The sequence below is a fragment of the Thermodesulfobacterium hveragerdense DSM 12571 genome (genome assembly GCF_000423845.1).
GTDB classification, from domain to species: domain Bacteria; phylum Desulfobacterota; class Thermodesulfobacteria; order Thermodesulfobacteriales; family Thermodesulfobacteriaceae; genus Thermodesulfobacterium; species Thermodesulfobacterium hveragerdense.
This window is the reverse complement of record NZ_AUIT01000002.1, coordinates 57,413-148,244: the sequence shown is the minus strand read 5'-3', so window position 1 is coordinate 148,244 and position 90,832 is coordinate 57,413. Positions and strand designations below refer to the sequence as shown.

Annotated in this window: 95 protein-coding genes and 5 tRNA genes (1 of these 100 only partly in view); 63 read left to right on the top strand and 37 right to left on the bottom strand. The window is 35.8% G+C overall.

Features of this window, described 5'->3' with window-relative positions; translation table 11 throughout:
* Nucleotides 1–163: 163 nt before the first annotated feature.
* Genes lnt through G580_RS0101905 form a run of 4 tightly spaced genes read right to left on the bottom strand, consistent with a single transcriptional unit; the run spans nucleotide 164 to nucleotide 5,178 of the window.
* Nucleotides 164–1,789, bottom strand: a complete 1,626-nt coding sequence (lnt, locus tag G580_RS0101920; protein ID WP_028840805.1) for an apolipoprotein N-acyltransferase — start codon at nucleotides 1,787–1,789, stop codon at nucleotides 164–166.
* A complete protein-coding gene (locus G580_RS0101915) occupies nucleotides 1,767–2,588 on the bottom strand; it encodes a transporter associated domain-containing protein (protein WP_028840804.1) in 822 nt (273 codons plus the stop codon). Before G580_RS0101915 ends, lnt begins: the two co-directional genes overlap by 23 nt.
* 3 nt (nucleotides 2,589–2,591) lie before the next feature.
* Nucleotides 2,592–3,566: an ADP-glyceromanno-heptose 6-epimerase gene (rfaD, locus tag G580_RS0101910; RefSeq protein ID WP_028840803.1), complete on the bottom strand. Its 975-nt coding sequence runs from the start codon at nucleotides 3,564–3,566 to the stop codon at nucleotides 2,592–2,594.
* A gap of 13 nt (nucleotides 3,567–3,579) precedes the next feature.
* A complete protein-coding gene (locus tag G580_RS0101905; protein ID WP_028840802.1) occupies nucleotides 3,580–5,178 on the bottom strand; it encodes an L-lactate permease in 1,599 nt (532 codons plus the stop codon).
* A gap of 198 nt (nucleotides 5,179–5,376) precedes the next feature.
* On the opposite strand from G580_RS0101905, the gene G580_RS0101900 reads away from it, so the two are divergent.
* From G580_RS0101900 to G580_RS0101890, 3 genes are all read left to right on the top strand, one after another.
* Entirely contained in the window at nucleotides 5,377–6,249 is an 873-nt protein-coding gene (locus G580_RS0101900) for a KaiC domain-containing protein (RefSeq protein ID WP_028840801.1), read from the top strand.
* 23 nt (nucleotides 6,250–6,272) lie between these two features.
* Nucleotides 6,273–6,938 (top strand): bacterio-opsin activator, encoded by a 666-nt coding sequence (locus G580_RS0101895; protein ID WP_028840800.1) that lies wholly within the window; start codon nucleotides 6,273–6,275, stop codon nucleotides 6,936–6,938.
* A 73-nt stretch (nucleotides 6,939–7,011) separates the two neighbouring features.
* A tRNA-Ala gene (locus G580_RS0101890) sits at nucleotides 7,012–7,086 on the top strand.
* Here the strand turns inward: G580_RS0101890 and G580_RS11925 are convergent.
* From G580_RS11925 to G580_RS0101880, 3 genes are all read right to left on the bottom strand, one after another.
* The gene (locus tag G580_RS11925; protein ID WP_425425807.1) at nucleotides 7,049–8,905 is read right to left on the bottom strand and encodes a sugar phosphate nucleotidyltransferase; all 1,857 of its coding nucleotides are present in this window, start codon (nucleotides 8,903–8,905) and stop codon (nucleotides 7,049–7,051) included. The two genes, G580_RS0101890 and G580_RS11925, sit on opposite strands and share 38 nt — an antisense overlap.
* Nucleotides 8,906–10,492, bottom strand: coding sequence for an MBL fold metallo-hydrolase (locus tag G580_RS0101885; protein WP_038041327.1), 1,587 nt, complete (start codon nucleotides 10,490–10,492; stop codon nucleotides 8,906–8,908).
* Nucleotides 10,493–10,532: 40 nt separating this feature from the next.
* Nucleotides 10,533–10,606: transfer RNA gene (locus G580_RS0101880), tRNA-Pro, on the bottom strand.
* A gap of 168 nt (nucleotides 10,607–10,774) precedes the next feature.
* Between G580_RS0101880 and G580_RS0101875 the strand changes: the two genes are divergently transcribed.
* On the top strand, nucleotides 10,775–12,499 hold the full coding sequence (locus G580_RS0101875) for a bacteriohemerythrin (RefSeq protein ID WP_028840798.1): 1,725 nt from the start codon (nucleotides 10,775–10,777) through the stop codon (nucleotides 12,497–12,499).
* Here G580_RS0101875 and hisC read toward each other — a convergent pair.
* From hisC to G580_RS0101860, 3 genes are read right to left on the bottom strand one after another with little or no spacing between them, the layout of a single operon-like run.
* Entirely contained in the window at nucleotides 12,488–13,576 is a 1,089-nt protein-coding gene (gene hisC / locus G580_RS0101870) for a histidinol-phosphate transaminase (protein WP_028840797.1), read from the bottom strand. The genes G580_RS0101875 and hisC overlap by 12 nt on opposite strands.
* A gap of 2 nt (nucleotides 13,577–13,578) precedes the next feature.
* Nucleotides 13,579–14,733, bottom strand: a complete 1,155-nt coding sequence (locus G580_RS0101865; RefSeq protein WP_038041297.1) for a SufB/SufD family protein — start codon at nucleotides 14,731–14,733, stop codon at nucleotides 13,579–13,581.
* Between the two features lie 16 nt (nucleotides 14,734–14,749).
* The gene (locus G580_RS0101860; RefSeq protein WP_038041295.1) at nucleotides 14,750–15,496 is read right to left on the bottom strand and encodes an ABC transporter ATP-binding protein; all 747 of its coding nucleotides are present in this window, start codon (nucleotides 15,494–15,496) and stop codon (nucleotides 14,750–14,752) included.
* 179 nt (nucleotides 15,497–15,675) lie between these two features.
* Here G580_RS0101860 and G580_RS0101855 point away from each other — a divergent pair.
* The 5 genes from G580_RS0101855 (at nucleotide 15,676) to G580_RS0101835 (ending at nucleotide 22,038) form a co-directional block, all read left to right on the top strand.
* Nucleotides 15,676–15,748, top strand: a tRNA-Glu gene (locus G580_RS0101855).
* Nucleotides 15,749–15,980: 232 nt separating this feature from the next.
* On the top strand, nucleotides 15,981–16,430 hold the full coding sequence (locus G580_RS0101850) for a DUF3617 domain-containing protein (RefSeq protein ID WP_028840794.1): 450 nt from the start codon (nucleotides 15,981–15,983) through the stop codon (nucleotides 16,428–16,430).
* Nucleotides 16,431–16,433: 3 nt separating this feature from the next.
* On the top strand, nucleotides 16,434–18,440 hold the full coding sequence (locus tag G580_RS0101845) for a hypothetical protein (RefSeq protein ID WP_028840793.1): 2,007 nt from the start codon (nucleotides 16,434–16,436) through the stop codon (nucleotides 18,438–18,440).
* Between the two features lie 162 nt (nucleotides 18,441–18,602).
* The gene (locus tag G580_RS0101840; protein ID WP_028840792.1) at nucleotides 18,603–19,436 is read left to right on the top strand and encodes a metal ABC transporter substrate-binding protein; all 834 of its coding nucleotides are present in this window, start codon (nucleotides 18,603–18,605) and stop codon (nucleotides 19,434–19,436) included.
* Nucleotides 19,437–19,455: 19 nt separating this feature from the next.
* Nucleotides 19,456–22,038 (top strand): protein translocase subunit SecDF, encoded by a 2,583-nt coding sequence (locus G580_RS0101835; RefSeq protein WP_028840791.1) that lies wholly within the window; start codon nucleotides 19,456–19,458, stop codon nucleotides 22,036–22,038.
* Here G580_RS0101835 and fmt read toward each other — a convergent pair.
* On the bottom strand, nucleotides 22,031–22,966 hold the full coding sequence (fmt, locus tag G580_RS0101830; RefSeq protein WP_028840790.1) for a methionyl-tRNA formyltransferase: 936 nt from the start codon (nucleotides 22,964–22,966) through the stop codon (nucleotides 22,031–22,033). The two genes, G580_RS0101835 and fmt, sit on opposite strands and share 8 nt — an antisense overlap.
* Nucleotides 22,967–23,097: 131 nt before the next feature.
* On the opposite strand from fmt, the gene G580_RS0101825 reads away from it, so the two are divergent.
* Complete coding sequence (locus tag G580_RS0101825; protein WP_028840789.1) at nucleotides 23,098–23,868, top strand: undecaprenyl-diphosphate phosphatase; 771 nt, start codon at nucleotides 23,098–23,100, stop codon at nucleotides 23,866–23,868.
* Between the two features lie 44 nt (nucleotides 23,869–23,912).
* Entirely contained in the window at nucleotides 23,913–24,794 is an 882-nt protein-coding gene (locus G580_RS0101820) for a TIGR01777 family oxidoreductase (protein WP_051172978.1), read from the top strand.
* Between the two features lie 7 nt (nucleotides 24,795–24,801).
* Here the strand turns inward: G580_RS0101820 and G580_RS0101815 are convergent, their stop codons facing one another.
* The 6 genes from G580_RS0101815 to G580_RS0101790 are packed head-to-tail and all read right to left on the bottom strand — an operon-like array spanning nucleotide 24,802 to nucleotide 30,892.
* A complete protein-coding gene (locus G580_RS0101815; RefSeq protein WP_028840787.1) occupies nucleotides 24,802–25,665 on the bottom strand; it encodes a methyl-accepting chemotaxis protein in 864 nt (287 codons plus the stop codon).
* A 16-nt stretch (nucleotides 25,666–25,681) separates the two neighbouring features.
* Nucleotides 25,682–26,452 carry an oxygen-binding di-iron domain-containing protein gene (locus G580_RS0101810; RefSeq protein WP_156874761.1) on the bottom strand — a complete coding sequence of 257 codons (771 nt, stop codon included), beginning with the start codon at nucleotides 26,450–26,452 and terminating at the stop codon, nucleotides 25,682–25,684.
* A gap of 56 nt (nucleotides 26,453–26,508) precedes the next feature.
* Nucleotides 26,509–28,131, bottom strand: a complete 1,623-nt coding sequence (locus tag G580_RS0101805; protein WP_028840785.1) for a methyl-accepting chemotaxis protein — start codon at nucleotides 28,129–28,131, stop codon at nucleotides 26,509–26,511.
* 39 nt (nucleotides 28,132–28,170) lie between these two features.
* Complete coding sequence (locus G580_RS0101800) at nucleotides 28,171–28,743, bottom strand: UbiX family flavin prenyltransferase (protein WP_028840784.1); 573 nt, start codon at nucleotides 28,741–28,743, stop codon at nucleotides 28,171–28,173.
* Nucleotides 28,725–29,162, bottom strand: coding sequence for a ribonuclease HI (rnhA, locus tag G580_RS0101795; RefSeq protein ID WP_038041292.1), 438 nt, complete (start codon nucleotides 29,160–29,162; stop codon nucleotides 28,725–28,727). Before rnhA ends, G580_RS0101800 begins: the two co-directional genes overlap by 19 nt.
* A gap of 14 nt (nucleotides 29,163–29,176) precedes the next feature.
* Entirely contained in the window at nucleotides 29,177–30,892 is a 1,716-nt protein-coding gene (locus G580_RS0101790) for a methyl-accepting chemotaxis protein (RefSeq protein WP_028840782.1), read from the bottom strand.
* Nucleotides 30,893–31,275: 383 nt separating this feature from the next.
* On the opposite strand from G580_RS0101790, the gene G580_RS0101785 reads away from it, so the two are divergent.
* From G580_RS0101785 to G580_RS0101775, 3 genes are all read left to right on the top strand, one after another.
* Nucleotides 31,276–33,207, top strand: coding sequence for a methyl-accepting chemotaxis protein (locus tag G580_RS0101785; RefSeq protein WP_028840781.1), 1,932 nt, complete (start codon nucleotides 31,276–31,278; stop codon nucleotides 33,205–33,207).
* 33 nt (nucleotides 33,208–33,240) lie between these two features.
* A tRNA-Arg gene (locus G580_RS0101780) sits at nucleotides 33,241–33,314 on the top strand.
* A gap of 28 nt (nucleotides 33,315–33,342) precedes the next feature.
* Nucleotides 33,343–33,891, top strand: a complete 549-nt coding sequence (locus G580_RS0101775; RefSeq protein ID WP_028840780.1) for a macro domain-containing protein — start codon at nucleotides 33,343–33,345, stop codon at nucleotides 33,889–33,891.
* Here G580_RS0101775 and G580_RS0101770 read toward each other — a convergent pair.
* From G580_RS0101770 to lptA, 6 genes are read right to left on the bottom strand one after another with little or no spacing between them, the layout of a single operon-like run.
* Nucleotides 33,888–34,709, bottom strand: a complete 822-nt coding sequence (locus G580_RS0101770) for an SDH family Clp fold serine proteinase (RefSeq protein ID WP_028840779.1) — start codon at nucleotides 34,707–34,709, stop codon at nucleotides 33,888–33,890. The genes G580_RS0101775 and G580_RS0101770 overlap by 4 nt on opposite strands.
* 14 nt (nucleotides 34,710–34,723) lie before the next feature.
* Complete coding sequence (locus tag G580_RS0101765; RefSeq protein ID WP_028840778.1) at nucleotides 34,724–35,464, bottom strand: rhomboid family intramembrane serine protease; 741 nt, start codon at nucleotides 35,462–35,464, stop codon at nucleotides 34,724–34,726.
* Nucleotides 35,461–36,471, bottom strand: coding sequence for a hypothetical protein (locus tag G580_RS0101760; RefSeq protein WP_028840777.1), 1,011 nt, complete (start codon nucleotides 36,469–36,471; stop codon nucleotides 35,461–35,463). Before G580_RS0101760 ends, G580_RS0101765 begins: the two co-directional genes overlap by 4 nt.
* A 5-nt stretch (nucleotides 36,472–36,476) precedes the next feature.
* The gene (gene rpoN, locus G580_RS0101755; protein WP_028840776.1) at nucleotides 36,477–37,889 is read right to left on the bottom strand and encodes an RNA polymerase factor sigma-54; all 1,413 of its coding nucleotides are present in this window, start codon (nucleotides 37,887–37,889) and stop codon (nucleotides 36,477–36,479) included.
* 3 nt (nucleotides 37,890–37,892) lie between these two features.
* Nucleotides 37,893–38,609 carry an LPS export ABC transporter ATP-binding protein gene (gene lptB / locus G580_RS0101750; protein ID WP_028840775.1) on the bottom strand — a complete coding sequence of 239 codons (717 nt, stop codon included), beginning with the start codon at nucleotides 38,607–38,609 and terminating at the stop codon, nucleotides 37,893–37,895.
* 24 nt (nucleotides 38,610–38,633) lie between these two features.
* Complete coding sequence (gene lptA / locus G580_RS0101745) at nucleotides 38,634–39,107, bottom strand: lipopolysaccharide transport periplasmic protein LptA (protein ID WP_028840774.1); 474 nt, start codon at nucleotides 39,105–39,107, stop codon at nucleotides 38,634–38,636.
* A gap of 205 nt (nucleotides 39,108–39,312) precedes the next feature.
* On the opposite strand from lptA, the gene ftsH reads away from it, so the two are divergent.
* The 9 genes from ftsH to G580_RS0101705 are packed head-to-tail and all read left to right on the top strand — an operon-like array spanning nucleotide 39,313 to nucleotide 47,712.
* Complete coding sequence (ftsH, locus tag G580_RS09575) at nucleotides 39,313–41,109, top strand: ATP-dependent zinc metalloprotease FtsH (protein WP_038041290.1); 1,797 nt, start codon at nucleotides 39,313–39,315, stop codon at nucleotides 41,107–41,109.
* Between the two features lie 3 nt (nucleotides 41,110–41,112).
* Nucleotides 41,113–41,967, top strand: coding sequence for a dihydropteroate synthase (gene folP / locus G580_RS0101735; RefSeq protein ID WP_051172976.1), 855 nt, complete (start codon nucleotides 41,113–41,115; stop codon nucleotides 41,965–41,967).
* A 5-nt stretch (nucleotides 41,968–41,972) separates the two neighbouring features.
* Nucleotides 41,973–42,794 (top strand): diadenylate cyclase CdaA, encoded by an 822-nt coding sequence (cdaA, locus tag G580_RS0101730; protein WP_245542824.1) that lies wholly within the window; start codon nucleotides 41,973–41,975, stop codon nucleotides 42,792–42,794.
* Nucleotides 42,772–43,401 carry a CdaR family protein gene (locus G580_RS0101725; RefSeq protein WP_028840771.1) on the top strand — a complete coding sequence of 210 codons (630 nt, stop codon included), beginning with the start codon at nucleotides 42,772–42,774 and terminating at the stop codon, nucleotides 43,399–43,401. Before cdaA ends, G580_RS0101725 begins: the two co-directional genes overlap by 23 nt.
* A 5-nt stretch (nucleotides 43,402–43,406) precedes the next feature.
* Nucleotides 43,407–44,771 carry a phosphoglucosamine mutase gene (glmM, locus tag G580_RS0101720; protein WP_028840770.1) on the top strand — a complete coding sequence of 455 codons (1,365 nt, stop codon included), beginning with the start codon at nucleotides 43,407–43,409 and terminating at the stop codon, nucleotides 44,769–44,771.
* Nucleotides 44,772–44,909: a hypothetical protein gene (locus G580_RS11390; protein ID WP_156874760.1), complete on the top strand. Its 138-nt coding sequence runs from the start codon at nucleotides 44,772–44,774 to the stop codon at nucleotides 44,907–44,909. It abuts the gene before it with no gap.
* A complete protein-coding gene (locus tag G580_RS09570) occupies nucleotides 44,906–45,784 on the top strand; it encodes a 4Fe-4S binding protein (RefSeq protein ID WP_038041287.1) in 879 nt (292 codons plus the stop codon). Before G580_RS11390 ends, G580_RS09570 begins: the two co-directional genes overlap by 4 nt.
* A complete protein-coding gene (locus G580_RS0101710) occupies nucleotides 45,756–46,931 on the top strand; it encodes a class I SAM-dependent rRNA methyltransferase (protein WP_028840769.1) in 1,176 nt (391 codons plus the stop codon). The genes G580_RS09570 and G580_RS0101710 overlap by 29 nt, the downstream gene beginning before the upstream one ends.
* 13 nt (nucleotides 46,932–46,944) lie before the next feature.
* On the top strand, nucleotides 46,945–47,712 hold the full coding sequence (locus G580_RS0101705) for a sulfite exporter TauE/SafE family protein (protein WP_028840768.1): 768 nt from the start codon (nucleotides 46,945–46,947) through the stop codon (nucleotides 47,710–47,712).
* Here G580_RS0101705 and G580_RS0101700 read toward each other — a convergent pair.
* Genes G580_RS0101700 through G580_RS09565 form a run of 4 tightly spaced genes read right to left on the bottom strand, consistent with a single transcriptional unit; the run spans nucleotide 47,709 to nucleotide 50,949 of the window.
* Entirely contained in the window at nucleotides 47,709–48,596 is an 888-nt protein-coding gene (locus tag G580_RS0101700) for a J domain-containing protein (RefSeq protein ID WP_028840767.1), read from the bottom strand. The two genes, G580_RS0101705 and G580_RS0101700, sit on opposite strands and share 4 nt — an antisense overlap.
* Nucleotides 48,586–49,272 (bottom strand): phosphorylase family protein, encoded by a 687-nt coding sequence (locus G580_RS0101695; protein ID WP_028840766.1) that lies wholly within the window; start codon nucleotides 49,270–49,272, stop codon nucleotides 48,586–48,588. The genes G580_RS0101700 and G580_RS0101695 overlap by 11 nt, the downstream gene beginning before the upstream one ends.
* Entirely contained in the window at nucleotides 49,254–50,414 is a 1,161-nt protein-coding gene (sfsA, locus tag G580_RS0101690; RefSeq protein ID WP_028840765.1) for a DNA/RNA nuclease SfsA, read from the bottom strand. The genes G580_RS0101695 and sfsA overlap by 19 nt, the downstream gene beginning before the upstream one ends.
* On the bottom strand, nucleotides 50,389–50,949 hold the full coding sequence (locus G580_RS09565; protein ID WP_038041285.1) for an RNA methyltransferase: 561 nt from the start codon (nucleotides 50,947–50,949) through the stop codon (nucleotides 50,389–50,391). Before G580_RS09565 ends, sfsA begins: the two co-directional genes overlap by 26 nt.
* A gap of 153 nt (nucleotides 50,950–51,102) precedes the next feature.
* Here G580_RS09565 and G580_RS0101680 point away from each other — a divergent pair, with 153 nt between their 5' ends.
* The 29 genes from G580_RS0101680 (at nucleotide 51,103) to G580_RS0101540 (ending at nucleotide 74,091) form a co-directional block, all read left to right on the top strand.
* Nucleotides 51,103–52,125, top strand: coding sequence for an aspartate-semialdehyde dehydrogenase (locus G580_RS0101680; protein ID WP_028840764.1), 1,023 nt, complete (start codon nucleotides 51,103–51,105; stop codon nucleotides 52,123–52,125).
* A 3-nt stretch (nucleotides 52,126–52,128) separates the two neighbouring features.
* The gene (locus G580_RS09560) at nucleotides 52,129–53,229 is read left to right on the top strand and encodes an SPL family radical SAM protein (protein WP_051172975.1); all 1,101 of its coding nucleotides are present in this window, start codon (nucleotides 52,129–52,131) and stop codon (nucleotides 53,227–53,229) included.
* Nucleotides 53,217–54,464, top strand: coding sequence for a hypothetical protein (locus tag G580_RS0101670; protein ID WP_028840763.1), 1,248 nt, complete (start codon nucleotides 53,217–53,219; stop codon nucleotides 54,462–54,464). Before G580_RS09560 ends, G580_RS0101670 begins: the two co-directional genes overlap by 13 nt.
* A complete protein-coding gene (gene rph / locus G580_RS0101665) occupies nucleotides 54,464–55,174 on the top strand; it encodes a ribonuclease PH (RefSeq protein WP_028840762.1) in 711 nt (236 codons plus the stop codon). The genes G580_RS0101670 and rph overlap by 1 nt, the downstream gene beginning before the upstream one ends.
* On the top strand, nucleotides 55,171–55,818 hold the full coding sequence (locus G580_RS0101660) for an XTP/dITP diphosphatase (protein WP_028840761.1): 648 nt from the start codon (nucleotides 55,171–55,173) through the stop codon (nucleotides 55,816–55,818). Before rph ends, G580_RS0101660 begins: the two co-directional genes overlap by 4 nt.
* A complete protein-coding gene (pgeF, locus tag G580_RS10895) occupies nucleotides 55,803–56,531 on the top strand; it encodes a peptidoglycan editing factor PgeF (protein WP_051172974.1) in 729 nt (242 codons plus the stop codon). Before G580_RS0101660 ends, pgeF begins: the two co-directional genes overlap by 16 nt.
* A 4-nt stretch (nucleotides 56,532–56,535) precedes the next feature.
* Entirely contained in the window at nucleotides 56,536–57,789 is a 1,254-nt protein-coding gene (locus G580_RS0101650) for a 3-deoxy-D-manno-octulosonic acid transferase (RefSeq protein ID WP_028840760.1), read from the top strand.
* A 67-nt stretch (nucleotides 57,790–57,856) separates the two neighbouring features.
* On the top strand, nucleotides 57,857–58,441 hold the full coding sequence (locus G580_RS09550) for a biotin transporter BioY (protein WP_051172971.1): 585 nt from the start codon (nucleotides 57,857–57,859) through the stop codon (nucleotides 58,439–58,441).
* Nucleotides 58,442–58,490: 49 nt separating this feature from the next.
* Nucleotides 58,491–58,584: transfer RNA gene (locus G580_RS0101640), tRNA-Ser, on the top strand.
* Between the two features lie 209 nt (nucleotides 58,585–58,793).
* Entirely contained in the window at nucleotides 58,794–59,291 is a 498-nt protein-coding gene (locus G580_RS0101635) for a flagellar basal body-associated FliL family protein (protein WP_028840759.1), read from the top strand.
* Between the two features lie 2 nt (nucleotides 59,292–59,293).
* On the top strand, nucleotides 59,294–60,274 hold the full coding sequence (gene fliM, locus G580_RS0101630) for a flagellar motor switch protein FliM (RefSeq protein ID WP_028840758.1): 981 nt from the start codon (nucleotides 59,294–59,296) through the stop codon (nucleotides 60,272–60,274).
* A 19-nt stretch (nucleotides 60,275–60,293) separates the two neighbouring features.
* Nucleotides 60,294–60,815 (top strand): flagellar motor switch protein FliN, encoded by a 522-nt coding sequence (gene fliN, locus G580_RS09545; RefSeq protein WP_038041283.1) that lies wholly within the window; start codon nucleotides 60,294–60,296, stop codon nucleotides 60,813–60,815.
* Between the two features lie 3 nt (nucleotides 60,816–60,818).
* Nucleotides 60,819–61,070, top strand: coding sequence for a FliO/MopB family protein (locus G580_RS0101620; protein ID WP_028840757.1), 252 nt, complete (start codon nucleotides 60,819–60,821; stop codon nucleotides 61,068–61,070).
* A complete protein-coding gene (gene fliP, locus G580_RS0101615) occupies nucleotides 61,060–61,758 on the top strand; it encodes a flagellar type III secretion system pore protein FliP (protein WP_028840756.1) in 699 nt (232 codons plus the stop codon). Before G580_RS0101620 ends, fliP begins: the two co-directional genes overlap by 11 nt.
* Before the next feature lie 16 nt (nucleotides 61,759–61,774).
* The gene (gene fliQ, locus G580_RS0101610; RefSeq protein WP_028840755.1) at nucleotides 61,775–62,044 is read left to right on the top strand and encodes a flagellar biosynthesis protein FliQ; all 270 of its coding nucleotides are present in this window, start codon (nucleotides 61,775–61,777) and stop codon (nucleotides 62,042–62,044) included.
* 7 nt (nucleotides 62,045–62,051) lie between these two features.
* On the top strand, nucleotides 62,052–62,828 hold the full coding sequence (locus tag G580_RS0101605; RefSeq protein ID WP_028840754.1) for a flagellar biosynthetic protein FliR: 777 nt from the start codon (nucleotides 62,052–62,054) through the stop codon (nucleotides 62,826–62,828).
* A gap of 14 nt (nucleotides 62,829–62,842) precedes the next feature.
* The gene (flhB, locus tag G580_RS0101600; RefSeq protein ID WP_028840753.1) at nucleotides 62,843–63,913 is read left to right on the top strand and encodes a flagellar biosynthesis protein FlhB; all 1,071 of its coding nucleotides are present in this window, start codon (nucleotides 62,843–62,845) and stop codon (nucleotides 63,911–63,913) included.
* A gap of 4 nt (nucleotides 63,914–63,917) precedes the next feature.
* Nucleotides 63,918–65,987: a flagellar biosynthesis protein FlhA gene (flhA, locus tag G580_RS0101595; protein WP_028840752.1), complete on the top strand. Its 2,070-nt coding sequence runs from the start codon at nucleotides 63,918–63,920 to the stop codon at nucleotides 65,985–65,987.
* 8 nt (nucleotides 65,988–65,995) lie between these two features.
* Nucleotides 65,996–66,991: a flagellar biosynthesis protein FlhF gene (locus tag G580_RS0101590; protein WP_028840751.1), complete on the top strand. Its 996-nt coding sequence runs from the start codon at nucleotides 65,996–65,998 to the stop codon at nucleotides 66,989–66,991.
* Between the two features lie 34 nt (nucleotides 66,992–67,025).
* The gene (locus G580_RS0101585; protein ID WP_028840750.1) at nucleotides 67,026–67,817 is read left to right on the top strand and encodes a MinD/ParA family protein; all 792 of its coding nucleotides are present in this window, start codon (nucleotides 67,026–67,028) and stop codon (nucleotides 67,815–67,817) included.
* A 21-nt stretch (nucleotides 67,818–67,838) separates the two neighbouring features.
* Nucleotides 67,839–68,588: a sigma-70 family RNA polymerase sigma factor gene (locus G580_RS0101580; RefSeq protein WP_169357055.1), complete on the top strand. Its 750-nt coding sequence runs from the start codon at nucleotides 67,839–67,841 to the stop codon at nucleotides 68,586–68,588.
* 5 nt (nucleotides 68,589–68,593) lie between these two features.
* Complete coding sequence (locus G580_RS0101575; protein ID WP_028840748.1) at nucleotides 68,594–68,977, top strand: chemotaxis response regulator CheY; 384 nt, start codon at nucleotides 68,594–68,596, stop codon at nucleotides 68,975–68,977.
* A gap of 1 nt (nucleotide 68,978) precedes the next feature.
* Nucleotides 68,979–69,767, top strand: coding sequence for a hypothetical protein (locus G580_RS0101570; protein ID WP_028840747.1), 789 nt, complete (start codon nucleotides 68,979–68,981; stop codon nucleotides 69,765–69,767).
* Between the two features lie 2 nt (nucleotides 69,768–69,769).
* Nucleotides 69,770–70,111 carry an RNA polymerase sigma factor gene (locus tag G580_RS0101565; RefSeq protein WP_028840746.1) on the top strand — a complete coding sequence of 114 codons (342 nt, stop codon included), beginning with the start codon at nucleotides 69,770–69,772 and terminating at the stop codon, nucleotides 70,109–70,111.
* A 15-nt stretch (nucleotides 70,112–70,126) separates the two neighbouring features.
* Nucleotides 70,127–70,927 carry a hypothetical protein gene (locus G580_RS0101560; RefSeq protein ID WP_028840745.1) on the top strand — a complete coding sequence of 267 codons (801 nt, stop codon included), beginning with the start codon at nucleotides 70,127–70,129 and terminating at the stop codon, nucleotides 70,925–70,927.
* Nucleotides 70,928–70,942: 15 nt separating this feature from the next.
* Entirely contained in the window at nucleotides 70,943–71,323 is a 381-nt protein-coding gene (locus G580_RS0101555) for a response regulator (protein ID WP_245542823.1), read from the top strand.
* 4 nt (nucleotides 71,324–71,327) lie between these two features.
* The gene (locus G580_RS0101550; RefSeq protein WP_028840743.1) at nucleotides 71,328–72,356 is read left to right on the top strand and encodes a protein-glutamate methylesterase/protein-glutamine glutaminase; all 1,029 of its coding nucleotides are present in this window, start codon (nucleotides 71,328–71,330) and stop codon (nucleotides 72,354–72,356) included.
* A 4-nt stretch (nucleotides 72,357–72,360) separates the two neighbouring features.
* On the top strand, nucleotides 72,361–73,182 hold the full coding sequence (locus G580_RS0101545; protein WP_028840742.1) for a CheR family methyltransferase: 822 nt from the start codon (nucleotides 72,361–72,363) through the stop codon (nucleotides 73,180–73,182).
* A gap of 18 nt (nucleotides 73,183–73,200) precedes the next feature.
* Nucleotides 73,201–74,091 carry a DnaJ C-terminal domain-containing protein gene (locus G580_RS0101540; RefSeq protein WP_028840741.1) on the top strand — a complete coding sequence of 297 codons (891 nt, stop codon included), beginning with the start codon at nucleotides 73,201–73,203 and terminating at the stop codon, nucleotides 74,089–74,091.
* 8 nt (nucleotides 74,092–74,099) lie between these two features.
* Here G580_RS0101540 and G580_RS0101535 read toward each other — a convergent pair whose 3' ends face one another.
* The 3 genes from G580_RS0101535 to G580_RS0101525 all read right to left on the bottom strand — a co-directional run bounded on the left by G580_RS0101535 (nucleotide 74,100) and on the right by G580_RS0101525 (nucleotide 76,858).
* Nucleotides 74,100–74,699, bottom strand: a complete 600-nt coding sequence (locus tag G580_RS0101535) for an HNH endonuclease (RefSeq protein ID WP_028840740.1) — start codon at nucleotides 74,697–74,699, stop codon at nucleotides 74,100–74,102.
* Nucleotides 74,700–74,714: 15 nt separating this feature from the next.
* On the bottom strand, nucleotides 74,715–75,764 hold the full coding sequence (locus G580_RS0101530; protein WP_051172967.1) for a uroporphyrinogen decarboxylase/cobalamine-independent methonine synthase family protein: 1,050 nt from the start codon (nucleotides 75,762–75,764) through the stop codon (nucleotides 74,715–74,717).
* A gap of 230 nt (nucleotides 75,765–75,994) precedes the next feature.
* A complete protein-coding gene (locus tag G580_RS0101525) occupies nucleotides 75,995–76,858 on the bottom strand; it encodes an NAD(P)-dependent oxidoreductase (RefSeq protein WP_281168566.1) in 864 nt (287 codons plus the stop codon).
* Nucleotides 76,859–76,985: 127 nt separating this feature from the next.
* Between G580_RS0101525 and G580_RS0101520 the strand changes: the two genes are divergently transcribed.
* The 5 genes from G580_RS0101520 (at nucleotide 76,986) to G580_RS0101500 (ending at nucleotide 80,340) form a co-directional block, all read left to right on the top strand.
* Nucleotides 76,986–77,366, top strand: coding sequence for a hypothetical protein (locus G580_RS0101520; protein WP_028840737.1), 381 nt, complete (start codon nucleotides 76,986–76,988; stop codon nucleotides 77,364–77,366).
* 2 nt (nucleotides 77,367–77,368) lie between these two features.
* Complete coding sequence (locus G580_RS0101515) at nucleotides 77,369–78,307, top strand: ketopantoate reductase family protein (protein WP_028840736.1); 939 nt, start codon at nucleotides 77,369–77,371, stop codon at nucleotides 78,305–78,307.
* A 109-nt stretch (nucleotides 78,308–78,416) separates the two neighbouring features.
* Entirely contained in the window at nucleotides 78,417–78,764 is a 348-nt protein-coding gene (locus G580_RS09540) for an ArsR/SmtB family transcription factor (RefSeq protein WP_051172965.1), read from the top strand.
* A gap of 27 nt (nucleotides 78,765–78,791) precedes the next feature.
* Complete coding sequence (locus tag G580_RS0101505) at nucleotides 78,792–80,069, top strand: permease (protein ID WP_028840735.1); 1,278 nt, start codon at nucleotides 78,792–78,794, stop codon at nucleotides 80,067–80,069.
* Nucleotides 80,070–80,100: 31 nt separating this feature from the next.
* Nucleotides 80,101–80,340: a thioredoxin family protein gene (locus G580_RS0101500; protein ID WP_038041279.1), complete on the top strand. Its 240-nt coding sequence runs from the start codon at nucleotides 80,101–80,103 to the stop codon at nucleotides 80,338–80,340.
* Here the strand turns inward: G580_RS0101500 and G580_RS0101495 are convergent.
* The 6 genes from G580_RS0101495 to G580_RS0101470 all read right to left on the bottom strand — a co-directional run bounded on the left by G580_RS0101495 (nucleotide 80,332) and on the right by G580_RS0101470 (nucleotide 85,084).
* Entirely contained in the window at nucleotides 80,332–80,982 is a 651-nt protein-coding gene (locus tag G580_RS0101495) for an energy-coupling factor ABC transporter ATP-binding protein (protein WP_028840733.1), read from the bottom strand. The genes G580_RS0101500 and G580_RS0101495 overlap by 9 nt on opposite strands.
* Before the next feature lie 16 nt (nucleotides 80,983–80,998).
* Nucleotides 80,999–81,742 carry a cobalt ECF transporter T component CbiQ gene (cbiQ, locus tag G580_RS0101490; RefSeq protein ID WP_028840732.1) on the bottom strand — a complete coding sequence of 248 codons (744 nt, stop codon included), beginning with the start codon at nucleotides 81,740–81,742 and terminating at the stop codon, nucleotides 80,999–81,001.
* 7 nt (nucleotides 81,743–81,749) lie between these two features.
* The gene (locus G580_RS0101485; RefSeq protein WP_028840731.1) at nucleotides 81,750–82,373 is read right to left on the bottom strand and encodes a hypothetical protein; all 624 of its coding nucleotides are present in this window, start codon (nucleotides 82,371–82,373) and stop codon (nucleotides 81,750–81,752) included.
* Nucleotides 82,363–82,968 (bottom strand): cobalt transporter CbiM, encoded by a 606-nt coding sequence (gene cbiM / locus G580_RS0101480; protein WP_028840730.1) that lies wholly within the window; start codon nucleotides 82,966–82,968, stop codon nucleotides 82,363–82,365. The genes G580_RS0101485 and cbiM overlap by 11 nt, the downstream gene beginning before the upstream one ends.
* Complete coding sequence (locus G580_RS0101475; RefSeq protein ID WP_051172963.1) at nucleotides 82,969–83,766, bottom strand: DUF4198 domain-containing protein; 798 nt, start codon at nucleotides 83,764–83,766, stop codon at nucleotides 82,969–82,971. It abuts the gene before it with no gap.
* Between the two features lie 82 nt (nucleotides 83,767–83,848).
* Nucleotides 83,849–85,084, bottom strand: coding sequence for a 2,3-bisphosphoglycerate-independent phosphoglycerate mutase (locus G580_RS0101470; protein WP_028840728.1), 1,236 nt, complete (start codon nucleotides 85,082–85,084; stop codon nucleotides 83,849–83,851).
* Nucleotides 85,085–85,122: 38 nt separating this feature from the next.
* Between G580_RS0101470 and mtgA the strand changes: the two genes are divergently transcribed.
* Nucleotides 85,123–86,001, top strand: coding sequence for a monofunctional biosynthetic peptidoglycan transglycosylase (gene mtgA / locus G580_RS09535; protein WP_083960776.1), 879 nt, complete (start codon nucleotides 85,123–85,125; stop codon nucleotides 85,999–86,001).
* On the opposite strand, the gene G580_RS0101460 is transcribed toward mtgA, so the two are convergent.
* On the bottom strand, nucleotides 85,998–86,429 hold the full coding sequence (locus G580_RS0101460; RefSeq protein ID WP_028840727.1) for a hypothetical protein: 432 nt from the start codon (nucleotides 86,427–86,429) through the stop codon (nucleotides 85,998–86,000). The genes mtgA and G580_RS0101460 overlap by 4 nt on opposite strands.
* Nucleotides 86,430–86,672: 243 nt before the next feature.
* On the opposite strand from G580_RS0101460, the gene G580_RS0101455 reads away from it, so the two are divergent.
* The 5 genes from G580_RS0101455 to G580_RS0101435 all read left to right on the top strand — a co-directional run.
* Entirely contained in the window at nucleotides 86,673–87,185 is a 513-nt protein-coding gene (locus G580_RS0101455) for a BCAM0308 family protein (protein WP_028840726.1), read from the top strand.
* A gap of 18 nt (nucleotides 87,186–87,203) precedes the next feature.
* Nucleotides 87,204–88,067 carry a universal stress protein gene (locus tag G580_RS0101450; RefSeq protein WP_028840725.1) on the top strand — a complete coding sequence of 288 codons (864 nt, stop codon included), beginning with the start codon at nucleotides 87,204–87,206 and terminating at the stop codon, nucleotides 88,065–88,067.
* A gap of 15 nt (nucleotides 88,068–88,082) precedes the next feature.
* Nucleotides 88,083–89,105 (top strand): sodium:calcium antiporter, encoded by a 1,023-nt coding sequence (locus G580_RS0101445; RefSeq protein WP_028840724.1) that lies wholly within the window; start codon nucleotides 88,083–88,085, stop codon nucleotides 89,103–89,105.
* A gap of 5 nt (nucleotides 89,106–89,110) precedes the next feature.
* Entirely contained in the window at nucleotides 89,111–90,391 is a 1,281-nt protein-coding gene (locus tag G580_RS09530; RefSeq protein WP_051172961.1) for a bifunctional folylpolyglutamate synthase/dihydrofolate synthase, read from the top strand.
* A 104-nt stretch (nucleotides 90,392–90,495) separates the two neighbouring features.
* Nucleotides 90,496–90,832: the 5' portion of a Rho termination factor N-terminal domain-containing protein gene (locus G580_RS0101435; RefSeq protein WP_028840723.1), read on the top strand. It continues 17 nt past the right edge of the window; only the first 337 of its 354 coding nucleotides appear in the window; it begins with the start codon at nucleotides 90,496–90,498; the stop codon falls past the right edge of the window.

The window sequence follows — 90,832 nt, the reverse complement described above, 5'->3', positions numbered from 1 at the left end:
AGTGTGGCAGAGGCAGCCAAGGAGCTTGAGGCAGGGGTTGAGCAGGTGGTTGCTACAACGACTGAGGTTGCCAAACTTGGGAATGAGCTTAAGACCGCGGTAGAGAAATTTAGGGTTTAGTTTGTCCTTTACAGGCCCTTTCAAAGAGAAAGGGCTCTTGATCTTACCTCTTTTTGTGATTAAAAATAAAATTAAAAGAAAGGATTTTTAGAGGAAATAATAAGGCAAGAAGTCCCATTAATCCAAGGGTTAACACACCGATTAACCCAAATATATGTCCTGTTTTTACAAACAGGGTAGGGTGATAAAGAGGTTTTATAACAGTAGTAGAGGCAATTTCTACTTCAAGAGAGGTTTGGGTGGTAATTTTTCCTGTTGGGTCTACTACTCCTGTGATACCAGAGTTTGCTACCTGAATGGTAAACCTTCTTGATTCTACCGCACGTAGTATTGCCATCTGGAAATGTTGGTAAGGGGCTGAGGTTTGACCGAACCAAGCATCGTTGGTGGCGATAAAAACCAACTGTGTATTTTCCTTTAGTCTTTCTTTTAAAATCTCCCCAAAAGCACTTTCAAAGCAGATAAGAGGGGTTACCTTGATAAACCCGGTATCTAAGGGTACATAAAGGTTTTTAGAAAACCCTGGTCTAATTACATCGGTTACCACTGAAAAATTTTTTAAAAAGGGAAAATACTCTACCAAGGGGACATACTCTCCAAAAGGCACCAGTTTTACTTTATCATAAAAGTCTACAAAATCTTTTCCATCCCATACCATAAGGCTGTTGTAAGCCATCGGTTTACCTTCAGTATAGCTTAACCGAAACGTGCCAAAAACGATGCGAGGGGTTAGGTTAAAATTTTTTCCTTCAGCCCCGATGTCTGTTAACAGACGAAGAAGCTCAACAGTATGTTTGGTCTCATAGGGAAAGTAAAAGTTGAAAGCGGTTTCTGGGAACAATATCAGGTCTGGTTTTTCTTTAAGGACCTTTAAAGCTAATTTTCTATAAACCTGAAAGGAGGTCTCCAATTGCTTTGCCTCTTTTATCTCTTGAGGAATGTTTCCTTGAAGTAGGGCTACTCTAAGTTCCTTTGGTTCTTCTTTAATTATTTTTTCCCAATGGGTTTTTAAGTAAAAACCAGAAATCATGATTAAAATGGTTGATAAAAAAAATATCCAGGTGTGTAGACCAAAAAAAGTTTTCAGGTAACCTTGATTTTCTGATAGTTTTTTGAACAACAAAAACAAAAAATAGTTGGTAAAAACCAGAAAAAAGCTTAAAAACCAAACCCCTCCTATTTCAGCTAACTGCAAAACTAAAGAAAGGTTAGTAGCTATATAACCTATTTGCCCCCAAGGAAAACCTGTAAAAAGATTAGCTCTAAGCCATTCTATACCAACCCAGGCAAGGCTTAACAACCATCCCTTTGTTAGAGTAGGGTTGTCAAAAATATGACATCGATAGGCTATGGTTAAACCTAAGGCATAATAGAGTGCAAGGTAAGAACACATAAGAAAGAGCAAAAAGATGGAAAAAAACAAATTTAACTCACCGTATTTGGTTAAAGTATATACTATCCAGTAAACCAGAGTAGCAAAATGAAAAAGCCCAAACAAAAAACCACACACTAAGGCTTGGATAAAATTTTTAGCCTGAGTTAACGCCCAGAAAAGTGGAACTAAACCTAAAAAACCAAGTATCCATAAGTTCCATTTAGGAAAGGCTAAGGTGATAAGAATTCCAGAAAGGATAGGTAAAAAAAGATTAAGGTTGAACAAGGTTTTCATCCTTTTTTCTAACCTTTAAAAGTTCTATTCTCTTTCCGTCAGATTTTATGATTTCAGCTTCTAAAAAGGAAAGAGAAACCCTTTCCCCTGAGGTTGGAATACGTTTAAGATGATATATGATAAGTCCTGAGATGGTTTCAAAATCTCCTTTAGGTAGAGTTATTCCTAAACAATTTTCTATCTCTCTGACCTTAAACGTGCCTGGCACCAACAACCATCCTTTAGAGTCTGGAGCAGGACAACAGGAGGTGCTTTTAATAATTTCGTATAAGATGTCTTTTAACCTAAGCATTCCGGTAAGTTCTGAGAGTTGATCTACCACAAAGGCTAAGTCTGTCTGTTTTTCTAACATCTTTTCCATAGCCTGCATAAGAGAAATGTTTTCAGGAATGATAAGAGGTTTTTTAATTATCCAGTCTTGCCACATAAACACCTTTTGAGCAACTCCTTTTAACAAATCTCTGATAGCTACATACCCTAACAGGTTGTCTAAGTGGTTTTGATATACCGGATAAAAAGAAAAGGGATGACGAGAGATGATGTTTAAGACCTCCTCCCAGGAATAAGTGAGGTCAAAACCTACTAAATCCTGTCTGTTTATAGTTATTTCTCTTACTTCTATGGCTTTTAAATTGATAAGATTTAAAATAAGTCGTTCTTCAAACTCAGAAACTACCTTTTCTTCTTTGTAGTCTTCCAGAACCTCTCTTATATCCTCTTCTATCTCAGATATCTCAGAAGGTTTAGAGGGAATACGAAAAAGTTTTTTGAGAAACTCTGACAGATAGTCTATGCCCATAGGCTAAAAAAGGCTTTGTTGTTCCAGCCAAGAAACGTAACTTTTTACTGCCTCCTCAAGAGTATACATTGGTTTATTATAACCTACTTTTTTCAATTTGGTAATGTCTGCCTGGGTAAAATACTGATATTGTTTGCTCAGGTTTTCTGGCATGTCTATGTATTCTATGTTCACAGGAAGGTTGAGGGCAGAAAAAACAGCTGTCACTAAATCCTTAAAAGACCGGGCCTGTCCAGTACCCACGTTAAATATACCTTTTATTTCTGGATGCTCTAAAAAGAAAAGGGTAACCTCTACCGCATCTTTTACATAGATAAAATCACGCAGCTGACCTCCGTCTACGTATTCAGGCCGATAAGACTTAAAAAGTCTTACCTTGCCTTCTCTTTTGATTTGTTCGTAGGCTTTAAGAACTACGCTTCTCATGTCACCTTTATGAAATTCTTTTTCTCCAAACACGTTAAAATACTTTAAACCAACAACCTTTTTCGTAAGACCTTGGTAATAAACCCACAGGTCAAACAGTTGTTTCGAAAATCCATAGGGGTTCAAAGGTTTTAGTCGAGGGATAAGGGTTTCATCGTCAGAAAATCCCAGAGACCCATCTCCATAGGTAGCTGCAGAAGAGGCATAAATAAAGGTTATCCCATGTTCTAAACAGAAAAGAGATAGTTTTTTGGAATATATATAGTTATTTTTGTAGAGATAATCTAAGTCTTTTACCGTGGTATCGCTACATGCCCCTAAGTGAATGATAGCTTTAATCTGTTTAAAATGGTTTTGTTCAATACGGTCTAAAAACTCATCTTTTTGAAGATAGTCTAAAAACTTAAGCCCTAAAAGATTTTTCCATTTAGGACCTTCCTTTAAATGGTCAACTATTAAAATTCGATCTTCCCCTCTTTGGTTCAAGGCTTCTACCAAGTTAGCCCCTATAAAGCCTGCTCCACCTGTCACTATGATAAGAGGTGTTTTCATGATGATCTCCCAACTATCCTACAAATTTAATAAAAATCTGTGTTACAATACCAGAAATTATGGTTAATGCAAGCACAGGTAAGATAACTGCCCTGATGAACTGGCCTTCTTCTTTTCCATGAACTCCTATGGTAGCAGCTGCATTGGTGATTTTGGCTGGGGTTATGGCTGAAGCGATGCCCCCCCCTACAGAATGAGCAGCATAAACCCACATAAAAGCCCCTGCTCCTACTGTAGAAAGGGTTGCTTCCCACTGAATTTTAGCAAAAAGAACATTAGAAGCAGTGGCACTTCCTCCTACAAAAGTTCCTAAAACCCCTAAGAAGGGAGCAGAGATAGGATATAAACTACCTAAGGTGTTAGCAAGAAAAATAGCTATTATTCGGTCCATGTTATAGTCTTTAAAATAAGGTGTAGGAACAAGTTTTCCGTTTACCACCTCCATCGCAGACCAGGCCATGATATAAGCTACAGCAAAAAACAGAGAATAGGCTAAAAAAGGCCCCCAAGACCGTTGAACCCAAAGAGAAAAGGTTTTTTTTAGTTGCTCTGATGAAGGTTTAAGAATACCGATAGAAAGAATACAGACTACCATTATCCAAAACCAAACGTTACTAAGTATGTTTAAATCTTCCTTTTTGTCTGCAAAAATATGTATCACCTCGAGATTCCCTAATAACGAGGAAAGCTTAGTTTTAATCGTTGCAAGATTCACTATAAAAGAAAAAAGTATCAAAAGAAGAAAAGGAGAGGCAGATTTTAAGATACTTGAACTAAACCTCACCCTTTCTTCTTGGTTTGAGCCGTATACGTTTTTCACCCTGTAGTAAAAATAAACAAAAACCATGGTAGCTAATCCTGAAATTACCCCTATTATTTCTACAGGAAAAATCCTTATATAGGCACAAAAGAGAGCAGAGAGAGAAATAACAAGTCCAGATAAAAGTCCAGGTAAAAGGTTTTTTCTTATAGCCTCATAGCCTCCTACGGTGTAAAGCATAAGAAGAGCAAAGAAAGGAGAGATGATCGGTAAAAATAAAGTGATCTTAAAAGTAAAATCCCAGATAAATTCATCCAACCCATTAACTCCAGGAGGATTAATCCCAAAAGAAAGGGCTACCTTGGCAGGCAAGGTAATTGGGATAGAAAACAGGGCAAAAGAGGTAAGAGGGTCATAACAAAGGATGCTGATGGCTATAGCAGCAACCGGAGAAAAACCTAAGATCCTAAAGATCGGAGGAAACATCGCAGGAGTAACCATCCCAAGAGCAGTACTGAGTGAACCAAATCCCATCCCCAAAAAAAGAACCTGTTCTTCTTTGGTTTTTACAATACCTTTGATGTAATCTACAAGGTTTTTAAGATCACCTGTTTCTCTCATCAAAAAGATTAAAAACATCGTAAAAAGCACTGCCAAGGTTATGCCTAACGCTTTGATTATTCCCATGTAAGTAGCCCCTAAAGCTACTGAAAAAGGGGTTTTAAAATAAATTACTGCTACCAAAATTGCAAGTATCCACCCAACGACAGAAACAAAAGTCCCAGAACGATGAAAAAAAAACATACCCAAAAAAACCACCAGAAGAGGAAAAACCGCTAAAAACACTTCCATAGTTAACCCTCCTACTGTTTTATGTTAACAAAATAACATCATAAAGTTTTATTATCATTTTTTGCTAAAAAATCAAGCTTAAAAAGATTTTTTTAACGAATCATACTATTGTCTAAATTAAAAAGGCTTGAAAAAGGTTGTCAAACACTTATTTTTAATTAAAAACAGAATTTTAAAAAGAGGTTTAAAATGGAGAAGATGCAAGAAAAAAAAGAAAATGTATATGGAATTGGGGAGCCAGACTTAAAATCTATATATAAAGGCGGAGAAGCCCTAAAAAAAGCCCCTAAATTTTATGGAGTATCTACAGGAATAGAAGGGCTTGACCCACTTTTTTATGTGGTGGTTTTAGAAAACGGAAAATTAGTTAAAAAGCAGTTGGGTGGTATACCTGCTTATTCAGTTTTTAACATCACCGGGGTATCTGACACAGGAAAGTCTTTGATGGTTGAACAATTTGCTGTAAAACAGGCTTCTAAAGGAGAAGGGGTAGCCTTTATCACAGTAGAAACCCCTGCCAACTTTTTAGCAGCTTCTTTAGAACTAAGAGCTAATGCTATGGGTTTTAACTTTAAAGATTTTGAAGACAACCTTATCATCATAGACGCAGCTTCTTCAACCAAGCTTAGAGAGAGTTTACCTGACCTTTTGGCAACCTTAGCCTATGTTATTCAACACTATAAAGCTAATTTTACGATCATAGACTCAGTAACCGGGCTTTTTGAAACCAAGGAAATGCTTGCAAGGAATATAGTAAGAAGGCTTTATAATTTTATGAAAAAATGGTACCAAACAGCCCTTTTTGTGTCTCAAAAACGAAGTGGCCATGAAGAGTTAACGGCTGAGGCGGCTGGAGGTTATGCCGTTGGACATATCGTTGACGGAACGATGGTCTTAGCCAAAGAACTTATCGATTCAAGTTTTAAGGCAAAAATGTATAAAAAAGAAATCGGAGAAATAGTAAGGCTTTTTAGGATTGATGGATGTAGGATGTGCGGACATGATACCAAAACCCGGTTTTTAGAAATTACTGAAACCGGCTTAGTAGTGATAAAAGAACCTATTTCTTAAAAATAAAAAGGAGGTAAGGGCCTATGGTTATCCAAATAACCAGCCCTACAGTTTCTGAGGCAGAGTTAGAGCATTTGGTTAGTAGGGTGTTTTTTAAGGCTATCGATTTGTTAGGTGGGCTTAGTAAGCTTGCTGAATTTAGGACCCTTACTTGGTTGCCATCTTTGGCCAGGGCTGCTTTTGTGTTGGTTTTAAAAGAAGAGTACGTAAAAACCGATGAAGAGATAGCAGAAAAGGTAGGCTTAACCAAAAACACCGTTAGAAACATCCTGAGGGCAGACCCAGAGCTTGCCTTGCAAAAGATTAAGTCTCTTGAAGAACTGGTAAACGAGGAAATGAAAGAGTTAAAAGTGCATACCGCAGGAGGTATCGCCAAGTTAGCCTATAAAGAAATTAAACAAGGAAATGACGCCCAGACCTTGCTTCACTACTGTTCTGTGGTAGCCGAAGACTTAGCCAAAACTTTAGAAATTCCCTGGGCTTATTTAGTCCTTAAAAAATCTAAAGGATTGAAATATCCTGTAGAATCCTCAGAGGTTTTAAAAGGAAAATTCGCCGATCTTTCGATAAAAGGGATCTCTTTAGAGGAAATCATTACTCATATTCAATATCCTATAAAAAACCCAGCTCAGTTATTAAAGGAAATAAAAGACTACTTGACCCTACAAAAAGCACAGGAAAAAGATTAAGAAAAACCTTGTAAAAACTATTGACAAAACCTATAAACAGGTTATGTTATATTCGATTTGGTTCTTTGAGAGTGGGGCCGTAGCTCAGAGGGAGAGCGCGTGAATGGCATTCACGAGGTCGTGGGTTCAAGTCCCACCGGCTCCACCATCATTTTCTCACAAATTTTTTCAACCATTTCTAATAAACCAGACCAACCTAATTCCTTTACCTCTTCTTTTAGGTAGATAAGGGCTTGAGGAATAAATTTTAAAAAATACTTTTTTCCTTTAAACAAACTTAAGTTGGCATACGCCCCAAGGGCTTGCAGGTGCCTTTGTATCCTTAGATAGATTAAACTACGTAAAAACTGATGTTCTTCAAAATGAGGTTCTATCTTTTTACGCATTTTTATATAATAACCTAAAAGTTCTTCCTTAAGATTATGTTCCAGCTGATAATATGGGTCCCATAAAAGAGAGGCTATGTCATAACCAGGAGGTCCTATCCTTGCACCCTGGTAGTCTATAAGGTAGGGAGTTCCGTTTTTTATCATTATGTTCTGACACTGTAGATCTCGATGTATCAGGTTTTTAGGAAAACTATCAGATATCTTTGCCAGCTCTTCAAACTCTTGTTCTAAAATCTCCTCATCTGAAATCTTCAAAAAAGAATGCAAAAACTTCTCCTTAAAATATTGCGTTTCCCATCTAAAATGCTCGTAATCAAATTTTTTGAATTTACTTATAACAGCAGCGTCTACAGGGATAGTATGGAGTTTTATCACTTCATCAAGCACTTTTTGATACATCTCTTTTATCAGGCTTAAGTTTATTTTCCCTTTTAACCAGTTATACAAGGAAAGATCTCCCAGGTCTTCAAAAAAGACCTCTCCTTTTTCCTGGGAAACTTGTAAGATATGAGGAACCTTTACTTCTCTTTTCTGAAAAAACTTCTGGTACTCTACCGTCCTAAAAAAATCTTCGTTTAGTCTTTCAACCTTCATTTTAACCAAACCGTTTATCCTGTAAAACTTCCTCTCAGAGCCTCCATAACCTATCAGATAACCTTCTTCTGAGTGAGGTAAAAACTGTTCTCGTGGGACTTGGATAAAGAAATCTTTACCTAAAATTCCGTCTTTAAACCTGCCAGAAACCATACTTTCTGGCGAAATTACCGCTACGTTTTCTAAAAAAGTCCCTTTTTCAAGTTGAGAGGCTACTTCAACAGATACATAGCCTTGAAATTCTACCTCATCTGTAGCAACCTCCGGACACACGTACAAGTTTTCTCCTTGGGTTCTTAAAAGATAGATCAAGGTTTTCAGGTATGAGGCAGGGGTTCCTATGTCAAACCAGGGTCCTTTTTGCTCATAAGTATAGATAGGACAACCTTTCTTTAACGCCTCAACCCAACCCTCTAAAACCGTAGAAGGACTTTCAGAGAGAAAGTTTAAAAACTCAGGACTATAAACAGCTATACCAGTAAAACCAGTTTTTTTACAATATCGTTCTGGAACACAAAGTGGTTCTACCCCCAAAAATTTACCTTCTTCATCTACGAAAACTTTATTTGCAGAGGGATTAGGTTTAACCACCAACGTGGCTATTGTTTCTTTTTTAAAATGAAATTTTAGCACCTCTCTTAGGTCTATCTCTGCAAAGATATCTCCGTTATAAACCACAAAGAAAGAGTCTTTTAAGAAGGGTTGAGCTTTTTTTATCCCTCCTCCTGTGCCTAAAATCTGTTCTTCAAGGGAGAAGAAAAATTTTTCTTTATAAGCACAGCTCTTAGCCCAGGCTAAAATTTTTTCTGGTTTATGATGAAGGTTAATTCCTATAGCCTCAGGGTTTAACTGATTTACGTTTTTAAGAACATACTCTATGATGGGTCTACCTAACAACGGAACAAGGGGTTTGGGGATTTCTTCAGTAAGAGGGCGAAGTCTTGTGCCTAATCCTGCTGCAAGAATAAAGGCTTTAACTTTCATCTATGACTTTAGTAAAGGACGAGCAGGATAGTAGTCTCCATGTCCTGGAAAAATCATAAGGCCTCTGCCTTGATTTTTAAGCTTTTCATCAAGGTCTTTAGAAAGTCTCTGCAAAAGTTCCATCTCCTTTCTAAAAAGGGCAGAGTTAGCATTGGTACTTGTCATCAAAAACTTAGGTATGTTTAGCACCTTTTTTTCTTCTTCTGTAAGGCTTGGCACATAAAGGAGATAGTCTGCGGTAAAAAGAAGGCCGGTTTCTTCACAAAGAAAAAATACCTGTCCAGGAATGTGCCCTCCTAAGCTTTCTAAGACCTTAAAACTTAAACTGCCTATCTTAAACCGGTCGATTACCGGAAAACCATAAAGGGTTTCATCTGATTTTTGACTGTTAAAAACCTTGGGGGACTTGGGAAACTTGGTTTTGGTAAAATAGTTTACTAAGATCGTAAAATAATGATTAAGTTCTGAAAGAGGGGTGGCAACACCATAAACTCGGTTTTCATTTTTCATCACGTTTAGTGCATCTTTGTGGCACCAAACCTCGGTTTGAAATTCTTCTTCAAAATAACCTGTAAGACCTACATGGTCTGCATCCGCATGAGAGAGATAGATTTTTTTGATCTTTTCAGGATTTATCCCTTGGCTTTGAAACATAGTTTTGATGTCTTGATAATATACCCCATAGCACGTATCTATCAGGTAATATTCGTCGTTTAGCTGAAACACATAAAGATTTCCTCCGGTAGGAGGTTTAAAAGTGTGTAAGATAACATCCCCCAGAGGAATACTTGGCAACTTCTTAAAAAAGAAATTTGGTCCTACTTTGGTTCTTGAATAGATGGCAAAACTTAAGATGTTTCTAAATATTTCTCCAGCTTCTAAGTTTTTCCCTGCTTCTTTATTAAAATTAATTAAATTTTCCGAAAGGTATTTAGATGTTTCTACTAATTTTTTGATTTCTGCTACTTCTTCTTCTGGAAGGAGTTTTTTCAGGTTAAAATAAAAACGTTCCAGAAGGTTTAACCCTAAAAGCCTGGTGGTTTCCTCTTCTTTTCCTGAATATTCTAAACTATAATGATAACCTGCCTGATTCAGTGAGTATAAAAGTTCGTTTGCCTTTTGTTTTTCTGGTAAGTAAAAAGCGATAACAGCCTTGTTTTCAGAAAGGTATTCATCAAAACTCATAAACACTACATTAGCCTGGTATTCTTGTAAAAGCTTACCAATCTTGGCTAAGGTACCTGGTTTGTGTTCTACAAAAACAGCTAATTTAAACACACCCTCAGGTTTGGTTATATCAAAGTTTTCTTGATAGGTTTCTCCAAACCACCCTTTTTCTGATAAACTTTGTTGAACTTTTTCCCAGCTTGATAAGTCTTGAAATTTTCCTTCTATGATGACCCTATTAGGATGTTCTGACCGGTTGTAGTAAAAATATACGATGTTAACCTGGTTTTGTTCAAAAAGTTTGGCAAGGTTAGCAAGAGAACCTGGTTTATCTGGCACAAACACCTTAATCTTTACCAAAAACTTCTGTTGTTTAAAGTCTTTATAAACCTCGAAATATTTAGAAAAAAAGTTATCCATCATTACTTTTATCTCAAACCAAAAATAGCAAATAGAAACATCGGGGCGACAGGATTTGAACCTGCGACTCCCGGCTCCCGAAGCCGGTGCTCTACCAAACTGAGCTACGCCCCGAGATTTTGGTAAATTTAATTAAAAACCTTTTAACAAATTTTTCAAGACTGTCTGTCAATAAAACAAAAAGCAGTAAACATTAACCTATAAAACTTAATTAGACTTAACAAGATTAAGTTTCTATATTAAAATTAATTATAAAAAATAACGCCTTAAAAAGGAGATCCTATGTCTTACATAGATTGGGATCACACCTGGGAGATAGGGATAGAAAGCATCGATAATCAACACAAGATGCTTGTCAATCTCATAAACAGATTATACGAAAACATAGTTTTTAACCCAGAAATTTCTAAAGATGAGCTTTTATACACTTTTCAAGAATTATACGATTATGCTCGATATCATTTTGAAACCGAAGAAGCTTTTATGAAGGCTCATGCTTACCCCAAACTTGAACTACATAAAAAATCACATCAAACCTTTGTAGAAAAACTTGATGAACTTTATAAGAAATTGGAAGGAAAAAAACCAGAGAATTTAAAAGAGTTGTGTTTATCTATATTTAATTTTCTAAAAAATTGGCTTTTTTCTCATATCATAACCTTAGATAAAGAGATAGAAGTTTATTTAAAGGAGGTCTCTACTGAAACTCCGGTAGAGGTTAATCTTTACAAGCTATATGGATTTTTATCTAAAAATGAATCTTTAGAAAAATTGGACCAGCTTATAAAACGAGGAGAAGCAAAGACTATTTCTTTTATCCTTTTTGACATAGATGATTTTTATTTAATAAATCTTAGATATGGTTTTGATGTGGGAGATTTAGTTTTAGAAGATTTTGCTAAGCACCTTTATAGAAACATAAAAGAAGATCAGTTTTGGTTGGCTAAGTTTGAAGGAGATAGGTTTGGGATTATTTTGACAGACGATAAAAATTTTTTAAGGACTTTTTCCACCATTAAAAAGGTGTTTCAAGTCACAGAAAACTACCATTTTACCCTTATAAAAGATCAAAAGGTTGAGCTGGTAAGGTTTAACATCTCTTTAGGACTGGCCGTTTATCCTAAACACGGTAAAGATCCCAAAGATCTTTTAATCAAAGCAGAAATTGCTGTTAAAAAAGCTAAAGAAGAGGGAAAAAATCGATGGGTTATGTTTTCTGAGGAAGACTACTTGGAAATAAAAAAGCTTGACAGGATCAAAAATCTTTTAGATGAAGCTTTAGAAAAAGAACTTGTTTTTCCCTTTGTTCAGCCTATATTTTCAGCTAAAACTCAAGAGGTTATAGGAGGAGAAGTCCTCATCAGGGTTTTCTGTGAAGAAGAAAAAAGGTTCATTTCTGCAGGAGAATTTATTAAGTTTGCCTTAAAATCAAACTATTTAGACAGGTTAGAAGAGGTTATGTTTAAAAAGCTTAAAGACTGTCTAAAATTTTATAAGTTTAAAAACTACATGATTTTTATCAATCGTTCTATCACCTCTTTTGAAAAGTTTGAAAGATTAATCTATGAAATGGAACAATGGATAGATCTTGTTCAAAAATTTAAGGTTAAACTGGTTTTAGAGGTGACCGAAGCCTCTCTTATAGATTTCATAGACCTTGTGTTTTTTATAAAAGAAAAGGCCAAACAAAACAACATTCTTTTAGCCATAGATGACTTTGGAGCTGGACATGCCTCTTTTGGATATCTTTTAAAGTTTAAGCCTGATTTTATAAAAATCGACGGAGATTTTGTTAAAGCCTCCTTTCATTCTGAAGATAACTTAAAGGTGTTAAAAGGTATAATAAGACTGGCACGGGATTTAAAGATTAAAACGATAGCAGAATTTGTAGAAAATAAAGAGATAATGGAAATGCTGGTAAAAAATAAGATAGACTATTTACAAGGATACTATCTGGTTAAACCGATGAGCATAGAAGATTTTGTAAAGAGTTATTTAACCAAGTAGCTCTTTTATGTTTTTAACCAAAAGCTGATTTTGTTCAGGAAGTCCTATGGTAATCCTTAATGAGTTTGGAAACCCATAAGGTTTAAGAGGTCTTAAAAGAAGCCCTCTTCTTAACAGCCCTTGATATAAGTGTTCACAAACACTACCAAAATCAACCATGATAAAATTAGCCTGGGAAGGATATACCTTAAAACCAAAAGAAGAAAGTTCTTGGGTTAGATATCTTCTACCTTCTCTTACGATTTTTAGGCTTTTCTTAAGGTAAGACCGGTCCTCTAAGGCAATCAGCCCAGCTTTATAGGCAAAAAGATTAAGGTTAAAAGGTTGTCTCAAACTGTCTAAAAGCTGAGCTAAACTTTTTTCAGCCATACCATATCCTAACCTTAATCCTGCAAGACCGTAAGCCTTAGAAAAGGTTCTCAACACTAAAACGTTAAAACCATTTTTCAAAAACTCTATACCTAAGGGAATTTCAGGGTCTTCTATGAACTCTCCGTAGGCTTCATCTATTACCACCAGGATATTCTCAGGAAGGTTTTTAAAAAAAATGCCCCAATCTTTTCTGTCTAAGACACTACCTGTGGGGTTGTTTGGGTGGTCTAAAAACACCACTTTGGTTTTGTTAGACAAATTTCTTAACAAACCTGGTATATCGTGCTTAAGTTTGTTATCAAGAGGGACAACCTTGACCTTAGCCCCATAAATTTGAGCGAACTTTTCATACATCAAAAAACTGGGTTGACTTACCAGGACTTCATCGCCTGGATTTATTAACGCCTTAAAAACAAGTTCGATCACCTCATTAGAACCATTTCCAAGGATAAAGTTTTCTGGTGATAGCCCCCACTTTTTAGCAAGGGCTCTTTTTAGTTCTATATAACTTGCCTCTGGATATAGATTAACAGTTTTAGCCAATTCTTTTATGACTTTTACCACCTTGCGAGAAGGTCCAAGAGGATTTTCGTTGGAGTTAAATTTGTAAACCGGACCTTCTATCCCAAGCTCTCTTCTGATTTCATCTATCGTCTTCCCAGGAGGGTAGGGAGTTAGTTGTTTTAAATAAGGTTTAAAGTCCATCCTTAAAACCCAAGTTTGGCAGTTTCAAGAACCTTATCGATTTGTTTTTGTAAAGTAGGAGGTATACCTTCAACCTTAACGGTTAAGAATCCTTTTACTATAAGAGAAGTTGCTTCATCTTCACTTAATCCTCTTGCCATAAGATATTCTACCTCTTCTTTAGCTATCTTACCTACCGCTGCTTCGTGGGTTAATTCTACGTCGTAAAAATAACTGTCAAGCTGAGGAATAGCCCTCATGATACCCTCGTCAGAGAGCATAAGCCCTTGACATTCTAAATGTCCTTTGACTTTTGGAGCTTTGGCTACGATTTTACCTCTTGCGATGTTTTCTCCGCCATACACCACAGTTCTTGAGATGATTTCAGTCCTGGTATTAGGTGCTTCCAACCAGACCTCTCCTCCTATGTCTATTTTTGAACCTGGCTGGTTGGCGATGATACTTGCGAAAGAGGCTTTAGCCCCTTCTCCAACCAACCTGCAAACCGGAGAGGTTTGTATGTCTTTTACAGGATAAAGACTTACATAGGTAGAAATATAGGATCCTTCTTCTTCTACCAAAACCCCAGTTCTTGGCCTAACGATGGTCTGATCTCCCCAGACATGAAGCATGCTAAAGGTAAGCTTGGCTCTTTTTTTTACAAAAAACTCTGAAACCCCTATATGAAAAGCAGATTCTACATGAGGATGAACCGAACAAGAGGTTATCAAGTTTAACTCTGCCCCTTCTTCTACTATTACGATGTTATGTACCTTTTGAGCTACTTTTTCAGTCCTTATGTAAAGACAGGTTTGCACAGGATAGACTATCTTATAACCTGGAAGAGCCCTGATAAAATAACCATCATCAAGGTCTTCGGCTGTAGCTTTGGTAAATTCATCTTTTTCCGGAGATAAAAGCTTCCAGTAATAGTCTGATAACCAATCATATTTTTTAAGAGCCTCTGTTATGGGAAGTATCTCAAGGCCTTCTACCTGTTTTCTACAAACCACAGGTTTAGCGTCTATCTGAACGTATTCTCCCTCTCTTTTTAAAGACGAATCAAGCCCTAAAAACCTTAACCTTTCCTTTTCTTCTTCAGAAAGTTCGGAAAGGTCCTTAGGTATGTTACCTTCTTTTGCAGATTTAAACTCTTTAAGCAGTTTATCTTCAGCCATCTTGTTTTTCCTCCCATTAAGCCAGTCTTTTTAAACAGTTTTTACAACCTTCGTACCCAACCTTCTGAATACCCTCAAAGATTTCTATGGGATTTCCTGTACAGTAGATTTCTCCCTCCATGATAACATATCCTAAATCCGCTGCTACATGCTGTAAAATAAAACCTGTATGGGTAATGATCAAACCACTTTTTGTCCTTGGCTTGTGAGGGGTATCTTTTTGCAACAGTTTTTTTATCATCTGACCGATAAGGTTTAGGTTTTCTACATCCACCCCAGATTCTGGCTCATCAAGTAATACTAAATCTGGGTTTTGAACAAGCAGCTGAAGAAGTTCGCTTTTTTTAATTTCCCCCCCGGAAAAACCTTTGTTTACCTCTCTTTCAAGGAAGGTTTCAAAGTTAAAACTTCTTGCAAGCTCTTCGATCTTAACGTTGTTTTCCTTGGCACAGAGTTTTAAAATATCCCTTAGCTTGACCCCTTTTATGGTAGGAGGTCTTTGAAACATAATCCCTATACCTCTTTTAGCTCTTTCATAAGGAGGAAGGTCGGTTATATCCTCACCTTTAAAATATATTTTTCCGTATTTTACTTTATAGGTTGGAAAACCCATGATAGTCATCAACAACGAAGTTTTCCCTGAACCATTTCTACCAAATATTACATGGGTTTCTCCTACAGGTATTTTTAGAGATATACCCTTTAAAACTTCTCGCCCTTCAACCTCTACCCATAGGTCTTCTATCTCTAACAAAACTGACATCTACGTCCCCCTCTAAAATATTATACCTCTCTTATGTTTAGCAAGTTAATATAAAATTCTTAAAAGTCAATAAGCCTAAACGCAAAATGACATACTATTTAAGCCTACATATTTTTTATTTTTACCTTGACAAAAGAGGGAAACCGTTTATATTTTTAAAATATTGGAGACTTCATAAAGCCCCCATCGTCTAGTGGACTAGGATACTGGCCTCTCACGCCAGAGACACGGGTTCGAATCCCGTTGGGGGCGTTCTCAAAAAATTTTTCTACAATTCTTATCGTGTCCTTGATATTTAAACCCTTTTGTTTTTCAAAAAAACATTTTTTATAATTTTATAAAACTATAAAAAATTCTAAAAAAATCTAAAAAATAAAGAAAAAACCTCAAAAAGTTTTTTAATCTGGTTTAATCCGTTTTGACTTTATCTGTAAAAAGTATTTATACTGTAAATATAGACTGATTTCATTTACGAGGTTATGTCATGAAGAAGCTATGTCTTTTTATGTTGTGCTTTTTGGGACTTTTAGGAACAGCCTGTAGTAAAAAAGAGCCAAGGGTAAGTCCAGGGATTGATTTAAAAGATGGAAAATGGGAAATATCGATAGATATGGAATCTTCCTCTTATCCTATAAACTTGCCTAAGCAGGTTTATACTCAATGTCTTACTAAGGAAAATTTTATCCCTATACAAGAACAAAGTCTGGGTGCTTCTAATTCAAATTGTGCCTATAAGCAAAAGGAGATAAAAGGAAACAGCGTATCTTGGGTTATGGAATGCAAAGAAGATGATGGAGGAAAGGTGATTAATGAAGGATCTTTGGTTTATAAAGGAGAGCAGTTTGAAGGAAGGTTGGTAGTTAAAAGTAAAGACGTAGAGTTTGTCCAAAAGATTCAGGGTAAATGGGTTGGAACTTGTGATCCCGGGAGGTAAATCATGAAAAAATTTTCTCTTTTTTTAGGCTTATTTTGGTTGTTTTTCTTTGTTTTTACATTTCAAGCTCTTAATGCGCAAACCTTAAAAAATTTGGAGCAAACAAAGCCTTCTAAGATAGAAATAAAAAAAGTTGGTCCTGCCTCGCAAAAGGTAGTTAAACCATTAAAAATTGAATGGTTAGTTCCTAAGAAACCAATATTAGGGGAAACAGACCCGGTTCCTTCTGATGCGGTGAAGTTTTCTCAGTTTAAAGTTGAATTAAAACCAGGGGAAGCCATTGAGTTTTATATTCCTCTACAAGCAGGAGGAACAGAAATTTCGGTTAAGTTTGTTCCTGAAAACATAACCCTTTCTTTGCAAAAACTACGATTAAAAAAAGTGCCTGTTTCTGATCCTCAAAAAATAGAAAATGTTTTGCAGTCTTTGATTCAGGAGCAGAACCAACAATTAGAGGTTAAAGATCTCTCCTTTATCCTTTTGATAGAGAATAATGTATTAGGTCAAAGAATCTTTTATCCTGAAAACGAATTAAGTAGCAGGTATAAATTCTGGCTAAAGTTAGATAACAAATTTTCTGTGTTTGAACAGGCTAAAGGGGTTTTAAAAAATCAAAGTGCTAACCTGATCAAAGGCACAGTTTATGTTTCTTCTACCGACCATACTAAAAAGGTAGCTTATCAACTTCAAAAACAACAAAAAGAGATCGAAGAGGCTATAGAAAATACCAAAAATCCTGAGATGTTATGGATAGTCTCACAACTTCTTAAAAGGCATTTAAAGGGTTATCCTGGAGGGCAGTCTGAGTTCGAAGAAAGTTTCGCTAAAAATTTGTCAAGTTTGAGGGTTCCTCAGAACTTAGTGGTCAATGTTTCTGATACGCTGGTTAAATACGAAAATAAAATCCAGCAGAAGATCGTAAATCAAGAAGTCTTAAAAATAGAAGAGACCAAACCCGTTAAAAGAGAAACGATTAATAAATTTTTAAAAATAGAAAAAATCCAGACATTGAAAAGGTTTGACAGTAAAGTTGACAAAATGACTCCTGAAGGCCCAAGAATCCATATAATCTATCCTAATGGAGAAGAAACATGGGAAGAAGGGAAAACCTATAACATAAGATGGGAAAATGTAAATTACCAGCAAAAAGTAAAAATAGTTTTAAGGTGGGAAGGTGGTCAACATACCATAACAGACATTCCTAATACAGGCAGTTATGCTTTAACCCTACCTAAATTAAGTAATCAAAAGGAACTTCGGTTATGGGTTGGTGTGTTTTCTATGGACGAAAGAATTGGAGATTGGAGTGATAAAAGTTTAGTGGTTAAAAAGTTAGGTTCCAACGAAAAATATAAGATCAGGGTGTTAGGAATTATGTCTCATCGTTGTGCTGATGACGAAGGCTGGGAAAGAGGTTGCGACGACGAAGAACCTTATGTGGTATGGGCTGCTTTTGGTCCAACCTATGAAAGCTGTGGAAGAACAGATGAAGGAAAAGGGGTAGGAAAAGGAGATACTTGGCTTTTTTCTAAGGATGTTAACGTCTACGGAAGTGGATCCAACAAAACGGAGGCTATAGAAGTAGACGCGCCGCTTATTTTTCTATATATGGTTTTAGAAAAAGATTCAGGCTCTCCCAGCAGGGATGAAATCGTTAACGCCACCACAGGAGCTCTTTCTTTAGCTAAAGCCATATATGATAAAAAATGGGATGAGGCCATCAAAAATGTAGGGGCTATTTGGGATACCATAGTAATCTTTCAAAAGATAGCTGCTAAAAGTGATGACCTCTATCCTCCCTATCTTTCTTATTTTGACCATCAATCTCTACTTCAGATTACCACAGGGAACGGGAACCCGCCTCCCATGGATAGATCTTTGCTTTCTTCAGCTGGAAACTACGACCATCTGTCTATAAGAAGGGCAGATATCTACAAAGACCCTGTCAATCAGAAAAATCTGCAATGGAGCGTATTTTATATGGTAATAAGAGCAGATTCAGGATATTAACTTTTTAAAACCCCTAACTTTACTGTCAAATATTTTTTATCAGGTTAGGGGGTTCAATTTTTAGGCACTTCATCCAAGATTTTTCAGCGATTGACAAAGCAAACTAACCTGTTATTTTAAAAATATTTTAAAAGAATCATCTTTAAACATCAGGAGGACCTTATGAGGTTCTTCAGGATTTTATGTAGTTTGTGTTTTTTTATGATTTTTTTGATTACAGAGGCCTATAGTTTAAACATTGTGGTTTCAAATTCAGCTTTAGAAAAATTAATTAAGGAAATAGTTTCTACCAAACAAAATGTGATCACGCTACAGTCTGAAAAAAGAGATTTTCATAGTTTTGAGCCTACCTTTTCTCAATGGAACTTAATTAGAAATGCAGACCTCATGGTGATCGTAGGCACAGAACACTGGGCTAACAAAGTTTACCAGATAAGGGCTAACAAGCCTTTACTGAGCCTTGCCAGAGGGCAAACAAGGTTTGCTGACCCACATCTGTGGTTTGACTTAAACAGGGTAAAAAGTTTATCCTCTGATTTGGTTCAATTTTTAGAGGTAAGGGATCCTGGGAATAAGATCTTTTATCGGGAAAGATTGCAACAATTTCTAAAGACTGTAAAGCTCTTAGAAGCCAAAATCATAGGTTTAAAAAACTGTCAGTATAAAGAAGTGTACATATTAGGTCACCCTGTGTTTAATTATTTGTTAACACCTTGTGGAATAAAGGAGAAAACGTTGATTAAAGGCCATCATAAAGAAGGAGAGCCAAGCGCAAAAAACCTTACAGAAATGCTTCAAAATGTACAAAAAAGAAACCCTAAGATAGTTTTTCTTACTGACCCAGAGTTTGAAAACTATGTCTCTTTATTCAAAAGTAAAGGCGTAAAAGTAGTAACACTTTGGTCTGGAGGAACTTATAGATTTCAAGGTAGCTTTACCGAACTTTTGGATTATAATTTAAGCTGGTTAAGTCATGCTTTAGGTTGTGGAAAATAGCTTTTACAGGAGGTAAAAGTTGTCTTTTAAACTTAAAATAAAACTCTTTTTTCTCCTTTTTTTAATCGGGTTTGCGGCTCTTTTGCTTTTACCTACCTTTGTGCCCAACCTTCCTCCTTGGTTTAAAAAATATGTCTATCGAGGCGAGCTTAAGCTTGGTCTTGATTTAAAGGGTGGGGTTCATTTAGTATTACAACCAAACATCGATAAAGCTATGCAAAATCAGTTTGAAAACTATGTTCAAGACATTAAAGCACAACTAAACAAATTGGTTTCCTCTCCTTATGAGGTATCGATCGATAACCTAAAGGCTGTTTTTAAATTTCAAGACCCAAAAGACGTGAAGGTTTTTAAAGATGAGGTTTTAAAGGGAATAAAAGAGATAGCAATTTCCAAAGAGTATCAACAAGGAAATTTATTTATAGTTGAGGTAACCTTATCAGAAGAACGTATCAGTTATATAAAAGAAAACCTTTTAAACCAAGTTTTAGAGGTAATAAGAAATAGGGTAGACCAGTTTGGGGTTGCAGAAGCAATCGTCACCAAACAGGGGAAAGATAAGATAGTAGTTCAGTTACCTGGTCTTAAAGACCCAGAAAGAGCCATAAACATCATAGGCCAAACCGCACAACTTGAGTTTAGGTTGGTAGACGAAGAAACGATGCAAAGGCTTGATCTATCAGAGTTAGTAAATTCTTTGGTACAAACCGGTAAAATTTCCTTAGATGCTTCGATAGAGGAGTGGAGAAAACTACTTGCCCCTTACTTGCCCCAAGACTCCCAGTTTTATTTTATGGTTGAGAAAGATAAAGAAACAGGAAAGGTTATCAAAAACCCAATAGTGTTAAAAAAAGAGGTTTTGTTAACAGGTACTTATCTAAAAATAGCACAGGTAAGAGTTAATCCTCAAACCAACGAACCTTATGTATGGCTTCAGTTTGACTCAAGAGGGGCCAAGATATTTGAACTTATCACCTCAGAAAACGTGGGTAAGCGTTTAGCTATCGTGCTTGATGAGGTAGTCAGATCAGCTCCGGTGATAAAAGAAAAGATTTCTGGAGGAGAGGCCCAGATTACAGGTGGTTTTTCTATGCAAGAAGCTTCTGACCTGGCACTGGTCCTAAGAGCAGGGGCTTTACCTGCTCCGGTAAAAATCTTGCAAAACATAACCATAGGACCTTCTTTGGGGACTGACTCGATCAAAAAAGGATTGATAGCAGGGGTCATAGGAGCAGCAGCGGTTATAATTTTTACGATTTTTTATTACAGAATATCAGGTATAGTTGCTGTAATAGCTTTAGTTCTAAATATTTACTTTCTTTTAGCCTTACTTTCTGCTTTTCAAGCCACCCTTACACTTCCAGGAATTGCAGGCATTATCCTTAGTATAGGAATGGGGGTTGATTCAAACGTCCTTATCTTTGAAAGGATAAGAGAAGAGTTAAAAACGGGAAGGACGACTTTTTCTGCCATTTTCCAGGGATATTCAAAAACTTTTATAACCATCTTTGACGCCCATGTAACTGTGCTTATAACTTCTTTAATTTTATTCATCTTTGGTACAGGTCCTATTAGAGGGTTTGCTGTAACCCTATCTATTTCTATCTTAGTAAACCTCTTTACCGCAATCTTTGCAACCAAAATCTTTTATGAATATCTGTACGAAAGGGGTATCGATTTTAGGATAAAATTTTTCGAATTGATTAAAAAAGCCAACTTTAACTTCATGAAGTTTAAAAAGAGCTGTGCGATAATGTCTTTAATTCTTTCCTTAACCGGTTGTTTTGGAATATTGCAAGCCTTTTTAGGCAAAGCCAATTTAGGTATCGACTTCACAGGAGGGGCTATTATTTATCTTAGTAGTGAAAAAACCCCTGACTTAGGCCTCCTTAGAAAAACCTTAGAAGAAAGCGGAATAAAAGATTTTATGTTACAAGATATAAAGAAAGAAAACATGATCCTTCTTAAGGTAAAACTTAGTAAAGAAAGCCTTACAGAAGAGGTAAATCATATTCTTTCTCTTTTGAATCAGAAACTTACTGATTATAAATTTAATGTAGTTTCTAAAGAGGAAATAGGTTCTACCATTAGTCAAGAACTTCAAAACAAAGCAACTTTAGCTATTCTGGGAGCTTTAGTAGGAATTATCGTTTATTTAGCCTTTAGGTTTAACGTTTATTTTGGTATAGCTGCCGGATTGGCGACCTTTCATGATGTTTTAGTAACTTTTGGTTTGTTTTATCTTTTAGGGAAAGAGATAAACCTTCTTTTTATCACAGCCCTTCTTACCTTAGCAGGTTATTCTTTGACAGACACGGTGGTAATCTTTGACCGTATCAGAGAAAATTTACAAAAACATAGTTTTGCCAACTTTGATGAGCTTATCAACAAAAGTATAAACGACGTTTTTTCTCGGACGATAATCACCGTTTTGACCACCCTTTTTGGGTCTTTGAGTCTCCTTTTGTTTGGAGGAATAGTGATAAGAGATTTTGCTTTAACTTTAACGATAGGTTTTATAGTAGGGACTTATAGTTCTATTTTCTTGGCTTCACCTTTATTACAGGTTTTACACAAAGGTAAGCTTCCCCAGTTTAAGTAAGGAGGTCACCAGGTTTTAACCTTTTACCACAGGCAAACTCAAACGCAGACATTCGTTTTTTACCCTCTGGCTGGACCTCCATCAAAAGAAGGGCACCTTGGGAGGTGCCTACTAATACCCCTTCTTGGTTTATCCTTAGTATTTCTCCTGGGGTATTATTTTCTGATTCTAAGGCTTTAGCCTTATATACCTTAAGGATTTTTCCTTGGATGTAGGTATAGGCTGTAGGCCAAAGAACAAAGGCCTTTACCTTTCTCTCGATAAACCAAGCAGGCTCTTTAAAAGTAAAAAATCCATCCTCTTTTTTTAATAAAGGTGCGTAAGAGGCACCCCCCTCAGGTTGAGGGATAGGCTTAATTAATCCTTTTTTATGTAGATTTATAGCTTCTAAAATAGCCTCTTTACCAAGGTCACTAAGCTTTTGAGCTAAGGTTTGGGCATTGTCTTCTGGATTTATCGGAATCTTTTTCTGCAAAAGTATAGGACCAGTATCTAATCCTTCGTCCATAAGCATGATGGTTATCCCTGTTTCTTTTTCTCCTTGTAAAATAGCCCAGTTGATAGGAGAGGCACCTCTGTATTTAGGAAGCAAAGAGGCATGTATGTTCCAGCATCCAAATCTCGGAATTTCTAAAACTTCCTTAGGTAGGATTTTACCATAAGCACAAACCACGATCAGGTCAGGAGCAAGTTCCTTTAGAATTTTAAAAAATTCAACATTTCCTTTTATTTTCTGAGGGTCTAACACATAAATTCCCTTTTCTAAAGCCCATTTTTTCACCACACAGGGTAGGGTTTTTAAACCTCTTCCCTGGGGTTTGTCTGGTTGAGTAACCACTGCTATAAGGTTTTCATTTTCATGCAGTCCCTCTATAGGTGGTATCGCAAAGTCTGGACTACCAAAAAAAACTATACGATATTTTTCCATCTTAATCCCTCTTTTAGGTTGAATAACCTTTGAAATCAGGTATCTTTACACAAGTTTAACAAAATTTGCTTAAAATAAAATAGAAGATTAAACTCTTATCTTGAAAGATTCTAACAGCAGGAGGAGGTTTTATGGATCTTATTCAAGCTGCTATCTTAGGCATAGTAGAAGGACTAACCGAGTTTCTGCCTGTCTCTTCCACAGGCCATCTTATTTTGACTGCTCATATCTTAAACATTCCTCACACTAACTTTACCAAGACTTTTGAAATCTCCATACAACTCGGGTCTATTTTGGCGGTTTTATCTCTATATTACGAAAAACTTTTAAAAGATCAGGAAACTTGGAAAAGGATTATTTTGGCTTTTATTCCTACAGGGATCTTAGGGTTTTTACTTTATAAGATAATCAAAAGATTTTTTATAGGCAACGACCTTTTAGTGGTGATCAACTTGATTTTCGGAGGGGTAGTGCTTTTATTTATAGACAGATTTCTTCAAAAAGATAATGGGTTGTCTGATGTAAAAGAGCTTAGTTTAAAGAAAATACCTTTAATAGGGGTTTTTCAGTCTTTAGCCATGATGCCTGGAGTTTCTCGTTCAGCTGCTACCATCATAGGAGGGATGGTGGTTGGTCTTAACAGAAAGGCTGCGGCTGAGTTTTCCTTTCTTCTGGCCTTACCAACGATGCTTATGGCTACCAGTTATGACCTCATCAAATCATATTCCGAGATGTCCTTTCAAGATTGGCAAGTCCTTTTAGTAGGCTTTATCTTTGCTTTTTTTACGGCACTGGTAGCTATCAAAACTTTTCTGAGTTTTATTTCTAAGCATAGTTTTTTTATATTTGGAGTTTACCGTATTTTTATAGGTATTATTTACTTTCTGATGTTTTTATTTTAAAATGTTTTATAGGAGAAAAACTTGAGGTTATTACTATAAAAAAAGTGCTGGTAGTTGGAGGTACAGGCTTTGTTGGGGGAGCTTTAGTGCCTGAACTGATAAAAAAAGGTTTCAGTACGACTTTATTGGTAAGGGATTTAGAAAAGGCTAGGTCTCGGTTTTCAGGTTGTGATTTTATTTTGGGAGACCCTATGAAATCAGGAAGTTGGCAAGCTGAGGTTTCCAATTTTGACGTGGTAATCAATCTGGTAGGACAAAACATCTTTGGAAAATGGACAGAGTCCTATAAAAGGCTAATCTTAGAAAGCAGAGTTAAGTCTACAGAAAACATCGTAAAATCTTTAAAAAAAGACGCTTTTTTGATAAATGCCTCAGCCATAGGATATTATGGAGATAAAGGAGATCAATCCGTAGACGAAGACTCTCAACCAGGAAATGATTTTCTGGCAAAAGTATGCATAGAATGGGAAAAACAGGCCCAAATTGCTAAGAAGTATGGAGTTAAAGTAGCTATAACCCGTTTTGGTATCGTTCTTGGTAAAGGTGGTATGCTTGCCAAGGTTTTACCTGTTTTTAAGTGGGGATTAGGTGGAACTTTGGGGGATGGGAGACAATGGTTTTCTTGGATACATATAAGTGATTTAGTAAACGGCTTGATTTTTCTCATAGAAAAAGACCTTGAAGGAGTTTTTAACTTTACTTCCCCTCAACCTGTAACCAACAAAGAGTTTACTAAAGCCCTGGCTACGGTTTTAAAAAGACCAGCTTTCTTTAGGGTACCTATGTTTGCCTTAAAGTTGTTTTTAGGTGAGTTGGCAGACAGTATAACTGCAAATATAAAGGCTCATCCTCGAAGATTGATACAAAACGATTTTAAATTTATTTACCCTGAGATAAAGGGGGCTTTGGAAAGTTTAGTTAAATAACAATTTTTTAAATCTTTTTAAACTGTATCACTATAGATTGAAGTTGCTTCTCCGTAATTTCTAAATTTTTTGAAAGGTTAACCATGTTTTGAGTAATCTCTTCTGTAATTTTAACTTGCTCTTCTATGGCTAAAAACATATCATTTATCAATCTTTCTACATTTTCAGCCATCTGATGGTTAGAATCTATAAAAGAATATAGTTCCTTTAAGGTTGCGATGCTTTTATCTAAGCTTTCTTTAAGGGCAAAGATCGAGGTGGTAAAAAAGTTGATGTTTTTTTCTACAGAAAGGATGCTTTCGTTAATGTGTTTAGCAAACTGATTGGTTTTGTTAGCTAATTTCCTAATTTCTTCAGCAAGCACAGTAAAACCTTTTCCAGCTAATCCCACTCGAGCAGCCTCAATAGATGCGTTCAGGGACAAGATAGTCGTTTGGTCTGCGATGTTATGAATTTCTGTCAAAGAATTTTTGATTTCTTGGAACGAGTTTTGCATTTTTTTTGAGGTCTCTACAAAATTTTTAAGGCTGCTTTCTATAACTTTTACCTCTTCTATCATAACGTTTATCTTTTCTTTTGACTCCTCAGATTTTTTTACCAAGTTATCTGTTTCAGATTTTATGGGTAATATTTTTTCTGAAAGGGTTTGGATGGCAAAATTAAACTTTTCTACCAAAGAAGAAATATATTTACCAGATTCTTGTGAAAGTTGTAAAGCTTTTATAAGAGCCTTAGAAACATAATTTGACAAACTTTTTATGTAAGAAAATTTCCAAAGTTTTTGTGCTACTTTTCTTAGGTTGATAGGGTAGGGGGAAAAAGTTGAAGTGAGATTAAATGCTTTGGTTTCTTTTTTAAAAAAGTTGAACATGTTTTTCCCCTAAAGGTTAATAAATTTGATCTATAATGTCAAGCCCACAACTTAAGTTCTCAAACCAGTTGAGAAATTTCTTTACATTCTCTCCCTTAAAAATTGCTCCATGTTGAGGAGCTATAATGGTTGGATTAAGAGGTTTGACTGAGTTAACCCATTTTTTGCATACTTTATTGCTTCCCATATATCTTTTATGGAAACCTTCCATAAGTTTTACATGGTTTTCAAAGTTTTCTACAAAAAGATATCTCTGGCCTTTAGGAAAAACAGCAGCCCCTATGTCTCCGGAAAACAAAATTTTGCTTCGCGTATCAAATATGGAAAAATTTCCCTTAGAATGAAGAAAATGAGCAGGTATAAACAAAAGTTTATCACCTGAACCCAAAGTTAATTCTCCCCCTTTATCTTCTAAAGGAATGGTCCGCTTTAAAGAATTGTAACCAAAATGGGGAATAAACCTTGTCCAAAGTTTGCTGATATAAACCTTGGCGTTGGTGTTTTCCAACCAGGTAATTAGTCCTGAGCTTACGTCAGGGTCTTGATGGGAAAAGAAGATATATTCTATGTTTTCAATATTTATGTAGTTGGCAACAGCGGCTAAAACCCGAGGGAAAACATACACCCCACCTGGATCAAGAAGAATCCCCTTTCCTTTATTTATGATCAGATATTGATTAGTCTGTACCAACCCTTCTTCTTCCTCTTCTTCCCATCCTAACCAGATAAACTTGTGGTCGATATCTTCATAAAGCACCATTCCTTTTATCAAGGTTTCTCTATCCATACAAATCTCCTTTAAAATTAATATTGTTTAAACATTATAATCAAAATTAAAAAAAATTAAAGGGTAAAAATAGAGGCTTTTTTTCTTAGTTCTTCTTCCATTTTTTTTATACCTTCCGTGGTTTCAAGAAGGGAAAAGATGTTTCTTTTTAGTTCTTGTATTCCTTCCGCCACACTACCTACATCCTTAGCTACTGACTCAGACGTAACACTCATCTCCTCTGTCGCACTTGCAATGCTCTGTATCATCTCCTGCAATCTTTCTGCCGCATCTGCTATCCTACTAAGAATCCCTGATGCCTCCTCACTAAGCCTTGCACCACTCTCAACCTTAGCACCTATCTCCTCTACCTCCCTACTCACCTCCTCTACCACTCCCTTTATCTCCCTTATAACACCTGCTATCTCATCGGTTGATTTGTTAGTTCTTTCTGCTAATTTTCTTATCTCCCCTGCAACAACCGCAAAAGATTTTCCATGCTCTCCAGCTCGGGCTGCCTCAATCGTTGCGTTTAATGCAAGTAAATTGGTCTGCTCTGCCACATCCTTGATAAACTCTACCACACTCTCTATTGCCCTGGTCCTCTCCTCTAAACTGTACATAACTTCCTTCAACTTCCCTGCATTCCTTTCTATTACCTTAACCTCATTTGCTGTTTTTAAAGTATAGTTCTCCCCTTCCCTTGCAATCTCAGCTGTCTTTTTACTCTCTTCAAGTATGTTGGTTGTGTTTTTAGCTATGTCAACCACCGTAATAGACATCTGTTCTGCTGCGCTTGCAATCTGAGTTGCCTTTTGAGTCTGATTCTCAATACTTGCACTAAACTGCTTGGTTATGGCAGATAACTCCTCACTTGACCCAGCAAGGGCAACTGACACATGCTTGACCTCATCTATAAGATTTCTAATGCTAACTAATGCCTCTCTGAGGTCAGCACTCATCGTTCCTATTTCATCTCGACTGTCAACAGCTATCTCAACCGCAAGATCCCCTTCCCTTACCCTTGCCAAAGCCTGCCTTAACCTCTCGATAGAACCCCTGATAGATTTAGTCACACCAAAAACTACAACCAAAGAAATAACTATAAAAATTCCTCCAAATACAAACAAAATAACAAAAAGACGTTTGATGCAAATTGATACTTCATGACCTCTTTCGTCAGCAGTTTTTGCATAAAAGGCAACCAGCTCGTTAAGAGCTTTTTCAATCGTCTTGGTTTTAGGAATCACCTCTTTTTCATAAAAAGAGATAGCCTCCAAAGTTTTACCTGCTAAGACAAGTTCAAGGGTTTTGTTGGTTAACTCTCTTGCTGAAACTATAGAATCTTGCACGTTTTGCAAAAGTCTTTTTCCTTCCTCTGATCGGGTAACAGACTTAAGAAAATCCATAGCTTTCTTATACTCCTCTCGAGCTTTAAGGATTTCGTTATAATACTCCTTTCTTTTTTCCGGATCATTCGTTAAAAGAAGTTTGGTGACGTTATAGTGAACACCTACCATAGTCTCTCTTCTAACCTTAGCAGCCATCTCGAGCTTGTCCGCTCTTTCTCCTAAATCCTGAACGTCTTTTTTCACAATAAACAAAGAATATAAAGTATAGAAAGATACAAGGCCGACTATAAAAAAGATAACACCAAAACCTGCAAGAAGCTTTTTGGTAATACTCCAGTTTTTAAACATCTTTACCTCCTATTTTTTTATTTTTACCTTATAACCAAGTTAACTTTCGCAGATTTCTTCCCAGCTCTTAAAACCTTGGGGGTTAAAACCCAGAAACATAAGAAGCCTTTTCACAAAAAAGTCTACCAGCTCCTCTAAAGTCTTAGGTCTTTGATAAAACGAGGGCATGGCTGGAAAAATAACAGCTCCTGCCTTAAGACAAGCTTCCATGTTTTTTATGTGAATAAAGTTTAGAGGGGTTTCTCTCACCACTAAAACTAAAGGCCTTCTCTCCTTTAACATCACGTCTGCCGCCCTTTGAAGCAGATTTCTTGAAACTCCATGAGCAATAGCCCCTAACGTCCCCATACTGCAAGGTATGACCACCATCCCAGAATATAAAGAAGAACCACTGGCAGGTGGAGCTGAAATTTCCCTTTCCTGATAAACCTTAAAAGCTAAATCTTTTAGACCATCCCACGAAGAGTTTAACTCTGCCTCCCAAACCCTTTTTCCTGCCTCTGTAATAATTACCTCAGTTTTAACCCCTAACTCCCTTAGTTCCTGTAAAAAAAACTTTGCATAAATCGCTCCACTTGCCCCTGTTATACCTACTAAATATCTTTTTTCCATCTCTGAGCACTTTTCTTAGCTATTTGGTCTACCTTTTCGTTTAAAGGATCTCCACTGTGGGCAGAAACCTTTTGAAAAGAAACCTTATGAAACTTGAGAAGTTCATCAAGTTTTTCCCATAAGTCCCTATTTTTAACCGGTTTTCCGTCTGCAGTCCTATAAACTTTTTTCTTCCAGTTAGAAAGCCACTGTGTTGCACCTTTTATCACATATTCTGAATCACAAAAAATGGTAATTTCAGTAGGTTGTTTAAAAAAAGAAAGGGCCTGGAGGACTGCCTCAAGCTCCATCCGGTTGTTGGTGGTTACTTCTTCCCCACCTGTAATCAAATGTTCTCGACCATCATCTAAAATCAAAACCGCCCAGCCTCCAGGACCTGGATTCCCCAAACAAGCCCCATCTACATAAACTTTTATCATAAACTTTATACAAACTAAACCCTAAATTTCTCTACCGCGGTCTTAAGCTCATTCCCAAGTTTGGCAACCTCAGTCGTTGTAGCAACCACCTGCTCAACCCCTGCCTCAAGCTCCTTGGCTGCCTCTGCCACACTGCCCACATCCTTTGCTACAGCCTCTGCTGTCACACTCATCTCCTCTGTCGCACTTGCAATGCTCTGTATCATCTCCTGCAATCTTTCTGCCGCATCTGCTATCCTACTAAGAATCCCTGATGCCTCCTCACTAAGCCTTGCACCACTCTCAACCTTAGCACCTATCTCCTCTACCTCCCTACTCACCTCCTCTACCACTCCCTTTATCTCCCTTATAACACCTGCTATCTCATCGGTTGATTTGTTAGTTCTTTCTGCTAATTTTCTTATCTCCCCTGCAACAACCGCAAAAGATTTTCCATGCTCTCCAGCTCGGGCTGCCTCAATCGTTGCGTTTAATGCAAGTAAATTGGTCTGCTCTGCCACATCCTTGATAAACTCTACCACACTCTCTATTGCCCTGGTCCTTTCTTCTAAACTATACATGACTTCTTTTAGTTTTTCTGCTGTTTTTTCTATTATTTTAACTTCATTTGCGGTTTTTAAAATATAGGTTTCACCTTCTTTGGCAATTTCTGCTGTTTTTTTACTTTCTTCTAAAATGCTTGTCGTGTTTTTAGCGATATCAACCACAGTAATGGACATTTCTTCTGCAGCAGAGGCAATCTGGGTTGCTTGCTGGGTTTGGAGGTCAAGGCTTATTTTGAACTGATTAGACACTTCAGTTAGACCATTGGCTGAATCAGAAAGACTTTCTGAAACTTCTTTGATACTTAAAAGAATTCCCTTGAGGTTGCTAATAGCATCATCTAAGCTGTTAGCAATTTTACCTATTTCATCTTTTCTTTGGGTTTTAAACTCGATGTTTAGATGTCCCTGTCCAAATTTTTTTATTTTTTCTTCTAATTCAGAGATTGGTATAGAAATAGAACGGACAGATAAAATAGCCAAAAATCCTGTGATAAGTAAAATTATTAACACAGCTAAGCCAGTTTTTATACTATTTCTCTTCATAGCTTGTATAAAAGCTTTATCGACATCATCAATATAAACCCCTGTTCCTATATACCAGTTCCATGGTTCAAACTTTACGACATAGGAAAGTTTAGGATAAACTTCTTTAGTTACTCCTCCCCCTTTTAACGGTTTAGGCCATTTGTACCAAACAAAAGCCTGTCCTGTTTTACCTGCAGTTTCTACCAAAAGAGTAAAAAGATTTTGATTGTTTACCTTTTCCTCTTTTGCATTAAGGTCAGTCTGTCGTTTGTATGCTACGTTGAATTTGGTGTCAGAAAGAGGTTTTCCTTCAAGCTGAGGAACCGTTGGATGCATTACCATTATCGGATAGGGGAGACTTCCATCATTTATCCAGAAATAGTTAGTTCTTTCTTCATAACGTAAGTTTTTTATGGCAAGCTTTGCCTTTTCTTTAGCCTCTTCTTCGGTAAGATTCCCAGCTTTATAAAGACTGTAGTAATATTCTACTATAGATAAGGCCATCTCTCCTTTTTGAATTAGTTCTACCTTTTTTTCTTTTAGAATAGATTCTTTTAAGTAAGTAGATTGTAAAAGGAAAAATATTATATAACCAAATAAAGAAAAAAAGACTAAAAGCAAAAGCTTATTTTTTATACTCAAATTTTCAAACTTTTTCATGTTCCCCACCTCCTACCAATATTTGAATACTTTTTCTATTCTTAAATTTTATAAAAATTTAAAAAGGAATTTTAGGATATGTGATTTTTTGAACAATTGAATATTTTTACCGCTTTGCCATTATGTTTTTTAAAATAGATTAACCTTATAAGTATTAAGTTGTACCTTTTAATATAAAATTTTAACAAACAATTTTGTGAATTCTTTCTTTTTTGAATATTCTTTAGTAGTGCATGTTACTTTTTTATCTTTTAGCTCTTAGCTTTTTTATGTCAATATTGCTTGACTTTTAGGACCCTGTTTTTATAATAAAATGTTAATTATAATAAAAGGTTAATGAAAAGTATAAATAATGATATATTATTTAATTCCAGGAGGAGGAAATGGGAGAAAGGGGTAAAAATGTTTTAGATGGTTTATCTTTAAGTAAAAAGATTTTTGTTTTAGCTCTTGTTTCTATTTTGTTAGTGTATTCTATAGTTGCGGCTGTTCTTTATTTTCAGACAAGTTCTTCTATAAAAAAGAAAGAACTTGCAACCTTAAACCTTGAATTTAAAACGATTATCCATGAACTACAAACCTTTGACCAGTTTGCAAGGTATTCAGCTGACCGTTTTATGAGTGTTTATATGTCTTTAGGACCAAGTATTAGTAATCCCAGCAACGATGTCTGTGATAAGTTTACCGCTATCACAGGCGGAAGTGTAGCAACCATTTTTAAAAGAGAAGGAGACGATTTTTTAAGAGTGGCAACCTCTCTTAAAAAAGAAGATGGAACCCGTGCAGTTGGGACGACTTTAGATAGGAATCATCCTGCATATCAAGGTTTGTTAAGGGGAGAAACCTATGTAGGAAAGGCTACCCTTTTTGGTAAAGAGTATATGACTAAATATGTACCTGTAAAGGACTCAAGCGGAGCTGTAATAGGCGTATTTTTCATAGGTTTTGATATCACTCCTGTCATTAATGAGTTTAAAAATTATTTAGGCAGTCTTAAGATAGGAGAAAGAGGGTTTGTGTCTGTGTATGATGTTGCCAAAGGAGAACCTAAACTTATTGCTGGAAAAGATTTAGGAAAAGAAAGTATAGAAAAACTATCAAAAGCCAAAGAAGGGGAAGCTGTAGAAACAAAGATAAACGGGGAAAAACATGTCTCTATAGCTCAAGTTTATTCTGGTTTTAAGTGGTTAATTTCTATAAATGTTCCTAAGAGTCAAATTTATGGGGTGTCTTATACTTTTAGAAATGTCATGTTTGTTTTAAATATTTTAGCAGCCATTGCTATAGGAATACTTATTTATGTACTCACTCAAAGAAGCTTGAATCCAATTCCAGACATGGCAGCAAAACTTGGAGAGGTAGCCAAGGGTGATTTTAGCAGAATTGGTTTTGGAAAGGGGTACAGAAATAGAAAAGATGAAATCGGTCTTATCGCCCAGGCAGTTATCAAGGTTGAAGAGTTCACTCAAAGGTTGGTAAAACAGATTAAAAGTTCAGCCTCAACCGTTTATGAGGTTGTAGAGAATCTTCTGGGGAACGTTGATTCTGTAAAGAAAAAAATAGACCTTCAGACCAACCAGGCAAATCAGATTGCAGCAGCAGTAGAGGAGATGAGTGCAACCATTGCAGATGTTGCTAAAAACGCTCATTATGCTCAAGAATTAGCCAATAAATCCCAAAAAGTATCAGAAGAAGGAGCAAGGTTAGCAGATGAGTCTATGGTAATAATTCATGAAACCACTCAAGCAACAGATGAACTTAAGAAAACCTTGGATACTTTAAACATAAGAGTAAACGAAATAGGAGATATAGTTGTGATGATTAAAGACATAGCAGACCAGACAAATCTCCTTGCACTTAACGCAACGATAGAGGCAGCGCGAGCTGGGGAGCATGGAAAAGGTTTTGCGGTGGTTGCAGGAGAGGTTAGAAAGCTTGCTGAAAAAACGATAAAGGCAACCGAAGATATTGCAAATAGAATCTTAGCCGTTCAACAAGAATCTAAAAACTCTATGGACAACATGAATACCACGGTGGAAAAAGTAGGAGAGGCATTAAATGCTTTAACGAAAATTAAAGATGTTCTTGAAAATATTGCTCAATCAAGCATTCAGGTTAGAGATGCTATCAATCAGATAGCAGCGGCAACAGAGGAACAAAGCGTTGCAAGCAATGAGGTTGCTCAGGCTGCTATTCAGTCAAGTCAACTTGCCGTTGAAATAAAAGAATTAAACGATAGAGTTATAGAAGAAATAGAAGTACTTAAAAATGTTATTATGGAATTAAACAGGGCGGTTGAAGGGGTTAAGGTGTAAAAGTATTTGTTTAAGGTATAATTTAAAGGTGATGGGTCTGTAGCTCAGCTGGAAAGAGCACTGGCCTCCGGAGCCAGGAGTCGGGGGTTCAAATCCCCCCAGACCCGTTTTACCTTAAAAAGGGAAGGTAAAACCATGAAGGTTTATATTGAAGGATGTGAAATTGAATTAATCCAAGGAGATATTACTGAACAAGAAACTGAGGCTATAGTTAACGCGGCTAACCAGGAACTTATTCCAGGGGGAGGGGTTGACGGAGCCATTCATAGAAAAGGTGGGCCTGTAATTCTTGAAGAACTTAGGGCTAAATATAAAAAATGCCCTACCGGTGAGGCAGTAATCACGAAAGGGGGGAACCTTAAGGCAAAATATGTTATTCATACAGTAGGTCCTATATACAGAGACGGAAAAAGCGGTGAACCTGAACTTCTTAAGAAGGCCTACCAAAATTCTTTAAAATTAGTCTTAGATTATGGTCTCAACTCAGTTGCTTTTCCTGCTCTTAGCACAGGAGCCTATGGTTATCCTATAAAAGAGGCTGCAAAGATCGCCTTAAAAACAGTATGTGACTTTCTGAAAAAACATAAATCCCCCCAAAAAATTGTGTTTGTCCTCTGGAAAGAAGAACATTTTCAAGTATTTGCAGAAACATTGAAATCGCTGATATCTTCTAAAGGTGCTTAAGGTTTGCCTTTTTTAGGTAAAGGTATGTATTCTACCGAAGAGGTTGTTTTGGTTGGTTGAGGAAATAATTTCATAAGTTGATAGATTTCTATAGGCATGTCTTTGCTCACCGGTAGCCCTAATTCTAAGGCTTTTTCATAAGTAATAGGATAATCGTGAGTAAAGTATCCTTGAGACAGTATTTCTGCTAAGGTGTTTATTTTTTCTTCAGAATATCTATCGTTTAGGATTACTTTTAGATTTTCTTTCATCTGTTTTAAAGCCATCTCAGCTACATCTGCTAAAATCAAGGTTTTATCGTCTATATGTTCTAAAGGTTTTCTTTTAACTGCTCTTAGAATCGAGGCAGCTGGATATTCTCCTAACTGAGGATCTACCGGTCCAAGCACAGCGTGTTCATCCATCACTATTTCATCACAGGCAAGAGCAATAAGGGTTCCTCCGCTCATAGCATAATGAGGAATAAAGGCTGTAACCTTAGCCGGATGTTTTTTTATGGCAAGGGCGATCTGAAGAGAGGCCAAAACCAATCCTCCTGGAGTATGGAGTATTAAATCTATAGGAACGTCTTTATCTGTAAGATGTATGGCCCTTATTACCTCTTCAGAATCGTTGATATCGATGTATCTCATCAGAGGAAAACCAAAAAACGACATTTTTTCTTGACGATGAACCAACAAAATAACCCTTGAACCTCTCTTTTTTTCGATTTGTTCTATGGCTTTTTGTCTGGCTATTTCTAAGAACTTTTGTCTCAAAAAAGGTTGCATAGCTATGGCAAAAAAGATAATCCAGAAAAGGTCTCCTATACCAACCATAACATAAAACCCCCTTAAGGCTTGTCTATATCAAAAAAGGAACCAAAAAAGGTATATTCATCTTTATAGAATCTGCATTTTCTTTTACAGAAAATTTTATATAGCAAGGCTCCTGCCAAAAAACCACCTATATGAGCAAACCAGGCAACCCCACCAAAACTTTCTGGTAAAACCAACGAAAAAAGTCCGTTATAAAACTGAAGCAAAAACCATAAACCCAAAAATATGAAGGCAGGGACCTCAAAAAATAGGGGTATAAAAAACACCGGAAAAACTACCAGAATTCTTGCTAAAGGATACAATAAAAAGTAGGCTCCCATAACTCCAGAGATAGCACCAGAGGCTCCTACTAAAGGAATAACAGAGTTAGGATAGATAAAAGAATGGAGCATCGTAGCTAAAATTCCACACACTAAATAAAAAAATAAAAACCTAAATGGTCCTAATCGGTCTTCAACATTATCCCCAAAAATCCATAAAGTCCACATGTTACCTATAAAATGAAGCCACCCTCCGTGGATAAAAAGATGGGTAAAAAGGGTTAAAAACTTATGATACCAAGGAAAACCAACAAGAAAGTTAAAGTAAGGATCAAAAAAGATAGCAGGTATAAATCCCCAGGTTTTAAAAAAGATTTCTCTTTCTACAGTAGGTAAAGAGATTTCATAAAAAAAAACTAAAGTATTTAAAAGAATGATAAACCAGGTCATTACCGGAGGGTTACGTCTTGGCAAGATATCTTGTAAGGGTATCACCCTAAATCTCCTATCAACGTTCCCCTTACAATCTTTCTAAAGTTTTCACATTTGTCTACAAGATTTTCAAAAACTTCAGGCTCTGAAGGAACTTTTTCAAACTCATAACCTTTGAAAGACACAAAACTATCGAGTCCTTCTTTTCCTTGTTCAATAAACAGTTTTACCAAATCTTTAAAAACCAATCCGTTTTTGCTTAAAGCATAAAATTCTGCAGTTTTTAAGGCATATCTGTTTGGATTAAAGGCCAAAGATACCCCCTGGTTTTCTCTTAAAAGGATTAAAGCCTTCATATCGGTAATACTATCTCCGGCATAAAATCCTTCTGCAAAAGGAACATTTAAACCTTCAGATATTTGTTGGCAGGCTCTTGCCTTTTCTTCTCCCCCTACAGGATTAACCTCTCTTAAAAATACCCCTACATCAAGATTCCAAATAATTTTAAAAAAAATCTCTTCCATCCGTTCAAGCACGTTTAAGAGTTCTGGAGAGAGGTCGGAAGGGGAGGTAGCTTTTAACGGTATTTCTATAGTTGGATAAGAAAGTATTTCTTGGTATAATTTTTCTAAAATTTTTGTTTCTTCCTTTGAAAGGGTTACTTTATCAAGGTCTACCTCTGTACAGAAGATATGGTCCATGGGAAACTCTATAGCCTCGGCAAGGGCTTCTAAATAGGGCTTATAACTTGTGCTGATGATAAAAGTAGGGACTAAATTTTTTATCTCCTTTAAAACCTCAGGTATCTTAGGTAAAAAAAGCAAAGTTTTCCGAGAAAACTCTCTAAGGCTTTGGTTGGTTGCTCCAAAAAGTTTTAAGAAAGGAAGTATTAATTTAAGGGTGTCTCCTGGTTTGTACCCAGGACGTTTTTTAATGTCTGCTAAGTAATCGTCAAAACGAGAGACTTGTTTAAAAAACCTATGGCCCTCAGGTATTATATACTTGGAATACTCAAAAGCGTTGTCGTTTAAGGTTAAAGGGCCTTCGCAGTCAAAAGCTATAAAAGGCATAAGGCTTACCTCTTATTTTGTTTTTTCCTTTCCCGAACTGAGGGAATTTGAAGTTCTTCTCTGTATTTAGTAACCGTTCTTCTTGCTATATTAACCCCATATTTAGATTTTAAAACTTTAGCCACCTCGTTATCACTTAAAGGTTTTTCAGGGTTTTCTTGAGAAATGATCTGTTTAATAAGGTCTTTTACTGCTTTAGAAGAAAGGCTTGTTCCGTCAGAAGATTCATAACCTGAAGAAAAGAAAAACTTAAGAGAAAAAACTCCTGAAGGCGTTTGTACATATTTGCGATTAATAATCCTACTGATAGTAGATTCATGCAACTGGGTTTCTTCAGCCAACATCCTTAAAGTAAGAGGTTTTAAATATTTAATTCCTTTTTCTAAAAACTCCTTTTGATGTGTCAAAATGGCTGCTCCAACTTTATAAAGGCTTGAATATCTACTGTCTAAAGCCTTTAGCAAATTTTCCGCTTCTTTAAATTTCTCTTTTAAAAACTGTTTTGACTTTAAAAACCGGGGGTCCTTTTTCTTTAATTTTAAGTATTCTAAATAAAAGTTATTTAATCTTACCTTAAAGCTTTTTTCCTTGAGAACCTCTACCTTCCATTCTTCATCTTCCCTATAAAACCTGAGGTCTGGTTCTATGTAGGTGGAAGTTTCTACATAAAAATTTCTGGCAGGATAGGGCTCAAGATGTTTGATAACCTCTAAAGCCTCTTCTATCTTTGAAGGTTCTATGCCTAACTTTTGAGAAAGTACGTCTACTCCTTCAGGAATTTGTTCGAAGTATTTTTCTATCAGCACATAAGGAAGACTTTCTTCTTTGTAACCCATAAATAAAAGCTGAGTAAGTAAACATTCTTTAACATCGTAAGAGGCTACCCCTACTGGGTCTAAAGACTTTATGACATTTCTTACTTTTTCTACTTTCTCTGCAGCAAGGTTCACCTCTTTAGCCAGTTCTTCAGAAGAAACGGTTAGATATCCTTTTTCATCAAGATTTCCTACAATATACTGGGCGATTTCGTATTCGACAGGGGTAAATTCTTTCATCCGAAACTGCCAGAGTAAATAATCACTGAGTTTGTCTTCAGCCTTAAGGGTTTTTTCCCAGATAGGTTCTTCTGGTTCCTCCTGAGGTTCTATAAGATAGAAACTCTTTTCTAAAAATTCCTCAGTTCCTAAATCTATTTCATCTGTTAGTTTAACTTCTTCGGGCATATGGTCTCTATCTTGACTAACTTTTGGAGCCAAGTCTTTATATTCTATCTCTAAAAAGGGGTTTGTCTGAGCCTCTTGAACCAGATATTCTTCTAATTCTAAGGTGTTAAGTTGAAGGACTTTTAACAAAAGTTTTAGTTGAGGGGTTAAAATCAGTTGTTGACTAAGTTTTAATTGATTTTTAAGTTCTATCATTTTCTAAAGTTTAAACCTTTCGCCTAAATATTTTTCTCTAACGGTTTCGTTTTCTAAGATTTGTTGAGGGGTCCCTGATCCGATGATTTGACCATCTGCTATTACGTAAGCCCTATCACATATTTTTAACGTCTCTCTAACGTTATGGTCAGAAATCAAAAGGCCGATATTGCGTTCTTTTAACGTTTTAAAAATCTGTTTTAACTGGTCAATTCCTATCGGGTCAATACCTGCAAAAGGTTCATCAAGAAGGATAAAGGAAGGTTCAACCAAAAGGGCTCTGGCTATTTCTAACTTTCTTTTTTGTCCACCAGAAAGGGTATAGGCCTTTTGATATAGGACTTCTCTTAAATTAAAAAGGTCTATATAAAAATCGAGCTTTTCTTCTATTTCTTTCTGTTTTCGTTCTAAACGTTCTATCACCATCTTAAAATTTTCATAAACGGTAAGTTTCCTAAAAACAGAACTTTCCTGAGGAAGATAGATGATACCTTGATTAGCTCTTTCAGAAACATCGTAATCGGTGATTTCTTTGTCAAAAAGCCATACCTCTCCTGAATCAGGTTTAAGAAATCCAGCGATCATATAGAACGAGGTAGTCTTCCCAGCACCATTAGGACCAAGTAAGCCTACCATCTCTCCCTTTTTTATCTCTACAGTAATCCCACGTACTACCTCTCTTTTATTAAAACTTTTTTTTAAATTTTGGGCTTTGAGCATAATAAGTGCAACCAGAAAAAAACTTTAGTTAAGATAAAACTTGGCTCTTACTCTACCTTCGTTTTTAGACAAAAACTCACTCCTATCTTCGTTGAAGTAAATCACCACAATGTCTCCCTCTATCAGGTTTTTATCATACCATACTTTAGGGTTATCCTCTAAAACTAACTTTTCCTGATCCTTGTAGTATACCGCCTTTTCCGCATAGGCTTTCCATTTTCCTTTATAAATAACCACTTTTCCTAAAGCAACCACCTTGGTTACGTTTTTCTTCTCTTCTTGATTAGCATAATAAACATATAACTTATCAGAAAAAACTTTCATATCTCCTCGGGTAGCTTGCACCTTACCTGTAAAAACCGCTATTCCTTCGCTTTCCATAACCTCCATCTTATTGGCGGTCACGCTTACTTCAGAAGCCAATCCTAAAGTATTGGTACCTAAAAATACCAACCAGATCCCTAATAGAAAGATTACAATCCTGTTTATTTTTCCCATATTAAAGATTATAATCTAAGTTTAAGTTTTAGACAAGGGAGGATTTCCTAACTTAGGGTCTATTCAGTCTTTTGCTGAAAAATTGTCTTTTAAACCTCTCTGAGCCTTAAATTATAAGGATGGTTATAATGATGTAAAACTTTTTCGTTGAAAATCAAGAAAGTTGTAATAAATTTAAAAAATAGAAAATAGGAGGCAAAGATAGATGTGGCAAAAAGGGAAAACGTTGTTGCTTTGGTTTTTTATTGGATTGTTGGTTTTATTAACTTACAACTTTTTTTACAATCAAACCTCGTTATACACCTCTAACAACATCAGTTATACCGAGTTTCTCGAAAAAGTAGAAAAGGGTGAAATAAAAGAGGTATTAATAGAGGGACAAAAGGTTTCAGCTAAGGTCTCGCCTTCTAAGGAAATAATTACTTATATCCCAGAGGATAAAGATTTAATCCCTATGTTAAAAGAAAAAGGGGTTAAAATTGTGGTTAAACCAGAGTCTCAACACAGTTGGTTTACCACTTTTCTGGTGTCTTGGCTTCCTTTCATTGTGCTAATTCTACTTTGGTTTTTGTTTATCAAACAGATGCAGCCTGGAAATAAACCCTTTAGTTTTGTAAAAAGCAGGGCCCGTCTAATAAAAGAGGGAGAAACCAAGGTAACTTTTAAAGATGTGGCTGGGATAGAGGAGGCTAAAGAAGAATTACAGGAGGTAGTAGAGTTCTTAAAAAATCCTCAAAAGTTTACCAAATTAGGGGCACGTATCCCCAAGGGTATTTTGTTGGTAGGGCCTCCAGGTACAGGTAAAACTCTTCTTGCTAAAGCAATAGCTGGAGAGGCAGGAGTTCCTTTTTTTAGTATAAGTGGATCAGATTTTGTAGAAATGTTTGTAGGTGTAGGAGCTGCGAGGGTAAGAGATTTATTTTCTCAAGCCAAAGCCCATGCACCTTGTATCATTTTTATAGACGAGATAGATGCCGTTGGTAGACAGAGGGGGGCAGGATTAGGTGGTGGACATGATGAAAGAGAACAAACTTTAAACCAGCTGCTTGTAGAGATGGATGGGTTTGATACAGCAGAAGGGATAGTTGTGCTTGCTGCTACTAACAGACCTGACATTTTAGATCCAGCTCTTTTAAGACCTGGTAGGTTTGATAGGCAAGTTTTTGTACCTCCCCCAGACGTAAACGGAAGGGAGGCTATCTTAAAACTTTATGCTCGGAAGTTTAAAGTATCTCCAAACTTAGATTTAAGGTCTATCGCTAAAGCGACCCCTGGGTTCACCGGAGCTAATTTAGAAAACATGCTTAACGAAGCAGCCCTTATCGCCGCTAAAAAAGGGAAAGAGCTTATCGAACAGGAAGATTTAGAAGAGGCTAAAGATAAAATTCTAATGGGTAAAGAAAGAAAAGGTTTTATGTTAAGTGAAGAAGAAAAAAAGATTATAGCCTATCATGAGGCAGGACATGCGTTGGTGGCTTATTACCTACCTGACCCTGACCCTGTGCATAAGATAAGCATTATCCCAAGGGGACAAGCTTTAGGAGTAACCCAACAACTGCCCTTAGATGATCGACACATCTATCCAGAAGACTATTTGCTTAAAAAAATAACCGTGCTGTTAGGAGGAAGGGTGAGTGAAGAAGTGGTTTTTAACTCTATAAGCACTGGAGCTCAAGATGATATCAAAAGGGCTACCCAAATCGCCAAAAAGATGGTTTGTGAATGGGGGATGAGTAAAAAATTAGGCCCTTTAGCCTTGGGAAAAGGAGAGGACCATATTTTTCTCGGAAAAGAACTTTTACAGATAAAGGATTATTCAGAGGAGACAGCAAAGATTATTGACGAGGAAATAAAAGATATAGTAAATCGTTGTTATCAAAGGGCTAAGGAGATTATTCTTACTTATACAGATAATCTTCATAAAGTTGCCTCAGTTTTATTAGAAGAAGAGACTATCGATGCTGAAAGGTTTAAAGTTATTTTAGAAACTCAAACTCAATAGGTTATGTTACCTCCTTTAAGGATAGGGTCTAAAATTTTTGATTGGAAAGCTTGTCCCTATTTTATGGGAGTTTTAAACGTAACTCCTGACTCTTTTTCAGACGGGGGAAGGTTTTTTGGTCTAAAGGAGGCGGTTTTAAGGGCTAAAGAATTGATAGAAGAAGGGGCAGACATCATAGACATAGGAGGGGAATCAACCAGACCTTTTTCTGAGCCTATAACTGAAGAAGAAGAGCTAAAAAGGGTTGTGCCTGTAGTTAAGGCAATCCGTGAAGAGTTACCAGACGTTGTAATCTCAGTAGACACTTATAAGAGTAGGGTAGCTGAAGAATCTTTAAAAGCGGGAGCTTCGATGATAAACGACATAAGTGCAGGTTGCTTTGATCAAAGAATGGTTGAGGTGGTAAAAGACTTTGATTGCCCATATGTAATTATGCATATCAAAGGAACTCCCAAAACTATGCAAGAAAACCCTCAGTATAAAGATGTAGTAAAAGAAGTAAAGGAATTTTTACAAAACCGTATAGAATTTTTGGTAAAAAAAGGAATTTCTGTAGAAAAAATCATCGTAGACCCTGGGTTAGGATTTGGCAAAAACTTTGAACATAACTTAGAAATTTTAAAAAGATTAGACGAATTTTATAGTTTGGAAAGGCCTATTCTTTTAGGGCACTCAAGAAAAAGTTTTATAGGAAAGGTCCTTAATAAGCTTAATCCTTTAGATAGAGAAGGGGGTACGGTTGGTTTTTCTGTTTGGTCTTCGTTAAGGGGAGTTCAATTTTTGAGAGTTCATCGAGTAGATCTTAATAAAGATGCTGTTATAATGTTTAAGTTTTTAGTGCAACAAATAGGAGGATAAAGGATTTGGATTTTGGTGTTTTAAGAATTACTGAAATATTTAATTCTATAACCTGGAAAGATATGGTAGACATCTTTGTGGTTAGTTTTTTGATTTATAGAATTCTTTTGCTTATCCAGGGTAGTAGAGCTCTTCAAATGGCTGCAGGTTTATCAGTGGTAGTTCTATTATATTTCGTTTCAGATGCCTTACAATTATTAACTCTGAACTGGATTTTAAACACCTTTATGTCTTCTATTTTGATTTTGATCATCATAGTTTTTCAGGAGGACATAAGGAAAGCTTTGGCCCAGATAGGGAAACATCCTTTTACTAAGTTCCAGACAGAATACTCTTATGGTATAGAAGAGGTAGTTAAAGCTGTTACCCAACTTGCTGAAAAAAAGATAGGGGCCTTGATAGTGTTTGAAAGAGAAATAAGTTTAAAAGACTTTCTGGAAGGAGCGGTGATGTTAGATTCGAAGATCAGCGAGGAGTTACTGGTAAGTATCTTTAATCCTAAAAGCCCCCTCCATGATGGGGCAGTGGTTATCAGTAAAGGAAAGATCGTAGCTGCAGGGGTGGTGTTACCACTTTCTACCAATCCTGACATAGCCAAAGACCTTGGAACCAGACACAGGGCAGCTATAGGAATTACAGAAATTACCGATGCTGTAGCCATAGTGGTTTCTGAAGAAAAAGGTTATATTTCTCTGGCAGTTAGCGGAAAAATTACCAGAGATGTAACCCCCGCAACCTTAAGAAAGATGTTGTCTCAACTTTTAGGTTTTGAGTCTAAAGCACCTTGGTGGACAAGGATTACCTATGAAATTCAAAAGGGAACATAGACTAAAAATTCTTTCTTTTTTGATGGCTGTTACTCTATGGTACTTTGTAGTGTGGGGAAGGTCTATAGAAAAGACGGTAGAAATTCCTGTTTTTTATAAACTACCTAATTCTAACTATATAGTAGAAATCACCCCTTCTACCGTGGTGTTGAAAATTCAGGCTATAAGAAGTCTATTAAGAAACGTTAACGAAAAAGACCTTAATTTAGAAATTGATTTGAAAAACTTAACTCCAGGTGTTCATCAGATAAGGGTGCCGATAGAAAAGATAAATCTGCCTTCCGGGATAAAAGTAAAAGAAATAAACCCTACGTTTCTAACTTTGATAATTAAAAAAATAGGTACTAAAAAAGTTCCTGTAAGGCCGGTTTTAAAAGAAGAAAGTTTTTATCATACTCGAGGGAAAATAAAGGTCTTTCCTAAATATGTACTAATCAAAGCTCCGATAGAGGTTCTGTTAAACCTTCAAGAGATTAATACCGAACCTATAGACCTTTTAAAACTAAGACTAACAGGATCCTTAGAAGTTGATCTAATGCCGCCTTTAGGTATTATTTCTATGAATGTAGAAAAAGTGAAGGTATACTATGAAGAAAAAAAGAGGTAAAAAACATGGGAGATAGAAAACTTTTCGGTACAGACGGAATAAGAGGAGAAGCCAATCTCTTCCCGATGCTTCCGGAAATAGCTTTGCAGGTAGGCAGAGCCATAGGATTTTTGTTTAAAAATCAAAATCATCATATTACCAAGGTGGTTATAGGTAAGGATACTAGGTTGTCAGGATATATTTTTGAGTCTTCCCTGGTTGCTGGTCTATGTTCTATGGGAGGCTATAGTTTGTTAGTAGGCCCTATCCCTACTCCAGGGATTGCCTTTTTAACCAAAGACCTAAGGGCAGATGCAGGTATCATGATTTCCGCTTCCCATAATCCTTACTACGATAACGGGATTAAAATCTTTGGTAAAGATGGTTTTAAACTTTCTGATGAGACAGAGGCTAAAATAGAAGAACTAATTTTTGATGAAGGGTTTAAAGAGGTAAGGGTTCACAAAGATGCCTTAGGAAGGGCTTTTAGGATAAAAGATGCCATAGGGAGGTATGTAGTACACCTAAAGTCTGTTGTACCCCTAAACCTTGATTTTGAAGGATTAAAAATAGTAATAGATTGTGCAAACGGAGCTTGTTATCAAGTAGGACCAAAGATCTTAGAAGAACTTGGAGCAGAAGTGATCCCAATAGGCTGCAGTCCTAACGGAACAAACATCAATGAAGATTGTGGAGCCCTCTATCCTGAAAATCTTCGAAAAAAAGTAGTAGAAACTCAGGCACATTTAGGGATAGCACTTGATGGAGACGGAGACCGGATTGTGGTGGTAGACGAAAAGGGGAATCTGTTAGATGGAGACGATCTTTTAGCCATTTTTGCCAAAGACCTTAAAGAAAAAGGACAACTTACCAACCAAACGGTGGTAGGCACAATCATGAGTAACCTTGGATTAGAACTCTTTTTTAAAGATCAAGGGATCACTTTTTTAAGAACTCCCGTAGGAGACAGATATGTAGTGATGAAAATGAAAGAAATAGACGCTCTTTTAGGAGGAGAAACTTCAGGTCATATCATCTTCTTAGATAAAGCTACCACAGGAGATGGACTTTTGACAGGTTTAAGGCTTATCTCTTTAATCAAGGAGAAACAAAAACCTCTTTCTGAATTGGCCAAACTTTTTGAAAAACTCCCACAAGTTATCAAAAACCTAAAAGTAAACAAAAAAGTACCTTTGGTTGAAATCGAAGGTATAGAAGAAAAAATTAGTCAGGCAGAAAAGAAATTAGGGAAAAAGGGAAGGGTAATCATAAGACCTTCTGGTACCGAGCCTAAGTACCGAATTATGGTAGAAGGAGAAAATCCAGAGTTGGTGGAGGAAGTTAGCGAAGATCTTAAAGCCTTTCTCCATAAAAAGTTGGGACAAGGATAGATGAGTTGGTGGAAAATCTTGTTTTTTCTAATCTTCCTTGGAATGTTATTTTTCTCAGGTCTTAAACTTAACGGCTATGATTTTGTTTATTCCAGAGGTTCTGTGCTGTGTCTTTCCTGTATGGGATTAGAAGAATGAAAAGAAGGGTGGTACAGTCTATTTCTTTTTTTCTGCATAATGGATACTTAGGTTTTCCTTTCACCAAAAACCTATATACAGGACCTTTAAAAGGACTGTGTGCCCCAGGATTAAACTGTTATTCTTGCCCTGCAAGCCTTTTTTCCTGTCCTTTAGGTGTTTTACAAAACCTGTTAAGTGCATTAAAGGTCTTAAATTGGCAGGTTTTGTTAGGTCCTTTTTTGTATGTATTAGGATTTTTCTTGATTTTTGGTTTAACTTTAGGAAGGTTTATCTGTGGATGGGTTTGTCCTTTCGGTTTGTTCCAGGACCTTATTTATAAAATTCCTTTCTTTAAGAGAAGACTCTCCCTTCCTAAAAAATCTCAAAGATACCTCAAACATTTGATGCTTATAGGATTGGTGTTTTTTATACCTCTTTTTTTGGGAGATGAAATAGGTTATGGAATTTTAGGATTTTGCAAGTATCTTTGTCCGGCAGGAACTTTAGAGGCAGGCTATCTAAATCTTATTCTTAGTCCAGAACTTTGGGATTATGTAGGGAAACTTTTTTATCTGAAAACCTTTCTTTTGTTGCTGTTTGTTTTTTTTGTTTTAATAGATTATAGATTTTTTTGCAAGAATGTATGCCCCCTTGGTTTGATATACGGACTGTTTAATAAAATTAGTTTTTTAAGACTAAACGTAAACCTTAACAGGTGCACCCATTGTAAGACTTGCGAAAAAATTTGCCCTGTTGGGCTTAATCCTTTAGAAGAAATGAATTCTGTTGAGTGCATTCGCTGTCTAAACTGTGTAAAAATTTGTCCGTATAAAGCAATATTTTTAGAAAAGGGAATCTATCAAAATGCTTTATCCCCCGGTTGTTTTAAATAAACAAGGGCTACAAACTTATCTGAAAAGGCATCTCTGGTTTACCCAAAAGGAGATTAAAGATTTTAAGAAAACATCTGAAAAAATCGCACCCGGAGATTTAGTAACCATTTTATCTGAGGAAAATCATTGTTTAGGAATAGGATATTTTAATCCACGATCTTTTTACTGCTTAAAGCTACTTTCAAGAGAAGAACAAAAGATAGATGAAAAATTTTTTTTAGAGGCCTTTACCAAAACACTAAACCTTAGGAAGTCTCTTTATCCAGGTGAAGGGTGTTTTCGTTTAGTGTTTTCTGAAGGTGATTTTATACCTGGGTTAGTGGTAGACCTTTTTGAAAAAGTAGTGGTGGTCCAAATTCATACCCTTGGGATGGAAAGACTTGTAGATTTTATAATCGAAGCTTTGAGGGTGTTGTTTACTCCTCAAGCTATCGTTTTAAAAAACGATCACACAAAAAGACAAGAAGAAGGTCTTCCTCTTTATACAAAGGTAGTCTATGGGGACGTAGAAGATCCGATTTTAGTCACCATCGACGGAATAAAGTTTTTGGTGCCTGTTATCACCGGACAAAAAACGGGATTTTTTTTAGACCAAAGAGAAAACCGTAGGGCTATAGCCAGGTTTTCTAAAGGATTGCAGGTTATAGATGGTTTTTGTTATTTAGGTGGTTTTGGGTTTTACTGTTTAAAGAGTGGTGCTGACAGAATTTTTTTAGTTGACCGTTCAGGCAGTGCCCTTGGATTAGCAGAAGAAATAGCTAAAGTTAACTACTGGAAGGACAAAGTTATAACTCTACAAGGGGACGTTTTTCACATATTAAAAAACCCTCCTAAAGTAGATATGGTAATCCTTGATCCTCCAGCCTTTATAAAGTCTCATAAACATGTTTTAGAAGGGGAAAAAAAATACGAAAACCTTTATTTTTTAGGCCTTAAAGCCCTGGAAAGAGGATTTTTCTTCGGATTTTCTTGTTCTCATTTTCTAAAGTTTGAAAGGCTTTTGAATTTTATTAAAACCTCTCTTAAAAGACTACAAACCGACGGAAAAATTATTTTTAAAGGGATTCAGGCAAAAGACCATCCAATCAATCCGTTTGTAGAAGAAACCTTTTATTTAAAAGGTATAGGGCTTTATATAGAAAAATAAAAAGGGGGGGATTATGAAAAAAGAGATTTTTCATGCGATTTGGATAGGAATTTTAGCAGGATGTTTTGGAGGCCTGGTTGGTTTAGGTGGTGGGGTGGTGATGATTCCCCTTATGGTAGGGGTGTTAAAGCTTTCTCAACATCAGGCTCATGGAACCAGCCTTTGGGCTTTGGTGTTTACAGGACTTGTAGGTGCTATTACTTACGGATTGCACGGAGCAGTTGATGTCTTAGCTTCAGTAATCATCGCTATTACTGCGATGATTACCGCAAGAAAAGGGGCTAAGTTTGCCCACAGTCTTCCTGAATGGAAACTAAAAAGGTCTTTTGGAGCTTTTTTAATCTTTGCCTCTCTTTTACTTTTGGCCAAACCTTACTTAGGAAGCCTCTACCATTTTTCTTTAGAAGGAACTTCAAAAATCATAGCTTTGTTGCTCACCGGAGTATTTGCTGGTTTTATCGCAGGAATGATGGGAGTAGGGGGAGGAACAATAATGGTTCCTGCTTTGGTTTTAGGGTTAAACTATGGACAACACCTTGCTCAAGGAACATCACTTTTATGCATGGTTCCTGCTGGATTGGTAGGAGCTTATACGCACCTAAAACTGGGTAACGTGGTAAAAACAATTTTGCCTGGATTGGTAATAGGGATTATTACAGGCACTTTTATAGGAGGAAACATAGCCAATATTCTACCTGAATTTTACTTGAGGATCTTTTTTGCTATCATAGTAATCTGGACAGGAATTAGGTTCTTGAAAACCCCTAAACCTAAGGGTTAATCTTGTTTTAAACTTCTATCTGGGATGTTTTCTGCAAAGTCCTCTTTAAAAAGAGGAACTTTGGTTAACAAGGGCTTAACTTTTTCTAAATCAACCTCTTCTTTTTTTATAAGAATTCCCTCAAACACTACACCTTGCGGTTCTTCTGGTTGAAAGAAAAAAAGATAAGCGTTTGTTTCCAGTTCAGGCTTTAAAAAAAGTATAAATTCTTGTACAAAAATATCTCGATTTATCAGGTTATTATAGATCACTTCTTTATCTTTTGTATGTTTTTCTAATAAAACCCATGGTTCTATATAATTTCTTTTTATTGAACCTAAAAATCTATAGTTTTTTATTCTGTAGCAGGTACGTTTAAACTTATCTTTTTTAACCACCTCAGAACCTATGAGATATATCTCTTTAAAAAACAGAGATTTTTGAGATGGTTTTAAGTAAGAAAAGTTGAGATGGGATACCAGGTCAAAAATTTTAAGTTTTAAAACCTTTTTACGGCTAAATTCTTCTATGACCATCGGTCTTTCTGCCAAAAGCTGCCAACATTTTTCCTTTAAAAGGTCGGCTAAAAAAGTGAGTTTACGGTTTTGAGTTTCCAGTTCTTGAAGCCTTGAAAACATGGTCTTACGAGAAAGCCTTTGGATATACTTGTTTTTATACTCTTTAAAAAGTTTTTCGTTTTTATCTAAATTTAAGGATTCATAAGCTAAGTTTAGTTCTAATGCCTTTTTAGGGTCTCCTCCTTTGTCCGGATGATAGTAAAGTTGAAGGACTCTATAAATAGCCTTGATAAGTTTAGAAAGGGTTTGGTCGTCCAATTCTTTTACTAATTTAGGGGTTAAACCAAAAAGCTCAAAGGGATTGGTTTTTGAGTTTTTAGACCTCATGGCTTAGAAATCTTTGTATTAAATCTAAAATTTTTTCTCTGTTTGGTTTCAATAAGTTTTCAGGTCTCTGAAAACTCGTTCTACCAATCTCATCGGTAATCAAAAGTATAGCCTGGGTTTTAACGTTAAAATACTTACCCAAAGCATACACCGCAGAGGTTTCCATGTCTAAAGCATAAGCCTTGGTTGACCATTTGTTTAAAAATTGTGTATTTTTTTCAAAAATAAAAGGGGCGTCTGTAGAAATTATAGGACCCGAAGATGGTAGTAATCCTATTTGCATAAGATTTTCTTTAATCTTGGTAAAAAATTCAAATTCTGGGGTAAAGACTTTTCGTTTTTCCCAGTAAAGCCTTGAAGTTCCTTCTAAAGAATAAGCCTTGTTTGGGAGAAAAACCTCTCCTAATTTAAGCTTTTCCCCTAACTTAGCTGCCCAACCTACGGTTAACAATTCTTTTATCTCCCAGTTTTGAAAAATCTCAAAAAGTAGTCCGATCATCGGAGCCCCTAAAATCGGACCACAAATAAAACCCTGTGCGTCATATTTTATGATAAGGTTTAACCAGGAAAAATGGTTTCTTAGGCTGATTTTTTCTTTTGCGAGCTTCCATTCAGGCAGCGTAAAAAAAAGAACCCCTCGATCCCCGGTCTTTAGGTTTATCTTAGGTAAGAACATAGCCTATCTATCCGGTATTTAATTATTAATTCGTGAAAATCAGGATTTTGAAAAGGTGAGCACGAGAAATAAAAAAGATGAGAAGGATATCTACAATCAGTTGACCCAAAACCAAACACCAAACCTTCAGACAGTTTACCAACGTCAGAAGCTAAAGCACATTCTATTTTTGCAGAGGACCTTATAGGAATAGATAAGATACTGTGAGCATAGGTTAGTAGATAGTCTATGTGCCAATGAAGCTTTTTGTTTTTTCTTAAGTGTCTTTTTATTCTGGCCTCAAGGCCTTGCATCGCAGACCCTACGTAGATGTAAAAACCTGGTTTTATAGAAAAAGTTCTTTGATTTATTAAAAGATTTACAGGCTGGGCTATTTTAAAAACCAAAAGATAAGCTCCCTGGTCTTTTAGCTCTTGTTCTAAAAGGTCAAAGGGAATATCTACTAAGCTTATACGTGTTACTTCGGTAAAAGTAGGATCCCAGGTTAAAGCTATAGCCCTTAAATTTATCTCTTCTTTTACTCTTAAAAACCAAAAAGAAAAATTAAAATCTATATGATAGGCAGGAAGAAAATATTTTACTTCGGGGTTCATGACGACAAAAAGCATCTCTGCTTGATATCCCTTTTTAGAAAGCTCAAGTAGTTCCACAAGGTGTCGTTGTCCTCTTTTAGTTTCTGCATCAGGAAACATGGCCATTTTCTCTCCAAAAAGAGTACACGTTTTAATTTCAAGCAAAATTTTTTCCTGAGAATACAGATTGTTTAGTAACAAATCGAAACGGCCTTTAGCAGACATAAGTTCTTTTTTCTCAACCTGAAAACCTTTATAAATAGGAATCTTTTCTTCTTCAATAAGGGTTGAAACGATGTAGTTGGTCAGATGGGTATGAAGAAGGACATAGTTTTCTCTTTTTTTGCAGAATAAAACTGTGTAAGGAAGTTTATTATTTTTAGGATTAGGGAATACTAAAAGCTCAGTACCTTCCAAAAGCAGCTCCCAAAGTCTACCTGGATTAGGTAGATAGGCAAAATCATAGGTACTGCGACTTAATCCATCTTTTATTTTTATTTTGACCACAAACCGGTTGATTCTTTCGATAAAGATAGCAGGAACTTTAGGAAAAAGGAAAGGATATTTCATTTTTGGTGTTATTTTTTAGTTTTTCTATAAGAAGAAAGATGGCTACCCCAAAGGCTATGGCTACGTTTAACGATTCCTTTTCTCCGTAAAGTGGAATTTCTAAAACCATATCAGCCTCTTCAAGAACCCTTTCGTCCACTCCGGTAACTTCGTTTCCGATAACCAACGCTAACGGAAAGTCAGATGTTTTAACGTTTTGAATAGGGATACTGCTTTTTGTAATTTCTAAGGCTGCGATCTTGTACCCTAAATTTTTAAGGTGTTTTACTGCCTGATAAGTCTCGCTAAAATATTCCCAGGGAACGGTTTGGGTAGTACCTAAGGCGGTTTTTTCTATCTTGGGATTGGGAGGGTAGGCGGTGATACCACATAAGACCAGTTTAGAAAGGTAGGCACATTCTGCTGTTCTAAACATAGACCCTACGTTATAGGCGCTTCTTATGTTGTCAAGTACAGCTATAAGAGGTAATCTTCCGCTATCATCTCTATTTTTCCGCCATTTTTTGAGAATTTCTTCGCCTTCTAACTTTTTCATAATCTCCGTTAATTTTAATTTAATCTTAAGAAACTGCAAATAAAAATATTATAGATCATAGGACTTCTTGAGATAAAGACGAGGTAGTTAGGTTGAAGTTTTTAGGTTTTATGATATCCTCATAAATTAAAATCACAGAGTAGGGGGCTACTTATGAAAGAGTATACAGTAGCAGTAGTTGGGGCCACTGGGGCTGTAGGAAGAATGATGATAACTGTTTTAGAAGAAAGAAACTTTCCTGTAAAAAACATAAGATTTTTTGCTTCATCTAAGTCTAAAGGAATAAAACTTCCTTTTAAGGGAGAAGAGATACCTGTTGAAGTTTTAGAGGAAACCAAAAGTTTTAAAGGGATTGACATTGCCCTTTTTTCAGCAGGCGGACAAAGAAGTTTAGATTATGCTCCCCTTTTTGCAAGAGATGGTGCGGTAGTCATAGATAATTCAAGTGCCTGGAGGATGGACCCTGAAGTACCTTTAGTAGTTCCAGAGGTAAACCCTCATGCAGTAGCCCAATACAAAAACAAAGGTATCATCGCAAACCCCAACTGTTCCACCATTCAGATGGTGGTAGCCTTAAAACCCTTACATGATTATGCAAAAATTAAAAGAATAGTAGTAAGCACCTATCAATCAGTTTCAGGTGCAGGGCAAAAGGCTATAGCTGAACTTGAAGCTCAGGTTAAGGCCTGGTGTATGGGAGAACCTATGCCAGAGCCTAAATCTCTTCCTCAGTTTATTGCTTTCAACTGTATACCCCAAATAGATGTTTTCCTTCCTAACCGGTATACTAAGGAAGAGATGAAGATGGTAGAGGAGACCAAAAAAATCATGGAAGACGATAGCATAAGGGTTACCTCCACCACGGTAAGAGTGCCTGTATTTTACGGACATGCAGAAGCAGTAAACATAGAAACAGAAAAAAAACTTACCGTAGAAAAGGCTATAGAACTTTTAGAAAAAGCTCCTGGAGTGGTGGTTTTTGATAACCCAGAAAAAAAGGTTTATCCACTTCAGATAGAGGTTGCAGGAAGAGACGAGGTTTTTGTAGGAAGGATCAGAGAAGACTTTTCTATAGAAAATGGTTTAAACTTATGGATAGTAGCAGACAACTTAAGAAAGGGTGCAGCCACCAACGCGGTTCAGATTGCAGAGGTACTGATAAGAGATTATCTTTAAGTAATGAAAATTTTTGTTGAACAGGAAGCTCTTTCCTCTTCTTTAACCCAAGAAATAATAGAAAAGTATCCTTATGAGGTTATTCCTGCTTATGAGGATTTTCGATGGAAGGAACAAGCCTCCCAGGCAGAGCTTGTCTCTTTAGGTAAAAAATTCCTTTTTTTGATGAAATTTAAAGGTAGGTTCTTCAGAGATTGTCCTGGAACTAAAAATTATTTCTGTTGTGGTTATAAAATTTTTCATTTTGCTGAGGGTTGTTTGTTTGACTGCACCTATTGTATCCTTCAGCTCTATTTAAACCGCCCTGGCATAAAACTTTGGGCTAATGTTGTCGAGGATGGGTTTCCAGAATTAGAAAGAGTTCTTAACGAAGCAAAAAAAGAAAAAAAGATACTAAGGATTGGAACAGGAGAATTTGCTGATAGCATGGTTTTGGAACCTTTTGTGGGTGTTTCTGAAAAATTAATCAACTTTTGGGAAGTTTTAAGCCCTTTGGCTGTACTTGAATTAAAAACCAAGGCTTTTATTAAAGAAGATTATTTTAAAAAATTTAAACCTAACCCTAAGATTATCTTTGCCTGGTCCTTAAATGCTCCATTTATCATAAACACCGAGGAAAACGGAACTTCTTCGTTGGAACAAAGAATCGAGAGTGCAAAATATGCGGTAAACCATGGGTTTACAGTAGCCTTCCATTTTGACCCAATCATTTTTTACGAAAACGCTGAGGTTGAATATCCTCAAGTTTTAGAAAAGGTTTTAAACGCAATACCATGGGAAAAGATTGCCTGGATAAGTTTAGGAGCCTTAAGATACCCTAAGGAGCTAAAATACATCGCAGAAGAAAGATTCCCTCAAACCTCAATCTATGCCTATGAGTTTATCGAAGGTCTCGATTTAAAAAAGAGATATTTTATAGACCTCAGAAAAAAACTTTATCAAAGTTTAGCTAAAATTATAAAAGAAGTGGAAGATAAAATAACCTTTTATTTTTGCATGGAAGGCGAAAGGGTTTGGGAAGAAGTTTTAGAGAAACCTTTTAAAAGTTCTAACCAAGTTTGTCAGCTCCTTGACCAAGTGGCTTATAGACTGTGTTTGTCATAAAACAGTTTTTTTTATACATATTTTTGAGTTTTTTCCTTTTTGGTTGTATTAACCAACCTAAAATCAAACGATGTACAGATTGTCATAATCAAGTATCTTTTGATAACCCTCATAAGCAAATAGATTGTACCAAATGTCATCAAGGTAACAGTAAGACTTTTTCTAAAGAAGAGGCTCATCAAAATCTTTTAAAACATCCAAATTCTTGGCTAATTTATCAGGTTTGCTTAGAGTGTCATAAACTTGAGGTAGACCGGTTTAAAAATTCTTTCCATTACACCTACAGAAAAATGATATCAAACACCCTAAAGGCCTTTGGGATATCTAAAAACCTTAATTTACAAGAACTTAAAACCTTTAATTATGAAAAACCTTTTGATAAAACCTCGTTGGTTGTAGATTTTTTACGTAGAAGATGTTTGCTCTGTCATGTTGATTATGAAGGAGAAGACTATAAAAACACCCGAAGAGGTAAAGGTTGTTTAGCCTGTCATTTCAACCTATCAAATCACTCCATTGTTAAACCTACCATAAACAACTGCCTATCCTGTCATTATAGCAGTTACATAGGTTGGGATTACTTAGGATATTCCCCTCATAATTGGTATGAAGACTATCGTTCACCTTTTGTTGAAGGAAAACCACCTGAAAGGCCTTACGGAATTGAAGCCTATCAACTTGTAGAAAGTATACACCATAAAAATGGATTAGTGTGTACAGACTGTCATAAAAAAGAAGAAGTGATGTTTGGTCGTAATAAAATAAAATGTTTAGATTGTCATCAAAATCTCAGTAAAAAAACGCATAACCAAAAAACCCTTTCAAAATACCGATGTGAGGTCTGTCATGCAAACTTTGTCAATCTTGATGGCAAGCTTTCTTGTAGTCTTGAGTTTAATCCCTCTTTAGACGATTGGTATGATTTAACCGTTCAAGAATCTTCTGAGGTTGAAAGTTTTTTTGATTTATTAAACAAATCTCCCAAATTAGCCAAACCTCTTATGAAAGATAAACTTACCGGCAAATTAGAAGAAGGATTATGGTTGTGTGGTTTAGGAGAGAGAACTTTTGAAAAACTGGTTTTAGGAAAGGATTTATATGGTAAAATATGTGTCTTAAGAAAAAAGAAAATAACCATCTATGATGAAAGTTTAGAGTTGGAAGGTAGTTTAGAAAAATGTATATCTCCCCACTCCATAGGGAAAGGTAACCTTTTTAACTCAGGAGGTTTATGATGCGACATGAAGGAAGAAATTTTGACCAACTTAGAGAGATAAGGTTTACGATAGACTTTTTAAAAAATCCGTTAAGTTCTGTTTTGGTTGAGTTTGGCAACACTAAGGTACTTTGTACGGTAAGTTTAGACGAAAAGGTCCCCCCTTTTCTTAAGGGTACAGGAACAGGTTGGATTACCGCAGAGTATGCCTTTATTCCTGGAGCTACGTTAGAAAGAACTCCCAGAGAAACGATGGGACGAAAAGGTAGGTCTATGGAAATACAACGACTTATAGGTAGGGTTTTAAGAGGGGTGATAGACCTATCAAAATTAGGAGAAAGAACCCTCTGGATAGACTGCGAAGTTTTAAACGCAGACGGTGGAACAAGGACTGCCTCTGTTACAGGGGCTTTTTTAGCCTTAACCTTAGCAGTGAAAAAACTTGTTGAAAAAGGAGTTCTCTTTACCTTTCCGGTTTTAGAATTCTTAGCAGGGGTTAGTGTAGGTAAGATAGGAGAAAACTTTTTTTTAGATCTTGATTACCAGGAAGACATAATTGCTGAGGTGGACGCTAACTTTTTTATGACTGAGTCTGGGAAAATTGTAGAAATTCAGGCAAGCGCTGAAAAAAGTCTGTTTACCTGGGAAGACTTAGAACAGATGAAAAACCTTGCTTTTAAGGGTATTAAAGAACTGATTAACAAACAAAAAGAGGTATTAGGAGTATGAGCCAAAAACTAACCTTAGTTATAGCTACTTCTAATTTAGGTAAAATTAGAGAAATAGCAAAGGCCCTTGAAGATTTAAAGTCTGAAATAAACTTAGAAGTAAAAAGTCTCAAGGATTTTTCAGAAATTATCCCTCCTGAAGAAACAGGAAAAACTTTTTTAGAAAATGCTTTGATTAAAGCTAAGTATTATGCTGAAAAAACCGGATGTTTATGTCTTGCAGACGATTCTGGACTTGAGGTAGATGCCTTAAACGGTGCACCTGGGGTGTATTCTTCTCGCTACGCCGGAGAAGATGCAAATGATGAAAAGAACAACCAAAAGCTTCTTAAAGAGTTAGCTGATGTGCCTTTGGAAAAGAGAACTGCAAGGTTTAAGTGTGTTATGGTGCTTTATCATCCCTGTGGAAAATATCTGGTTTCAGAAGGAGTATGGGAAGGCAGAATAGGGTTTGAACCTAAAGGTTCTTATGGTTTTGGATATGACCCTCTTTTTTTAGTACCTGAATACCAATTTCAAAAAACCGCATCAGAACTTCTTTTAGAAGAAAAAAACCGTTTAAGCCACAGAGGTAAGGCTATCCAAAACTTAAAAAAACGAATTTTATCATTCCTAAAAGACCTTGAACGATGTCAAAAGAACTAATCTTAGAACTTGTCAATCATCTAAAAACCGATTTTGTTTTTCCTGAAAATCTTCTTAATATCGATCTGTTGGCTACATTTTCTAAGAAACTTTATAAAAATTTTAACTTTAATTCTTTAAAACAAGTCAGTAATTATCGTTGGTTTTTTCCAAAACAGGTCCATAGCGACCTTTTTATAACCCTTTGGAATGGCTCTTCGGTTCCAGAGATTTTTTCTTTAGAAGGTGACGGAGTGCTTACAGACCAAGAAAGGCTTTTTGTTGGGGTTAAGACAGCAGATTGTGTGCCGGTGCTTTTAGCAACCAAAGATCGTAAGATAATAGGTGCTGTTCATGCTGGATGGAAAGGCACTGTGTCTAAAATCTTAGAAAAAACCCTTAGAAGGGTACTTTCTTTAGGGTATAAACCTGAAGAAATTTTTTTGGCCATAGGCCCACATATCAAAGTCTGTTGCTACGAAATCAAAGATGAAGTTTTAAGTGCTTTAAGGATAAAATTTCCTTTTTATGAAGAGGTTATTAAACATCATCAAGGTAAAGTCTATTTAGATTTAGAAAAAGCCAATCTTTATCAAGCTTTATGTTTGGGGATTCCTGAGGAGAATGTGTGGGTGTCAAAGGATTGTACAAGGTGTTTGCATGAGGTTTACTGGTCCCATCGTTATCACGGGAAGGACCGAGGAGTACAAATAGCTTTTATAGGGAAGCCTTAAAACTATGTTATGGGTTTACACGTTTATCTATTATCTGATAGCAGGCCTACTTTTACCAAGAGAGTTTTTAAAACGCCCACGAGATCTAAGATTAAAATGGTTAAGAGATAAATTTGCTATATTTAAATCAAAAACCAATCTTTATTCTCGTTCTTTTATCTGGGTTCATTGTGTGTCTGTCGGTGAGGTTATCGCCCTTTCCAGTCTTATCAAAAAACTTTCTAAAGCTTATAACATCCTTTTAAGCACGATTACCGACACCGGACAAAAAGTGGCTAAAGACCGGTTTAAAGGATTACCGGTAGAAACTATCTATCTCCCTTTAGACTGTCCTTTCGCGATAAAAAGAACTTTAAAGGCTTTTAATCCTAAGGCTTTAATCATTGCTGAAACAGAAATCTGGCCTAATCTTATTCATATTGCAGCTAAAAAAATTCCAGTTTTTTTAGTAAACGCACGTCTTAGTGAAAAATCTTTTAAAAACTACCAGAAAGTAAGATTTTTCATCAAAAAAGTTCTTAATAGGCTTACTCTGGTTGTGGTGCAAGACAATATTTATCAGGAAAGGTTTAGAGCCTTGGGGGTAAAAGAAGAAAAAATCGTAGTAACAGGCAATACTAAGTTTGACCTTGAAATTCCTTGCGTGGAATTTTTTTGGGAAGGTAGGGTTAAAAAACCGGTTGTTATTGCTGGAAGCACACACCATCCTGAAGAAGAACTTATAACCAAAGCTTTTCTTTCAGCAGTAAACCAAGGTACCTTGCTTATAGTGCCAAGACATCCTGAACGGTTTGACGAAGTGTTTTCACAGTTAAACCTGATGTTAGATAATTTGGAAGATGTAAAACTTTATCGCCTAAGCGCTTTATCTAAGGAATTTTCAGACTTGAAAGAAGCAAAAAGATGTATCCTTCTTATAGACCAGATAGGTATCTTGGGTAGTCTTTACAGAATAGGGGACTTAGCCATCATAGGAGGAAGTTTTATCCCCCATGGAGGGCAAAACCCTTTAGAAGCATTTTACTGGAAAAAACCTGTGGTAGTAGGGCCTTCTATGGAAAACTTTCCTTTTATCCAAGAATTTTTGGAAAAAGAGGCCTGTATTCAAACTACACCAGAAAAACTAACTGAAACCTTAGAATATTTTCTTAAAAACCCTGAAAAACTTAAGACCTTATCTGAAAAAGCCTACCAAATGTATCTCTCCAAAACAGGCGCTACAGAAAAAATTTTACATTTATTGGAAAAATATCTTTAATTTTTGGTTAACCAGGATATAATATTAAGTTAACTAAAAATCCTATCTTACAACCAGGAGGGCTACTATGAAAAGGCTTTTAGAGATGTCAGTTTCAAGTTCAGAAGTTTTTAAGCAAAGTCATGTAAAGGTAGAAATTTTTTGGGGACTAATTGGAGCTCTTTTGATAGGTATTTGTTCTAACCTTAAGTTTTATCTTCCTTTTTCTCCTGTACCGGTAACCTTTCAGACCTTTGGGGTTTTTATGACTGGTCTTTTATTTTCTCCTTTTAGATGTGGTTTAGCTAATTTTTTCTATTTGTTTTTAGGTGGATTAGGGTTTCCTTGGTTTGCAGGGTTAACTGGTGGTTTTTTAACGCTTTTAGGACCTACTGGAGGTTATCTATTAAGTTTTCTTCCTGCAAGTTTGATGGTTAGCTTGATATATCATAAATTTCAATGGGCTAAGAGTTTTTCAGGAGTTGTTTTACTTTTAACCTTAGTAAATTTTGGGTTTATTCATCTTTTGGGACTGGTTTGGTTAGGCTGGGTTTTAAAAATTTCTGACTTAAAAGTTTTATTGAATATAGGAAGTCTACCCTTTATCTATGGAGACCTGTTAAAAATCTTTTTGGTAGTCTCTATCTTAAAGTTTGGCTTTAAAAAGTTCTAAAGACCTCTTGCCAAAACTTTGATTAGGTTTTAAAATGTAAACGAATTTTGGAGGGGTGCCCGAGTGGACGAAGGGGTGCGACTGGAAATCGCATGTACGGGCTAAAACCCGTACCGCGGGTTCGAATCCCGCCCCCTCCGCCATCCTTTTTTCATCGTTATCGTCTCAATCACTTGTCATGTTTAATAAACTTAGCTATCTTTTTATTAAAAACTCTTGTTTTATAATTTTTTGACAATCATGTTAATTTTTTGACAGGAGCCAAGAAAAACCAGAATGTTTTTAGCAAACTTCAATCCCTAAAAACTTGGCATAATTTTTGATAAAACTTCTAAAAAGTGAGGAGGGTCTTATGGCAGAAGAGGTTAAAGAAGGGGCAGAGAAGCAGGCATCTGAGAAAAAAGGAGGAAAAAAGAAATTTTTATTATTGTTGTTGCTGGGTGTTTTGGTAATAGTTCTTGCTTCTGGGGTGGTTTTATTTTTGATGGGTAAAAAAGGAGAAGAAAAGGAAGAAGGAAAAAAAGGGGCTAAAAAAGAAAAGGTTGAAGTTAAGGTTATCTATCCTATGGAACCAGTGGTGGTAAATCTTTTAGAACCTACAGGGAAACGATACCTTCAAGTAAGGTTAGCCTTAGGGGTAGCAGATAAAAAGGCTGAAGAGAAGATTAAAGTAAAAGAACCGATGATAAGAGACGTAATCATCACCTATCTTAGTAGTAAAACCCCAGAGGAAGTAATCCAGCCAGAGGCTAAAGAGACGATAAAAAAAGATCTCTTGATGAAGATCAACGAAGCTTTAGGAGATGAAATTTTACAAGCCGTTTACATAACCCAATACATAGTGGAGTAGTTATGGAAAAAATACTTAGCCAAGATGAAATAGATGCGTTACTTTCTGGACTTTCTGAAGGCAAGATAGATACTACCCCAGAGGTTAAAGAAGAGGTTAAGGCTAAGTCTTTTGATTTTAGAAACTATACCATATCTACCCGTCTTAAGATCCCAGGCCTTGAAGTTATCAACGAGCAACTTGCTCGAAGCTTAAGGATGCAGCTTTCTACCCTTTTAAGGGAAATGTTAGACATCTCCAATTTACCCCTTCAGATGGAAAGGTTCAAAGATTTTTTAAACAAAATTCCTGTACCTACCTCCATCCATATCTTTAAATTAGAACCTCTTAAAGGGCAATCCCTTCTTATTATCGATGCTACCTTGGCCTTCCTGTTTATAGAAAGGTTTTTAGGAGGAGAAAGAAAACACATCAAGGTTGAAGGAAGAGAGTTTACACCAATAGAACAAAGACTTCTGAAAAAAGTGGTGGACCTTATTTTTAACGAGTTAGAAAAGGCTTGGAAAAACATCTATCCTGTAAAACCTAAGTATATTAGAGGTGAAGTAAATCCACAGTTTGCAAGGGTACTTATGCCTGAAGAAACTGTGGTAGTCACTGGTTACACGTTAGAGCTTGAATCTATCAGCGGAAAGATACTCTTTTGTTATTCTCTAAGCACCTTACAACCAATAAAAGATAAACTTTATTCCCCTTATCAGTTAGAAGAATATGTAGACCTAACTTGGAAAAAGAACTTAGAAAACTACATACTTAACAGTAGCGTACAACTTAAAGCCCTTTTAGGAAAAGGCACCATTACTTTAGAAGATTTAGTAAACCTTGAGGTAGGAGATGTGGTAATCCTTGATAAAAAAGTAGAAGAACCAATAGAGGTTTATATAGAAGGGGTTCCTAAAATCTTAGGCAAATTAGGGGTTTTTAAAAACCACCTTGCTATTCAGGTAGACAAATTTTTATCTTCAGAACATACAGAAAAATAAGAAATCAGGGGGAACATAAATGGCTGAAGAAGAAAAGGTTAATAGCCAAACCCAAGAAGAAGCTACTCTTAGTCCTGAAGATTTGATGGCTATGTGGGAAGAGGCTTTAAAAGAGGCTCAAGCTGGAACTCCAGAAACTAAAGAAGAAAGCGTTCAAACCGTTTCTCAAGAGTCATCCCACGATCTTTTTCAACCTAAAGAACCCTCAGTTAAAGAAAGACCTCCTACCCAGCCAGTCAGCTTTGAGGAACTTAGCCCAACCCAAAAAGGAGGTTTACATCCAGACTTAGAGTTTATTTTAGACATACCCTTAGAAATTTCGGTAGAAATAGGTAGAAATAAAATGCTAATAAGAGATCTACTAAAACTCAACCAAGGTTCTATCATCGAGTTGGAAAAGTTTGCCGGAGAACCTGTAGAGGTCTATGTAAACGGCAAACTGATGGCAAAAGGAGAGGTAGTGGTAGTAAACGATAGGTTCGGGGTAAGGATTACTGAGATCATAAGTGCTCAAGATAGGATTAAAAAACTGGGGTCTTAGCCTATGGAATGGTTTTATTATCTACAAAGTATAGGAATTTTACTGCTTGTTTTAAGCTTATTCCCTATAGCCCTCCATTTTTACAAAAAATATACTGTCAAAAATACGTCAGAAAACTCAATCAAACTTTTGGCAGTTAAACCTGTAAGTTATAAGGCACAGATTTTGTTAATAGAGGTTGAAGGCAAAAAATTTTTGGTAGGATATTCAGACAAGGGATTTAGCCTTTTAGGGGAGATAAAGCATGATGGTTAGTTTTTTGACCATTGTTTTACCTACAGTAAAGATAGGAGTTGAAGCTGCTAAAACTCCAGAACAGTTTTCTACTATCATACAAGTACTTATTTTACTTACTGTTTTATCTATAGCTCCAGCCCTTCTTTTGATGCTAACCTCTTTTACCCGATTGGTGGTAGTGTTTTCCATCTTAAGACACGCCATAGGTACCCAACAAACTCCTCCTAACCAGGTTTTACTTTCTTTAGCCTTATTTCTAACCTTTTTTATCATGACCCCTACCTTTAAAGCTGTCTATGAACAGGCTTTTATACCTTACCTCAACAAACAGATAGGAGATAAAGAGTTTCTGGAAAGAGCTCAAAAACCCTTTAAAGACTTTATGTTAAAAAATACCAGAGAAAAAGACTTAGCACTTTTTATTAAACTCAGACAAGAGGAGCGTCCAAGAACACCTGATGACGTATCTTTTTTTACTTTGGTACCAGCCTTTATGATAAGTGAGTTAAAAACCGCCTTTCAGATAGGATTTTTATTATACATACCCTTTTTGATAATAGATGTGGTGATTTCAAGTGTGTTAATTTCCATGGGAGTCTTGATGCTCCCGCCTATGATGATCTCTCTTCCAGTAAAACTTTTATTGTTCGTGCTGGTTGATGGATGGAATTTGCTCGTAATGTCTTTAGTAAAAAGTTTTCATTAAAGGAGGTGTTAATAAAATGACAGATGCCACTATTTTGACATTGGCCAAAGAATCTATCAAAATTTGTATTCTGGTTTCTGGCCCCTTTTTGCTTACTGCTTTAATCGTTGGTTTGGTCATCAGTATCTTACAGGCAGTAACCCAAATCCAAGAAATGACACTTACTTTTGTCCCCAAGATTTTAGCACTTATTGTTGTGTTTGTGTTAACCTTACCTTGGTTATTAAAGAAACTGACTTCCTTTACTGAAAATTTAATCTTAAATATTCCAAATTTGATTAGTTGAAGGTAGGATGGGGCTTTTAGAGTTTATTGAAAATCAGGTTTTTCTGTTTTTTTTGGTTTTTTATAGAATCCTTCTTCTTTTTGTGCTTTTTCCTGTTTTTGGGGCAGTTTATTTTCCTACTAAAAATAGGATTGCCCTTTCTTTAGTTTTGGGATTGGTTTTAACCCCGGTGATTAAGATAAACATCCCTTCGTCTTTTAACGTCTATCAACTCTTTTTATGGCTTGTATCGGATTTTCTGTTTATCTTTATGGTATCTTTGCTTTTTAGGATTATCTTAGCTGGGATTCAGGTAGGAGGTGAACTGGTAGGATATCAGATGGGATTTGGTATTACCCAAACCATAGACCCTCTTTCAGGCTTTAGCTTGCCTGTAATCTCTCAGTTTATCTACATCATCTTTCTTTTTGTGTTTTTTACGTTTGACTTTCACCACTATCTGATAAGTTTTATTTATTATAGTTTTGAAAAAATTCCTCCTGGAAGTTTTTGGTTAGACAACAACCTTGGGCTTTTGGTGGTAAAAAAAAGCCGATTGATGTTTGACTTAGGAATAAGGTTTCTTGCTCCATTGATGGTGCTTATGATGTTAGTTTACGTAAGCTTGGCTATAGTGGGTAGGTTGCTACCCCAGATAAACATCATGTTTGTAAGTTTTCCTCTAACCATAGGTATAGGTTTAATCTTTCTTGGACTTATGTTGGTCTTATTGCCTAAAATAATGGTACCAAGCCTTAAAAATTATTTTAACCTGTTACATGGCATTTTTGTATATTTTAAGTAAAGAGGTAGAGACCCATGCCAGAAGAACCTTTTGAGGAAAGGACAGAAGAGCCCACACCTCGACGGCGAGAGGAAGCCAGAAAAAGAGGACAAATTGTCAAAAGCCGTGAACTTTCCTCAGTAGCAGTATTAGGTACCGGCTTTTTTGGCTTTATGTTGTTAAGTTTCCTGTTTTTTCAGCAGTTTTACCTAATTTTTTATCACTGCATAAACAATTACTACACAGACTTAAATCTTTCTTTTTTGATATATTTGGCACATTTTTTACTTAAAACCTTAGGAAAGGTTCTTTTACCTTTCTTTTCTATCCTTTGTTTTGTGGTGATTTTGGTTTACCTTTTGCAAACCGGAGGTGGAGTTTTGGCTTCCCAAGCCATTGGGTTAAATTTTGACAGAATTAACCCAGTTTCTGGGTTTAAAAGACTTTTTTCTCTTACCGCTGTGTTTGAACTATTAAAGGTTATCGTTAAACTCGCCATCATCACAGGTGTTTCTTATTTTATAATAACAAAATATCTCCCTTATATCCTAAAACTCTTTGGAGTTTCTCCTAATTATTTAGCTTTTAGTTTTAAAGTTTTTTTAAAAGATTTCGTTTCTAAGCTTTTGGTACTTCTTGTGTTTTTAGGAATTCTTGATTGGTTTTATGCTCGTTGGGATTTAGATAAAAAATTAAGACTTACCAGGAAAGAATTGAAAGAAGAGATAAAACAGACTGAGGGAGACCCGTTGGTTAAGGCTAAGATAAGACAAAAGCAAAGAGAGATGGCAAGAAGAAGGATGCTTGCCGAAGTACCCAAGGCAGATGTGGTTATTACCAACCCCACCCACTATGCTGTAGCCCTTAAGTATGAAATAGGTAAAGATCCGGCTCCACAGGTGGTAGCAAAAGGAAAAGATTTTCTGGCTCAAAAAATAAAGGAAATCGCTAAAGAACATAAAGTACCTATCTATGAAGATCCACCTTTAGCTAGGCTTCTTTATGAAAAAGTAGACTTAGGAGAATTTATTCCTCAAGACCTTTATCAGGTAGTGGCCAAGGTTTTGGCTTATGTATACAAACTAAAAAACAAAAAGGTGATGTAAACAGATGGAAAAAAGTTTAATGGCTAAATACGTTCCAGATCGTTATAGTATGTTTGCTGTTTTAGGTATAGTAGTTCTTTTTGCTATCATGCTTTTTCCTCTCCCTCCTTATCTTATCGATATTTCCCTAAGCCTCAACCTTTCTGTTTCTGTGTTAATACTAATCATGACCATGCAAGTGAATAAACCTCTTGATTTTACAGGGTTTCCAGCTCTTTTACTTTTAACTACCCTTTTTAGATTAGCGATGAACATAGCAACTACTAGGGTAATTCTCCTTAAAGGCCATGAAGGTACAGGGGCAGCTGGTTATATCATTAAAAGTTTTGGAGAAGTAGTTGTAGGGGGCAATTATATAGTTGGTTTTATCGTGTTTTTAATCCTGGTGTTGATAAATTTTGTGGTTATTACCAAAGGAGCTGGTAGGATTGCTGAAGTAGCTGCAAGGTTCACACTCGATGCCATGCCAGGTAAACAAATGGCTATTGATGCGGACTTAAACGCAGGTCTAATAGATGAAAAAGAGGCCAAAAAAAGACGTGAAGAAATCGCTAAGGAAGCTGATTTTTATGGAGCCATGGATGGTGCTTCTAAGTTTATAAGAGGAGAGGCTATAGCAGGACTTATCATTACTTCTATCAACATCATAGGTGGGATTCTTATCGGAACTTTACAAAAAGGTTTAGACCTTGCGACCTCAGCCAAAACTTATACCATCCTCACCATAGGAGACGGATTAGTCTCTCAGATTCCAGCTTTGATTATTTCTACTTCAGCAGGTATTTTGGTTAGTAGGGCTGCAGCAGAAGCAGGGCTTGGTAAAGATTTAGTAATGCAATTTGCCCAAAAACCAGAGGTACTCTGGTTGGCAAGTGGCATAGTTTTAGCTATAGCTTTGATACCAGGAATTCCCTTTTTACCTCTTTTTATTTTTAGCGTAATCCTTTTTTCTTTAGGATATGTAGCCTATAAAAATCAGCAAAAGGTAGAGGCTGAAGAGGTAGCTAAAGAAGAGGCTCCACCACCTCCTTCTGAGTTAGAAGAAATAAGACCTGTAGAACTTCTGGCCTTAGAGTTAGGATATGCTTTGATTTATCTTGCTGATGAAAACAGAGGAGGAGATTTACTTGAAAGGATTAAAAACCTAAGGAAACATCTTGCCCAAGAATTAGGGATAAGGATACCCTCTGTTCATGTAAGAGATAATTTAAGCCTCAAACCTGGAGAATATGTAATCCTGATAAAAGGAGTCGAAATAGCTAAGGGAGAGCTTATGCCAAACTATCTTATGGCTCTTCCCTCAACCCCTGACCTCCCTCCTCCTTCTGGAGCCATTCCTACTAAAGAGCCTACCTTTGGGATGAATGCCTATTTTATTTCTGAGGACCAAAGAGAAGAGGCAGAAATGGCAGGTTTTACCGTAGTCACCCTTTCTACCGTTATAACTACTCATCTTTCTGAGGTAGTAAAAAAACATGCAGACGAATTCTTGACTAAACAGGAAGTTCAAAGGATCTTAGACAGTGTTAGTAAATATTATCCCAAAATAGTTGAAGAATGTTTAAACAATGCTAATTTAACTTTAATCCAGAAGGTATTACAAAACTTAATAAAAGAGGGTATTTCGTTGAAAGATTATGTCACCATTTTTGAAACCATAAGTGACTATGCTCCCTCCATAAAAGATCCTGACGTACTTACTGAATATGTAAGACAAAAGTTAAACAGGTATATAGTAAAGCCATACTTAATCGAAGGCAAACTCCCTGCATTAGTGGTAGGTGATGATATAGAGGAAATCTTAAGGAAGTCTCTTCAAAGAACAGAGCAAGGAATATTTTTAATGGTAGACCCTAAAATAGGAAGCAAGATAGTAGCAGCCTTAACCCAAGCAGTAGAAAGGGCAGGACAAAAAAACATAGTTCCTGTTATCATCTGTAGTCCTACGATAAGAAGACATCTTAGAAAATTGATAGAAAGAAGCCTCCATTATGTTCCGGTAGTTTCGCAAGCAGAAATACCCTTTGAGGTTAACATAGAGGTGTTAGAAGTAGTAAAGATAGTGAGAGAGTAGGAAAAAAGATGAAGATCAAAAAGTTTAGAGGTAGAACGATTTTAGAGGCTTTAAATCAGGTTAAAAAGGAATTTGGGGAAGAGGCAGTTATTTTGAGCTCAGAAAAGGTAAAAACCCCAGAAGGAGATTTTTTTGAGATTACCGCGGCCATCGAAGAAACTGAAGTCCCTGTTGTCTCTACGACGATTGAAGACAAAAAGCCTGAAAGTCTTTCTCATCCCTTTGACCAAGGGTTAAAAAAAGATTTAGAAGAAATTAAATATCTTTTAAAAGAAGTTTTACATCCTCGATTAAGAGACGCAACCTACTTGAAATATTTAGAAAGAGGGATACCAGCTTTTATCGCTAAAGAAATGGTTGAAAAAAGCTTAGACCTTCCTAAGTATATCTCTGTTAAAATAAAAGAAAAAGGGGTGGTTCCCCATTCTAAGTACCAAATTTTTATAGGAGAGGGTGGGGTAGGTAAGACTACAAACATTTTTAAAATAGCTGTTTGGTATAAGTATAAGTATGAAGCTAAGGTGTTGGTTTTAAGTTTAGACACCTATAAAATAGGAGGCGCTTTTCAGACAAAAAGGTTAGCAGAACTTTTGGAGATAGATTTTGACATAGTAGACATAGAAGATTTTAAAGAAATAGCCCAAAGTTTAAATAAATATGATTATATTTTAGTAGACACACCAGGGCTCAACAAAAAGTTTAGCACCCTCGATTTAGAAGAACTTGCGCAAAGGCTACCGTTTTTAAGGTTTCAGTGGGTAGTCAAAGCCACAGAGCATTTTGAGTTTGGTTTACGGTTGTGGGAAAAGATCGAAAAACTTCCGGTAGAGGGAGTATTTTTGACCTTCACAGATAAGATAAAAAATAGTTTACCTATACTTTGGTTGTTAGAGAGCAATCTTCCTCCTCTAACCTTCATCTCTAACGGAGAAAGAGTTCCTGAAGACTTGTTAAAAGCTGAGGAAGAGGTTTTAGTAAAACTTTTTTTAAGGGGTTTTGAATAAAATAATTTTTGAAAATAAAAAAGTAGGAGGTTTTATGAGAAGCATAGCTGTGGCTAGTGGAAAAGGTGGGGTAGGTAAGACAAGCTTTGTGATAAACCTCTCATTAGCCCTTACTCAACTACAACAAAAGGTACTAATTTTTGACGCAGACTTAGGACTAGCTAATGTGGACGTTATGTTAGGCATCTCTCCTAAATATGACATAAGATATGTGTTAAACGGAGAAATGAGCCTTAAGGATATTATCTACCCCACAGATTACAACATCGACATCATACCTGCAGGATCTGGGGTAGTAGAGCTTACCCATCTAACTTCTATGCAAAAACTTCTTCTAAAAGAGCAAATGGAGGAGGCTTTTAAGAACTATGATTATTTGATCTTTGACTCTTCAGCCGGTATTTCAGAAAACGTGTTATTTTTCTTTCTATTAGGGGGAGAAAGAATAGTAGTTTGTACCCCTGAACCTACCTCCATAGCCGATGCCTATGCCTTGATAAAAGTAGCCTATAAAAAACATCGTATTAAAGATTTTTATTTAGTAGTAAACATGATAAATCAAGAAGAGGATGGGAAAAAAATCTATCAGCAACTACTTTATGTGCAAGAAAAATTTTTACCTGAAATAAAGCTTTCTTATCTGGGAGGAATCCCATACGATGAGTGTGTAAAAAAAGCCATCCGTTCTCAAGTTCCTTATCTTTTAATGTGTCCAGATAAACCTTGTAGCTTAAAAATTAAAGAAATAGCCTACAAACTTATGAAATACAATCCTCAAGCTTCTCAAGGTTTAGAGGCTTTTTTAGAGAGGGTAGTGTCTTTATAAAAAATGGTAAAAGGATGTCTTATGGTCCCGAAGATCATTAACAAAATATTTTATCAAAAACCTCCTTTAGAAAAGGTAGTAGAAGAATTTTTACCAACTATCAACTATTGGGCTAATAGATATCATTTTCAGGGGCAGCCTGTGATTAGCAAAGAAGATTTGGTGTCTGCAGGGGTTATAGGTCTGATAGAGGCATATCATCGATATGATCCTGCCAAAAAAGTCAAATTTAGAACCTTTGCTGAGTTTAGAATTAAAGGAGCGATGCTTGATGAAATTCGAAAAATAGATATAATACCAAGAAGTATAAGAGATAAAATTTCTGAATTAGAAAATAAAGTAAAAGATTTATATAAAGATTTAGGAAGAATGCCAGAAGAAACAGAGATAGCTAAGGCTATGAATTTAAGCTTAGACGAATATCACAGGTTTTTAGAAAACATTAAAGGGATTACTTTTATAGACATTCAAAGCTTTAAACAGAGAATCCCTGAGTTAGAAGAAGAGGACATTTTTGAGTTTATAGGGTCTACTAAAGATGACCCCTTTGAACAATATTCCTTAAAAGAATTACAGGAAGAGCTTGAAAAGGCTTTAGAATATCTTACCGAAAAAGAGCGTTTAGTTTTGGCTCTTTATTACTATGAAGGACTTACGATGAAAGAAATTGCAAAAGTTTTGGAGTGTACAGAAAGTAGAGTTTCTCAACTTCACAACCAAGCTATCATAAAACTTAGAAGTATTTTAAACCAACCTAAGAGAGGAGGGTAAGGAGTATGTCTTTAAATACTGATTTAAAGGTATTGGTAGTAGACGATTTTGCTACGATGAGAAAGATCATAAAAAACATCTTAACCCAGTTAGGTTTTAAAAATATCTTGGAAGCAGACGACGGAAGTTCTGCATTAGAACTATTAAAAAAAGAAAAAATAGACCTTATCATTTCTGACTGGAACATGCCTAAGATGAGTGGTCTTGATCTTTTAAAAGCAGTAAGAAACGACCCTAATCTTAAAGACATTCTCTTTGTAATGGTAACAGCTGAGGCACAAAAAGACAACGTTATAGAGGCTATAAAACACGGGGTTAATCAATATATAGTTAAGCCTTTTACCCCTGAAACTTTAAAGGAAAAATTAGAAAAAGTTTTAGGAGGATAGTTTGGAAGAAGAACTAAAAAAGGACTTAGAAGAGATCAAAAAAGATGTAGAACAAACTTCTTCAGAAGAAATAAAAGAATCATCTCAATATGAAAAACAAGAGGGGGTAAAAGTCGAACAGGAAACCAAGGAAGAAGTTCTTCCTCCTGAAAAAGCCTCTACGTTAGTAGAAGATTTGATAGAAAAACCTGAAGAATCTGTTTCTCAGGAAATACCTTCAGAAGAGACACCTAAAGCCTCTAAAATAAGTTATTTGGAAAAATTAAAAAATCCATGGATATGGGGTATATTAGGTTCTACTGTATTGCTTTTGACAGGTATTTTTTTAGTATTTAAAATCTTTTTTTTTAAAGAACCTCAGCAAACTTATAAGGTTGAGCCTCCCTCTGAAATAACCGAATTTTCGGTTGAGAAAAAAACACCTGTAAACGCCACTAAAACTTCCAAGGTCTCCAAAATCATCATCTCTCAAATAGAACAAAAAGACACATACTATCCCTATAAGCTTGAAATGAAAGAACTTTTAATCCCTGTAGAAAACAAGGATTATTTAAACGTAGATATGATATTTTATTTTGATAACAGTACGACTATGAAAGAAATCGTGAATTCAGAAATAGCTTACAGAGAATTCATCTATGAAAAATTACAAAAAGTCCCTTTATCTGTTTGGTTTGATGTAAACAAGAAAAAGGAATTAGAAGAAAAATTAAAAGAGGAAATCAAGAAAAAGGGAATAACTCCTGTTCCACAGAAAATAGAAATAGAGGGAGTGGTATTTAGGGGTTAAAGATGGGGGTTTTGACTGTTACTTTTTTAGTTATTCTTGTGGTGGTAGATCTTCTGATGATAGCAGGTTTTGTGTTTTTTTATCTAAAATTTAAAAAGGTGTTTGACCTTCCATGGGAAGAAGTCAAAGAAAGTATAGAAAGGGCTCAAGAGTTGGTAAAAAAATTAGAAGAACTTCAAAAGACCTCTAAACCTTTAACAGAGGGAAAATTTAAGGATAGGTCGGTTAAAGAACAGGTTTTTTATCTTTCAGATAGAGGGTTAAGTCCTAAAGAGATAGCTAAGCAGCTTAAAATAAGTGAGGCAGAAGTAGAGGTTATCTTATCCTCTAAAAAACTAAGGTAAAAATAAGATAAAACCATGCAAATAACAGCCCCTGCACCTATACTTTATCTTCCAGAAAACCTTTGGTTTCTCTTTAGTCGTCCAGGTAGAGAGTTAGTTATCAGGGTTGTAGGGATTGAGGGTAAAACCTTAAATCTTGAGTTAGGAGGAGAAAAATTTCAAGCAAGGATAGCTGGGACAGTAAATCCAGAGGATTTTAAGGTTGGAGAAAATATCAGGGTAAAAGTTTTGCAAACAGGAAACCCGGTGGTACTTCAGGTTGTTTCTGGAGAAAAAACCAGTAATGATTTAAAGATTTTATATCTTCTTTCTCAAGCGGGTAAAAAAGAAGAAGTTAACATTCCTTACGTAAAAGAAGAGTTAAAACTCCTTTCTAATTTATTGACAGATCTTTTTATCAAAAAAGACAAAAAAAGTAAATCCTTAGAAGAAGGTATTAAAGAACTTTTAGGGGACAAAGTTAAAGCTTCAACTCTTTTATATCAGGAAGATAGTTTGTTTATCCCCTTTCTGTTTAACGATGAACGTTCTTGGGGATACATAGAATTAGGACCTCCTCAAGAAAGAAAGGGAAAAATAAAGCTTTTTTACCTTAAGTTTTATGGAGAATACTTAGGACTGGTTGAATGTTTTATCAGTTATGACGAAAGAGAAATTCTGTTAGAGCTCTATTTTTATACCAAAGAGGCCTATGAACTTGCTAAGATAGAACATAAAAATCTAAAAAACCTCTTTATTTTCAGTCAAAATCAGGTTATAATTAAAATATCTTATGAAGAAAGTTTACCAGGGTCTATATTAGAAAAACGTGTTTAAAAGTTTAAAAGAGGTATGATAAGGATGAAAAAAGCGATGGTAGTAGATGATTCTAATGCTATAAGGCAAATAGAGAGGAAATATTTAGAAGAGATGGGGTTTGAAGTAGTTGAGGCAGAAAATGGAGAGGAAGCCTTAAAGGTTCTCAACGAGCATCCAGACATTCAAATTATTTTACTTGACTGGCATATGCCAGTGATGAATGGTTATGAATTTTTAGTAAAACTTCGTGCCAACCCTAAATGGTCTGATATCAAGGTTATGATGGTTACCACAGAGAATCAGCAAAAAAGCGTAATAGATGCTATCTTAGCAGGGGCTAATGAATACTTGATGAAACCCTTTGATAAAGAGATGCTTGAAACGAAGATTAAATTTCTTTTAGAGGGGTTCTAAACTTATGATCCGTGTCCTTGTGGTTGATGATTCTGCTATCATGAGAAAATTGATAGTAGATATTTTAAAAGAAGAAAAGGATATAGAGGTAGTTGATACCGCCAAAACCGGTCGTGAAGCGATAGAAAAGGCTAAAGCTTTAAAACCTGATGTTATCACGTTAGACATCGAAATGCCTGAGATGGATGGACTTGAGGCATTAAAGGTCCTCAAAAAGGAAGTTCCCTCTTCTAAGGTTATTATGTTCTCTTCTTTAACCCAAGAAGGAGCTAAAGCAACTATTGAAGCACTCGCTTTAGGGGCATACGACTTTGTCCCTAAACCTTCTACCAAATCTTTTTTAGAAAGTGTAAAACAGATCAAGGATCAGCTCATACCTAAAATAAAAAGCGTTGTTCCTTTAAAAAGAATACAACCTATCTATCGTCCTTCTACGGTAAAAAAGGCGTTCAAGAGAGAAGATTTTAAAGTTTTAGGTATAGGTGTTTCTACAGGTGGTCCACAAACTTTGATGCAGATTATTCCCAAAATTCCTAAAAATTTCCCTGTTCCTATCCTTATTGTTCAACACATGCCCCCTCTTTTTACTAAGCAACTTGCAGAGCGTCTTGATAGTCTTTCGCAACTTAAAGTAAAAGAAGGAGAACAAGGAGAGCCTGTTAAGTCGGGGCTGGTTTACATAGCTCCTGGAGATTTTCATATGGTAGTTAAAAGAGAAAACGGAGAACTTAGAATTCGTCTTCATCAAGGACCACCCAGAAATTTTTGCCGTCCTGCGGTAGATGAACTGTTTGAATCTATAGCTGATTATTACAACGGTGGTTCTGTAGGGCTTATTTTGACAGGTATGGGTAGTGATGGTAAGGAAGGTTCTAAAAAGATAAAAGAACAGGGTGGGGTAATTTTAGCACAAGATGCTGAAACATCAGTTGTCTTTGGAATGCCTAAGGCTGTAATAGAAGCTGGATTAGCAGATGAAGTTTTAAGCTTAGAGCAGATACCTCAAAGGTTAAAAGAAATTTTTAAGGTGTAAGAAAATGCAAAGAGAGATATTTGAGTTTTTTACAACTCTGGTTGAAAAAATAAGTGGTATTTCCTATAAAGAAGGTAAAGAATACTTGATAGAGAGCAGGTTAAACGAGCTTGCTTTAACCTTGGGATATAACAATGCAGAAGAACTTTATAAAATAGTAAAATCAAGACCTGACTATAAATTAATAAACGAAATTGTAGATTCTCTGACTACCAATGAGACTTATTTTTTTAGAGACCAACATCCCTTTGATACTTTAAAAAACCAGATTTTTCCTGAGTTGTTTAAAAAAAGAGAGAAAGAAAAGAAAATATCTATCTGGTCTGCCGCTTGTTCAACTGGGCAAGAGCCTTATAGCATTGCTTTACTTCTTCACGAATACTTCCAATCTTATTTAAAGACTTATCAAATAGATATCTATGCTACGGATATCTCCAAAAAAAGTATAGAAAAGGCTAAAACTGGAGTTTACAACCAAATAGAGGTCAACAGAGGATTACCTGTGGTATTTTTGGTCAAGCATTTTAAACAAGAAGGAGCTCACTGGAAAATAAACGATAACCTAAAAAATATGGTCCGTTTTGAGATTTTAAACCTTCTTGAAGTCTCGCAAAAAGTAAAGACAAAATTTGATATAATCTTTTGTCGTTATGTTCTGATATACTTTGCTCAAGAAACAAAACAAAAAGTTTTCAGAGATTTGTGGAATGCTTTAAAACCTGGTGGTTATTTAATTTTAGGGGCTACAGAGATAGCTCCGGTTTCTTTTCCAGACATGGAAAAGAAAATCTTAGGAAAGACCGTCTGTTATTATAAAAAAGATTAGATTTTAACCCTTTAGCCTATGAATTTTAGACAATTCAATTCTTTTGAAGAAGCTAAAAGATTTTTTAGAGAAACGGTTAAAAAACTTCATCCTGATAGAGGAGGAGATAGAGAAGAATTTTTAGAGTTTATAAAAAGTTATGAAGAATTCTTTCAATCTTACAGGGAAACCTCTAAAGTTAAAGTTCTAAAAAATCCTGTTTTAAAGGGAAATTATTTTTTTTCTGTTTTAGAGTTAACGGTAGAAGAGGTAGCCCTTGGAGGAAAAAAGAAAATTACCATTCCTGGAGAAGAGAAGGTCTGCCCAAAATGTGAAGGATTAGGTAAGAAAAAAGACGGTCCACTTTCTCAATGCGGTTTCTGTAAAGGAATTGGTTTTGTAGAAACTTATGACCAAAGGAAAGAGGCGATCTCTTATCTTACCTGTCCTTATTGTAGAGGTCAAGGTGTTATACTAACTGAAAAGTGTGAAGAATGCAAAGGTAAAGGATATGTTAAAATACTTAATGAGTTTTGGTTAGAAATACCCTTAGGATTAAAAGAAGGGGATTATCTTTATGTAGAAAAAGAAATCCTTGGAGTTGATTACGATCTTTACTTAGAAGTAATCATTAAACCCCATCCTTATTTTTCTTTGGTAGATGGAAACCTAAAATACCGCTGTCAAATTCCCTTTTGGGAGATTTTGTTAAACGATTTTATCACCATCAAAACCTTGGAAGGCGAAGAGGTGGTTTCTTCTTCCCTTTTTACAGAAGGCCACCCTGTCATCCTTAAAGGTAGAGGTCCTTTTCTTCCCAACGGAAAAAGAGGAAATTTAATCGTTGATTACCATATTTATCTACCTAAAAAACTTCCTACAAAAGCAAAAGACTTACTCAAAAAAGTAGTAGAGTTTATAGAAAAATAGCAGCGAATTTAATCCTCTATTATTCCAGCAAAGTCTAAAAACACCTTCCATACTTCCTTTTTATGTTTTGGGAACTCTTCCAGAATAAGAGATTGCCATTTAGGTGGTTTTGGGATTTTCAAAAGTTTTAGTCCTGCCTCTTCAGGGGTTTTGTTACCTTTTTTTAGGTTACATTTTTTACAACAAAGGACTACGTTAGTCCAAACAGTCTTTCCTCCCTGACTTTTAGGGATTATATGATCTATAGTTCTATCCTTAGGATTTTTTAAAAATTTTCCACAATACTGACAGGTAAAACGATCGCGTAAAAACAAATTCTGTCTGGAAAAAATAACTTCGGTTTTAGGAAGTCTTTCATAAAAAGGTAAATAGATAGCCTCAGGTATAACGATAGAGATAGAAGGACTCTTAATCAGTTGAGCTCCATTTTCATAAAACTTGCTTACCTTTATCCATTCCTCAAACGTGTGGGTAGTCCAATCTGGGGTTATTACCTTTGCGGTACCTTTAACCAAATGGCATATAGCCTTCTGTGCCGTAGTTATCTGTATTGCCTGGTAATACTTGTTTAAAACTAAAATCTTTTCGTTTAAAAGCGAATTTTTCATTTATTTTATAAGTTATTATAAGTTAAGAGTTTGTTTAAATCGTTTAAGCCATTCCAAGGCTTTTAAAGCTAAGTCTTCAGAAAGACTTCCTAAACCACAGGCAGGAGTAAACAAACTCTTTTTCAACAGTTCTTCTTCAGAAAATCCGAGCTTTACAGCAAGATCCTTCAACTGAGTCTCAAACTTTTTCAAAACCTCTTCAAAACTTGTCTCTTTTAACTGAGTGCTATCTGTTGGCACAACTCCCCAGGCTAAATACTTATTCTCTTTTTCAAGAAATTTTCTAAGTTCTTCAGCATAAATACTTAATTTTTCGTAAAAATTAAAACTGTCAAAACTTAAGATATCTATTTCAGAGCTTAAGGGAAGATCCCAAGAAGTATTAGCACAGATATGAATGCCTGTCATAAGTTTAAAATTTTTTAAACCTGAAATCACCTCATTTAACATGTTTAGAACGTCTTCTTTAGTAACGGTAATAAAAGATGATGAGCCAAAACCTGCAAGACCTGGTTCATCAAGAAACAAAATTACGTTAGGGGAGATCTTTTTAAGTTTTAATCCTTGAGCCAAGGCTTTAATCAGTACAAACTTGACGATAAGGTCTTTAAGGTCTTCCCTAAAAAGGGGACTTTCTCCATTAGGTAGTTTCAAACTTGAGGCCAAGGTAAAGGGGCCTGTGATTTGGCCTTTTACAACCTCAGGTTTAACTTGAGAGGCTATTTCTAAAAAAAACTTAAAACCAAGGGCGGTAGATTCTGTGAGTTCAAAGTTAGCCAACTCAGACAACTGATTTTCTTCCATGATTTTCAGATAGTTTTCATAAAAGATCATCATCTGTTCTTCAAAATCAGTGGAAGATATATCTAAGACTTCTTTTTCCCAGTTAAACCCTGGAAGACCTTCGTTAAACTGAACGAGCATACCTTCTTTTTTACGTTTAGATAGTTGAGGCCAAGCAGGGATGTCTAAGTATTCAAAAACCATTTTTACAGCTTTTTCAGGGTCAGAAAAAGGAAGACTTCCTATATGAGTGGTTTTTAAGTTTTGAACGATAGCCTCCATAAGATAAAACCCCCCTTAATCTTGAATAAATTACCAAAAACTTAAAAAAGTTTTTATAACTTTAACTAAAAATTTAGATAAAGGCAAGACAGAACAAAGAGTTTTTTCCAAGATTTTTATACAAGGTTCCTATAGGGTTCTTAAGATCAGAAACTTTATTTTACATAATATACATTATCGGAAATTTATAACTATGAAAAAAATTCTATTTATAAAGTAAGGCTTAAAAGCTAATCTGTCTTAAATATTTTATACACTGCAGAAAAATCCAAATGACCTAAATCTTTACTTCTGGCAAGCCCATAAGCCTCTTTTACATTCTGCAAAGACATACTAAAAGCTTTTAAATCTTTAAGTAAGTCCTGAGCATAGTCAAGGTCTTTATAGATTAAATCAACAGAAAAATGCGGTTCAAAATTTTCTTCAAGAAGTTTTTGTTTTTTTACTTCAAGAACATAAGACCGTCCAGCTCCGTTAGAAAGCACTTCTAAAAGCAAGTCTTTTTCTAAACCAGCCTTTTCTCCTATGGCTATAGCTTCAGCAAGGACTGCCATGTAACCACCTAATACCATGTTATTTATAAGTTTCAGTTTAGTAGCTTTTCCTATTTCACCTAAGTAAATGATATTACGACAAAATTTTTCAAAAATACCCTTTATTTCCTCAAATTTATTTTTATCACCACCAACCAAAACGGTTAACTCACCCCTTTGTGCCGGGACAACAGAACCAAGCAAAGGAGCTTCTAAATAATAAGCTCCTTTTTGTTTTAACTCTTTTTCAGCTTCAACCACGTATCGATAATGGTTGGTAGTTAAATCTATGATGGTTTTTCCCTGAATATCACCTTTAACAAGACCGTCTTTTCCAAAAACAACCTTTTTGGAAGCCTCACTGTCAGAAACGATGACAAAAACTTTATCTACCATAGACATCAAGTCTTTAGGGGTTTCTACCAACTCAAGTCCCAACTGTTTAGCTCTCTCTTTAGACCTATTCCAAACGATTAACTCAACACCTTGAGAAACTAATCTTTTAACTATTTCTCTACCTAAGGTCCCAAGGCCTATAAACCCTATTTTCATAAAACTCACCTCATGTTTTTCTCAACTTTTTGCTTTTCGTTTAATTAAATAAAAAATATACAACAATTTCACCTTTATAAAATAGGGATAAAATGTTATAATTAACGTCATAAACAATTGAAAAAGGAGGTTTAGCTTGAAGTCCTGGGTTATTTATGTATTTGGGAGATGGATATTACTTTCTGGAATAGCCGGGGCCTTGATGCAATATTTATTGAGTGATATGTTAAAAATCCATACCATACCTGCTTTTTTACTCAACCAATTTATTTTAGCTAACGTGTTTTGGTTTATAGATAAAGCCATCTTTAAAGGTTATTTTAGTATTCCACATGTTACCCTCTGGCAGATAGAAAAAAACGTAAAGTGTGCTGATTGCGGGGTTGTTGGTGAAGGTTATAGAGTAGTAAAAGCCAAAAACTATGATCGTCTCAACGACCCTGAACCTGAATTCAGATGTCCAAACTGTAGAGAACGTAAACTTGAGGAATTGAGAAAAAGGGGGATAGAGGTTTAAACATGAAAATATTAGTCTTTGGTTTAGGGGCTTTAGGAACGGTTTTTGCTGTTTCTCTAAAGAATGCTGGGCACACTGTCTATGCCTTTGTCAAAGAAAAGTATCTTGACCAACTAAAAAATAACCCCCTTCAAATAACCGGACTTTTTGGTGATAAACAAGCTTATATAGATCAATATTTTACCAACCCAGAAGATTTAAACTTGTTAGACCTTGATTTGATAATCCTTACTGTAAAAGCCTTTGACACCGAAAATGCTCTTTTTCAGATAAAAAAATTTATTAAACCTAATACGCTGCTTCTGATCGCTCAAAATGGCTATGGAAACTACGAAAAAGCTATAAAACTTATTCCTAAAAATCAGGTAATCCTTTCAAGGATTATCTTTGGAGCTAAAGTAATCTCACCAGGAATAGCAGAAGTAACCGTTTTTGGAGATGACGTAGTCATAGGCCAACCAGAAAAAGCCATCCCTACCGAAACTTTAGAAAAATTAGCCCAAATCTTTACCCAAGCAGGTATCCCTACCAGGATCTCCGAGGATGTATATGCCATACTCTGGGGGAAAATCATCTACAACTCAGCCTTAAATCCTTTAGGTGCCCTTTTAGAAAGAACCTACGGAGAGCTTGCAAAAAGCTACGAAACAAAATTTCTCATGGATAAGGTTATAGAGGAAATATTTGAAGTTTTAAAGGCATATAACATCGAGATAAGATGGAAATCCTCTGAGGAATATAAGAAGCACTTTTATCAAAGACTTATTCCTCCTACAGCCGGCCATTATCCATCTATGTATTATGACCTCAAAAACGGAAAAAAGACGGAAATAGATGCTTTAAACGGTGCCATCGTAAACCTTGCAGAGCAAAAAGGATTAAAAACTCCGGTTAACAAGTTTATTACCCTTCTGATAAAACAGAAAGAAAAAGTCACTTAATTTCTTATCCAAAACGATCACCTTTTCACTTTTTAATTTTTAAAATACATCTTGACATATTGCTATTTTGCTATATTTTTAAATATTATATCTAAAGGGATTTTATAACATGAATAAAATGTATCAGTTTTCTAAGTTGTTTAAAGCCCTTTCAGACCCAACCAGACTTGAAATCATCGTTTATTTATCGATAAGACCTCATTGTGTATGTGAGTTGGTAAACCTTATAGGTTCTTCTCAACCCACCGTTTCACGACATCTTCAAGTATTAACCGAGGCAGGAATAACATCTTATCAAAAAACTAAGGCTTTTATTGTATATAAACTTTCACCAAAAGATGAATTTATAGCCAAAGTCATAAAGGAGTTGCTTGAAGAAATGAAAAAGCAATCTTTATATACCAGTTTATCCGCTAAAACTACTCTTGAGTCTGAGTTCGTAAAACCAGACAGATAAAACTTGATAACAGGAGGTCTATTTTTAATGTTGAAAGAACTTAAGTTTTTGTTGATTGCGGCGTTTGTTTTTTTGTTTTTTTATTTTTTACCTGCTGAACAAAGGGTTATAGAAGGTTTAAAAGAAGCTGTCTATTTAACTCACGAATATGCAAGAGAACACGTAATTTTTTGTTTATTACCAGCACTTTTCATAGCAGGCGCTATCTCTACTTTTCTCTCAGAGACTTCTGTGATGAAATATTTAGGAGTACAGGCTCCAAAAGTTGTTTCGTATAGTGTAGCCAGTGTTTCAGGAACCATACTTGCTGTTTGTTCCTGTACCGTCCTTCCTCTTTTTGCAGGGATTTATTTTAGGGGTGCAGGTATTGGTCCTGCTACTACATTCCTTTATTCTGGTCCAGCTATCAATGTGTTAGCCATAGTGCTTACAGGGAAAATCTTAGGTATCCACATAGGAGTGGCAAGAGCCGTAGGGGCTATAGCAGGAAGTATCATAATAGGATTACTCATGGCCTATTTTTTTAGAAAAGAAGAAACGAAAAGGTTAGGTGAAATAGAAATTCCTAAAACCACAGAAACCATTCCTTTTTACCAAAAGGTAGTATTACTCTCTACTTTGGTGGGTATTCTTATTTTTGCTACCTGGGGTGCTAAAGAAGGTTTAGCAGGAGTCATCTTTTCTATAAAATGGTATCTTGTTTGTTTTTTAGCTATATTCCTTGGAATACAAGTGATTTTTTGGTTTAAAGTTTCAGCTAGTTATTTAATACTCTCTGGGTTTTTTGTGTTTTTAACGCAAGTGTTGCTGCATGAAAAGGAGATATCCTTTCTTGTAGGTTTGGTAGGTTTTAGCTACGCTTTTTATAAGACAAAAGGAGACATGGAAAAATGGTTTCAAAGCACCTACCTTTTAGGTAAACAAATTTTACCGTTGCTTTTGGCTGGAGTTTTTGTAGCAGGATTCTTTTTAGGAAGACCAGGACACGAAGCTTTTATACCTTCTTTTTATGTCAACTATTTAGTAGGAGGTAACTCCCTTTTAGCCAACTTTTTTGCCAGTATAGTAGGGGTTTTGATGTATTTTGCTACTTTAACCGAAGTTCCGATCATCCAGGGGCTTTTAGGGTCTGGTATGGGATATGGTCCTGGCCTTGCTCTTTTGCTTGCCGGTCCAAGTGTAAGTTTACCAAGCCTTTTAGTCTTAAAAAATATCTGGGGGGTTAAGAAAACTTTAGTTTACGCAGTTATAATAATCTTTTTAGGTACCATTTCTGGATATATTTTTGGAATGATATACTCTTAAGAACACTTTAGAAATAATGAGGGGGTCGGTTATGCAGAGGTTTGTAAAAGTTTTTGGAACAGGTTGTTTAAAATGTGAAACCCTTTATGAAAACGTTAAGAAAGCTGCTCAAGAATTAGGAATAGAGGTTTTTATAGAAAAGGTTCAAGATATCAAACAAATGGCACTTTTTGGTGTGTTAAAAACACCTGGCTTGTGGATAGACGGACAGTTAGTTTCTCAGGGGGAGTTATTGTCTGTAGAAGATGTTAAAAAACTTCTCTCAAAGTAACTGAAAGAGTTTACCCTTTTCTAACTTAAAGATTTTATTGCTAACCTCTTTAAGAAAATCTTTTTCATGAGAAACGATAAGATAGGTAGATTGTGTTTTTAAAAATTCTATGAGTTTGGTTTTGCTTTGTTCATCAAGCCCTGCAGAAGGTTCGTCCAGAAGGTAACATATTGGGTTCATCGCAAAAATCCCTGCTAAAGCCACCAACCTCTTTTCTCCACCTGAAAGTTTATAAACAGGACGGTCTAAGAGATGGACTATTCCAAGAAAATGGGCTACCTTATCTATTATCTCCCTAACTTCTTCATGTCTTTTTCCCAAGTTAAGAGGACCAAAGGCTATGTCTTCTTTAACCGTAGGACAAAAAAGTTGAGAGTCTGAATCTTGGAATAAAAGCCCTATTTTTTGTCTAACCTCTATAAAATCTTTCTCTTCTTTTCTTTCTTTTTCTAAAATAAATATCTTTCCTTTTAAGGGTTTAAGAAATCCCATGATAAGGTAAAGAAGAGTAGTTTTACCTGCTCCATTGGGACCTATAAGTCCTATTCTATCCCCTACCCTAACCTCTAAGTCTAAGGCATCAAGAACCACCCGGTCGTTATACTTAAAAACCAGACCTTTTATGTCTATAACTTTTTCCATAGAGAAGGTATTATAACTAAAAAAAGAAAATTAAAAAGATAGCCATTAAAAAAAAGAACCCAAAAAACAGGTCTAAAGGTTTTATATAAAAATGATTTAAAACAGGGAAAAACCCTTTAAATCCGCGAGCCAGCATCGCTCGGTAAACCTCTTCGGACCTCTCAAAACTTTTGATCAAAAGAAAAGCTACCAGATAACCATAGGTTTTGTAAGTTTGAAGACGGTTTTTAGGTACAAAACCTCTGGCTAATGCTGCCCTCTTGATTTTAAGATACTCTTCGTGAAGCACGGTGATATATCGGTAAAAAACAAAAAATACAGTCACAAGTTTTGCAGGAACCTTGAAATGAAGCATGGCGTGAGCCAACATAAAAACATTTGAAGTGCCAAGTAATGCAATCGTAGCCATCAAGATAGCGTTACACTTTAAAGTAATAAGTAAAGCCTGATATACCCCTTCAGCACTAATCTTCAGATAAGGAGTCTCTATAAGGTAAGGGTTTGACTTATACATAAAAGGAATTAAAACCCAAAAGAACACCAAAAAAACATTGGCCGGAAGTAAACGGGCTAATACCTTTTTAATTTCAAGCTTTGCCAAAAACACAAGCCCTAAACTAATAAGAAAATAAACGAAGGGGTGTAGAAAGCCCTTAGCACCTACACAAAAGATTACAAAAACTATGAAACTTACGATTTTAACCCTTGGGTCAAGGATATGTAAAAGAGACCTTCCTTCTGCAAAAACCTCTAAATGCATTTTTTACCTAACCTTTCTCTTTTCTAGCTTTTAACATAGCTAACAAACCTAAAATCCCTATTATATAACCTATACCTCCAATAATGTCCTGGAACCTAACTCTGTTTAAGTCCTTTTTCAACTCCAGAAAATTTCCTTTAAAAGAAACTAACTCCTCAGATATAACCTCTTTAACCACAACTTTTAACATTTCTCTATCGATTTCTACATTTTTTGAATTAGTTATTTTCATGCTCTCGACATCTTTTTTGTTTTGTAGATCAACTCTTTCTTTTTTTGTTATATTTTCTTTTGTTTTATCATTTGAAGCTACCTCTATAGAACCTTCTAATTTTTCCTCTGCTAAATGTCCTTCTCCTGCTATCAACCTTACCAACAAAGGTTCTCTTTCTTTTATCCTAACTTCAAACCGACCCTTTTCATCGGTTGTGGTCTGAGTTAATTTTTTACCTTTAAGGGTATAAACTTCTATGGCACATTTCATACATGGAGCACCGTTTGCAAAATATCCTTCTCCAGAAACCTTTTCCCCTTCTCTAAAGACAAATAGGTTCACCTTGTGGGCAAAACCATAGCTATACAAAAATAACACCCAAAAGGAAAGTAATCCCAAGATAAGTCTAAACCTCATCTTTAAACACCTCTGGTTTTATTTTTAACAGATAGACCACGATAAAACCTGTTACCAAACCTTCTACCACAGCAATAGGTATATGGGCTATGATAAGGGTTTCACAGAGTATCAAAAAATTTCTTTCTGTTAAATAAAGAGAAAGAGCGGTAAAAAAGCCTGCTCCTAACATGCTTAGAAATCCAGCTAAAAATCCAGAAATAAAAGATAGTTTGTGATTTTTTCTTCCGATAAACCTTTTAAAAAGATAGTAAGAAACTACCCCTGGAAAGGCCATATTAAAGGTGTTTATACCTAAGGTGGTGAAACCTCCGAATTGAAAAAAAAGGGCTTGAAGCAGTAAACCTAAAAAAATGGCCACAAAAGAATTCCAGCCAAGGAGTATCCCTACCATCCCATTTAGTACTAAATGTGCCGCTGAAGGCCCTATCGGGACATGAATAAGAGAAGCAATAAAAAAGGCACTCGAAAGCACAGCTACTTCTGGGATTTTTCTGGTAGAAAGCTTTTTTAGGGATATGGTTAAACCTATTAATGTTAAGCCCCACCCTGTTATCAAAACAGGAGGGGAAAGAACCCCCTCTGAAATATGCATTTATTTACCACCTTTCTTAGGCTTAGGATAGGCCTTTACCCAAATAACCGCATCTAATTCTAAAGGATATTCCTTTCCGTCATCTCCTTTTATCGTACCTCCATCAGTAATCGCGGAAAACCCCCACCATCCTTCCCAAGGCAGTGTATATTCAAAATAACCGTTTTCGTCGGTTTTTACTACCTGGGTAATCAAACTGTCATAAGGAGCTTTAAATCCTTGAGTATTTAAATACTCTACCTCAACCTCTACATTAGCTGCAGGTTTCCCGTCAACCAACACCCTTCCTTTAAACAAGTTACCCTCCCATAAGGCAAAAGGTTTAACCAGAGGGATGATCTCAGTTTTTAGTCCAATAGGTTCATCCCATCCTTCCTCTTTTCCAAAAGCGGAAAAAACTACTTTGGTGATTTGTTGAATATATTTACCTTCTGCTGGCTCAAAATAAGGCTCTGGATCTACGTATAACTGATATAGACCTGGTTTGTTAAGGCCTAAGTTGGTTACATATTTAGGTACTTTTTTGTTACTTCCCTTAGAAGAAGGAATATACTCTACCTTCCAATCCACAGGATATCTTTTGCCTTCTTCAAAAAGTTCACTTTTTTTAATCTTAAAATCCATATGAGGTCCACCTTCCATAGGATGGGTAAACAAGGCTTCAACTCTAACTGACTTCTTCTTATCAACCACGTTGTCTGTATCGGGCTTTAACACCACAAAATGAGCAGATGAAAAAGTAGCACTTAGCATTACAATAGATGTGCTTAAAATTACATTTTTTAATAATTTTATCATTTTAAACCTCCTTTTTTAAAATTAGTAACTACAAGGAATAGATATAATCCTAATTTTACTTTTGTCAACATTATCGTAAGAACTAAGCCCCAAATTTTTTCAAACGTCCTGCGTGAGCCAAAAGTATAGGCATCAGTTTATAAGCATAAAATATACCTAATTCTCCCTTCAAACATTCTCTTTCTGTAAACCTTTCAGAGGTATTTCCTAATACATAGGGAGACCAAACAAGGGTAGGTACAGGATGCCAGGAATGGGCTTTCATAATACATGGGGTAGAGTGGTCTCCGGTGATACAAAGTACTTGTGGTTTTAAATTTAAAATTTCTGGAAGGTATTGATCAAAAACCTCTATCGTTTTAATTTTTGCCTCAGCGTTTCCATCTTCTCCGTAAGAATCAGTCTTTTTTATATGGACAAAAAAGTAATCGTAAGCTTCCCAAACTTCTTTCAAAGTTTGAATTTCATCTTTTAGGTCTGTCCCTTTGACAGAAATTATTTTCATCCCTACAAGGCTTGCAAGTCCTTTATACATAGGATAGGTCGCTATACAACATGGGTTTAACCCAAACCTTTGTTGTATAGTTGGAAGGTCAGGCTTTACAGAAAAACCCCTTAGTAAGACGTAATTAGCCTTAGGTTCATCCTTTAAGATTTCAGAGGCTTGATCGATAAACTTAGAGATCACTTCTACTACTTTTTTAACCTCTGGATAAGGAGAAGAAACCGGGATAGGAGGTTTTCCTAAAACTTGAGGGTCTGTATCGTTTAGTTTATTTACCAAATCTGAAAGCTTTTCTTGAAACCTAAAAACCACCACAAATCGGTGTTCCATTCCTGATTTTAAAATCACCTCGACACCATCTATGTTTTTTATTTTTTCGGAAAGTTTGGCGATTAGCCTTTGGTTCTCTTCGGTAGGAATTCTACCTGCCCTTCTATCTATCACGATAGGAATTTGGTTTTGGTATTCAACCGTAGCAAAATTACCTCTAACAGCCACGTCTGTATCTTTTAGTTCTATACCTACCCCTAAGGCTTCTAAAACTCCCCTTCCTATGACAATTTGAGAAGGGTCATAACCAAAAATCCCAAGATGTCCTGGCCCACTACCTGGAGTAACACCATAGTCTACAGGAATATGCAGACCTGTAGCTGATTTTTTAGCCAACTGGTCAAGATTAGGGGTATAAGCTAACTCTAAAGGGGTTTTTCCGTCTTTCACAGGCAAATCTCCTATTCCGTCAAGTACCACTTTTACAATCTTTCCTTCTGCCTTTTTGATTAGTTTTTCAACCAACCCCATCTTGCCCTCCATTTTGTTTTTTTACCATTTTATCATATAATTATAAAACCATGAAAACTTTAAAAATTATCTTTTTTGTATTTGTTGCAGCCTTTTTATTTTATCTTATAGGATATCCCCTTTTAATTGATGTCTCTTCTCTAAAAACCCAAAACCCTAAACTTACCGCTATGATGAAATACCGTATAAAACAATGGGAAAAAGAAGGAAAAAAGGTTCAAATAAAACAGATTTGGGTTCCTTTAACCAACATCTCTCCTTACTTAGTCAAAGCTGTGTTAATCGGAGAAGATGACAAATTTTATAAACATGAAGGTTTTGATTTTGATGGTATAAAAAAGGCCTTGGAGAAAAACCTAAAAGAGGGAAAGCTTAAATATGGAGGAAGTACCATCTCTCAGCAGCTTGCCAAAAATCTTTACCTAAGTCCTTCTAAAAATCCTATAAGAAAAATTCGAGAAGCCATCCTTACCATAAGGCTTGAAAACACCTTATCTAAAAAACGCATTTTAGAACTTTATCTAAATGTGGCTGAATGGGGAGAGGGTATCTTTGGAGCCGAAGCAGCAGCCAGACATTACTACGGAAAAAGTGCAAAACATCTTTCTCCCTGGGAAGCAGCAAGGTTGGTAGCTGTGCTTCCTAATCCTTTAAAATATAACCCTTTAGGGCATCAACCATATGTCGAAAAAAGAAGTAGATTGATCTACTTTATCATGAAAAAAAGAGGTATCATCAAAGAGGAATATCAAGACGTAGAAAAAGACACAGAAGACATTACCGAACCTGAGCCTACACCCAATCAACCTGAAAAACCTGAGGACACTCCTAATAAACTTCCATTAACCCCCGAGCCTGAACAATCTCCTTTAAAAGAAACCCCTCAGCCAGATTCTAATCCAGAAGAAAAAAAGACAGAAAATCCTTAATATATGTCTTTTTCTTTCCAGATCTCTTCTAAACGCTCTGTTTCTGCGTCTTTTTCCTGTATTGACCTTTCCCAATCCATCTTTTTCTGAAAAAGGTCTACCTCATGTTTGATCAACCTTTCTTTGAATTCTGGATGAGAAAGGTAAGGAAGGGCTACGTTTAAAAATCCTTCTTTCATCGTTGAAAAAAGTTGATTAATTTGGTCCTCAGGTACGAAATGTCTTTCTTTTCTGTAGCGGTAGTATACCTTTCCGTCGGTTTTTTCCATAAAAAGGTTATAATAAGTTTCGTTGGCAAAGTCTTCTTTTTCTGGAGAAACTCCTACCTGAATTAAAAGACCTACCAACCATCTATCCCCAGCCAGTCTTCTTGAATAATCCCATATTTCTAAAGTTAACCCATTTTCAAGCTCTATCCTATCAACCATTTTTCCCTCCCATAACGGCTTATGATTTTTTGATGGTGGAAGCCATCGATAAGCCATAACGGTAAATTTAATGGATAAAGTTTAAAAGTCAATCATGATTTCTTTATATTTTATTTTATTAAAATTACTTTCAATTAGTATACATCCAATCGAATTGTTTGCTGAAAAAATCTTTTGTTGACAAAGGCTTTATGAGAACTTATAATTTTAAAAGGAAAACATTTTGAAAAAAAGGGAGGGTATATGAGTAAAAAAGGGGATAGATGGATAAAACATACGCATGTTTTTGAGACCACTGAAGACCCTTACGCAATTAAAGAGGCTCCTGCAGGAGAGGCCATCTGTCCCAGATGTAAAGCAGTGTTTAAAGATAAACGTTGGGTTATAGACGAGGATTTATATGAGGAACTAAAAGAAGTTGATACAGTTCCTCAACTGATATGCCCAGGTTGTAAAAAGGCTATAGAACAGTATGCTATGGGATACCTTTATATTTCAGGTGGTTTTTGGGAATCTCACAGGGGTGATATCATGAAACTTTTAAACAATGAGTATGAAAGGGCTCGCAACATTAATCCTCTGCATCAAATTATCAATATAAACGAAGAAGATGGGACAACTATTATCGAGACCACTACCGACCATTTAGCTCAAAGACTTGGAAGGGCTCTTTACAGGGCGTATAAAGGGGATTTAGAATTTAGATGGTCCAAAGGAGACAAATTAGTAAGAGTTTACTGGCACAGAGACAAATAAAGATTGAGGTAAAAAGTTATGAGTTTAACGATAGCTTTAGCTATAGATTTTAAAAAATTAACCCCAACGGTAATAAATTCTGGAATTTTTTTGGCTGAACATTTGCCTGAGGTTTCTAACATCATACTTTTTCATGCCATCGAATATTTTTTAACCCCTCCTGCCTACCTTCAACCTTATTTAGAGGAGGAAAAACAAAGGTTAAAACAGGATTTAAAGGAATTTGTTAGCTCCCATATAGACGAAAAGACTAAAAAACGATTTAATTTTCAGACTAAAGTCATTTTAGGTAACTTTTGGTATTCCCTTACCAAGTTTATCGAGCAGGTCAAACCCTTTGTCTTAGTTTTAGGGTATGTACCCCATTTTCTAAAAGTTCCTACCGCAGAGAAAATGATTGAAAGGCTTAACTGTAATTTCTTAGTGGTTAAAGAAACCTCTCTTACCAAGATCCAAAGATTAGGTTGTCTTATAGATTTTTCTGAAACAAGCAAATCCTGTTTAAAAATGGCTTCTCTTTTAAGCAAAAAAAACGTCTTAGAAATATCGTGCCTAAACGTAATACAACCGCCTGATTTTCTTAAAAAAACTGTATTAACTTCAGATATTATCGAAGAAGAAAAAGAACAAAGATATGCTTTATGGAAAAAACTCATAGCAAACTTTAGTGATGAACAAGATTTTGTCCAAAAAATAAAGTTTGAAGTAACAGTAGGGAAAAGGCTTGAAAAAATAGAAGAATTTGTTAAAAATCAGGCAATCGACCTGTTAATCATGGGAAAAAAAGGTAAAATGGTTCAAAAAGGGTTAGGTTCTATTGCCAGAGAAGTCGTTAGAAGGATTGAAATACCTATGTTGATAGTAGATCAAGTTTTTTTATAGAGAGGGGCTTACGATATGGACATAATTTTGTTAGTATTAGCACTTTTAATCATATTGTTTTGTGCAGAAATATTTACCAACGGAGTTGAAAATTTAGGTAAAGCCCTTTCTTTATCCCAAGCAGTGGTAGGCAGTGTACTTGCAGCCGTAGGGACAGCTCTTCCAGAAACCATTATTCCCTTAGTAGCCATTCTGATGTACAAAGGAGAAGGAGGCTCTTCTATAGGCATAGGAGCGATTTTAGGAGCTCCTTTTATGTTAGTTACTGCTGGATTGTTTCTCGTAGGTATAGGGGTTTTTTTGAGCTATCTTTTAAAAAGAAGAAAGGTTTTACAGGTGTATCTTGAACCTAAAACTTTTAAAAGAGATTTTACTTTCTTTCTAATTAGTTATTCCTTGGCTATCTTTTTTCCCTTTTTCTTTGAAAATACCCGTTTTGTGCATTACATTATCGGCTTATTACTATTGATTAACTATTTTATCTATCTTTTCTTTACCTTTCGGGCAGAAAGTTTGGAAGTTGAGTCAGAAGAAAACCTATATTTAGAAAAAATACTAAAGATTAAGAACCCTACCAAGAATACCGTGGTGTTTCTTTCGTCAGTTCAGGTAGTTTTAGCCCTTATCTTGATGGTGAAAGGTGCTCATCTTTTTGTAGAAAAATTAGAGGTTTTGTCTCATTCTTGGGGGTTAGACCCTCTTCTTTTTGCCCTTTTAATAGCTCCCTTAGCTACTGAACTTCCTGAAAAGTTTAACAGCCTGATTTGGACTTTAAGAGAGCGAGACGTTTTAGCTCTGGGAAACATGACCGGAGCTATGGTTTTTCAGTCAACCTTTCCTGTAAGTGTAGGTCTTCTTTTCACCGATTGGATAGTAGAAGGATTAGCTTTGACTTCAGCGATAATTGCCATATCCTTAGGGCTTATCTATGTCCTCTTCTTAAACCTTTTTAAAAAAATTCCTGTTTATCTTTTTATAATTTCAGGGATTTGTTATTTAGTGTATGGTTATTTAGTAATCCAGAGTTTCAATAATTAAAGTTTATGTCTTCTTCTTTAGAGTGGTTATATCAATTAGGATTTCACCGGATAAAACCTGGTTTAGCAAGAATTACTCAAGTCTTAACCAGGCTGGGAAATCCTCAAAGAAAACTTAAAATTATACATATTGCCGGTACCAACGGTAAGGGTTCAACTGCTGCTATCTTAACCGAACTTTTAAAACAGCATAGGTTTAAAGTAGGTCTTTACACCTCCCCTCATCTTTTTAAACTTAACGAAAGGTTTAAAATAAACGGACAAGACATACCAGATGAAACCCTTGAAGCCTTAATCTCTGAGGTAAAACCTCTGGCTCAAGCTTTCAATCTAACCTTTTTTGAGGTTACCACTGCTGTTGCTTTTCTTTATTTTAGTCAAACAGAAGTAGATTTTGCGGTGATTGAGTGTGGTATGGGAGGAAGACTTGATGCTACAAACGTAGTCTTTCCTGAAGTAAGCATCATTACTAACGTAGGTTTTGATCATACCAAATACTTAGGAACTACCTTAGAACAAATAGCCTATGAAAAAGCAGGTATCATAAAGAGAAAGGTGCCATGCGTATTTGGAAACATTAAGCCTCAGGCTTTACCAGTTTTTTATCATAAACTATCACAGCTAAAAACAAAAGGTTATTTTTTAAACAAAGATTTTTTTGTAGTCGAGGATCATGGTTTTTGGAATTATTACGGAGAAAAAACCTTTAAAAACCTTTCTCTAAGTCTGCTGTCAGGAATCTATCAAGGAGAAAACTTAGGTTGTGCACTAAAAGCTCTCGAAATACTTGAAAACCTTAATCTCTTGTCTATAGACCCTGAGACAGTAAAAAAAGCTTTAAAAGAGGTAAGATGGAAAGGGCGATACGAAAAGATAAAAATAAGAGAAAAAGAATTTTTAATCGATGTAGCCCATAACCCTGACGGGATAGAAGCCTTGGTAAAGGACCTTTTGACTAAAGGATGTGATAGATCATTTTTAGTTATTTTTGGAGTAACCAACGAAGACGGACAAAAACCTTTCTTAGATATGTTTTTTAAACTAAACCAAATTAGTTATAAAACCTTTTTATGTGAATTTTCCTCCCACAGAAAAATAGTAACCCTTTCTGAATGGAAGAAAGCTATTGCAAATTATAATCAAGAAGAAGTTGACTTTTTTCCCTCACCACAAGAAGCTCTAAGAGCAGCCTTGAACGAACCTATCTCCAAAATTCTGGTTACTGGGTCTATTTATTTTGTGGCCGAAGTTTTCAAAGTATTAGAAAATTTTGAAAAAGAATTTTAAGATAAGAGACCCTTAGGTTATTTTATTGATTTCTTTTAATTTTATGATAACTTAAAAGAGATTTTAGGGTTTAAAACTATCTCTCAAGAAGGAGGTTAAAGACTATGGATGAGGTAAAACAGGAAGAAACAAAAGAACTTCCTAAGTTGGAGAAAAAATTTGAGAAGATGACCATCAAAGAATTAAGGGAAATCGCCTTACAGATACCAGAAATTTCAGGTGTTCACGGAATGAACAAAGAAGAGCTTATTTCTGCTCTTAAAAAAGCTTATGGTATAAAAGAAGAACCTAAAAAAGTTGGTGCCTCTATGAGAGAAATCAAAGCTAAGGTTAAAAAGTTTAAAGCTTTAGCCGAAGAAGCTAAAAATAATAAAGACTGGACAAAATATGAAAGATACAGAAAATTAGCGGCTAAATTTAAGAAAAGAACAAGGAAACTTG

Bases quoted from the DNA above. Each gene is read 5' to 3' on its own strand.
- G580_RS0101475 (WP_051172963.1), bottom strand. From the start codon at position 83,766: ATGATAAAATTATTAAAAAATGTAATTTTAAGCACATCTATTGTAATG.
- G580_RS0101515 (WP_028840736.1), top strand. From the start codon at position 77,369: ATGAAAATATTAGTCTTTGGTTTAGGGGCTTTAGGAACGGTTTTTGCT.
- G580_RS0101850 (WP_028840794.1), top strand. From the start codon at position 15,981: ATGAAGAAGCTATGTCTTTTTATGTTGTGCTTTTTGGGACTTTTAGGA.
- fliQ (WP_028840755.1), top strand. From the start codon at position 61,775: ATGACAGATGCCACTATTTTGACATTGGCCAAAGAATCTATCAAAATT.
- fliM (WP_028840758.1), top strand. From the start codon at position 59,294: ATGGAAAAAATACTTAGCCAAGATGAAATAGATGCGTTACTTTCTGGA.
- glmM (WP_028840770.1), top strand. From the start codon at position 43,407: ATGGGAGATAGAAAACTTTTCGGTACAGACGGAATAAGAGGAGAAGCC.
- G580_RS0101875 (WP_028840798.1), top strand. From the start codon at position 10,775: ATGTCTTACATAGATTGGGATCACACCTGGGAGATAGGGATAGAAAGC.
- G580_RS0101590 (WP_028840751.1), top strand. From the start codon at position 65,996: ATGAAGATCAAAAAGTTTAGAGGTAGAACGATTTTAGAGGCTTTAAAT.
- G580_RS0101845 (WP_028840793.1), top strand. From the start codon at position 16,434: ATGAAAAAATTTTCTCTTTTTTTAGGCTTATTTTGGTTGTTTTTCTTT.
- G580_RS0101905 (WP_028840802.1), bottom strand. From the start codon at position 5,178: ATGGAAGTGTTTTTAGCGGTTTTTCCTCTTCTGGTGGTTTTTTTGGGT.
- G580_RS0101530 (WP_051172967.1), bottom strand. From the start codon at position 75,764: ATGGAGGCTATCGTTCAAAACTTAAAAACCACTCATATAGGAAGTCTT.
- G580_RS0101580 (WP_169357055.1), top strand. From the start codon at position 67,839: ATGGTCCCGAAGATCATTAACAAAATATTTTATCAAAAACCTCCTTTA.
- G580_RS09560 (WP_051172975.1), top strand. From the start codon at position 52,129: ATGAAAATTTTTGTTGAACAGGAAGCTCTTTCCTCTTCTTTAACCCAA.
- G580_RS0101825 (WP_028840789.1), top strand. From the start codon at position 23,098: ATGGATCTTATTCAAGCTGCTATCTTAGGCATAGTAGAAGGACTAACC.
- G580_RS09565 (WP_038041285.1), bottom strand. From the start codon at position 50,949: ATGAAAAAGTTAGAAGGCGAAGAAATTCTCAAAAAATGGCGGAAAAAT.
- ftsH (WP_038041290.1), top strand. From the start codon at position 39,313: ATGTGGCAAAAAGGGAAAACGTTGTTGCTTTGGTTTTTTATTGGATTG.
- G580_RS0101460 (WP_028840727.1), bottom strand. From the start codon at position 86,429: ATGGTTGATAGGATAGAGCTTGAAAATGGGTTAACTTTAGAAATATGG.
- G580_RS0101895 (WP_028840800.1), top strand. From the start codon at position 6,273: ATGGTTATCCAAATAACCAGCCCTACAGTTTCTGAGGCAGAGTTAGAG.
- G580_RS0101495 (WP_028840733.1), bottom strand. From the start codon at position 80,982: ATGGAAAAAGTTATAGACATAAAAGGTCTGGTTTTTAAGTATAACGAC.
- G580_RS0101810 (WP_156874761.1), bottom strand. From the start codon at position 26,452: ATGGATAGAGAAACCTTGATAAAAGGAATGGTGCTTTATGAAGATATC.
- G580_RS0101565 (WP_028840746.1), top strand. From the start codon at position 69,770: ATGGGGGTTTTGACTGTTACTTTTTTAGTTATTCTTGTGGTGGTAGAT.
- G580_RS0101805 (WP_028840785.1), bottom strand. From the start codon at position 28,131: ATGTTTAAAAACTGGAGTATTACCAAAAAGCTTCTTGCAGGTTTTGGT.
- rpoN (WP_028840776.1), bottom strand. From the start codon at position 37,889: ATGATAGAACTTAAAAATCAATTAAAACTTAGTCAACAACTGATTTTA.
- G580_RS0101485 (WP_028840731.1), bottom strand. From the start codon at position 82,373: ATGAGGTTTAGACTTATCTTGGGATTACTTTCCTTTTGGGTGTTATTT.
- G580_RS0101770 (WP_028840779.1), bottom strand. From the start codon at position 34,709: ATGGTTGGTATAGGAGACCTTTTCTGGATTATCTTTTTTGCCATAGCT.
- fliN (WP_038041283.1), top strand. From the start codon at position 60,294: ATGGCTGAAGAAGAAAAGGTTAATAGCCAAACCCAAGAAGAAGCTACT.
- G580_RS0101605 (WP_028840754.1), top strand. From the start codon at position 62,052: ATGGGGCTTTTAGAGTTTATTGAAAATCAGGTTTTTCTGTTTTTTTTG.
- flhA (WP_028840752.1), top strand. From the start codon at position 63,918: ATGGAAAAAAGTTTAATGGCTAAATACGTTCCAGATCGTTATAGTATG.
- G580_RS0101680 (WP_028840764.1), top strand. From the start codon at position 51,103: ATGAAAGAGTATACAGTAGCAGTAGTTGGGGCCACTGGGGCTGTAGGA.
- G580_RS0101545 (WP_028840742.1), top strand. From the start codon at position 72,361: ATGCAAAGAGAGATATTTGAGTTTTTTACAACTCTGGTTGAAAAAATA.
- lnt (WP_028840805.1), bottom strand. From the start codon at position 1,789: ATGAAAACCTTGTTCAACCTTAATCTTTTTTTACCTATCCTTTCTGGA.
- G580_RS0101915 (WP_028840804.1), bottom strand. From the start codon at position 2,588: ATGGGCATAGACTATCTGTCAGAGTTTCTCAAAAAACTTTTTCGTATT.
- lptA (WP_028840774.1), bottom strand. From the start codon at position 39,107: ATGGGAAAAATAAACAGGATTGTAATCTTTCTATTAGGGATCTGGTTG.
- G580_RS0101505 (WP_028840735.1), top strand. From the start codon at position 78,792: ATGTTGAAAGAACTTAAGTTTTTGTTGATTGCGGCGTTTGTTTTTTTG.
- G580_RS0101785 (WP_028840781.1), top strand. From the start codon at position 31,276: ATGGGAGAAAGGGGTAAAAATGTTTTAGATGGTTTATCTTTAAGTAAA.
- G580_RS0101635 (WP_028840759.1), top strand. From the start codon at position 58,794: ATGGCAGAAGAGGTTAAAGAAGGGGCAGAGAAGCAGGCATCTGAGAAA.
- folP (WP_051172976.1), top strand. From the start codon at position 41,113: ATGTTACCTCCTTTAAGGATAGGGTCTAAAATTTTTGATTGGAAAGCT.
- flhB (WP_028840753.1), top strand. From the start codon at position 62,843: ATGCCAGAAGAACCTTTTGAGGAAAGGACAGAAGAGCCCACACCTCGA.
- G580_RS0101760 (WP_028840777.1), bottom strand. From the start codon at position 36,471: ATGCCTTTTATAGCTTTTGACTGCGAAGGCCCTTTAACCTTAAACGAC.
- G580_RS09530 (WP_051172961.1), top strand. From the start codon at position 89,111: ATGTCTTCTTCTTTAGAGTGGTTATATCAATTAGGATTTCACCGGATA.
- G580_RS09570 (WP_038041287.1), top strand. From the start codon at position 44,906: ATGAAAAGAAGGGTGGTACAGTCTATTTCTTTTTTTCTGCATAATGGA.
- G580_RS09540 (WP_051172965.1), top strand. From the start codon at position 78,417: ATGAATAAAATGTATCAGTTTTCTAAGTTGTTTAAAGCCCTTTCAGAC.
- fliP (WP_028840756.1), top strand. From the start codon at position 61,060: ATGATGGTTAGTTTTTTGACCATTGTTTTACCTACAGTAAAGATAGGA.
- G580_RS0101700 (WP_028840767.1), bottom strand. From the start codon at position 48,596: ATGAGGTCTAAAAACTCAAAAACCAATCCCTTTGAGCTTTTTGGTTTA.
- G580_RS0101560 (WP_028840745.1), top strand. From the start codon at position 70,127: ATGCAAATAACAGCCCCTGCACCTATACTTTATCTTCCAGAAAACCTT.
- G580_RS0101650 (WP_028840760.1), top strand. From the start codon at position 56,536: ATGTTATGGGTTTACACGTTTATCTATTATCTGATAGCAGGCCTACTT.
- G580_RS0101860 (WP_038041295.1), bottom strand. From the start codon at position 15,496: ATGTCAGTTTTGTTAGAGATAGAAGACCTATGGGTAGAGGTTGAAGGG.
- G580_RS0101500 (WP_038041279.1), top strand. From the start codon at position 80,101: ATGCAGAGGTTTGTAAAAGTTTTTGGAACAGGTTGTTTAAAATGTGAA.
- mtgA (WP_083960776.1), top strand. From the start codon at position 85,123: ATGAAAACTTTAAAAATTATCTTTTTTGTATTTGTTGCAGCCTTTTTA.
- G580_RS0101445 (WP_028840724.1), top strand. From the start codon at position 88,083: ATGGACATAATTTTGTTAGTATTAGCACTTTTAATCATATTGTTTTGT.
- lptB (WP_028840775.1), bottom strand. From the start codon at position 38,609: ATGCTCAAAGCCCAAAATTTAAAAAAAAGTTTTAATAAAAGAGAGGTA.
- G580_RS0101455 (WP_028840726.1), top strand. From the start codon at position 86,673: ATGAGTAAAAAAGGGGATAGATGGATAAAACATACGCATGTTTTTGAG.
- G580_RS0101585 (WP_028840750.1), top strand. From the start codon at position 67,026: ATGAGAAGCATAGCTGTGGCTAGTGGAAAAGGTGGGGTAGGTAAGACA.
- G580_RS0101450 (WP_028840725.1), top strand. From the start codon at position 87,204: ATGAGTTTAACGATAGCTTTAGCTATAGATTTTAAAAAATTAACCCCA.
- G580_RS0101840 (WP_028840792.1), top strand. From the start codon at position 18,603: ATGAGGTTCTTCAGGATTTTATGTAGTTTGTGTTTTTTTATGATTTTT.
- G580_RS0101535 (WP_028840740.1), bottom strand. From the start codon at position 74,699: ATGAAAAATTCGCTTTTAAACGAAAAGATTTTAGTTTTAAACAAGTAT.
- cbiQ (WP_028840732.1), bottom strand. From the start codon at position 81,742: ATGCATTTAGAGGTTTTTGCAGAAGGAAGGTCTCTTTTACATATCCTT.
- pgeF (WP_051172974.1), top strand. From the start codon at position 55,803: ATGTCAAAAGAACTAATCTTAGAACTTGTCAATCATCTAAAAACCGAT.
- G580_RS0101800 (WP_028840784.1), bottom strand. From the start codon at position 28,743: ATGGAAAAAAGATATTTAGTAGGTATAACAGGGGCAAGTGGAGCGATT.
- G580_RS09550 (WP_051172971.1), top strand. From the start codon at position 57,857: ATGAAAAGGCTTTTAGAGATGTCAGTTTCAAGTTCAGAAGTTTTTAAG.
- sfsA (WP_028840765.1), bottom strand. From the start codon at position 50,414: ATGAAATATCCTTTCCTTTTTCCTAAAGTTCCTGCTATCTTTATCGAA.
- G580_RS0101775 (WP_028840780.1), top strand. From the start codon at position 33,343: ATGAAGGTTTATATTGAAGGATGTGAAATTGAATTAATCCAAGGAGAT.
- G580_RS11390 (WP_156874760.1), top strand. From the start codon at position 44,772: ATGAGTTGGTGGAAAATCTTGTTTTTTCTAATCTTCCTTGGAATGTTA.
- G580_RS11925 (WP_425425807.1), bottom strand. From the start codon at position 8,905: ATGAAAGTTAAAGCCTTTATTCTTGCAGCAGGATTAGGCACAAGACTT.
- G580_RS0101470 (WP_028840728.1), bottom strand. From the start codon at position 85,084: ATGGAGGGCAAGATGGGGTTGGTTGAAAAACTAATCAAAAAGGCAGAA.
- rph (WP_028840762.1), top strand. From the start codon at position 54,464: ATGCGACATGAAGGAAGAAATTTTGACCAACTTAGAGAGATAAGGTTT.
- cbiM (WP_028840730.1), bottom strand. From the start codon at position 82,968: ATGCATATTTCAGAGGGGGTTCTTTCCCCTCCTGTTTTGATAACAGGG.
- G580_RS0101725 (WP_028840771.1), top strand. From the start codon at position 42,772: ATGAAATTCAAAAGGGAACATAGACTAAAAATTCTTTCTTTTTTGATG.
- G580_RS0101620 (WP_028840757.1), top strand. From the start codon at position 60,819: ATGGAATGGTTTTATTATCTACAAAGTATAGGAATTTTACTGCTTGTT.
- G580_RS0101695 (WP_028840766.1), bottom strand. From the start codon at position 49,272: ATGTTCTTACCTAAGATAAACCTAAAGACCGGGGATCGAGGGGTTCTT.
- G580_RS0101705 (WP_028840768.1), top strand. From the start codon at position 46,945: ATGAAAAAAGAGATTTTTCATGCGATTTGGATAGGAATTTTAGCAGGA.
- G580_RS0101540 (WP_028840741.1), top strand. From the start codon at position 73,201: ATGAATTTTAGACAATTCAATTCTTTTGAAGAAGCTAAAAGATTTTTT.
- G580_RS0101900 (WP_028840801.1), top strand. From the start codon at position 5,377: ATGCAAGAAAAAAAAGAAAATGTATATGGAATTGGGGAGCCAGACTTA.
- G580_RS0101710 (WP_028840769.1), top strand. From the start codon at position 45,756: ATGCTTTATCCCCCGGTTGTTTTAAATAAACAAGGGCTACAAACTTAT.
- G580_RS0101885 (WP_038041327.1), bottom strand. From the start codon at position 10,492: ATGGATAACTTTTTTTCTAAATATTTCGAGGTTTATAAAGACTTTAAA.
- hisC (WP_028840797.1), bottom strand. From the start codon at position 13,576: ATGGACTTTAAACCTTATTTAAAACAACTAACTCCCTACCCTCCTGGG.
- rfaD (WP_028840803.1), bottom strand. From the start codon at position 3,566: ATGAAAACACCTCTTATCATAGTGACAGGTGGAGCAGGCTTTATAGGG.
- G580_RS0101550 (WP_028840743.1), top strand. From the start codon at position 71,328: ATGATCCGTGTCCTTGTGGTTGATGATTCTGCTATCATGAGAAAATTG.
- G580_RS0101660 (WP_028840761.1), top strand. From the start codon at position 55,171: ATGAGCCAAAAACTAACCTTAGTTATAGCTACTTCTAATTTAGGTAAA.
- G580_RS0101865 (WP_038041297.1), bottom strand. From the start codon at position 14,733: ATGGCTGAAGATAAACTGCTTAAAGAGTTTAAATCTGCAAAAGAAGGT.
- G580_RS0101555 (WP_245542823.1), top strand. From the start codon at position 70,943: ATGATAAGGATGAAAAAAGCGATGGTAGTAGATGATTCTAATGCTATA.
- G580_RS0101815 (WP_028840787.1), bottom strand. From the start codon at position 25,665: ATGTTCAACTTTTTTAAAAAAGAAACCAAAGCATTTAATCTCACTTCA.
- G580_RS0101790 (WP_028840782.1), bottom strand. From the start codon at position 30,892: ATGAAAAAGTTTGAAAATTTGAGTATAAAAAATAAGCTTTTGCTTTTA.
- rnhA (WP_038041292.1), bottom strand. From the start codon at position 29,162: ATGATAAAAGTTTATGTAGATGGGGCTTGTTTGGGGAATCCAGGTCCT.
- fmt (WP_028840790.1), bottom strand. From the start codon at position 22,966: ATGGAAAAATATCGTATAGTTTTTTTTGGTAGTCCAGACTTTGCGATA.
- G580_RS0101575 (WP_028840748.1), top strand. From the start codon at position 68,594: ATGTCTTTAAATACTGATTTAAAGGTATTGGTAGTAGACGATTTTGCT.